116 protein-coding genes, 1 tRNA gene and 1 riboswitch (2 of these 118 only partly in view) are annotated in these 110,894 nt (G+C 59.8%); of the genes, 62 read left to right on the forward strand and 55 right to left on the reverse strand.

Translation table 11 applies throughout. The features are described 5' to 3' along the window. The 5 genes from ACP15L_RS14915 to ACP15L_RS14935 form a co-directional block, all read right to left on the reverse strand. Positions 1–178 carry the 5' portion of a polyprenyl synthetase family protein gene (locus tag ACP15L_RS14915; RefSeq protein WP_425084782.1) on the reverse strand. The gene continues 689 nt to the left of window position 1, outside the view, so 178 of the gene's 867 nt are visible here — the first part of the coding sequence; the start codon lies at positions 176–178; its stop codon lies off the left edge, out of view. Further along, positions 179–421 carry an exodeoxyribonuclease VII small subunit gene (locus tag ACP15L_RS14920; RefSeq protein ID WP_170484940.1) on the reverse strand — a complete coding sequence of 81 codons (243 nt, stop codon included), beginning with the start codon at positions 419–421 and terminating at the stop codon, positions 179–181. Then, entirely contained in the window at positions 418–1,344 is a 927-nt protein-coding gene (locus tag ACP15L_RS14925; protein WP_425084783.1) for a histone deacetylase family protein, read from the reverse strand. Before ACP15L_RS14925 ends, ACP15L_RS14920 begins: the two co-directional genes overlap by 4 nt. Positions 1,345–1,413: 69 nt before the next feature. Then, entirely contained in the window at positions 1,414–2,115 is a 702-nt protein-coding gene (locus tag ACP15L_RS14930; protein WP_425084784.1) for a response regulator, read from the reverse strand. Beyond that, positions 2,112–2,624: a MarR family winged helix-turn-helix transcriptional regulator gene (locus tag ACP15L_RS14935; protein WP_425084785.1), complete on the reverse strand. Its 513-nt coding sequence runs from the start codon at positions 2,622–2,624 to the stop codon at positions 2,112–2,114. The genes ACP15L_RS14930 and ACP15L_RS14935 overlap by 4 nt, the downstream gene beginning before the upstream one ends. A gap of 159 nt (positions 2,625–2,783) precedes the next feature. On the opposite strand from ACP15L_RS14935, the gene ACP15L_RS14940 reads away from it, so the two are divergent. From ACP15L_RS14940 to ACP15L_RS14955, 4 genes are all read left to right on the forward strand, one after another. Beyond that, positions 2,784–3,650 carry a branched-chain amino acid aminotransferase gene (locus ACP15L_RS14940; RefSeq protein WP_425084786.1) on the forward strand — a complete coding sequence of 289 codons (867 nt, stop codon included), beginning with the start codon at positions 2,784–2,786 and terminating at the stop codon, positions 3,648–3,650. A 111-nt stretch (positions 3,651–3,761) separates the two neighbouring features. After that, complete coding sequence (locus ACP15L_RS14945; RefSeq protein WP_425084915.1) at positions 3,762–4,712, forward strand: cupin domain-containing protein; 951 nt, start codon at positions 3,762–3,764, stop codon at positions 4,710–4,712. Between the two features lie 111 nt (positions 4,713–4,823). Continuing rightward, the gene (locus ACP15L_RS14950; RefSeq protein ID WP_170692347.1) at positions 4,824–5,189 is read left to right on the forward strand and encodes an SPW repeat domain-containing protein; all 366 of its coding nucleotides are present in this window, start codon (positions 4,824–4,826) and stop codon (positions 5,187–5,189) included. A 251-nt stretch (positions 5,190–5,440) separates the two neighbouring features. After that, positions 5,441–5,629 (forward strand): hypothetical protein, encoded by a 189-nt coding sequence (locus ACP15L_RS14955; protein ID WP_425084787.1) that lies wholly within the window; start codon positions 5,441–5,443, stop codon positions 5,627–5,629. On the opposite strand, the gene cobO is transcribed toward ACP15L_RS14955, so the two are convergent. The 5 genes from cobO to ACP15L_RS14980 form a co-directional block, all read right to left on the reverse strand. Further along, positions 5,623–6,222 carry a cob(I)yrinic acid a,c-diamide adenosyltransferase gene (gene cobO, locus ACP15L_RS14960; RefSeq protein WP_425084788.1) on the reverse strand — a complete coding sequence of 200 codons (600 nt, stop codon included), beginning with the start codon at positions 6,220–6,222 and terminating at the stop codon, positions 5,623–5,625. The genes ACP15L_RS14955 and cobO overlap by 7 nt on opposite strands. 56 nt (positions 6,223–6,278) lie before the next feature. Next, complete coding sequence (locus tag ACP15L_RS14965; RefSeq protein ID WP_425084789.1) at positions 6,279–7,214, reverse strand: DMT family transporter; 936 nt, start codon at positions 7,212–7,214, stop codon at positions 6,279–6,281. Positions 7,215–7,268: 54 nt separating this feature from the next. Continuing rightward, positions 7,269–7,931 carry an HD domain-containing protein gene (locus tag ACP15L_RS14970; protein WP_425084790.1) on the reverse strand — a complete coding sequence of 221 codons (663 nt, stop codon included), beginning with the start codon at positions 7,929–7,931 and terminating at the stop codon, positions 7,269–7,271. Next, entirely contained in the window at positions 7,915–9,015 is a 1,101-nt protein-coding gene (gene aroC / locus ACP15L_RS14975) for a chorismate synthase (protein ID WP_425084791.1), read from the reverse strand. Before aroC ends, ACP15L_RS14970 begins: the two co-directional genes overlap by 17 nt. A gap of 141 nt (positions 9,016–9,156) precedes the next feature. Beyond that, entirely contained in the window at positions 9,157–9,594 is a 438-nt protein-coding gene (locus tag ACP15L_RS14980) for a 6,7-dimethyl-8-ribityllumazine synthase (protein ID WP_425084792.1), read from the reverse strand. 75 nt (positions 9,595–9,669) lie between these two features. After that, positions 9,670–9,824: riboswitch (FMN riboswitch) on the reverse strand. Positions 9,825–9,878: 54 nt separating this feature from the next. Here ACP15L_RS14980 and ACP15L_RS14985 point away from each other — a divergent pair. Together ACP15L_RS14985 and ACP15L_RS14990 are read left to right on the forward strand one after the other, a co-directional pair. Continuing rightward, positions 9,879–10,508, forward strand: coding sequence for an FMN-binding negative transcriptional regulator (locus ACP15L_RS14985; protein WP_425084793.1), 630 nt, complete (start codon positions 9,879–9,881; stop codon positions 10,506–10,508). Between the two features lie 56 nt (positions 10,509–10,564). Further along, positions 10,565–11,173 carry a glutathione S-transferase gene (locus tag ACP15L_RS14990; protein ID WP_425084794.1) on the forward strand — a complete coding sequence of 203 codons (609 nt, stop codon included), beginning with the start codon at positions 10,565–10,567 and terminating at the stop codon, positions 11,171–11,173. A 3-nt stretch (positions 11,174–11,176) separates the two neighbouring features. Here ACP15L_RS14990 and ACP15L_RS14995 read toward each other — a convergent pair whose 3' ends face one another. Then, positions 11,177–11,620, reverse strand: coding sequence for a c-type cytochrome (locus ACP15L_RS14995; protein WP_425084795.1), 444 nt, complete (start codon positions 11,618–11,620; stop codon positions 11,177–11,179). 461 nt (positions 11,621–12,081) lie between these two features. Here ACP15L_RS14995 and petA point away from each other — a divergent pair, with 461 nt between their 5' ends. Genes petA through ACP15L_RS15010 form a run of 3 tightly spaced genes read left to right on the forward strand, consistent with a single transcriptional unit; the run spans position 12,082 to position 14,818 of the window. Beyond that, positions 12,082–12,666: a ubiquinol-cytochrome c reductase iron-sulfur subunit gene (petA, locus tag ACP15L_RS15000; RefSeq protein ID WP_170379708.1), complete on the forward strand. Its 585-nt coding sequence runs from the start codon at positions 12,082–12,084 to the stop codon at positions 12,664–12,666. 14 nt (positions 12,667–12,680) lie between these two features. Continuing rightward, the gene (gene petB / locus ACP15L_RS15005) at positions 12,681–14,012 is read left to right on the forward strand and encodes a cytochrome b (protein ID WP_170379706.1); all 1,332 of its coding nucleotides are present in this window, start codon (positions 12,681–12,683) and stop codon (positions 14,010–14,012) included. A 17-nt stretch (positions 14,013–14,029) separates the two neighbouring features. Continuing rightward, positions 14,030–14,818, forward strand: coding sequence for a cytochrome c1 (locus tag ACP15L_RS15010; RefSeq protein WP_170640648.1), 789 nt, complete (start codon positions 14,030–14,032; stop codon positions 14,816–14,818). Positions 14,819–15,020: 202 nt separating this feature from the next. Here ACP15L_RS15010 and mtaB read toward each other — a convergent pair whose 3' ends face one another. Together mtaB and dapF are read right to left on the reverse strand one after the other, a co-directional pair. Beyond that, positions 15,021–16,277 (reverse strand): tRNA (N(6)-L-threonylcarbamoyladenosine(37)-C(2))-methylthiotransferase MtaB, encoded by a 1,257-nt coding sequence (gene mtaB / locus ACP15L_RS15015; RefSeq protein ID WP_425084796.1) that lies wholly within the window; start codon positions 16,275–16,277, stop codon positions 15,021–15,023. After that, positions 16,274–17,116, reverse strand: coding sequence for a diaminopimelate epimerase (gene dapF / locus ACP15L_RS15020; protein ID WP_425084797.1), 843 nt, complete (start codon positions 17,114–17,116; stop codon positions 16,274–16,276). The genes mtaB and dapF overlap by 4 nt, the downstream gene beginning before the upstream one ends. A gap of 212 nt (positions 17,117–17,328) precedes the next feature. Between dapF and ACP15L_RS15025 the strand changes: the two genes are divergently transcribed. Next, positions 17,329–17,404 (forward strand) — tRNA-Lys (locus tag ACP15L_RS15025). A gap of 343 nt (positions 17,405–17,747) precedes the next feature. Here ACP15L_RS15025 and ACP15L_RS15030 read toward each other — a convergent pair. From ACP15L_RS15030 to ACP15L_RS15055, 6 genes are read right to left on the reverse strand one after another with little or no spacing between them, the layout of a single operon-like run. After that, a complete protein-coding gene (locus tag ACP15L_RS15030; RefSeq protein ID WP_425084798.1) occupies positions 17,748–17,984 on the reverse strand; it encodes a hypothetical protein in 237 nt (78 codons plus the stop codon). Beyond that, entirely contained in the window at positions 17,981–18,523 is a 543-nt protein-coding gene (locus ACP15L_RS15035) for a DUF3833 domain-containing protein (protein WP_425084799.1), read from the reverse strand. The genes ACP15L_RS15030 and ACP15L_RS15035 overlap by 4 nt, the downstream gene beginning before the upstream one ends. Beyond that, complete coding sequence (locus tag ACP15L_RS15040) at positions 18,520–19,137, reverse strand: DUF3833 domain-containing protein (protein WP_170555287.1); 618 nt, start codon at positions 19,135–19,137, stop codon at positions 18,520–18,522. Before ACP15L_RS15040 ends, ACP15L_RS15035 begins: the two co-directional genes overlap by 4 nt. Then, on the reverse strand, positions 19,134–20,357 hold the full coding sequence (locus ACP15L_RS15045; RefSeq protein ID WP_425084800.1) for an MFS transporter: 1,224 nt from the start codon (positions 20,355–20,357) through the stop codon (positions 19,134–19,136). The genes ACP15L_RS15040 and ACP15L_RS15045 overlap by 4 nt, the downstream gene beginning before the upstream one ends. Continuing rightward, complete coding sequence (locus ACP15L_RS15050; protein WP_425084801.1) at positions 20,357–20,902, reverse strand: hypothetical protein; 546 nt, start codon at positions 20,900–20,902, stop codon at positions 20,357–20,359. Before ACP15L_RS15050 ends, ACP15L_RS15045 begins: the two co-directional genes overlap by 1 nt. Beyond that, entirely contained in the window at positions 20,856–22,187 is a 1,332-nt protein-coding gene (locus tag ACP15L_RS15055) for an NAD(P)/FAD-dependent oxidoreductase (RefSeq protein ID WP_425084802.1), read from the reverse strand. The genes ACP15L_RS15050 and ACP15L_RS15055 overlap by 47 nt, the downstream gene beginning before the upstream one ends. Positions 22,188–22,415: 228 nt before the next feature. Between ACP15L_RS15055 and ACP15L_RS15060 the strand changes: the two genes are divergently transcribed. Next, positions 22,416–23,141, forward strand: coding sequence for an SDR family NAD(P)-dependent oxidoreductase (locus tag ACP15L_RS15060; RefSeq protein ID WP_170692298.1), 726 nt, complete (start codon positions 22,416–22,418; stop codon positions 23,139–23,141). 16 nt (positions 23,142–23,157) lie between these two features. Here ACP15L_RS15060 and ACP15L_RS15065 read toward each other — a convergent pair whose 3' ends face one another. Beyond that, complete coding sequence (locus ACP15L_RS15065) at positions 23,158–24,810, reverse strand: DUF6504 family protein (protein WP_425084803.1); 1,653 nt, start codon at positions 24,808–24,810, stop codon at positions 23,158–23,160. Between the two features lie 61 nt (positions 24,811–24,871). After that, positions 24,872–25,159, reverse strand: coding sequence for an I78 family peptidase inhibitor (locus tag ACP15L_RS15070; protein ID WP_425084804.1), 288 nt, complete (start codon positions 25,157–25,159; stop codon positions 24,872–24,874). Positions 25,160–25,289: 130 nt separating this feature from the next. Between ACP15L_RS15070 and ACP15L_RS15075 the strand changes: the two genes are divergently transcribed. Continuing rightward, positions 25,290–26,402 (forward strand): S-(hydroxymethyl)glutathione dehydrogenase/class III alcohol dehydrogenase, encoded by a 1,113-nt coding sequence (locus ACP15L_RS15075; protein ID WP_425084805.1) that lies wholly within the window; start codon positions 25,290–25,292, stop codon positions 26,400–26,402. A gap of 54 nt (positions 26,403–26,456) precedes the next feature. Here ACP15L_RS15075 and ACP15L_RS15080 read toward each other — a convergent pair whose 3' ends face one another. The 3 genes from ACP15L_RS15080 to ACP15L_RS15090 form a co-directional block, all read right to left on the reverse strand. After that, complete coding sequence (locus ACP15L_RS15080; protein ID WP_170379543.1) at positions 26,457–27,395, reverse strand: DMT family transporter; 939 nt, start codon at positions 27,393–27,395, stop codon at positions 26,457–26,459. Between the two features lie 142 nt (positions 27,396–27,537). Continuing rightward, positions 27,538–27,951, reverse strand: a complete 414-nt coding sequence (locus ACP15L_RS15085; protein ID WP_425084806.1) for a group III truncated hemoglobin — start codon at positions 27,949–27,951, stop codon at positions 27,538–27,540. Positions 27,952–27,999: 48 nt separating this feature from the next. Continuing rightward, positions 28,000–30,918, reverse strand: coding sequence for an error-prone DNA polymerase (locus ACP15L_RS15090; RefSeq protein WP_425084916.1), 2,919 nt, complete (start codon positions 30,916–30,918; stop codon positions 28,000–28,002). A gap of 110 nt (positions 30,919–31,028) precedes the next feature. On the opposite strand from ACP15L_RS15090, the gene ACP15L_RS15095 reads away from it, so the two are divergent. Then, positions 31,029–31,493, forward strand: a complete 465-nt coding sequence (locus ACP15L_RS15095) for a DUF1203 domain-containing protein (RefSeq protein WP_425084807.1) — start codon at positions 31,029–31,031, stop codon at positions 31,491–31,493. On the opposite strand, the gene ACP15L_RS15100 is transcribed toward ACP15L_RS15095, so the two are convergent. Beyond that, the gene (locus tag ACP15L_RS15100; RefSeq protein WP_425084917.1) at positions 31,490–32,482 is read right to left on the reverse strand and encodes an ABC transporter ATP-binding protein; all 993 of its coding nucleotides are present in this window, start codon (positions 32,480–32,482) and stop codon (positions 31,490–31,492) included. The genes ACP15L_RS15095 and ACP15L_RS15100 overlap by 4 nt on opposite strands. A gap of 87 nt (positions 32,483–32,569) precedes the next feature. Here ACP15L_RS15100 and ACP15L_RS15105 point away from each other — a divergent pair, with 87 nt between their 5' ends. The 3 genes from ACP15L_RS15105 to polA all read left to right on the forward strand — a co-directional run bounded on the left by ACP15L_RS15105 (position 32,570) and on the right by polA (position 36,164). Then, on the forward strand, positions 32,570–32,746 hold the full coding sequence (locus ACP15L_RS15105; protein WP_170459503.1) for a zinc-finger domain-containing protein: 177 nt from the start codon (positions 32,570–32,572) through the stop codon (positions 32,744–32,746). 81 nt (positions 32,747–32,827) lie between these two features. After that, entirely contained in the window at positions 32,828–33,298 is a 471-nt protein-coding gene (locus ACP15L_RS15110) for a hypothetical protein (RefSeq protein ID WP_425084808.1), read from the forward strand. Between the two features lie 70 nt (positions 33,299–33,368). Beyond that, a complete protein-coding gene (gene polA / locus ACP15L_RS15115; RefSeq protein ID WP_425084809.1) occupies positions 33,369–36,164 on the forward strand; it encodes a DNA polymerase I in 2,796 nt (931 codons plus the stop codon). A 43-nt stretch (positions 36,165–36,207) separates the two neighbouring features. On the opposite strand, the gene ACP15L_RS15120 is transcribed toward polA, so the two are convergent. Beyond that, complete coding sequence (locus ACP15L_RS15120) at positions 36,208–36,438, reverse strand: DUF2798 domain-containing protein (protein WP_170472889.1); 231 nt, start codon at positions 36,436–36,438, stop codon at positions 36,208–36,210. Between the two features lie 49 nt (positions 36,439–36,487). Further along, a complete protein-coding gene (locus tag ACP15L_RS15125) occupies positions 36,488–37,267 on the reverse strand; it encodes a hydroxypyruvate isomerase family protein (RefSeq protein ID WP_425084810.1) in 780 nt (259 codons plus the stop codon). Between the two features lie 217 nt (positions 37,268–37,484). Between ACP15L_RS15125 and ACP15L_RS15130 the strand changes: the two genes are divergently transcribed. Beyond that, the gene (locus tag ACP15L_RS15130; protein WP_425084811.1) at positions 37,485–38,384 is read left to right on the forward strand and encodes a DMT family transporter; all 900 of its coding nucleotides are present in this window, start codon (positions 37,485–37,487) and stop codon (positions 38,382–38,384) included. Here ACP15L_RS15130 and ACP15L_RS15135 read toward each other — a convergent pair. After that, positions 38,381–38,959, reverse strand: coding sequence for a DUF1285 domain-containing protein (locus ACP15L_RS15135; RefSeq protein WP_425084812.1), 579 nt, complete (start codon positions 38,957–38,959; stop codon positions 38,381–38,383). The genes ACP15L_RS15130 and ACP15L_RS15135 overlap by 4 nt on opposite strands. 64 nt (positions 38,960–39,023) lie before the next feature. Between ACP15L_RS15135 and ACP15L_RS15140 the strand changes: the two genes are divergently transcribed. From ACP15L_RS15140 to ACP15L_RS15155, 4 genes are read left to right on the forward strand one after another with little or no spacing between them, the layout of a single operon-like run. Then, positions 39,024–40,031, forward strand: a complete 1,008-nt coding sequence (locus tag ACP15L_RS15140; protein ID WP_425084813.1) for an AAA family ATPase — start codon at positions 39,024–39,026, stop codon at positions 40,029–40,031. Continuing rightward, positions 40,028–40,903 carry a DUF58 domain-containing protein gene (locus ACP15L_RS15145; protein WP_425084814.1) on the forward strand — a complete coding sequence of 292 codons (876 nt, stop codon included), beginning with the start codon at positions 40,028–40,030 and terminating at the stop codon, positions 40,901–40,903. The genes ACP15L_RS15140 and ACP15L_RS15145 overlap by 4 nt, the downstream gene beginning before the upstream one ends. After that, positions 40,900–43,662, forward strand: coding sequence for a DUF4159 domain-containing protein (locus tag ACP15L_RS15150; RefSeq protein WP_425084815.1), 2,763 nt, complete (start codon positions 40,900–40,902; stop codon positions 43,660–43,662). The genes ACP15L_RS15145 and ACP15L_RS15150 overlap by 4 nt, the downstream gene beginning before the upstream one ends. Beyond that, positions 43,659–45,701, forward strand: a complete 2,043-nt coding sequence (locus ACP15L_RS15155; RefSeq protein WP_425084816.1) for a hypothetical protein — start codon at positions 43,659–43,661, stop codon at positions 45,699–45,701. Before ACP15L_RS15150 ends, ACP15L_RS15155 begins: the two co-directional genes overlap by 4 nt. A gap of 84 nt (positions 45,702–45,785) precedes the next feature. Here ACP15L_RS15155 and pbpC read toward each other — a convergent pair whose 3' ends face one another. Both pbpC and ACP15L_RS15165 read right to left on the reverse strand, forming a co-directional pair. Beyond that, complete coding sequence (pbpC, locus tag ACP15L_RS15160; protein WP_425084817.1) at positions 45,786–47,846, reverse strand: penicillin-binding protein 1C; 2,061 nt, start codon at positions 47,844–47,846, stop codon at positions 45,786–45,788. Next, positions 47,843–53,266, reverse strand: coding sequence for an alpha-2-macroglobulin family protein (locus tag ACP15L_RS15165; protein WP_425084818.1), 5,424 nt, complete (start codon positions 53,264–53,266; stop codon positions 47,843–47,845). Before ACP15L_RS15165 ends, pbpC begins: the two co-directional genes overlap by 4 nt. A gap of 116 nt (positions 53,267–53,382) precedes the next feature. On the opposite strand from ACP15L_RS15165, the gene ACP15L_RS15170 reads away from it, so the two are divergent. Continuing rightward, the gene (locus ACP15L_RS15170; RefSeq protein ID WP_425084819.1) at positions 53,383–55,572 is read left to right on the forward strand and encodes a response regulator; all 2,190 of its coding nucleotides are present in this window, start codon (positions 53,383–53,385) and stop codon (positions 55,570–55,572) included. Positions 55,573–55,664: 92 nt separating this feature from the next. On the opposite strand, the gene yaaA is transcribed toward ACP15L_RS15170, so the two are convergent. From yaaA to ACP15L_RS15185, 3 genes are all read right to left on the reverse strand, one after another. Beyond that, the gene (gene yaaA, locus ACP15L_RS15175; RefSeq protein WP_425084820.1) at positions 55,665–56,435 is read right to left on the reverse strand and encodes a peroxide stress protein YaaA; all 771 of its coding nucleotides are present in this window, start codon (positions 56,433–56,435) and stop codon (positions 55,665–55,667) included. 33 nt (positions 56,436–56,468) lie between these two features. Beyond that, positions 56,469–58,508, reverse strand: coding sequence for a DNA helicase RecQ (recQ, locus tag ACP15L_RS15180; RefSeq protein ID WP_425084821.1), 2,040 nt, complete (start codon positions 58,506–58,508; stop codon positions 56,469–56,471). A gap of 78 nt (positions 58,509–58,586) precedes the next feature. After that, complete coding sequence (locus ACP15L_RS15185; RefSeq protein ID WP_425084822.1) at positions 58,587–58,874, reverse strand: YggT family protein; 288 nt, start codon at positions 58,872–58,874, stop codon at positions 58,587–58,589. Positions 58,875–59,004: 130 nt separating this feature from the next. Between ACP15L_RS15185 and ACP15L_RS15190 the strand changes: the two genes are divergently transcribed. The 10 genes from ACP15L_RS15190 to smpB all read left to right on the forward strand — a co-directional run bounded on the left by ACP15L_RS15190 (position 59,005) and on the right by smpB (position 67,208). Next, positions 59,005–60,372 (forward strand): MFS transporter, encoded by a 1,368-nt coding sequence (locus ACP15L_RS15190; protein WP_425084823.1) that lies wholly within the window; start codon positions 59,005–59,007, stop codon positions 60,370–60,372. Continuing rightward, entirely contained in the window at positions 60,369–61,232 is an 864-nt protein-coding gene (mepA, locus tag ACP15L_RS15195) for a penicillin-insensitive murein endopeptidase (protein WP_170379497.1), read from the forward strand. The genes ACP15L_RS15190 and mepA overlap by 4 nt, the downstream gene beginning before the upstream one ends. Continuing rightward, on the forward strand, positions 61,205–62,089 hold the full coding sequence (locus ACP15L_RS15200) for an esterase-like activity of phytase family protein (RefSeq protein WP_425084824.1): 885 nt from the start codon (positions 61,205–61,207) through the stop codon (positions 62,087–62,089). The genes mepA and ACP15L_RS15200 overlap by 28 nt, the downstream gene beginning before the upstream one ends. 91 nt (positions 62,090–62,180) lie before the next feature. Then, positions 62,181–62,828 carry a queuosine precursor transporter gene (locus ACP15L_RS15205; RefSeq protein WP_425084825.1) on the forward strand — a complete coding sequence of 216 codons (648 nt, stop codon included), beginning with the start codon at positions 62,181–62,183 and terminating at the stop codon, positions 62,826–62,828. A 263-nt stretch (positions 62,829–63,091) separates the two neighbouring features. Then, positions 63,092–63,511: an alternative ribosome rescue aminoacyl-tRNA hydrolase ArfB gene (gene arfB / locus ACP15L_RS15210; protein WP_425084826.1), complete on the forward strand. Its 420-nt coding sequence runs from the start codon at positions 63,092–63,094 to the stop codon at positions 63,509–63,511. A 60-nt stretch (positions 63,512–63,571) separates the two neighbouring features. Further along, positions 63,572–64,318 carry an SDR family oxidoreductase gene (locus ACP15L_RS15215; protein WP_425084827.1) on the forward strand — a complete coding sequence of 249 codons (747 nt, stop codon included), beginning with the start codon at positions 63,572–63,574 and terminating at the stop codon, positions 64,316–64,318. A gap of 81 nt (positions 64,319–64,399) precedes the next feature. After that, a complete protein-coding gene (locus ACP15L_RS15220; RefSeq protein WP_425084828.1) occupies positions 64,400–65,413 on the forward strand; it encodes a P1 family peptidase in 1,014 nt (337 codons plus the stop codon). 109 nt (positions 65,414–65,522) lie between these two features. Continuing rightward, on the forward strand, positions 65,523–65,936 hold the full coding sequence (locus ACP15L_RS15225; RefSeq protein ID WP_425084829.1) for a c-type cytochrome: 414 nt from the start codon (positions 65,523–65,525) through the stop codon (positions 65,934–65,936). A gap of 205 nt (positions 65,937–66,141) precedes the next feature. Further along, entirely contained in the window at positions 66,142–66,684 is a 543-nt protein-coding gene (idi, locus tag ACP15L_RS15230; RefSeq protein ID WP_425084830.1) for an isopentenyl-diphosphate Delta-isomerase, read from the forward strand. A 47-nt stretch (positions 66,685–66,731) separates the two neighbouring features. Beyond that, positions 66,732–67,208: an SsrA-binding protein SmpB gene (smpB, locus tag ACP15L_RS15235; protein ID WP_170379480.1), complete on the forward strand. Its 477-nt coding sequence runs from the start codon at positions 66,732–66,734 to the stop codon at positions 67,206–67,208. Between the two features lie 63 nt (positions 67,209–67,271). Here smpB and glpK read toward each other — a convergent pair whose 3' ends face one another. The 3 genes from glpK to panB form a co-directional block, all read right to left on the reverse strand. Then, positions 67,272–68,750, reverse strand: coding sequence for a glycerol kinase GlpK (gene glpK / locus ACP15L_RS15240; RefSeq protein ID WP_425084831.1), 1,479 nt, complete (start codon positions 68,748–68,750; stop codon positions 67,272–67,274). A 72-nt stretch (positions 68,751–68,822) separates the two neighbouring features. Beyond that, positions 68,823–69,674, reverse strand: coding sequence for a pantoate--beta-alanine ligase (gene panC / locus ACP15L_RS15245; protein ID WP_425084832.1), 852 nt, complete (start codon positions 69,672–69,674; stop codon positions 68,823–68,825). Then, positions 69,671–70,507: a 3-methyl-2-oxobutanoate hydroxymethyltransferase gene (gene panB, locus ACP15L_RS15250; RefSeq protein WP_425084833.1), complete on the reverse strand. Its 837-nt coding sequence runs from the start codon at positions 70,505–70,507 to the stop codon at positions 69,671–69,673. Before panB ends, panC begins: the two co-directional genes overlap by 4 nt. A 170-nt stretch (positions 70,508–70,677) precedes the next feature. Here panB and ACP15L_RS15255 point away from each other — a divergent pair, with 170 nt between their 5' ends. Beyond that, entirely contained in the window at positions 70,678–72,165 is a 1,488-nt protein-coding gene (locus ACP15L_RS15255; protein WP_425084834.1) for an ABC transporter substrate-binding protein, read from the forward strand. Positions 72,166–72,174: 9 nt separating this feature from the next. Here the strand turns inward: ACP15L_RS15255 and ACP15L_RS15260 are convergent, their stop codons facing one another. Next, positions 72,175–72,501 (reverse strand): SH3 domain-containing protein, encoded by a 327-nt coding sequence (locus tag ACP15L_RS15260; RefSeq protein ID WP_170379470.1) that lies wholly within the window; start codon positions 72,499–72,501, stop codon positions 72,175–72,177. Positions 72,502–72,606: 105 nt separating this feature from the next. Between ACP15L_RS15260 and ACP15L_RS15265 the strand changes: the two genes are divergently transcribed. From ACP15L_RS15265 to ACP15L_RS15280, 4 genes are read left to right on the forward strand one after another with little or no spacing between them, the layout of a single operon-like run. Further along, positions 72,607–73,554 (forward strand): ABC transporter permease, encoded by a 948-nt coding sequence (locus tag ACP15L_RS15265; protein WP_425084835.1) that lies wholly within the window; start codon positions 72,607–72,609, stop codon positions 73,552–73,554. Further along, on the forward strand, positions 73,551–74,366 hold the full coding sequence (locus tag ACP15L_RS15270) for an ABC transporter permease (protein WP_425084836.1): 816 nt from the start codon (positions 73,551–73,553) through the stop codon (positions 74,364–74,366). Before ACP15L_RS15265 ends, ACP15L_RS15270 begins: the two co-directional genes overlap by 4 nt. Then, complete coding sequence (locus ACP15L_RS15275; RefSeq protein WP_425084837.1) at positions 74,363–75,961, forward strand: ABC transporter ATP-binding protein; 1,599 nt, start codon at positions 74,363–74,365, stop codon at positions 75,959–75,961. The genes ACP15L_RS15270 and ACP15L_RS15275 overlap by 4 nt, the downstream gene beginning before the upstream one ends. Positions 75,962–75,998: 37 nt before the next feature. Next, on the forward strand, positions 75,999–77,450 hold the full coding sequence (locus ACP15L_RS15280; protein WP_425084838.1) for an aldehyde dehydrogenase family protein: 1,452 nt from the start codon (positions 75,999–76,001) through the stop codon (positions 77,448–77,450). On the opposite strand, the gene pncB is transcribed toward ACP15L_RS15280, so the two are convergent. Then, positions 77,447–78,739, reverse strand: coding sequence for a nicotinate phosphoribosyltransferase (gene pncB / locus ACP15L_RS15285; protein WP_425084839.1), 1,293 nt, complete (start codon positions 78,737–78,739; stop codon positions 77,447–77,449). The two genes, ACP15L_RS15280 and pncB, sit on opposite strands and share 4 nt — an antisense overlap. A gap of 297 nt (positions 78,740–79,036) precedes the next feature. On the opposite strand from pncB, the gene ACP15L_RS15290 reads away from it, so the two are divergent. Beyond that, positions 79,037–79,402 (forward strand): hypothetical protein, encoded by a 366-nt coding sequence (locus ACP15L_RS15290; RefSeq protein WP_425084840.1) that lies wholly within the window; start codon positions 79,037–79,039, stop codon positions 79,400–79,402. Here the strand turns inward: ACP15L_RS15290 and pncA are convergent. Continuing rightward, positions 79,399–79,995 (reverse strand): bifunctional nicotinamidase/pyrazinamidase, encoded by a 597-nt coding sequence (gene pncA / locus ACP15L_RS15295; RefSeq protein ID WP_425084841.1) that lies wholly within the window; start codon positions 79,993–79,995, stop codon positions 79,399–79,401. The two genes, ACP15L_RS15290 and pncA, sit on opposite strands and share 4 nt — an antisense overlap. A gap of 94 nt (positions 79,996–80,089) precedes the next feature. Here pncA and ACP15L_RS15300 point away from each other — a divergent pair, with 94 nt between their 5' ends. Both ACP15L_RS15300 and ACP15L_RS15305 read left to right on the forward strand, forming a co-directional pair. Next, positions 80,090–80,995, forward strand: a complete 906-nt coding sequence (locus ACP15L_RS15300) for a rhodanese-related sulfurtransferase (protein WP_170767898.1) — start codon at positions 80,090–80,092, stop codon at positions 80,993–80,995. A gap of 64 nt (positions 80,996–81,059) precedes the next feature. Then, positions 81,060–81,560: a potassium channel family protein gene (locus ACP15L_RS15305; RefSeq protein WP_170379453.1), complete on the forward strand. Its 501-nt coding sequence runs from the start codon at positions 81,060–81,062 to the stop codon at positions 81,558–81,560. 103 nt (positions 81,561–81,663) lie between these two features. Here the strand turns inward: ACP15L_RS15305 and ACP15L_RS15310 are convergent, their stop codons facing one another. Further along, positions 81,664–81,993, reverse strand: coding sequence for a hypothetical protein (locus tag ACP15L_RS15310; protein WP_170555375.1), 330 nt, complete (start codon positions 81,991–81,993; stop codon positions 81,664–81,666). Positions 81,994–82,157: 164 nt separating this feature from the next. On the opposite strand from ACP15L_RS15310, the gene betB reads away from it, so the two are divergent. Continuing rightward, complete coding sequence (gene betB, locus ACP15L_RS15315; RefSeq protein ID WP_425084842.1) at positions 82,158–83,612, forward strand: betaine-aldehyde dehydrogenase; 1,455 nt, start codon at positions 82,158–82,160, stop codon at positions 83,610–83,612. Between the two features lie 197 nt (positions 83,613–83,809). Here the strand turns inward: betB and ACP15L_RS15320 are convergent, their stop codons facing one another. The 5 genes from ACP15L_RS15320 to ACP15L_RS15340 are packed head-to-tail and all read right to left on the reverse strand — an operon-like array spanning position 83,810 to position 88,463. Beyond that, the gene (locus ACP15L_RS15320; RefSeq protein WP_425084843.1) at positions 83,810–85,960 is read right to left on the reverse strand and encodes a hypothetical protein; all 2,151 of its coding nucleotides are present in this window, start codon (positions 85,958–85,960) and stop codon (positions 83,810–83,812) included. Beyond that, a complete protein-coding gene (gene motA, locus ACP15L_RS15325; RefSeq protein ID WP_170459582.1) occupies positions 85,957–86,826 on the reverse strand; it encodes a flagellar motor stator protein MotA in 870 nt (289 codons plus the stop codon). Before motA ends, ACP15L_RS15320 begins: the two co-directional genes overlap by 4 nt. Before the next feature lie 45 nt (positions 86,827–86,871). After that, positions 86,872–87,456, reverse strand: coding sequence for a MotE family protein (locus ACP15L_RS15330; RefSeq protein WP_425084844.1), 585 nt, complete (start codon positions 87,454–87,456; stop codon positions 86,872–86,874). After that, a complete protein-coding gene (locus tag ACP15L_RS15335) occupies positions 87,453–87,956 on the reverse strand; it encodes a DUF6468 domain-containing protein (RefSeq protein WP_425084845.1) in 504 nt (167 codons plus the stop codon). The genes ACP15L_RS15330 and ACP15L_RS15335 overlap by 4 nt, the downstream gene beginning before the upstream one ends. Before the next feature lie 9 nt (positions 87,957–87,965). Beyond that, positions 87,966–88,463 (reverse strand): flagellar basal body-associated FliL family protein, encoded by a 498-nt coding sequence (locus ACP15L_RS15340; RefSeq protein ID WP_425084846.1) that lies wholly within the window; start codon positions 88,461–88,463, stop codon positions 87,966–87,968. Positions 88,464–88,582: 119 nt separating this feature from the next. Between ACP15L_RS15340 and fliF the strand changes: the two genes are divergently transcribed. From fliF to fliP, 4 genes are read left to right on the forward strand one after another with little or no spacing between them, the layout of a single operon-like run. After that, complete coding sequence (gene fliF / locus ACP15L_RS15345; RefSeq protein ID WP_425084847.1) at positions 88,583–90,175, forward strand: flagellar basal-body MS-ring/collar protein FliF; 1,593 nt, start codon at positions 88,583–88,585, stop codon at positions 90,173–90,175. Then, positions 90,175–90,771, forward strand: coding sequence for an ABC transporter ATP-binding protein (locus ACP15L_RS15350; protein WP_425084848.1), 597 nt, complete (start codon positions 90,175–90,177; stop codon positions 90,769–90,771). Before fliF ends, ACP15L_RS15350 begins: the two co-directional genes overlap by 1 nt. Then, entirely contained in the window at positions 90,764–91,042 is a 279-nt protein-coding gene (locus tag ACP15L_RS15355; protein ID WP_425084849.1) for a FliM/FliN family flagellar motor switch protein, read from the forward strand. The genes ACP15L_RS15350 and ACP15L_RS15355 overlap by 8 nt, the downstream gene beginning before the upstream one ends. Then, positions 91,042–91,773 carry a flagellar type III secretion system pore protein FliP gene (gene fliP / locus ACP15L_RS15360; RefSeq protein ID WP_425084850.1) on the forward strand — a complete coding sequence of 244 codons (732 nt, stop codon included), beginning with the start codon at positions 91,042–91,044 and terminating at the stop codon, positions 91,771–91,773. Before ACP15L_RS15355 ends, fliP begins: the two co-directional genes overlap by 1 nt. Before the next feature lie 183 nt (positions 91,774–91,956). On the opposite strand, the gene ACP15L_RS15365 is transcribed toward fliP, so the two are convergent. Beyond that, the gene (locus ACP15L_RS15365; protein WP_425084851.1) at positions 91,957–92,565 is read right to left on the reverse strand and encodes an ABC transporter substrate-binding protein; all 609 of its coding nucleotides are present in this window, start codon (positions 92,563–92,565) and stop codon (positions 91,957–91,959) included. Next, the gene (locus ACP15L_RS15370; RefSeq protein ID WP_425084918.1) at positions 92,555–93,325 is read right to left on the reverse strand and encodes an MlaA family lipoprotein; all 771 of its coding nucleotides are present in this window, start codon (positions 93,323–93,325) and stop codon (positions 92,555–92,557) included. Before ACP15L_RS15370 ends, ACP15L_RS15365 begins: the two co-directional genes overlap by 11 nt. Before the next feature lie 333 nt (positions 93,326–93,658). On the opposite strand from ACP15L_RS15370, the gene ACP15L_RS15375 reads away from it, so the two are divergent. From ACP15L_RS15375 to ACP15L_RS15390, 4 genes are read left to right on the forward strand one after another with little or no spacing between them, the layout of a single operon-like run. Further along, entirely contained in the window at positions 93,659–94,114 is a 456-nt protein-coding gene (locus tag ACP15L_RS15375) for a RidA family protein (protein WP_170459597.1), read from the forward strand. Further along, positions 94,111–94,878, forward strand: coding sequence for a glycerophosphodiester phosphodiesterase family protein (locus ACP15L_RS15380; RefSeq protein WP_425084852.1), 768 nt, complete (start codon positions 94,111–94,113; stop codon positions 94,876–94,878). Before ACP15L_RS15375 ends, ACP15L_RS15380 begins: the two co-directional genes overlap by 4 nt. A gap of 45 nt (positions 94,879–94,923) precedes the next feature. Further along, positions 94,924–96,111, forward strand: coding sequence for a GNAT family N-acetyltransferase (locus ACP15L_RS15385; RefSeq protein WP_170721973.1), 1,188 nt, complete (start codon positions 94,924–94,926; stop codon positions 96,109–96,111). After that, entirely contained in the window at positions 96,108–96,401 is a 294-nt protein-coding gene (locus ACP15L_RS15390) for a 4a-hydroxytetrahydrobiopterin dehydratase (protein ID WP_170379422.1), read from the forward strand. The genes ACP15L_RS15385 and ACP15L_RS15390 overlap by 4 nt, the downstream gene beginning before the upstream one ends. Here the strand turns inward: ACP15L_RS15390 and ACP15L_RS15395 are convergent. The 4 genes from ACP15L_RS15395 to ACP15L_RS15410 form a co-directional block, all read right to left on the reverse strand. Continuing rightward, positions 96,398–96,640, reverse strand: coding sequence for a hypothetical protein (locus tag ACP15L_RS15395; RefSeq protein ID WP_425084853.1), 243 nt, complete (start codon positions 96,638–96,640; stop codon positions 96,398–96,400). The genes ACP15L_RS15390 and ACP15L_RS15395 overlap by 4 nt on opposite strands. A gap of 83 nt (positions 96,641–96,723) precedes the next feature. Further along, on the reverse strand, positions 96,724–97,068 hold the full coding sequence (locus ACP15L_RS15400) for a hypothetical protein (protein ID WP_425084854.1): 345 nt from the start codon (positions 97,066–97,068) through the stop codon (positions 96,724–96,726). Positions 97,069–97,079: 11 nt separating this feature from the next. Beyond that, entirely contained in the window at positions 97,080–97,325 is a 246-nt protein-coding gene (locus ACP15L_RS15405; RefSeq protein WP_170379414.1) for a hypothetical protein, read from the reverse strand. 103 nt (positions 97,326–97,428) lie between these two features. Beyond that, on the reverse strand, positions 97,429–97,914 hold the full coding sequence (locus tag ACP15L_RS15410) for a peroxiredoxin (RefSeq protein ID WP_425084855.1): 486 nt from the start codon (positions 97,912–97,914) through the stop codon (positions 97,429–97,431). Positions 97,915–98,013: 99 nt separating this feature from the next. On the opposite strand from ACP15L_RS15410, the gene ACP15L_RS15415 reads away from it, so the two are divergent. From ACP15L_RS15415 to ACP15L_RS15430, 4 genes are all read left to right on the forward strand, one after another. Then, entirely contained in the window at positions 98,014–99,225 is a 1,212-nt protein-coding gene (locus tag ACP15L_RS15415) for an NAD(P)/FAD-dependent oxidoreductase (RefSeq protein WP_425084856.1), read from the forward strand. Then, positions 99,222–99,788 (forward strand): 16S rRNA (guanine(966)-N(2))-methyltransferase RsmD, encoded by a 567-nt coding sequence (gene rsmD / locus ACP15L_RS15420; RefSeq protein ID WP_425084857.1) that lies wholly within the window; start codon positions 99,222–99,224, stop codon positions 99,786–99,788. Before ACP15L_RS15415 ends, rsmD begins: the two co-directional genes overlap by 4 nt. A 130-nt stretch (positions 99,789–99,918) precedes the next feature. Then, positions 99,919–100,266, forward strand: coding sequence for a hypothetical protein (locus ACP15L_RS15425; protein WP_425084858.1), 348 nt, complete (start codon positions 99,919–99,921; stop codon positions 100,264–100,266). Positions 100,267–100,308: 42 nt separating this feature from the next. Beyond that, the gene (locus tag ACP15L_RS15430; RefSeq protein ID WP_425084859.1) at positions 100,309–100,488 is read left to right on the forward strand and encodes a hypothetical protein; all 180 of its coding nucleotides are present in this window, start codon (positions 100,309–100,311) and stop codon (positions 100,486–100,488) included. Here ACP15L_RS15430 and map read toward each other — a convergent pair. Further along, positions 100,476–101,288 carry a type I methionyl aminopeptidase gene (map, locus tag ACP15L_RS15435; protein WP_425084860.1) on the reverse strand — a complete coding sequence of 271 codons (813 nt, stop codon included), beginning with the start codon at positions 101,286–101,288 and terminating at the stop codon, positions 100,476–100,478. The two genes, ACP15L_RS15430 and map, sit on opposite strands and share 13 nt — an antisense overlap. A 191-nt stretch (positions 101,289–101,479) precedes the next feature. Between map and ACP15L_RS15440 the strand changes: the two genes are divergently transcribed. From ACP15L_RS15440 to ACP15L_RS15450, 3 genes are all read left to right on the forward strand, one after another. After that, positions 101,480–102,157: a tetratricopeptide repeat protein gene (locus ACP15L_RS15440; protein WP_425084861.1), complete on the forward strand. Its 678-nt coding sequence runs from the start codon at positions 101,480–101,482 to the stop codon at positions 102,155–102,157. A gap of 12 nt (positions 102,158–102,169) precedes the next feature. After that, positions 102,170–103,135 (forward strand): sulfotransferase family protein, encoded by a 966-nt coding sequence (locus ACP15L_RS15445; protein ID WP_425084862.1) that lies wholly within the window; start codon positions 102,170–102,172, stop codon positions 103,133–103,135. A 99-nt stretch (positions 103,136–103,234) separates the two neighbouring features. Beyond that, positions 103,235–103,600, forward strand: a complete 366-nt coding sequence (locus tag ACP15L_RS15450) for a hypothetical protein (RefSeq protein ID WP_170473055.1) — start codon at positions 103,235–103,237, stop codon at positions 103,598–103,600. Here the strand turns inward: ACP15L_RS15450 and sfsA are convergent. Then, positions 103,597–104,304, reverse strand: coding sequence for a DNA/RNA nuclease SfsA (gene sfsA / locus ACP15L_RS15455; RefSeq protein WP_170473058.1), 708 nt, complete (start codon positions 104,302–104,304; stop codon positions 103,597–103,599). The genes ACP15L_RS15450 and sfsA overlap by 4 nt on opposite strands. A 51-nt stretch (positions 104,305–104,355) precedes the next feature. On the opposite strand from sfsA, the gene ACP15L_RS15460 reads away from it, so the two are divergent. The 4 genes from ACP15L_RS15460 to ACP15L_RS15475 are packed head-to-tail and all read left to right on the forward strand — an operon-like array spanning position 104,356 to position 107,273. Then, complete coding sequence (locus ACP15L_RS15460) at positions 104,356–105,078, forward strand: competence/damage-inducible protein A (RefSeq protein ID WP_425084863.1); 723 nt, start codon at positions 104,356–104,358, stop codon at positions 105,076–105,078. Beyond that, positions 105,075–105,785, forward strand: a complete 711-nt coding sequence (locus ACP15L_RS15465; RefSeq protein ID WP_425084864.1) for a GNAT family N-acetyltransferase — start codon at positions 105,075–105,077, stop codon at positions 105,783–105,785. The genes ACP15L_RS15460 and ACP15L_RS15465 overlap by 4 nt, the downstream gene beginning before the upstream one ends. A 16-nt stretch (positions 105,786–105,801) precedes the next feature. Further along, positions 105,802–106,374 carry a peroxidase-related enzyme gene (locus tag ACP15L_RS15470; RefSeq protein ID WP_425084865.1) on the forward strand — a complete coding sequence of 191 codons (573 nt, stop codon included), beginning with the start codon at positions 105,802–105,804 and terminating at the stop codon, positions 106,372–106,374. After that, the gene (locus ACP15L_RS15475) at positions 106,371–107,273 is read left to right on the forward strand and encodes an OmpA family protein (protein ID WP_425084866.1); all 903 of its coding nucleotides are present in this window, start codon (positions 106,371–106,373) and stop codon (positions 107,271–107,273) included. Before ACP15L_RS15470 ends, ACP15L_RS15475 begins: the two co-directional genes overlap by 4 nt. A 63-nt stretch (positions 107,274–107,336) precedes the next feature. Here the strand turns inward: ACP15L_RS15475 and ACP15L_RS15480 are convergent, their stop codons facing one another. After that, positions 107,337–108,242 carry a LysR family transcriptional regulator gene (locus ACP15L_RS15480; protein WP_170379389.1) on the reverse strand — a complete coding sequence of 302 codons (906 nt, stop codon included), beginning with the start codon at positions 108,240–108,242 and terminating at the stop codon, positions 107,337–107,339. A 227-nt stretch (positions 108,243–108,469) separates the two neighbouring features. On the opposite strand from ACP15L_RS15480, the gene ACP15L_RS15485 reads away from it, so the two are divergent. Both ACP15L_RS15485 and ACP15L_RS15490 read left to right on the forward strand, forming a co-directional pair. Beyond that, positions 108,470–108,910 carry a DUF4399 domain-containing protein gene (locus tag ACP15L_RS15485; RefSeq protein WP_170379386.1) on the forward strand — a complete coding sequence of 147 codons (441 nt, stop codon included), beginning with the start codon at positions 108,470–108,472 and terminating at the stop codon, positions 108,908–108,910. A 115-nt stretch (positions 108,911–109,025) separates the two neighbouring features. Continuing rightward, positions 109,026–109,958, forward strand: coding sequence for a glycosyltransferase family 8 protein (locus ACP15L_RS15490; protein WP_425084867.1), 933 nt, complete (start codon positions 109,026–109,028; stop codon positions 109,956–109,958). A 12-nt stretch (positions 109,959–109,970) separates the two neighbouring features. On the opposite strand, the gene ACP15L_RS15495 is transcribed toward ACP15L_RS15490, so the two are convergent. Continuing rightward, positions 109,971–110,894, reverse strand: partial view of an FAD-dependent oxidoreductase gene (locus tag ACP15L_RS15495; RefSeq protein ID WP_425084868.1) — the end only. Its footprint extends 1,104 nt past the window's final position; 924 of the gene's 2,028 nt are visible here — the last part of the coding sequence; its start codon lies off the right edge, out of view; the stop codon is at positions 109,971–109,973.

Below are 110,894 nucleotides of genomic sequence, written 5' to 3' on the forward strand. Positions count from 1 at the left end.
CGGCGTCAATGCCATGCAAACGCGCGCTTTCCAGGACCAGAAACCCCCGCAGACGCTTTCCGCCTTCGGTGGCGTAGGCCATGGCCCGCGTCACATCCAGATCGTCAAGCGCCCCCAGAATCAGGTCAAAATGGCTCTGAACCCGCGCCGCATCCTGCGCCAGCCTGTCGCGAAACACTTACTGACCTTCGACTGGAGTCGTCCCGGTTGGCTGCCCGCTGGCGTCCAGCGTGATGGCGGCGACCTTCTCTTCGGCACGCTTCAACTCATCTTCGCAACGCTTCTTCAAAGCCGCGCCGCGCTCATAGAGCGCAATCGACTGATCCAGCGCCACATCACCGCGTTCCAGCTGGCCCACTACAGCCTCAAGCTCTTTCATCGCCTGTTCAAACGTCATCTGCTCAACGGGGGTATCGGTCATCGTGCTGCCTTCATCAGTTCTTCCACATGGGCGCGTGTCGCCTCGGCCAATGCGTTCAGATCATACCCGCCTTCCAGAGTCGAGACGATACGACCCTCACAAACCTCATCGGCGATCTTGCACAGCTCGGTGGTGATCCAGGCGAAATCGCCCGTGGACCAGTTGAGATTGGCCAGCGGATCGTCCTGATGGGCATCAAACCCGGCCGAGATAATGATCAGTTCGGGCTTAAAGGCTCTCAGGCGCGGGAAGGCTTGCGACTCATAGGCTGCGCGCATCTCAGCCCCACCGCTTGCGGGTGGCAGGGGGATGTTCAGAACCGTGTCATATGCACCGGTTTCATCAGGGCGACCGGACCCGGGCCATAAGGGCATCTGCTGGCTGGTAATCACAAGCGCGCGTTTTTCGTCCCATAACAGGTCCTGCGTGCCATTGCCGTGATGCACATCGAAATCCACCACCGCAACACGGCCCAGCCCGTGATGGTCCAGAGCATGTTTTGCACCCAAAGCGGCATTGCCGAACAGGCAAAACCCCATCGCCTTATCGGTCTCCGCGTGGTGCCCCGGAGGCCGAATGGCGCAAAACGCATTCGGGACCTCGCCAGACAGCACCAGATCTACCGCCCGAACAACGGCCCCAGCGCCCCGATACGCGGCATCGACCGAGCCTGGAGACATAAACGTATCCCCATCAATCTGCGTATACCCTTCTGCAGGCCGCGCGGCCCGTATATCGCGAATGTAGTCCTCAGGATGTACCCGCAGCAAATCGTCATCCGCCACCATCGGAGCGGTCCTGCGGTCCAGGTCCAATGCCTCCAGCGCATGAAGTATATGCTCTAGCCGCGCCACCCGCTCAGGATGGCCATCGGGGGTGACATGGCCCAGACAATCTGCATGGGTCAACAAGGCCGTCTTCATCGGGATCCCCTCTTCATCTGGCTAAAAATATCCTCGCCGAAGGCATAAAATCGCCGCGCAGCGGCCCGGTCAATCCGGTGCCAGCATATACCCTGCTCCGCGAACGGTTTGCAGGTATCGGGGCTGTTTGGGGTCCTGTTCGATCTTGCGGCGCAACCGTGTGATCTGCACGTCAACTGCCCGTTCCTGCGCCTGCCCCTTGTCACGTCCCAGATCCTCGACCAGTTTCGCGCGGCTGATCGGCTCACCCGGTTTGGCCGAGAAGATCTTCATCAACTGGCTTTCGGTTGCGGTCAGACGCACCGGGTCCTCACCCTGCCACATCTCTCCTCGTTCGATATCATAGCGGATCGGGCCAAGGGTCAGGATTTTCGCTGCCGCATCCTGAGCCGGAGCTTCGGGCATCCGCCGTAGAATGGCGTTGATGCGCAGTAACAGCTCTTTCGGCTCAAACGGTTTGGCCAGATAGTCATCCGCCCCGGCCTCAAGACCCGCAATCCGATGCTCGGTCTCTCCACGCGCCGTCAGCAAAAGGATGGGGGTGCTGTGGGTCTCGTGCAGCGCTTTGGTCAGGCTTACGCCATCCTCGCCGGGCATCATCACATCCAGAACGATCATGTCAAAGTCCAGCCCGGACAGCACACGGCGCGCATGCGCCGCGTCGCGCGCGGCGGTCACCAGAAACCCGTTCCGCATCAGGAATTTTTTCAGCAGGTCGCGAATGCGCTCGTCATCATCGACGATCAGCAGGTGGGCATCCATATCGCTCATGAGGTCGTATCCCGCAACTTCTTGTAAGCATGACGCATATCAGCATCCATCATTGCTTCAAGTACTTTGCGGAAACCGGCCACGGCTTCGGGCCCCGCATCCTTATATGCGGCTCGCATGCGCGCGCGTTGGGCGTCTGACAATGTTGACTCAAGTGCGCGGCCTTTTTCCGTCAGAAACAGATGCCGCTCGCGCTTGTCGACGGTCCCAACCCGGCTTTCGACCATGCCGTCTTCGATCAGGGTCCGCAGCACCCGGTTCAGGGATTGTTTGGTCACGCCCAGAATGGCCAGGAGGTTGTTGACCGTCGTGCCGGGGGCGCGGTTGATGAAGTGGATCGCCCGGTGATGCGCCCGCCCGTAAGACATGTCCGAGAGGATACGATCCGGATCCGCCGTAAACCCCCGATAGGCGAAAAACATCGCCTCAATCCCCTGCCGCAACTGCTCATCGGTTAGGAATAACAGGCTTTCACCCCCATATATCGGGGCGGGGCGGATTTCGGACATATCATGCCTCATGGGTTACTCGGTTTACAGTTTAAGTCAGCCTTATTGACATTCCAAGGGCAGACAGGTATCGAATCGCAGTTTTTGCGCAAGATTGTGTCCGCTCCGGTCCTAACTAGCGCAACATTCGCAAATTCAACCCGGTTCAGGAGGTTTCGCATGGCGGGGTATGATGATCGTGATGGCACCATCTGGTTGGATGGCAAGCTGGTCCCATGGCGCGAGGCCAATGTCCACATCCTGACACATGCGATGCACTACGCCTCGTCCGTGTTCGAGGGCGAGCGCGCCTATAACGGCAAGATCTTCAAAAGCCGGGAACATTCCGAACGTCTGATCGCCTCGGCCGAGGCGTTGGATATGCCGATGCCCTACGATGTGGATCAGATCGAGGCCGCCAAGGAAGAGGCCTTGAAAGCCAGCGGCCTGCAGGACGCATACGTCCGCGCGCTGGTCTGGCGTGGGTCGGGCGAGGATATGGGCGTGGCCTCGGCCAAGAACCCCGTGCGGATGGCTGTCGCCGTCTGGCCGTGGGGGGCATATTACGGCGACGCCAAGATGCAGGGTGCCAAGCTGGACATCGCCGATTGGAAACGCCCTAGCCCGGAAACCATCCCCGTGCATGCGAAAGCGGCGGGTCTCTACATGATCTGCACCATCTCCAAGCACAAGGCCGAGGCCAAGGGCTGCTCGGATGCGCTGTTCATGGACTGGCGCGGCTATGTGGCCGAGGCCACCGGTGCAAACGTCTTCTTCGTCAAGGATGGTGAGGTCCACACACCGCTGGCGGATTGCTTCCTGAACGGCATTACACGCCAGACCGTGATCCAGATGCTGAAAGACAAAGGCATCACCGTGCATGAACGCCGTATCAAGCCCGAGGAAATGGCTGATTTCGAACAATGCTGGCTGACCGGAACGGCGGCCGAGGTCACTCCGGTGGGCCAGATCGGTGACTACACCTTTGAAGTGGGCGACCTGACCCGCGAAATCGCAGAAGACTACGAGAAACTCGTCCGCTCCTGATAAGACCTGAAACCCCCGCTTCGGCGGGGGTTTTTGTCGCAGATCGTGCAGAGTGTCTTGCAGATCGTTCAACAGCATGGACCTTGGCGTGCTGCGCTGTATCTTTGTCCTATGTTGGACCTTCTCAGCGATATCCTCACCCGCCTATCCCTGCGCGGTACGTTCTATTTCCGAACCTCCTTCACCCCGCCTTTCGGGGTTCAGGTGCCCGGCTTTGAAAACGTGGCCCGGTTTCATTTCGTCCAACGCGGAGAGCTGAAGGTCAACATCCCGGCAACTGGCGAGACTGTGCGTCTGAAACAGGGCGATCTGATCGTGATCCCGCATGGCGCGCAACATGCGCTGCTGTGCAATGAGGTCAGGCCGTTTGACGCTCTGCCATTGGAACAGGTCCTAGATATCGCGGGCTATACCGGTGAAGGCGTTCTGGTCTATGGCGGCGGGGATGAGGAACGCGACACCCAACTGATCTGTGGGCATTTTTCCTTCACGGGACAGGCTGGCCGGAATGGCACCGGTCATATGCTGATCGACCGGCTGCCGCCCTACATCCTGATCCAGAACTACGGACAAGAAGCGGGATCGTGGATCGAGGCCACCCTGCGCATGATCGGCTCAGAAGTGTCCGGCGCGCGGATTGGCGGTGACCTGATTGCTCTGAAACTGTCCGAAGTGCTGTTTGCTCAGGCGATCCGGGCCTATTTGGAGCATCAAAGCCCTGACGATGACGCCTTGGCCGGGTTTGCCGACCCACGAATCTCGCGCGCTTTGACCGCGTTCCACCAAGCCCCCGCGCAGGAATGGAGCGTGGCCAGCCTTGCCAACGAGGCAGCGATGTCGCGCACGGCCTTCGCTCAGCTCTTTGCCGAGAAGATGGGAACCACCCCGATGCAATATCTGACGGACTGGAGGATGCAGATCGCCTGCCACGGTCTGACCGAGGGGCGTTGGAACGTGGCCGACGCCGCAGCCGAGGCCGGATATGCATCTGAGGCGGCGTTTTCGCGGGTGTTCAAGAAGCAGGTCGGAGTATCCCCGGCCGCTTATCGCGAGATGCACTGATCCACCAATACTTCTGAACGATCTGCAATGTTTTGCAAACGATCTGGGCTGCTGCGGTCCCAATGCAGGTCCTATTCTTGATCTGTCTCTGATTGAGGAAAGGAAACCCAGATGTCCCTCCGTTTTGTCACACGCAATATTCACGCTTATCTCGACTATCCCGTTGCCATTGCGTTGATGGTGCTGCCCTTTGTTCTGGGGTTGGGCCAATCCAACCCGCTGGCGCTTTGGCTGTCCGTTGTCACTGGCGTTGCCGCTTTCGTCCTGACGGTGTTCACCGACCATCACCTGGGGATTTGGCGGGTGTTGCCTTACAAACTGCACCTCGCGGTGGATCTGGCCGTTGGTGTGACCTTCCTATTGGCCCCCAGCCTGCTTGGCTTTTCGGGAATCGACGCGTTGTTCTACTGGCTGAACGGGGCCGCTGTAGTCGCTGTGATCTCGCTCAGCGCGCCTGAACAGACCGCAGCGGCCTGATTCCAGTCTATCCCTCACTGCTCAAAGCCGCGCCATCTTGCGCGGCTTTTCCCTTTTTTAGGATCTGCTTTTCCGGGCAAAGCAGGCTCGCTATCTTGCCCGGTCGTTTCCCTTGCAAAAACCGACAAAAACAGTCAGAAAAAATCAACGCCAGATGAACCGATCAAGCACATGGTTCCGGGGCGGTCTGTGGGCTCAGCAAGTTCAGTCGTGATGGCCCGCCACCGTTCCGGGAACGACCGAGGGCACCGATGCGTACCAGATTTGACGAGCTGCTATCCGACCCGTGTTGCGCGTCCTGCGATTGCGACGCACTAGCCTCGGATGTCGCGGCCTATCTGGATCGCAAGACCTGCGACGCAGAAAAATGCCGAGAGCTGAACCAACAGCCCTCGGACGATGTTCTCAGAGAAACACCCAAAAGGGCGCGCGGTCAGTAGTCCACGCCGCGCTGGGCTTTGATTCCGGCCTTGAAAGGGTGCTTTTCTTCGGTCATCTCGGTAACCAGATCGGCATAGTCCCGCAGTTCTTGCGGGGCATCACGTCCCGTCAGGAATACGCTGGTCTTGTCGGAGCGGCCATTCAACCCCTCGATCACACGCTCAACTGACAGGTATTCGTAGCGCAGCGCGATGTTGATCTCATCCAGTACGACCAGATCGTAGTCTCCGCTGGCCATCAGGTCGCAAGCCTTGTCGAACGCGGCTGTGGCGGCCGCGATGTCGCGCTCGCGATCCTGAGTGTCCCAGGTGAAGCCTTCGCCCATCGTGTGCCACGTCACCAGATCGCGTTCTTCGAAAAAACGCCGCTCGCCGGTTTTCCATTTGCCCTTGATGAACTGAACAACGGCAACCTTTTGGCCCCAACCTAGCGCACGGATCACCACTCCAAAAGCGGCCGAGGATTTGCCCTTACCCTTGCCGGTATTGATCAGCACCAAACCACGGTCAGGGTCGACCGCTTCGGACACTTTCTTGCGGTGCTTGGCCTGCACCTTTTGCATCTTTTCCTTGTGGTTTTGTGCGTCACTCATGCGGAGCCCTCATTAATTGTTGCGCTCAAACTAAGCGAAGTTGGCGAAAGGTAAAGTCACGGTTTGTGGTCGGTTAAAGACCGCGCCTTGCCGCGCTCCAACCCCAGCTGATGTTCGCGCCAGACTACGACCACATTGCCTGCAATCACCAGCGCCGCACCCAGCAAGATCGCCAGCGTTGGCAATTCATCGAACCAGAAATAGCTGATTGCAATGGCGAAAAGCATGGTTGTGTAGTCATAAGGTGCCAGCATCGACGCCTGACCAAACCGATAGGACGAAGTGACAAGGATCTGCGCAACCCCACCGATCAGGCCCACAACGACCAATAGCAGAGCCTGATCCAGTGTCGGCATGGTCCAACCCCAAAACACGGTCAGCGATGAAAGTAGAGTTGCGGTGATTGAGAAATAGAACACGATGGCGGCGGGGTGGTCTACCTTGACCAATTGCCGGATATGGATTTGCACAAAGGCCCGCGCAATGGTTGCAGCCAGAACGCAAAGGGCGCCAATCGTTGCCGCCACCTCCATCTCGGTGCTGCCGAGCCGAGGCCAAAGCATGATCAGAACCCCAACCAGCCCAAGCATCACCGCACCGATGCGGATTATGCGAATGCGCTCACCCAACAGCAGGGCGGCCAGGACGAGGGTGAAAATCGGGGTCGCGTAGCCAATGGCGGTGACCTCGGGCAAAGGCAGTAGGCTGAGGCCGGTAAAGGTCAGGCCCATCGCGCTGGTGCCCAGAACGCCGCGCCAGAAATGACCCATAGGTTTCTTCACGACAAAACCCTGCGACAGCTCCCCGCGCCAGATCAGCCAGGCGATGATGACGGGAATCGCCAAGAGAGACCGGAAAAAGACCAGCTCACCCGGTGGAAAATCTTCGGACAACGCTTTGACCAAGGCCGACATCAAAGTGAACAGCATCAAGGCGGTCAATTTCAGGCCCACAGCAAGAGCGGGGCGGTGCGATGTCAAGGATTGTGCCATTGGCCGGGAACCTGCGCTTTTGGCGCGGAAAGATCAACGACGGGATTGTACCAATCAGGGGGAATTCCAGGCGTCGGGGACAGGGTGGCCGATTTCATCCGCGAAGGCCCTGAGGAATTCAAGCATCTGCGCCTGGCGTTCTTGCGCCAGAGCATGGCCCGCCTCGGTCAACATATCGTCGGGCAGGCTCAGCAGCTTTACTTTCCAGTGGTCGATCGAGAAATTCAGGTCGTCCAGATCGCGCGCCTCGGCAAATGGATCCTCGGGGTCATAGAGATCCCGGCCCAATGCACCAGCCACCGCAAAGGTGCGCGCGATACCGATGGCCCCCAGCGCATCGAGCCGGTCCGCATCTCGCAGGATGCGGGCTTCGGATGTGCGGGGCGGGATGTTGGCTGAGAAGCTGTGCGCCTCAATCGCGTGTTGGGTGGCTTGGATCTGCGCGTCAGAAAAGCCCAATTCCTGCAGAATAGGCTCTGATTCCTGCGCGGATTGGCGTGAGGCCAAGTGGCGGTTCGGGTCGTTCTTTGGCAGGTTGATCAGATCATGTAGATAGCTGGCGGCCAGCAACACAGCCATGTCCGCCTGATCATCCGCAATCGCTTGTGCGTTTCGCCAAACACGGTCCAGATGCGCCAGATCATGGGCTGGATCGGTCTGCATACGCTGAGCGACGATGCCGCGCAGGTGTGTGCGCAGATCAGCCAATTTGTCCACGGTTCTCGCCAATCTGGCCTCTGTGCAGCAGCAGATGGTCAAGGATCACGCAGGCCATCATCGCCTCACCCACCGGCACGGCGCGGATACCGACGCAAGGGTCGTGGCGGCCTTTGGTGATGATCTCAGTTTCCTCACCGGATTTGGTGATCGTCTTGCGCGTGGTCAGAATTGACGAAGTCGGTTTGACGGCAAAGCGCACCACGACATCCTGCCCCGTGGAGATCCCGCCAAGGATGCCACCGGCGTGGTTCGAGCTGTATTGCGGGCCGTTCTGGCCCATGAAAATCTCATCCGCGTTGGCCTCGCCGGTCAGTTCAGCGGCGGCCATGCCTTCGCCGATCTCGACGCCCTTGACTGCGTTGATCGACATCATCGCGGCGGCCAGATCAGTGTCTAACTTGGCGTAAATCGGCGCGCCGAGCCCGGCGGGGACGCCGCGCGCGACGACTTCAATGATCGCGCCGACCGAGTTGCCGGACTTGCGCAGGTCATCCAAATAGGCGGCCCAGTCCTCGGCGGCTTGGGCGTCAGGCGTCCAGAAGGGGTTCAGTTCGATCTGCGACCAGTCGAAATTGGCGCGGTCGATCCTGTGAGGGCCGATCTGGGTCATGTAGCCGGTGATCTGCACATTGGGTGCGAACTGTTTGATCGCCTCGCGCGCCAACCCTCCGGCCGCAACGCGTGAGGCGGTTTCACGGGCCGAGCTGCGCCCTCCACCGCGATAGTCGCGGATGCCGTATTTCTGCCAGTAGGTGATATCGGCATGTCCCGGGCGGAACTTCTCCATGATATCACCGTAGTCTTTCGAGCGCTGGTCGGTGTTCTCGATCATCAGCTGAACGGGCGTACCGGTGGTCTGGCCTTCGAACACGCCAGAGAGGATTTTGACCTGATCAGGTTCGCGCCGCTGCGTGGTGAACTTGTTCTGCCCCGGTTTGCGCTTGTCCAGCCAGTGCTGGATCATCGCCTCGTCGATCTTCACGCCCGGAGGGCAGCCGTCGACCGTCGCGCCCAAAGCGGGCCCGTGGCTTTCGCCCCAGGTGGTGACGCGGAAGAGGTGTCCAAAGCTGTTCATCGACATGGGGCGGGCTCCTTTGCGGGGTTGTGATTAGCGGGGAGAGCCTTTGGCCTCAAGCGAATTTGCATTTGATATAGGGGGAGGGGGCTCTGCCCCCGTCGCGCAAGCGCGCCTCCCCCGAGGTATTTTCAAACAGAACAAGGATCAGGTTGCGTTGATCGCCTGGCGGGTTTTTGTGATGTTGAGGGCGGCGGTGGCGGCCTCGCGCCCTTTTTGTACGAAGTGGTCGCGGTAGATGGCGTTGTGGTGGTCGGTTTCCTGATATTGGTGTGGGGTGAGCGAGACCGATAGCACCGGAACGCCGGTGTCGAGGCTTGCGCGCATCAAGCCGTCAACCACGGCTTGGGCCACGAAATCGTGCCGGTAGATGCCTCCATCAACCACGAAGGCAGCGCAGGCGACGGCGGCATAATGGCCGGTTTGTGCCAGATCACGGGCGATCAGGGGCATTTCAAACGCGCCGGGGACGTCGAACACATCCACCTGATCGGCGGGGATGAGTTCCAGAAACCCTTCAAGCGCGCGGTCAACGATATCGGAATTCCAGTTGGCTTTGATAAAAGCATAGCGGGTGTGTGTCATCATGATCTCCTTAGCAAAACAGACACTTCACCCAAGGCGATCACGAGCGGACACGCCGCATCACCGACGTATCTGGCACGTTCTCTTTCATCCGGACTTTAACCGTCGGCTCTGGCCTCTCACCAGATCTGCTGACACCCCTCCGTAAACACGGCGAGGCCGCTCGCGGGCTTGCGGATCAACGCCCGCATACCGCCGGTGGGGAATTTCACCCCGCCCTGAGAACGAGGCGGACCTTGCATAGATTGGGCCTCCTCTGCAAGAGATTTGGCAGGAGGAATCTCATGCACCCGAATCCCGCATTTCGCGCTGAGGAGATCAGCCGACATATCGCCTTTGCTCGCGAACGCGCCTTTGGCGTTTTGGCTGTGTCGACGGATGCTGCGCCATTGATCAGCCACGTGCCGTTTCTGCTGTCTGAGGATGGCGCGGTGGCTGAGTTGCATCTTGTCCGGTCGAATCCGGTTGTTCGGTTGCTGAAGGCACCGCAGGCAGCCCGGATCGCAGTTTCGGGGCCGGACAGCTATGTGTCGCCCGATTGGTATGAGGTGAGCGATCAGGTGCCGACATGGAACTATGTCGCTGTTCATCTGACCGGCGTTCTGGAATTGCGCCCGGCGGATGAGATGCGAGACCTGCTAGACCGGCAGTCGGCGTTTTTCGAAGACCGACTGCGCCCGAAGCCGCCCTGGCACAGCAGCAAGATGGATGACGACGCGCTTGACCGGATGATGCGGATGATTCTGCCCTGCCGGATGCGGGTTGAGGATGTTCAGGGCACGTGGAAGCTGAACCAGAACAAACCTGATGACGTTCGGATGCGGGCGGCGGAGCAGGTCGGGAGTTTTGGAATCGGCTCGGAGGTGCAGGCCCTACAGGTGTTGATGCGCGCTGTAGAGCCCTCGGGGAAATGACGGCTTTTGTTTTCTGCACCCTGTTGTAAGGTCGGCCCAAGTAAAGGAGCGCGCTCATGAAACTCTATCACAGTCTGACTTCGCCTTATGTCCGTAAGGTAATGGTTTTGTTGCATGAAACAGAACAACTGGGGGATGTTGAGTTGGAGACGGTGGCGGGTACGCCTGTGGCGCCAGCCGCGCCCTTGATTGGCAAGGCACCTTTGACAAAGGTGCCGGCCCTGGAACGCCCCGATGGCCCGACCCTGTTCGACAGTCGCGTGATCTGCGCCTTTCTGGATGACCGCGCCGGGGGGCGGCTCTACCCCGAAGGTGCACGGCGCTGGGATGTTCTGACGCTTGAGGCGCTGGCAGATGGCATTCTGGATGCCGCGCTGCTGATGACATATGAAAGCCGGCTGCGTCCCGAAGACAAGCAATGGGATGAATGGGTCGACTCGCAATGGGTCAAGGTTGAGCGCGCCTGCGCCGTCCTGAACCAGCGCTGGATGGCGCATCTGTCGAGCCCGCTGGACATGGGGCAGGTGGCCGTTGGCTGTGCGCTGGGCTATCTGGACCTGCGCCACGATGCGCGCGGCTGGCGCAAGGGCAATGATGCCCTCGCAACCTGGTTTGCCGAGTTTGACGCGCGTCCGAGCATGGTCGCCACGCGCCCGGTGACGTAAACCTTACTGGCTGAACGTCGCCAGATAGGCGGCGATGTCGTCCGCGCCTTTCTTGAGCTTCACGCTCATATTCGGGCGGGCGGTATCGTCCTGCAGGAACTCTTTGATGAACCCGATCGGGTCCTCGGAGTAGGCGGCGATGTTTTCCTCGGTCCAGACCAGACCTGCGTCACCGGCGCGGATCATGTCGTCGGTGAACATGCCGATGGGCAGGCGTTCGCTGCCATTGCGATAGTCGTTCTCGGATCCGGCGGTGCGGCCCACGACCCCGTATAGGTTGGGGCCTGTGATGCCGCCTTTGACTAGAACCTCGCCATCCTTGATGATCGCGTGGCAGGCCGAGCAGCGGTTGTAGAGCTTTTCGCCTTTGGCGGGGTCTCCGGTCGCGGCGGCTTGGGTCGACACAGAAATCGTTAACAGAACGGCGGCCAAGTGGGTCTTTGACATGGGGGTCTCCTGATCGGCGTTCGCGCGAAACCGGGCATCAGGTAATCGCGCAATAAGTGCAACAGGAAACAGCCTCGTTCGCGGCGCGAAAAATCGTCTATTTCAGGCATATGATTTGTTGCTGAACAAACCCGGTTTCGTATGTCGGATTTTTCAGATTTTCGCACCAATGCGACCCGCTTGTGCTGTCGGCCCGGGTTCGCTGACCCCAGTCAGATCGGGGTCACAGGGCGCGAATCAAGCGGGGCTGATTCGACGCGTCGTCGAAACATGAGGGCGAGAAACATCAAAAAGACTGCCCCGCGCGATGATAAATTACGCAGATGCGGCGTATTGCGCATTCAACACCGCTGGACGAATACTATTCTGCTCGGTAGAGAATTCCGCTAAGACCCGGCATCCGTGCCGGGTTCCAGCTATTGGCCCGTTCGCACGGGCGCTAGACAATCGGAGAAAACCTCGTGTCCCACGTAGAAGACCACGAAGGCACCCGCAGAGATTTCCTGTACTACGTCGCGGGCGGCGCAGGGGTCGTTGCGACCGGTGCTGCGGTATGGCCCATGATCAATCAGATGAACCCGTCGGCGGATGTGCAGGCTCTGTCCTCGATCCGTACGGATGTAAGCGGGGTTGAGCCGGGTACACAGCTGACGGTCAAGTGGCTGGGTAAACCGGTCTTCATCCGTCACCGCACCGGCGCTGAAATCGCCGAAGCGCAGCAGCAGGACGAAGAAGCGGTAGGTAACCTGCCAGACCCGCTGGCCCGGAACTTCAACATCAACGCCGATGCACCCGCGACCGACGCAAACCGCGTCATGCCATCGCCCGAAGGCGAGGCAGAGGGCGCGTGGATCGTTCAGATGGGCGTTTGTACCCACCTGGGTTGTGTGCCTCTGGGTGATGCCGGCGACTTTGGCGGCTGGTTCTGCCCCTGCCACGGCTCGCACTACGATCTGGCAGGCCGGATCCGCAAAGGCCCCGCGCCAGAGAACCTGCCGATCCCACCGGTCGAGTGGGTCGACGCTTCAACCATTAAACTCGGCTAAGGGAGACCCAACTTATGTCCGGCATTCCCCACGATCACTACGAGCCGAAGTCAAACGGCGAAAAGTGGCTGCACAGCCGCCTGCCTATCGTCGGCCTTATGTACGACACCCTGATGATTCCCACACCCAAGAACCTGAACTGGATGTGGATCTGGGGCATCGTTCTGGCCTTCTGCCTGGTGCTGCAAATCGTCACCGGCATCATGCTGGTTATGCACTATACGCCGCATGTCGATCTGGCCTTCGCCAGCGTCGAACACATCATGCGTAACGTGAATGGTGGTTATTTCATCCGCTACCTGCACATGAACGGCGCGTCGCTGTTCTTTGTCGCGGTCTACATTCACATGTTCCGTGGTCTCTACTACGGCTCATACAAGGCCCCGCGTGAGATCACGTGGATCATCGGTATGCTGATCTACCTGATGATGATGGGCACCGCCTTCATGGGCTACGTTCTGCCCTGGGGCCAGATGTCCTTCTGGGGTGCGACCGTGATCACCGGCCTGTTTGGCGCGATCCCGTTTGTGGGTGATGCGTTGCAGACATGGCTGCTGGGTGGACCCGCAGTGGATAACGCCACGCTGAACCGCTTCTTCTCGCTGCACTATCTGCTGCCGTTCATCATTGCGGCGCTGGTTATCGTGCATATCTGGGCCTTCCACACCACCGGCAACAACAACCCTACGGGTGTTGAAGTACGTCGCGGCTCAAAGGCCGAGGCCGAGAAAGACACGCTGCCCTTCTGGCCGTATTTCGTGATCAAGGATCTGTTCGCTCTGGCGGTCATCCTTGTCGTGTTCTGGGCCATCGTGGGCTTCATGCCGAACTATCTGGGCCATCCCGATAACTATATCGAGGCCAACCCGCTTGTGACGCCTGCACATATCGTGCCCGAATGGTATTTCCTGCCGTTCTACGCGATCCTGCGCGCCTTCACCGGCGAGGTCTGGGTTGTTCAGTTCGCCAGCTTCATCACCGGCGGCATCATTGATGCGAAATTCTTCGGTGTTCTGGCGATGTTCGGTGCGATCCTGGCCATGGCCCTGGCGCCCTGGCTGGACACCTCGACTGTACGTTCGGGTCGGTATCGTCCGATGTTCAAATGGTGGTTCTACCTGCTGATCATCGACTTCTTTGCCCTGATGTGGCTGGGTGCGATGCCTGCGGAAGAGCCCTATGCGACCTTCTCGCTGATCGCGTCTGCGTACTGGTTTGCGTATTTCCTCGTAATCCTGCCGCTGCTTGGCGTGATCGAGAAACCTCTGGCTCCGCCTGAGACCATCGAAGAAGACTTCAACGCGCATTATGGCAAGGCTGACGCCGACGCCACGCCGGCCGAGTAAGAAGAGGGACCGGAAACATGTTCAAGAAACTTGCAATCGGTGCTGCGTTTGCCCTGGCCCTTGCCCCTGCCGCTTCCTTTGCGGCAGGTGACTATGACACTCACATCGAGGATTTCGACTTCTCGTTTGAGGGTCCGTTTGGAACCTGGGACCAGAACCAGCTGCAACGCGGTCTTCAGGTCTATACCGAAGTCTGTGCGGCCTGCCACGGCCTGCAATACGTTCCTCTGCGCGATCTGGAAGCGCTGGGTTACAGTGAAGAGCAGGTGATCACTTATGCGGCGGACAATTTCGAGGTTTTCGACCCCGAATTGGACGATTTCCGCCCGGCGATCCCAACTGACCACTTCCCGGCGAACAACGGTGTTGGCGCGCCGGACCTGAGCTTGATGGCCAAAGCGCGCGCGGGCTTCCACGGCCCCTACGGTCTTGGCATCAACCAGCTGGTCAAAGGCATGGGCGGCGCGGAATACATCGCCTCTCTGCTGGACGGCTACACTGGTGAAGAGAAGGAAGAGGCGGGCACGATCCTTTACGAAAACAAGGCCTTCCCCGGAGGCTGGATTTCGATGGGCCCGCCGCTGTCCGAAGATCAGGTTGAATTCGCCGATGGCCACGCGGCCACTGTCGAAGCCATGTCCGAAGACGTTGCAGCCTTCCTGATGTGGGCCGCTGAGCCCAAGCTAACGGATCGTAAGAACGCCGGTTTTGTCGGCGTGATCTTCCTGACCGTCCTGTCGGTGCTGCTGTATCTGGTCAATAAGCGCCTGTGGGCACCGCATAAGGGCAAGCTGCGCGAGCAGTGAAGCTTTTGAGCTTTGGAAATTGAAAACCCCCGCGCCTATCCGGTTGCGGGGGTTTCTCTTTTTGAGGGGGCAGAGGGGCCAGCCCCTCTTGGCCTGCGGCCAATTCCGGGGCTCCGCCCGTTCGCGGCTGAAATCGTCCACTGGACAATTTCTTTTTCGCCACTCACCCCAACGGGGTATTTTTGGCCAGATGAAGAGCGGATCAGGCTTGCAATTGGGTTTCTGTTTGCCCGGTAATCGTCGCCGTGACGATCTGACCTTCGGGATGGGCGGTGTCGAAACTGACCTCAGTGAATTGTTCGGTGCGGCCCATATGTGGGTTCTCCATCAGGATGTGATGGGTTTGACCGATCTGGGCTGATAGATGTTTGGCGACCTGCGCCTCCCCGGCCTTGCGCAGACGGGCGGCGCGGTCCTTGATGATCTTGCCATTGACCTGCTGCGGGATGCGCGCTGCTGGCGTGCCTTCGCGCTTGGAGTAAGGGAAGACGTGCAGCCAGGTCAGGTTGCAGTCTGTAACCAGCTTGAGGGAGTTTGCAAAATGCGCCTCGGTTTCCGTGGGGAAGCCAGCGATTATGTCGGCACCAAAGGTCATGTCGGGGCGCAGGTTGCGCGCCTCTTCGGTGAAACGGATGGCGTCATCGCGCATGTGGCGGCGTTTCATCCGTTTCAGGATCAGGTTGTCGCCATGCTGTAGGGACAGGTGCAGATGCGGCATCAGTCGCGGCTCGGTCGCGATGGCCTGCATCAGGTTTTCGTCTACCTCGATCGAATCGATCGAGCTGATGCGCAGGCGGGGTAGATCGGGCACGAGTTTCAGAATGCGCATGACCAGATCGCCCAGTTTGGGCTGAGCAGGCAGGTCAGCGCCCCATGAGGTCAGATCAACACCGGTCAGGACGACCTCGTTATAGCCTTTGTCGACCAGCCGTTTGATCTGATCCACAACCACTCCAGCCGGCACACTGCGAGAGTTCCCGCGGCCATAGGGGATAATGCAGAAGGTGCAGCGATGGTCGCAGCCATTCTGGACCTGCACATATGCGCGTGAGCGGGTGCCGAACCCGTCAATCAGATGCCCTGCTGTTTCGGTGACCGACATGATGTCATCGACCTGAACGGTTTCGGTCTCGCCGATGAAATCAGCCGCCATGCCTTTCCAGGTGTCAGGCTGCATTTTCTCGGTATTGCCGATCACGGCATCAACCTCGTCCATGGCCGAGAAGGTCTGCGGTTCCGTCTGCGCGGCGCATCCGGTCACGATCAGGCGTGCATTGGGGTTTTCGCGGCGCAGCTTGCGAATCTCTTGCCGGGCCTTGCGAACCGCCTCGGCTGTCACGGCGCAGGTGTTGACGATCACTGCATCTTGCAGACCCGCTTGCTGAGACAGCTCTTTCATCGCCTCAGTCTCATAGGCGTTCAGGCGACAGCCCAGAGTGGTGAATTTGGGGGCGCTCATCCCAGTGACCTCAGGAATTCTGGGGTCAGAGTGCCTGAGAAAACATGGCAGGTCGGCCCGGTCATCCAGACGCCATCATCGCGCCAGTCGATCCAGATTGTGCCGCCGTCCAGCTCGATCTGCACCTTGCGCCCCGTCAGACCGCGCCGGGCCGCAGCAACGGCCGTGGCGCAGGACGAAGACCCTGAAGCCAGCGTGATGCCCACACCCCGCTCCCAGACGCGCATACGGATGTGGTCCGGTCCGATCACCTGAGCCACCTGCACATTGGTGCGTTCGGGGTAAAGGGGGTGGTGTTCGTAACGCGAGCCGAACTCGGCCAGGTGGATCGCTTCGGCGTCGTCCACGAAAAACGTGCAATGGGGGTTGCCCATGCCTGTTGCCGAGGGCGCGCCCTCAATCGGCAGTTCCAGCGTGTCCATCTCTTCGGCAAGCGGAATGTCCTGCCAGTCTAACTGGGGTTGCCCCATATTGACCGAGGTCAGGCCGTTGCCTGCATCCTTCGCGTATAGCGTGCCGCGTTCGGTCGTCAGGGTCAGGTCTGTTTTGCCACTCTCTTCCATCAGGAAACGGGCGATACACCTTGTGGCGTTCCCGCAAGCGGCCGAGGTCGACCCGTCCGCGTTGTAGAACACGAGATGCACGTCGGCCGCTCCGTTTTCGATCACGGCCAACTGATCGAATCCCACGCCAAACTGCCGGTGTCCGATTCCCTTTGCCAATGCAGCGCTGATCGGTGTCGCCTGCGCGCGCGCGTCGACAATGACGAAGTCATTGCCCAGCCCGTGCATCTTCATGAAGGGCAAACCGGTATCGAGTCTCTGTTGCATGGCGGGCATATAACGTTGGTCCTGCGATGAATCCACCCTGTGGTGACGATTCCTGAAAAAAGGGCTTGACCCCCCTGCGCCACCTGCCTAATTAGGCCGCCTATCGTGTCGCCGGAAACACTGATTACGCTGGCGAAACGAGGTGCAAAATAAGGTCTTGAACCCGGTTGGGAAAATGCCTTAAAGAGCGCCACGGATCGTAAAGATCCAGACAATAGAGTGGGCCGTTAGCTCAGTTGGTAGAGCAACTGACTTTTAATCAGTGGGTCGCAGGTTCGAATCCTGCACGGCTCACCACTTTTTTCAGAGAGATCGAAGGAGTGGATGAGAGTGCTTTTCGCCTATAGCGGGAGACTTGTATCCAAGCGAAACATTTGTGTGTCCATGCCGTGTTATCGAGGATCTGCTTTAAATCCACCAAAGCGGGAAGCGGTTGAACTGGCGGTTCCGGTCCGCAGCACCACCTTTGGTTGCTTGCATAAATTACACATATATTTAAACGTGTTAATTGACGACTTTCCAGTGGATTTCCGCCTGCGGAATTCGAAAAAATTGGCAGATTCAGCTAGATTTGCTATCCTTTGGCCAAAGGGCGTCAAAAAACCCGGGGGCAAAAATCGAGCAGAAATCCGGAAAATCCTCACAGGTGGTGTGGGTAAAAATTCCCGAACATCTCAACGGCACGCGACGTGGGTTGTTCTTCTTGTGGGCCGAGGTCGAGCGCGCTCAGGTGAAAGCCAAAGCTGCGCCACCGCCCTCTGAGCCGCGTCAGCCCGAGTCGAACAAGATGTTCGGTTGGGTTGATGAGTTTATCTTCTATGACCGCGACAGGGCTGAGCAGCCGGATCAGCGCGCCGAGGCCCCGTCGGGCCGTCACAGTTTCTCGAAGAACAGGATGACCTCGCCTATACGGACGCCAAAACGCGAAACATAGGCACGGTTCAGCAGGCGGTCATCTTCCAGAAGCCACATCCAGTCGTCAAAGTTCACACGCATGGTGCCCTCTTTGATCGGCAGGTCGATCTTGTATTTCCAGTTGAAGGTATCGCCACGCTCGATCCCTTCCGCCACACCCAACACGCCCGGCGCGGTACCGGTCCAGGTGTCTTCGCCGGTTTTGGTCAGGGTCCAGACGCGCTGTTCGGTTGCGCCATCATCGTAGAGAAAATCTTCGACCAGCGTCAGCGTTTCTCCGTCCCATTTGCCGTCGATCTCAACCGAGAAACGGCGCGGCACATTGCCCAGAACGTCCTGGAACTGACCATAGGCCACGGTTTTGCCTTCGAAGAACTCTTCGAGGTTCAGCTGCCGGTCGGACAGAAAGCTTTTGGGCACCCGCGGCTTGGCAGAGCAGGCCGCGAGCAACGTAAGGCTGGCGATTGCGACCAGAGAGATCAGAAAACGCAACCGGGTCATTGCAGCGGCCTGTTTTCAGCATCCGCATCATACCCGTTTGCTCCGGGTACATGCGCGGTCTGCACCTCAGGCGCTGGGCGCATGGTTGCCACCAGTTCCGCGACCTTAAGGCCGAATTTGCGCATCTCTGAGCGGTTCATGATCGCCCCGTTCTCGGTCAGGTACATCCAGTCGGTCACGTCCAGCGTGTGCCCTCCGGCGTCTTCGGGCAGGATGATCCGATAGGACAGCTTGACGGTCGAGCCCGAGATCACGCCTTTGCCTTCACCGACAATATCGTCTGCCGTGGCTGTGAACGTGTTGCCGGTGCCCAATGTCAGATACCACTTTCGGGTCATCTGTTTGCCGTTGGAATAGGTGAACCACTCGGCCAGAGTGCCTGTGTTCCCATCCCATTCGCCAACCATGCGCGCGACAAAGCTGTTCGACATCTTGCCGTTGGGGCCATAGATCAGCCCCTCGGAAAGGATATCTCCGTTCAGGTGTTTGGTCAGAGAAAACTCTGGTCCCGTTCCCGAATAGTCAGCCGGGGATTGTGAGCGAAAGCTCAAGAACCGTCTTTTGACCGCCACGACAACGAGGATGGCGAGCAAAATCACAACAAGCGTATTCATTTGGCTGGGACCTCCGTAGGCAAGGTCAAGACCATCCCGAATGCGCCCAGCTTCAGGATGCAGGGCAGCAGGGCATAGGCGAATGTGAGCGTGTTTAGAGCCTGTGCCGAGTTGGTTTGACCAGGTGAAAAGCCGCTGCGTTCCAGCAGGGGCAGGGTGAAAAAGGCAGCGAGCGCAAGGCCCAGCTTGCCAGCGAAAGACCAGATGCCAAACGCGGCCGAGGCTTTCAGCCCCGCGCGTGTCAGCACCACGGAAAACATGGCGGGCAGGATCACAATATCCGCCCCTGCGGCTGCGCCCGAGGCCAGGCAGATCAGGGCAAAGGCGGTCAACTCTCCGGCCGAAAGGGTGGCCGCGCCGATGAAGGAAGCGATGCCCAACGGCATGGCGATCATCAGGGTCTGTTTCGGGCCGATCCGATTGCTGAGCCGTGCCCAGAGAGGCACGCTAGCCCCCGCGCTGAGGAAGAACAGGATCAGCAATGGGCCGGCCATACCGGAAAGCTGCAGTTTGTCCTCGACAAAGAACAGAAAAAGCGTGGCTGTCAGGGCGACCGGCAGGCTGTTGATCAGCGCCAGAACTAACAGGCGGAGGGCGCCGGATTGTCCCAGCGCCGTGAATGAAATGCCCTCGCCCGTGATGGGTATGCGTCGCCAAATTGGTATGGTGACGATCAGGGTTAGGAGCGCCAGCGCGCCCAGAAACAGGCCAAAGGCGGGATAGCCTTGTCCCTGCGCGCCGAAGGCAACGAACAGAGCCGGGGCACTGGCGGCCAGCACAACTCCGGTCAATTGCCCGCCTTCGCGGAAGGCGGCGAGGCGCATCAGTTCTTGCGGGTCGGCCTGTTTGGCCAAAGTTGCGCTGCGGCCGTAAAGCAGGATGGTGCCCAGGCTGTAGGCCGAAAACAGCAGGACTAGGATGGCGATCAGCGCGCCGACGCTGGCCCCGTCCGGCAGGCCGAACAGCAAGGGAAACCCAACTGCCAGCCCAAGCGCCGCCAGAGCTGCAAACAGCAGCTGCGCGCCGGGCCAGCGGTCGATGGCCCAGCCGATCAGCGGATCCTGCACCAGATCGACCAGCCGGATCACCAGCAGCACGGTTCCGATCACCCCAAGGCCAATGCCCAAATTCACCGCCGCAAAACGCGGCAGGTGAATATAGAGCGGGATACCCGCCGCAGCGAGCATCAGCGCATACAGGCTGACCCGGGGATACAGCATCACTGCCCCTTCAACTGCCGTGTAAAACTGGCGGACCGAGTATTGTCGCCAAGAAAAATCGACATGAACGATTTCTTGATGCCGGTGTTGGTTAGTGTGCAGGTTTGTGCACCATTGCGCCAAAACCCAACTTTGTTAGGTCCTTCGGATATGGCCAGATAGCTGTCACCTTTGCTGACTGCTTGAAAACAGGTCTCTAGCTGGGCCTTTGTCGGCGCGGGATTGCCTTGCCTCGCCATCTCATCCAGCGTCGACTCTACAAGAGCCTTTTGTGCGAGGTTTTTTCGATAAGTCAGTTGCAACCCGAAATCCTCGGTCCAATTGAAAGCCGCTCCAGCAGGCGTGAATAGCTTGGCGTCATAGACAGGCAGGCCCAAGAACCTAAATGTCGAGCTGCCCAAAAGCTTGGGATCACTCAGTTCGCTGGACAGAGGCGACGCCACTGCCCCACCACTCGACAGTAAGGCGATCGACAGCAGCGCTACGCGCAAAGTGGATTTATTCGGCGGCCACATGGATGGCCGGATCTTTTTCAAGAATGCCATTGTCAGCTCCGGTTATGTGCGGGGCGCCGCGCAAGCGGTCGACGACATGCATCGCGCTGGCGATCCCGTCTTCGTGGAACCCGTGCCGGTTATAAGCTCCGGCGTACCAGGTGTGATTCTGTCCCTGCATGTCGCGAATCTGTCCCTGCGCTTTCAGCGCGGCTTTGTCGAAAACCGGGTGGGCGAACTCGACTTGGTCATAAATCTTGTCCTCGTCAATTTGCGAAGACGCGTTCAACGATACAAAGAGCGGATCGCTGTCCGGGATGTTCTGCAAGCGGTTCATCCAATAGGTCACGCCAACATCCCCGGCTTGTGAACGATAGGTCCAGCTGGACCAGCAGGCGCGCCGCTTTGGCATCTGGCTTTTATCACAATGCAGGATCGCGTGATTGGGCTGATAACGGATCGCGCCAAGGGCCGCGGCCTCATCCGCCGTGGCGTTGTCGCCCAAAATGGCCAGCGATTGGTCCGAGTGGGTCGCAAGGATGATCTCGTCAAACTGATCGGCGTCGCCCTGGCTAGTGACCGTGACGCCGGTCTCATTCCGCTGTACGTGATCTACCGGAGCCGCCAGACGGATGTCGCATCCGCGCGACCGTAGCGCGGCATCTATCCGGCGCACATACTCGATACTGCCGCCTTTGACTGTGTACCACTGATGCTGGTTGGCGCGCCCACTGGCCAGCAGGGCGTGGTTGCGGAAGAACTGCACCAGCGAGCGAGCCGGAAACTGATCCACAAATTCAACCGGCGTGGACCAGATCGCGCCGCACATCGGCATCAGGTAGTTGTGGCGGAACCAATGACCCAGACGCATCTGGTCCACCAGTTCTCCGATGGTTGTGTCATCATCCTTCGCCGCATCCGGGGCCTCTTTACTGAAGCGCAGAATGTCCGAGATCATCTTGTAGTAAGACGGGCGCAGCAGGTTGCGTTTCTGGGCTGTCAGAGTGCGCAGCGTGTTCAACCCGTATTCAATGCGACCATTGTCGATGGTCGCGCCAAAGCTCATCTCGCTTTTCTCGACAGGGACGTTCAGCTCATCAAACAGCTTGGTCAGGTGGGGGTAGGTCGCGTAGTTGAAGACGATAAAGCCGGTATCGACCGGTTGGTCTCCGTTCTTGCCCGCCATCACAGTTCGGGCATGCCCACCAAGGCGCGGTTCGGCCTCGTAAACGGTAATATCGTGCTGTTCTGAAAGGTAGTAAGCTGCGGAAAGTCCTGAAATGCCTGCACCTATGACTGCGATTTTCTTGCGCTCGCCTCGCGTTTCGTCGAACATGTGATCCCCTTAAGTGCGACATTTATCTAGGGATACGTAGCAGGTTCTGACGCGGATCAATCAGGTTCGATTATATTTCCCAACGCACTATATTGTGACTTCGTGGCAAAATTCACTCAGCTGGGGATGATCCGACCTGTTGGCTTGGTCGTAAAATACACATGATAGCTGAAGCAGAACCGAAACCGCGCGCAGGGCGCTGTTTCATGGTTCCACGATAGGGCAGGCATGACCGGTTTCGAAGGAAAGACGTATTGGATTGTAGGCGCGAGCGAAGGGCTCGGGCGCGCTTTGGCGCAAGCGCTCAGCGAGCGTGGTGCGCATCTTGTCCTTTCGGCGCGCAATGCGGATCGGCTGGCCGAGATCTGCGCGACCCTTCCCAATGCGCGTGCGGTGCCTTTTGACGTGACGGATCTTGAGGCCGTGCGCCGTGCCGTGGCTGAAGTCGGAGAGGTCGATGGTCTCGTCTACAACGCCGGAGCCTATGAGCCGATGCGCACCGGTGATTGGGATACCGAGGCGGTCTTGTCGATGACCGACGTGAACTACACCGGTGCCCTTCGGGTGTTGGGTGAAACCGTGCCGGGTTTCGTCAGCGCCGGACGCGGGGATATCACTCTTATCGGCTCATTGTCCGGCTATCGCGGTTTGCCTGCGGCGGTGGGCTATGCAGCCAGCAAGGCGGCGCTGGTCTCGCTGGCCGAGACCATGCGGTTTGATCTGGCGGGTACGGGCGTGACGGTTCGGATCGTCAATCCCGGCTTTATCAAAACCCGCCTGACCGAGAAGAACAACTTCAAGATGCCCATGCTGATGTCGGCCGAGGATGCGGCAGAGCGTGTGATCAAAGCGATGTCGCGCCGCCGGTTCCGCACCGATTTTCCAGCCCCGTTTTCCTGGGTGATCCGTTTGCTGGACTATCTGCCCGATATCCTGATTTATCGCGGAAAATAGACCCTAATTAGGACTTCTAGCCAAATTGCCCCTGGCAGAACCAGCCTGCGGACATGGTGCCGCCGTGGCCATAAAACAGCCAGAGCCTCTCGCCCTGTTCGGTCACCACAACCCAGTAATCGCGCACACCGCTGCGCCAGTTGGGGTCATCCAGCCACCATTCCGGCGCGATCCGTTCCGGGCCGGTGGCTTGTGCCAATTGCCAATCACGCCCGCGCCAGCGAAAGGCGGAGGGCACATCCGGGGTTTCCGGGGCCATTACCGGCTCGGGCTGCCACATCTGCAGGGGGCGCGGGCGTGGCGGCGCAGGCCAGTCTCGCGCCGGTTCGGACCACGCCGCCGCTAGCACCTGCGCGGTTTTCTCGGGGATATGCGATGCCGCAGGGTGACGCCGAGTGATGACCTCTAGCCCCACCCGTGCGCCCAGTTTGGCCATAAGGTCTTCGACGGCGGTGTTGCCCTCAAGCCGGTTGTGGGCCACACGGCGGGCCTCGGCATGACCAGCAATGGTGCGGGCGTGGATGGGTTCCGTCTGCACCGCCTCAAGCCGCAGCATGTCAACGCCATAGCCCGCGTCGATCTTGTCAATTTTCATCTCTAACAAAGGACGAATGCGGTGTTTGTCATGAGTTGGCCGGGCCAGCCCAACCTCGATGACCTCGGCCGCCTGATCTGCGCGATGGGCCTCAAGCCGCAGGGTCCGGACGCCGCGGCCCTTTTCTTCCAGCTTGGCACACAGCGTCGGCAGAATCCGGTCGATGGCGGCCATCACATCCTCGACCAACCCAATCGGATTGGGCAGAGTCATCCGCACCGCGAAGTGATGCGGCGGGCGGGCCGGAGAGACCGGCTCGGGCGCGCTGCCCATCGCCTGATCCAGCCGCAAGACCAGCCCACGTCCGAACCTGCGGGCGAGGGAGGCGCGGGGTTGGCCCAGCAGATCCCCGATCCGCCGCAGGCCCAGACGGTTCAACTGCGCAACCACCTGATCCTCGAGCCGCAGCGCCGCGATGGGCAGCGGGCTGAGCGCGCCATAAGACTGCCCCGGCGCGGCGATCCGCGCCCCGCCGCCCAAGGCCACCACCTGCGGCGCGGCCCCGCCCTTGGTCCAGTGTCGTCGCTTGCTGGCTCGGGCACGGGTGGCGCGGGCCTCTTGACTGATGGCGTCGCCGTTGCGGTCGGAGATGGCCTCTTGCCCAGCATAGCGCGCCAGCGCCCAGGCCGCGCCCAATGTGTCTGCAATGCCCATCTGCACGCTCAGGCCCATATCGGCGCAGTCGACCTCAAGCACGCGTAGCAACGCTTCTTCCCCGCCAAACAGATGCGCGCAGCCCGAGAGGTCAACGATCAGCCCGTCCGGCGATTCCTCGGCCACCCAAGGGCTGAACTTGCCTGCCCAGCGGCGCAGCGCGGTCAGGAACGCGGCCTCGGCCGGGGCATTGCGGTGCCGCGTGATCAGGGACGCACACATGGCATGTGCATCGCGCACCGGCTGGCCCACCTGCAGCCCGGCGGCCTGAGCTTCCGCGTTCAGAGAGGTGATCACCTGCATGTTCGACTGCTCGGCCACTACAGCCAAAGGCCCGACATGCAGCCCCCGCGCGGCGCGGATCAGCCGTTCAGCCCCCAGACGGGGAAACCAGAGTGAAAGTATTCGGCGTTTTGGCATCGGTAGACATCAAAATGTTCCCATTTTGTTCTTATCCGAGAATCAGCGCCGGAGTCCACGCTTACCCGCAGGTCAGGCGCTGAATGATGCCCGCCCCGTTTACGAAGACATTCAGCCGGTCGATGCGGTAGTCTTGTGTCGCAATGTCATTGGGTCCTAACACCCGCGCGCGCTCGGGCAGGTTGGCCTGAATGGTCGAAACCGGCTGGCCGATGGAATCCGCAAACGGATCGCCTTTGCAGAAGGCCAGATCGACAGGCGCAGCCTCGGGCTCAAGGTCTGCTCCTTCCAAGGTCGAGGTTTCGGCGCAGGCGGCCAGAAGGATCAGGATCGGGATAAATCGGTGCATTGGCGTTCCCCAGTATGACAATGTCGTTTCTGCAATATCAAATGTTTAGCCAATCTGCCATGAAAGTGGAGTTGAAAACACCCTGCATTTGACGCAGGGTCGGGTCAAACAAGACTGGGAGACAAGCACCATGCGCACCCGTGCAGCCGTCGCCGTTCAGGCTGGCAAACCTTTGGAAGTGATGGAGGTGAACCTCGAAGGCCCCAAGGCGGGCGAGGTTTTGGTCGAAGTAAAGGCCACCGGCATCTGCCATACCGATGAATTCACCCTGTCCGGCGCGGATCCCGAAGGCCTTTTCCCGGCCATTCTGGGCCATGAAGGCGCAGGCGTCGTGGTCGAGGTCGGCCCGGGCGTCACCAGCCTGAAGCCGGGCGACCACGTGATCCCGCTCTACACACCCGAATGTCGGGAGTGTGAATACTGCCTGCATCCAAAGACCAACCTGTGTCAGGCAATCCGTGAGACTCAAGGCAAGGGCCTGATGCCCGATGGCACCTCGCGCTTCTCGACCTTGGATGGCGACCCGATCCTGCACTACATGGGCTGCTCGACCTTCGCCAACCATACCGTTCTGCCTGAGATTGCACTGGCCAAAGTGCGTGAGGACGCACCCTTCGATAAGATCTGCTACATCGGTTGCGGTGTCACCACCGGCATTGGCGCTGTGATCAACACCGCCAAAGTGGAAATCGGCAGCCGTGCCATCGTGTTCGGTCTGGGTGGTATCGGTCTGAACGTGATCCAGGGCCTGCGCCTTGCCGGAGCCGATCAGATCGTCGGTGTCGACCTGAACCCATCGAAGGTCGAAATGGCCACCAAATTCGGCATGACGGATTTCGTTAACCCGAAAGAGGTCGAAGGTGATCTGGTGCCCTACCTGGTAAACCTGACCAAGGGCGGAGGAGACTATACGTTCGACGCGACCGGCAATGTCGGGGTGATGCGCGATGCACTGGAATCAGCGCATAAGGGTTGGGGTGAGTCGATCATCATCGGCGTTGCACCTGCCGGCGCCGAGATCTCGACCCGTCCGTTCCAGCTGGTCACCGGACGTTCCTGGCGCGGCACCGCCTTTGGCGGCGCGCGGGGCCGGACCGATGTACCCAAGATCGTCGACTGGTACATGGAAGGGAAGATCGAGATCGACCCGATGATCACCCACACCATGGGTCTGGATGACATCAACCACGGTTTCGACCTGATGCATAAAGGCGAGAGCATCCGCTCGGTGGTTGTCTACTAAGGCTCTAAACCCGTTGAATTTGCCTAAGCGGCGCGCTGTCTGGCGCGCCGTTTTTCATTCGCCGGGTCGCGATGCACCCGTATCCGATCGCGGTGACCGCACTCGCAGCACCGGCGTGTTGACCGAGGTGGTGTTCGACCGGCTTTCGCGCCAGACGACGAAGATGCCCGAGGCGATGATGACGCTTGCGCCGACCGCGACCCAGCCGTCCGGGTGTTCGCCAAAGAAGATCATGCCGAACAAGGTGGCCCAGATGATCTGACTGTATTGGCTGGGGGCCACGACGCCCGCTGGCGCGGCACGATAGGCCAGGATGATCAGATGTTGTGCGATCACCGAGAACACGCCGACCAGTGCCATCATCGCCAGATGCAGCAGCGAAGGCGGCTGGTAGACTGCCGGCTGCATCAAGCTCATGACCACGATCGCCAGCAGCATCGGGTAGAGGATCAGCACGGCCGAGCGTTCCTCATTCCCGATCTTGCGCACCAGAACAGAGCCTAACGCGCTGCAAAACGCGGCTGTCAGGGCGGCCATGTGGCCGAGCGTGATATCCGTTGCGCCGGGGCGCAGGACGATCAGAACACCGATCAACCCGACACCAACCGCGGCCCAACGTTGGACACGCACGACCTCTCCTAGAATCGGAATCGATAGCACTGTGACGAACAGGGGGAAGGCAAACAGCAGCGAGTAGACCTCGGCCAGAGGCAGGACCGAAAAGGCATAGAAAGCGCAGACCATGGATGTGACCATCAGCGCCGACCGGAGCAAGACCAGCCATGGGTGGTGTGGCAGGAAATTCCCGGTCGTGCGGTCTGTCAGGATCGTCACTGCCATAGGCACAAAGGAAAACAACGTGGCGAAGAAGATGATCTGCATCACCGAGTAGGTCCCGCCCAGCACTTTGATCAGCGCGTCATGGCTGGCAAAAACCGCGAATCCCAAAAACGCGAAACCAAGTCCCCGGAGGGTGGTGTTTTGAGTGCTCATGATCTGGCCTCAGGTGATGTCGGTGTGGTGGCTTTAAGCCGGCGCAGCCAAATGGGCTGTCTTTTCCCTGAGTAGACGCATTTTCCCGGACCGCATAGCCCCTATTTTACCGCTAACACGGCAAAGCCGCCATGTTGTGAGATCAACGCAGGATCGGCGGCGCGTCCTTGGGCTGTCGGGCGGATTGCACGCCCGCCTTCATCCCCACACCGATCCGTCGGGCCAGCGCAACCCAAGGGGTGGCGATCTCAGCGGGTAGGGTTTGGGTGGCGACCTCTTCGAACAGGTCCAGCCAACGGGCGAACATCTCGGGCTGCACGTCGGGTCTTTCGCTGTGGACGCGCTGCGGATTGCCGTTGTAGCTGCGCTCAAAAAGGATGGCGTTGCGCCAGAAGGCGGCGATCTTGTCCTCATGCGCGGGCCAGTCATGGACGTGCTTGTTGAACACCGGCCCCAGAACGGCATCCTCGCGCACGCGGGCATAGAAAGCGTGGACCTGCGCGTTGATCTGGTCCGGTGTTGCGGGAAAGCGCGGGGGCAAGGTGGGTCTGGTCATAATGGTCTCAGATTTCGACTCTAGACTGGTAGATATCCGGGGCTTAGGTCAGGCAACAGGTGTGGTTTTGTCGCGCGGCTCGGGAGTCAGCAGATGCCGGATCAGGGCCACCGGATGCGCCTTCAGGCTGAGGCGTGTGGCAACGTAATCCTCGACCACCTGTTCGCCCAATGTCATCTGCGGCAGGTAGGCTTCGGGTTCATCCAGCGTCTCGCCTTCCAGATCCTGTGAAAACAGCGGCAGAGGTTTGGCGGTCGCGATCGCCTTGGCCTGCCACAGAGCCTCGCGCCGGGTCAGGTCGCAGGCGGCGAAGGCATCAGCCTCGGCCAGACGTTCGATCACCGACGGCCCCAATCCTGCGCGGCGCCAGACGTCATCCACTTGGGTGTAGCCGTTGCCCCGTGCAGCGGTCAGCCAGCTGGCGTCTTCCTCGCTGAGGCCTTTTATCTGGCGGAACCCCAGCCGTAGGGCCAGCCCGCCATGGCCGTCGGGTTCCATTACATTGTCCCAGAAGCTGGCATTGATGCAGACCGGTCGTACCTGAACCCCGTGTTCGCGGGCATCTCGCACGATCTGGGCCGGAGCATAGAAGCCCATCGGTTGCGAGTTCAGCAGCGCGCAGGCGAAGATGCCTGGATGGTGGCATTTGATCCAGGCCGAGGCATAGACCAGCAGCGCAAAGCTGGCCGCGTGGCTTTCGGGGAAGCCATAAGACCCGAACCCTTCGATCTGTGAAAAACAGCGCTCCGCGAAATCCTGCTCGTACCCGTTGCGCTTCATCCCGCGTAAGAACAGCGCGCGGAACTCGCTGACATTGCCGTGCTTCTTGAAGGTCGCGAGGGAGCGTCGCAGCCTGTCCGCCTGTTCCGGGGTGAAACCCGCGCCGACAATGGCGATCTGCATCGCCTGTTCCTGAAACAGCGGCACACCCAGTGTTTTGCCCAGCACATCACCTAACGCGTCCGAGGGGAAGCTGACCTCCTCCTCTCCGTTCCGGCGGCGGATATAGGGGTGGACCATGTCACCCTGAATCGGGCCGGGGCGGATGATGGCGACCTCGATCACCAGATCGTAGAAATTGCGCGGCCGCATCCGGGGGAGGAAGTTCATCTGCGCCCGGCTTTCCACCTGAAACACCCCAATAGAGTCTGCTTTGCACAGCATATCGTAGACTTCGGGGTCCTCGGGCGGCAGGGTGGCGAGGGTATAGCCGGTCTGATGATGCTGTCCGATCAGGTCGAACGCCTTGCGGATACAGGTGAGCATCCCGAGGCTGAGGACATCGACCTTCAGGATACCCAAGGAGTCGATATCATCCTTGTCCCAGCAGATGACCGTGCGCCCCTCCATCGTGGCGTTCTCGATTGGGACAAGTTCGTCCAGCCGCCCCTCGGTGATGATGAAGCCACCCACGTGTTGTGACAGGTGACGGGGGAAGCCGTCGATCTCATAGACCAACATTAGAGTCTGTTTTAGCCGTCGATCTTCAGGGTCGAGACCGATTTCGCGCATCCGATGCGCCTCAAGCCCTTTGGTCGAGAAAAAGCCCCAGAGCTGTGAGGACAGGGCCGAGATCGTGTCCTCGGTCAGACCCATGGCGCGGCCGACCTCACGAATGGCACGCTTGCCGCGATAGTGAACAACCGTGGCGCAGAGGCCCGCGCGTTCGCGGCCATAGCGGTCATAGATATGCTGGATCACCTCCTCGCGGCGCTCGTGTTCGAAATCGACGTCGATATCGGGCGGCTCGTCGCGGGCCTCGGAGACGAAGCGCTCAAAGACCATCGTGCCCATCTCGGGGCTGACCTCGGTGATGCCGAGGCAGAAGCAGACCACCGAATTGGCCGCTGAGCCGCGCCCCTGACACAGGATATCGCGCGAGCGGGCGAAATGGACGATATCCCGGACGGTCAGGAAATAGGGTTCGTATTTCAGCTTACCGATCAGGGCGAGTTCATGCGCCAGCATCTTTTTCGCCTTCTCGGACGCGCCTGCTGGATAGCGCCATTGCAGTCCTTCATGTGCCAGACGGTGCAGGCGTTCGGTCGGGGTTTCCTGTTCACTACCTTCGCTGGGGTATTCATAGCGCAGTTCATCAAGCGAGAAGGTGAGCTGTTCGCTGAGGTCATGGGCGCGGGTGACCGCCTCCTCGTGAGTTTTGAAGATACGCAGCATTTCCCCCTCGGAGCGCAACCGCTGTTCGCCATTGGCCAGCGCGTCGCGGCCCAGCTCATCGACCTTGCGGCGCAGGCGGATGGCGGTCAGCACATCGGCCAGCTTGCGACGCGCGCCGTGGTGAATCATCGGCGCGGCACTGGCGAGGGTGGGGATATCGAGTTGCTTGGATTCAGTCTCTAACAAAGAGAAATATGTACTATCCGCGCCATCATAGCGAGGGTGCATCAGCAGATGCATCCGCCCACCAAAGCGGCGCGTTAGCTGTTGCGTCTGTGTCCGCCACGCGCTCGCGCCGCCCTTTGACCGGCCCGATTGTGGCCAGAGCAGCAGGTGGAGGCCGTCGGAAAACTCCAGCAGGTCAGACAGGTGCAGGATGCAATCGCCTTTTTCCGCACGCAGGCGGCCTTTGGACAGGATACGGCACAGGTTTCCCCAGCCCTGTCGGTTCAGGGGCAGAGCGGTGACGGCGGGCGCGTCGGTGAAGATCAGCCGCGCTGCCGGGATCAGGCGGGGGACCGCGTGGATCGGATAGGACGGCGGTTTGGGGATGTGATCGGGGCAGGGCGGGCCTAGGCGCGTGTTCTGCGCCTCCCACTCCAGCCGTTCGCGGACCTTGCGGGCGATCTCGCGCCCTCTGGTATGGGCACGGACGATCCCGGCGACCGAGTTGTCATCGGCAATCGCGATGGCGGGCAGGCCCAGGGTCACAGCACGCTCCATATACTCCTCGGGGTGAGAGGCCCCGGTGAGGAAGGTGAAGTTTGACGTGATCGACAGCTCGGCATACATGGCGATTCTCAATTATATTCACGTTTTGTTCTTTTTCGAGTCCTTTGCGCAGGAACCGGGTCGCTTGCGGCTGATCAGGTGGGCATGGTTGGGAAAAAAGGAGACCCAAAATGTTCAAGATCACCGCACTCCCCACTGACGAAGTTCGCGCCCTGCAGTCGGGCGGGCCGGACGCCTACGGTGCCACGCCTGAGCCGGCTGTTTCCTCCGGCGCAGGCAATCCCTGTCGTCATTGCTTACAGAACATCCCCGAGGGGCAGGACATGCTGATTTTGGCGCACAGGCCCTTTTTAGAGCCACATCCTTATGCCGAAACCGGCCCGATCTTCCTGTGCGCCAAACCATGCGAACGGTACGAAGGCGATGAAATGCCGGAGATCCTGACCTCTTCCCCCGACTACCTGATAAAGGGCTATGGTAAGGATGATCGGATCGTCTACGGCACGGGTGCCATCACGCCTACGGACCAGATCGGAGTCAAAATCGCTGATATCTTTGCCAAACCGGACATCGCCTACATCCACGTCCGATCAGCGCGGAACAATTGCTATCAGGCGCGGATCGATCGGGCCTAAAGCTTGACCCGGTGCATGCCGCGGCGCGGCTGATCCTGATCCTCGACCGGCGTGCCATCCGCACGCGATGAGGTAAGCGCAAGGAACACATCCTCGAGGTCTGCTTCTTCGGTCCGGACGTCGCGGATGCGGATATTGGCGGCACGCACCGATTCCAGAACCTGTTCGGCGCTGGTCTGGGCGCTGCGATACTGCAGCACAAGGCTGCCATCGTCGCGCAGGTTGGCCTCGACACCATCCGTCATGGGCAAAGCGGTGACGGGGCTGTCAGGGGCGATCACCATCGTCCGGCTGTCCATGCGGCCTAGCAGGTTGGCCGTGCTGTCCTGGGTGATCTTTTCACCGTGATTGATGATGGCGATCTCGTCGCACATCTCTTGCGCTTCTTCCAGGTAATGCGTGGTCAGGATGATGGTCATGCCTTGCTCGTTCAGCTTGCGCACATTGGCCCAGAGCATCTGGCGAAGCTCGATATCCACACCCGCCGTCGGCTCGTCCAGCACCAGAATCTTGGGGTGATGCACCAGCGCCTTGGCCAGCAACAGTCGACGCCGCATCCCGCCGGACAGTGTGCGGGCATAGGCCTCGGCCTTGTCGCTGAGGCCCACCAGTTCCAGAATCTCATCACTGCGGCGTTCGGCTTTGGGCACGCCATAGAGACCGGCCTGAACCTCCAACGCGCCTCGGGGGGTGAAAAAGGGATCAAGGTTCAGCTCTTGCGGCATGACACCGATGGCGGCGCGGGACGAGCGTGGGTTCTTGTCCTGATCATATCCCCAGATCGAAACATGGCCGGAAGATTTCACCACCAACCCGGCAAGGATGTTGATCAGGGTCGACTTCCCGGCCCCGTTGGGACCAAGCAAGCCAAAGACCGACCCGCGCGGAACGGTCAGGTCAACGCCCTTCAAAGCGTTTTTCTCGGGCTGGCCTTTGCCGCCGCGATAGGTCTTGCGCAGCCCTTCGATCCTGATTGCCGCATCGCTCATGTGGCTCTTGCCCCCGGTTTGCTCATCGCTCATAAACGCACCTAATGCATGCCCGCGAGGCCGACAACCAGTGAAGGATCGCCAGCCGTGACAATCGAAGCGCCGGAAACGAAGATCGTGGAAACTTCTCGTGTTGCCTGTGATGGCGGCGAAGGCGCGTTGGGACACCCGAGGGTGTGGCTGCAGATTCCGGAAGACACCGGATGGGTCGAATGCCCTTATTGCGATTGCAAATATGTCTTGAAGGGCACAGAGCAAAACTGATTGCTCGCCCAAACGGGTGCCGCCCCAATCTCGCCGCGTTTGTCATGGTAACTCTCGCTGAGACCAACGCAGGTGAGTGTGATGACCGACATAACTGCAACTGAGACTGCCAACCCAGTGTTCGGCTGGACCGGGTTTTGTCTTGCAGCGATGGCCTTGTTCGCCGCGCTGTTCGTATTTGGGGCCGGGCCTTTCGCGCCGCAGCAATCCACCGGCGTGTCACTGGGGGAGCTGGCAGCCGAGCTTGGGAAATCCACCCTGCGCGCCGCTGCAGGTCTCGAGCAGCCCGAACCTGTCGCCCAAACCCGCGATCTGGACGATTTCTTACAAATCGGTGTCGCCATGCTGGGCGGTTTGGCCATTGTCGTCTCTGTTATTGGCATTTTGCGCCATGAACGGATGCGGCCTGCCATCGCCGGAGTGAGTATTGGCGTCGGCGCTATCCTGTTTCAGTTCTTCGCGATGGCGTTTTTTGCTTTCCTAGGCGCGCTGGTCATCATGGCGCTGCTTCACAGTTTCTCGGATGTGTTTGGCAGCCTCTTTGGCGGTTAACTGACGTTCCTCACTGGTCAGTCGCGCGGCCCTGTGGCAGAACCGTCCCTGACCGACAGGGAGCACGCGCATGAGCAATTTCGGAAAAGGATGTCACCTGCATCTGATCGACGGATCGGCCTTTATTTTTCGGGCCTATCACGCGCTGCCTCCGCTGACGCGCAAGTCGGATGGTTTACCAATTGGCGCTGTGTCGGGCTTCTGCAACATGCTGCAGAAATATGTCGAAGGAAATGCCGGCCCCGATGCGCCGACCCATGTTGCGGTGATTTTCGACAAGGGCTCGCATACGTTCCGCAACGATCTTTATGACCTCTACAAAGCCAACCGCGAGGCGATGCCCGAGGATTTGCGGCCGCAGATGCCGCTGACCCGTGAGGCGACGAAGGCCTTCAACATCGCCTGCAAAGAGCTTGAGGGCTATGAGGCGGACGATATCATTGCCACGCTGGCCGTGCAGGCGCGCGAGGCTGGTGGGCGCGTGACCATCGTCAGCTCGGACAAGGACCTGATGCAGTTGGTCGGCGGCGGCGTTGAAATGCTGGACGCCATGAAGAACAAACGCATCGATACAGATGGCGTTTTCGAGAAGTTCGGCGTCGGCCCAGATCGCGTAGTCGATGTGCAGGCGCTGGCAGGGGATAGCGTTGACAACGTGCCGGGGGCCCCTGGGATCGGCGTCAAGACGGCGGCCCTTTTGATCAACGAGTATGGTGATCTGGAAACCCTGCTGGACCGCGCGGAAGAGATCAAACAGCCCAAGCGCCGCCAGACCCTGATCGAAAAGCGGGATCAGATCGAGCTGTCAAAGAGGTTGGTGCAGTTAGATGAGAACACGCCGCTGGATTTCACTCTCGACGACCTTGAGGTTCAGGACCCTGACCCCGACACCTTGCTGGGCTTTCTGGCAGAAATGGAGTTCCGCACCCTCACCAAACGGATTGCCGACAAGCTAGGGGCTGAGGCCCCGGTCATCGCCGATGCGCCCGCGCCGGTCGAGGCGGAAGAGGTCGAGGCCCTTCCGTTTGACGCGTCGAAATACGAATGCGTGCGGGACGCGGGCGCTTTGCAGAAGTGGATTGATCAGGTCTATGAACGCGGCTGGGTTGCGGTAGACACCGAGACAACCGGGCTGAACGAAATGATCGCCGATCTGGTCGGTATTTCGCTTTGTATCGAAGCCGGTGAGGCCTGCTATATCCCACTGACCCACCGCGACGGATCGGCGGATGATCTGTTCGGCTCGGATGCGCTGGCCGAGGGGCAGATGCCGCTGGATGAGGCTCTTACACTGCTGAAGCCGCTGTTTGAGGACCCCTCGATCCTCAAGATCGGGCAGAATATGAAATACGATGCCAAGATCTTTGCGCGCTATGGCATCGAGGTGGCTCCGATCGATGACACGATGCTGATGTCCTACGCCCTGCATGGCGGTGAGCATGGGCATGGAATGGATACTCTGTCCGAGCGCTACCTTAGCCACACGCCGATCCCGATCAAACCTCTGCTGGGCTCGGGCAAGTCTGCGATCACGTTCGACAAGGTGCCGATTGATGAGGCCACAGCTTATGCCGCCGAGGATGCGGATATCACGCTGCGCCTGTGGCAGTTGTTCAAGCCGCAGCTGCATCAGGTTCAGGTGACGACGGTTTATGAAACGCTCGAACGCCCGCTGGTGCCGGTTCTCAAAGAAATGGAGATGCACGGCATCAAGGTGGATCGCGATGTCCTCAGCCGGATGTCGAACGCCTTCGCGCAAAAAATGGCCGGGTTAGAGGCTGAAATTCACGAATTGGCCGGTGAGAACTTCAATGTCGGCTCGCCCGCGCAGTTGGGTGAAATTTTGTTCGAAAAGATGGGCCTCGAAGGTGGCAAGAAGGGTAAAACCGGGAAGTACTCGACCGGGGCCGATATTCTTGAGGACCTCGCGACCGAGCATGAATTGCCGCGCCGGGTACTGGACTGGCGGCAGCTGTCGAAGTTGAAGTCGACCTACACGGATGCGCTGCAGACCCATATCAACCCAGACACGGGCCGCGTGCATACGTCTTATTCGATCACCGGCGCGAACACAGGGCGCTTGGCTTCGACCGATCCAAACCTGCAGAACATTCCCGTCCGGACCGAGGAAGGCCGTCGTATTCGCGAAGCGTTCATCGCTGAGCCGGGCAATGTGATGGTCAGTCTCGACTACAGCCAGATCGAGTTGCGGATTCTGGCGCATATCGCTGAGATACCGGCGTTGAAACAGGCTTTTGCCGACGGGTTGGACATCCACGCGATGACCGCGTCGGAGATGTTCGAAGTGCCACTGGATGAGATGACGCCGGATATCCGCCGTCAAGCCAAGGCGATCAACTTTGGTGTGATCTATGGCATCTCGGGCTTTGGTCTGGCGCGAAATCTACGGATTCCGCGGGCCGAGGCACAAGGGTTTATTGACCGCTATTTTGAGCGTTTCCCTGGTATTAGAGCCTATATGGACGACACGGTCGCCTTCGCCAAAGAGAATGGCTATGTGCAGACCTTGTTCGGACGCAAGATCCATACGCCTGAGATCAACGCCAAGGGGCCTCATGCCGGGTTCTCGCGTCGGGCAGCAATCAATGCCCCGATTCAGGGGACGGCGGCAGATGTGATCCGGCGCGCGATGGTGCGGATGCCAGAAGCGATCAATGGGTTGCCGGCCAAAATGCTGCTGCAGGTCCACGACGAATTGCTGTTCGAAGTCGCCGAAGATGCGGTGGATGAGGTGATCGGCGTTGCGCGGGACGTGATGGAGGGTGCCTCAGACCCTGCCGTGAAGCTGGACGTGAAATTGGTTGTGGACGCCGGTCAGGGGGCGAACTGGGCCGAAGCGCATTAAGAGGCGCTGCTCATCAGGCCCGGAGGGCCCTCTTCACAGCGGGTCAGTCCTGCGGCCTGACCATGCGATTGACGAACCGTTGCACACTGGGGCCAAACAACAGGATTACGGTGAAGGCGATGGGCCAGCAAAAGGCCCATGAGGCCATCCAATCGCCAAGGGTAGAGGGGCCAAAGCCGATGGCTTTGACCGTGGCGATCCCGGTGACGATGCAGGACATCAGCCCGGACATGATCAGGCTGAACACGGCGCGGGCATAGCGGGCAGGGATCATAAGGTGTTTCCTTGGTATCTACGGTACGACGGACCGCCCTATCTGCGGGTCAGAGATCTGCATTGGCAAGAACTGCCTTATGCATCCAATCCAGGGATGAGCTCGTCAAAGCTGTTGAGGGAGTATATTCCGCACTGACCCATCCTTCATAGCCAGAGACCTCCATCGCCTTGAACAGGGTCTGAAAATCCAGATCTCCGCTACCCGGTTCGGACCTGCGGGGTGCTGCGCCGATCTGGGCGTGGATGACGAGATTGTGAAAACGGTCCCAAATCTCCAGCGGATCCGAGTGGATCATCTGTGCGTGAAAGCTGTCATATTGCAGGCCCAGGTTGGGGCGATCCACGCGGTCCAAAACCTCCGCGGCCAAATCGTAGTCGTTGAGGAAATAGTCGGGTTGGGACACTTGGTTCAGCGGCTCGATGGTGAAGGTCTGGCCGGGGGCTGTATCGGCGGCCCATTGCAGGTTGCGAACAAAGCAATCCAGCGCCTCAGGCCCCGATGCATAGCCGGACATGATGTGGATCAGGCCGGGTTTGAGCACATCGGCATAGCGCAAGACGCGGCGGATATCGGATTGGAACCGCGCCTCACCGCCGGGAACGGCGGCATAGCCCGGCTCACCCCCGGTGTAGTTTGGCGGAGGCGCGTTGATCAGCACAAGCTCCAGCCCGTTGGCCAGAAGGGCACGGCGGGTCTCTTTCGCGGCCAGCTCATAGGGGAACAGAATTTCAACGGCCTTGAAGCCCGCATCGGCCGCGGCCTGAAACCGCTCCAGATAGGGGAGTTCGGCAAAAAGCAGAGAGATATTGGCAGCGAATTTGGGCATGAGAGGCCTTTGGGTCGGTGATCCGCCCAAGCTTAGTCTCCACCGATTTTCGAGGAAAGGGATTGAAAACGACAGATTGTCGAAAATCGACAAGAAGGCAGGCCCAAACCGGCGGATGTTTGGGCTAACACGGCGAATCATTTTTCTGCGCCGTTCCAACAGAAGGTCCGATCCCATGGCGATGAGCCCTGATCCTGTGCGCGGGAACACTCTTCCTATGTCCATTGGCCGTAGCTCGGCCTTGTCTGGAAACGGTCTGGCTGTGGCCTCCATGCTGACCTGGGCGGCGGGGTTTCCCGCGGCTGAAGTGTTGTTGCAGACCTGGCCTCCGGTCGCGCTGTTCGTGGCGCGCCTGACGCTCGCCGTGGCGGTCATGGTGCCTCTGTGGTTCCTGATCGACGGGCCAAGCCGGGTTTTGCGCGCCCGTTGGGGTCATGCGATGCTTGTTGGCGGGACACTCGGGGCCGGGATGTTCCTGATCATCGTGGCGCAGAAGCTTACAGATCCGGTGACGGTTGCCATAATTGCTTCATGCGCGCCTTTGTTTGCCACTCTGATTGAACTCGCGACCGGGACACGGCGGTTGCGTTGGAATTTTGCGCTGGGCGTTGTGGTGTCCATCATTGGCGGTCTGATCGCGACCAGTGCAGTGGCGCCCGCGCAACTAGGTTTGGGCGCGATCTGCGCCATCGTGTCCACCGGTTTGTTCTGCTGGGCGACCATGGCAACGGCGCGGGATTTTCCCGAACTGAGCCAAACCGGGCGCAGCACTATTACGTTCTTCGGCGGCTTGGTCGTCGCTTTGTTGCTGTTCTTCGGGGCACGCCAAGTGGGTATGGACGTCATGCCAACGGCGCAGATTGATGTTCAACAGATCGGAATGCTTGGAATCTATGCTTTGGTGTCTATGGGCCTCAGCCAGGTTCTGTTTGTCGGATCCGTCGGGAAACTAGGCGTTGCATTGGCCTCATTCCACATCAACATCGCACCGTTCTACGTGATGCTGATCATGCTGGTGCTGGGGGAAGAGTGGAACTGGACCCGCGCTTTGGGCGCAGGGGTCGTTGCGGTGGCCGTCGTGCTGGCGCAGGATCGCAAAGTTGCAAAGCCGGCTTAATCCGGCAGGTCTTCTGATTTGATCAACGGAAAGAAGCGCTGTTCGGACCAAACTCCGAACCAGCCCTCATGGTGGGTTCCCATCTCGACCAATCGGTAAAAGCTCTTGCGGTCAATCCGGGCCTCAAGGCCGTCGCGGATCACAATGTATGGAGAGGGTTCCTGGGTCTGCGGGTCCATGATAACGCGGATCGGATGATCTGGCCCGGCCACCGCGACATCGCCAACCTTGGTGGTGAAAGCCAGAGCCTGCGCCTGCCCCTCGCCCGAGGCATCGACGTCCACCGCGATGAACGGCGCATCCTCGACGGTGATTCCCACCTTCTCGACTGGGGTCACCAGGTAGTATTTCCCGTCCTCCAGCTTAAGAATTGAGGAAAAAAGCTTCACAAGCTCGAAACGGGTGATGGGCGAGCCTAAATAACTCCAAGTGCCATCTTTGGCGATCCGGATGTCCAGATCACCGCAAAAAGGGGGATTCCAGAGGTGAACGGGGGGTAAACCCTTGGTTTTGGTCGCTTTGATTGAAGCCGCAAGACCGTCAGGGGAAGGTTTCACAGGTTTTTGTCCGCTCATTGCTTTTGCCATTTCCTCTCAGCGCGATAGACTTCATCTATAATAGTCCACGGAAGGGAAAGTCATGTCCGAACCTGCCGACCTCGTGTCCGAGATCGAAGCGTTGGAAAACAAGCTGCAAGAGGCGAAATCCTCGATCACCCGCCGCTTCATCGGGCAGGAGAGGGTCGTGGACCTGACCCTGACGGCGCTGCTGTGCGGGGGCCATGCCCTGCTGATCGGCTTGCCAGGTCTGGGCAAAACCCGACTGGTTGAGACGCTGTCCACCGTGATGGGCCTGCATGGCAACCGTATTCAATTCACGCCCGACCTGATGCCGGCCGATATTCTGGGGTCCGAGGTTCTGGATACAGCCGATGATGGCAGCCGTCATTTCCGGTTTATTTCGGGGCCGATCTTCTGCGAGTTGCTGATGGCGGATGAGATCAACCGCGCCAGTCCGCGGACGCAGTCGGCGTTGCTGCAGGCGATGCAGGAGCGCACGGTGACTGTGGCGGGCGAAGACCGGGTGCTGGGCACGCCATTCCACGTGTTGGCAACGCAGAACCCGATTGAGCAGGAGGGCACCTATCCGCTGCCCGAAGCTCAGCTGGACCGTTTCCTTGTGCAGATCGACGTGGAATACCCTGATCGCCAGACCGAGCGGGATATCCTGCTGGCCACCACCGGCGTGGCCGAGGAAGAGGCGCATCAGATATTCAGCAAGGAAGAACTATTGGCCGCTCAGGTCCTGTTGCGCCGGATGCCTGTGGGGGATTCGGTTGTGGAACTGATCCTCGATCTGGTCCGCGCGTTCCGTCCTGACGAAGCGGGCGTCTCGGATCGCGTCGCTGAAACCGTTGCTTGGGGTCCCGGCCCGCGTGCGGCGCAGGCGCTGATGATGACCGTTCGGGCGCGGGCGATGCTGCAGGGGCGTCTGGCCCCGAATGCCGAGGACGTTCTGGATATGGCGCGCCCGGTTCTCAGCCACCGGATGGCTCTGAACTTCGCGGCGCGCGCGCGGGGCGACAGCCTTGCCGATCTGATCGATAGCACAGCGGCTGGCCTGATCCGCACTGAGGCTGCGGCGTGAATGCTGCGCTGACCCTTCGTCAACGATCCGAGGCCGAGGCGTCCCGGCTGCCGCCGCTATTGGCGCGTGCCGAGCATCTGGCCGGCACTGTTCTACTAGGTGACCATGGTCGGCGGCGATCCGGCATGGGGGACGACTTCTGGCAATATCGTCCCGCTCAGATCGGAGACAGCCGCCGGATGATCGACCACCGCCGTTCAGCGCGCGGGGATCAGCAATTCGTGCGCGAACGCGAGTGGCAGATCGCGCAGTCGGTCATGCTGTGGATCGATCAGGGGGCCTCGATGCGCTTTGCTTCGGATAAGGCGCTGCCCTCCAAGGCGGATCGTGCCCGATTGTTGGGTCTGGCGACCGCGATTCTTCTGGTACGCGGGGGCGAGCGTGTTGGCCTGACAGGTACAACCCTGCCGCCCAGACGTGGGAATGCGCAGATCATTCGTCTGGCGCAGGCCTGGTCCGAGGACTCGGAGGTCGACTACGCTCCACCGGAACACCGCGCTATGATCCCTCATGCCCGTGCGGTGTTCATCTCGGATTTTCTTGGCCCGATGGATGAGGTTGAACTGGCCCTGACCAAAGCCGCAGACCGCGGCGTTCGGGGCGTTTTGTTGCAAGTCCTCGATCCGGGGGAGGAGACATTCCCCTTCGCGGGCCGCACCATTTTTGAAAGCGTCGGCGGCACCGTTCGGCATGAAACGCTAAAGGCCGGAGAGCTGCGCGACCGGTATCTGGACCGCCTTGCCGCGCGCAAGGATGCGCTGACGCATCTGTGCCGCGCGACCGGCTGGCAATTGGGTCTGCACCACACCGGAGAAAGCGCGCAATCGGCTCTATTGTGGCTCTATCGTGCGCTGGACGGGGGTGTTCAATGACCGTTTTGGCGGGCATCGGTTTCACCGCGCCATGGGTGTTGTTGGGTCTGCTGACCCTGCCGATCCTGTGGCTGATCCTGCGCGCGGTCCCACCCGCGCCGATCCGTCGGATGTTCCCGGCGGTCACACTTCTACTCGGCCTCAAAGATGATGAGAGCGTATCGGACCGGACACCCTGGTGGTTACTTTTACTGCGGATGCTGGCGGCAGCAGCTATCATCATCGGTTTGGCCGGTCCCGTGTTGAACCCGTCGCGCGATCAGACGGGCACGGGTCCCCTGATGTTGGTGCTGGATGCAAGCTGGGCCGGGGCGACGCGCTGGTCGTCAACGCTAGACCAGATCGACGCGCAATTGACCGAAGCCGGACGCGCGGGCCGCCCCGTCTCGATCCTGCGCCTGACCGAGCCGGAGCCGCCCGTGTTCCAGGCGGCCGAGGCGTGGCGCAACCGTTTGCCGGGCCTTGCTCCGAACCCATGGCAGCCGACCGAGGATCAGGTTGATCAGGTCATCGCCGCGCTGGATAAGGTCGACGGCGGGTTTGATACGCATTGGTTCAGCGACCGCTTGAACTATGAAAATCACCCAGAGTTAGTGTCTGAACTGCAGTCCCGCGGGCAGGTCACTGTCTACCGCTCGAACGCGGCGGCGCTGGCGCTTTTGCCTGCCGTTTATCAGGACGGCGTCATTCAATTGACCGCATTACGGGCCGAACCGGGCCCGGAGGAGAGCGTGACCGTTCTGGCGCAAGGCCGCGACCCTGCGGGCACGGCGCGGGTATTGCAATCGGCCGAAATGACGTTCGCAGCTGGCGAGACCCAGGCCCAAATCGACCTCGCCCTGCCGTCTGAGCTGCGCGCCCGGATCACACGGTTTGAGCTGCAGGGCCAGCGCTCGGCCGGGGCGGTGACGCTGACTGATGACAGTCTGCGGCGCCGCGAAGTCGCGCTGATTGCAGGGACCCTCAACCGCGAAGGGTTGGAGCTGTTGTCGCCGCTGCACTACCTGACGCAAGTTCTGATCCCCACCGCCGATTTTGTTGAGGGCGGCCTGCCCGAGGTTCTACCCGCCAATCCCGATGTGATTGTTCTGTCGGATGTCGCCCAGATCTCGGGCCCGGAAGAGGTTGGTCTGATCGAATGGGTCAAGCAAGGCGGTCTGTTGCTGCGGTTTGCGGGGCCCCGCATGGCGGCCAGCGATCTGGGGCGCGACGAAGAGGATACGCTGCTGCCCGTTCGCCTGCGCAGCGGCGGGCGCACCGTTGGCGGCGCGATGAGCTGGGGGGAATCCAAGACACTGGCACCCTTTCCAGAGGACTCGCCCTTCTACGGGTTGCAGATACCGAATGATGTGACCGTTTCCACTCAGGTCATGGCGCAACCAGACCCTAACTTGGCCGATCGCGTGATTGCGTCGCTGTCGGACGGCACCCCTCTGGTCACCCGCAAGGCGCTAGGTTTGGGGCAGGTTGTCCTGTTCCACGTGACCGCCGATGCGGAATGGTCCAGCTTGCCGCTGTCTGGCCTATTCGTGGAAATGCTGGACCGTCTGGCCGTTGCCTCGGCCGCGAAATCGCGTCAGGTCGCGCAATTGGAGGGCACCACGTGGGAGCCGGTTCAGATCATGGATGGGTTCGGCGCGTTGTCCGATGCCGGTACGCTGGCGGGTGTGGATGGGGTTGAGCTGGTGTCAGGGCAGATCGGGCCCGACCTTCGCCCCGGTCTCTATGAGAGCGGCAAACAAAAGCTGGCGCGGAATGTGCTGTCCGAGGATACAACGCTCAGCCCTGTTGCATGGCCCGCAGATGTGCCGATCCGTGGGCAGGAGGCCTCAACCGAGACGCCCTTGGGAGGAATACTTCTGAGCCTCGCATTGATCCTTTTGACCGTGGACGCAGTCGCGTCTCTGGCCTTGTCGGGCCGTTTGGGTCTGGCCAAGGCGGCAGCGGTTGCTATGGGGGCCGTGTTGCTCGTGCCCGAGGCGCAGGCGCAGTCGCCCGATGAGACCGACTTTGCCCTCGCCGCCACGCACGAACTGGTTTTGGCGCATGTGCTGACTGGCGACAGCCAGGTGGACGACATCGCGCAAGCCGGGTTGCAGGGATTGGCCCAGACGTTGAACTACCGAACCTCGGTCGAACCCGCTGCGCCGATTGGCGTTGATCTGGAACGGGACGAGCTGGCCTTTTTCCCATTGCTCTACTGGCCCATCACGCAGGATCAGCCGCGCCCTTCGGATGAGGCATATGCCAAGCTGAATGCCTATCTGCGCTCGGGCGGTATGATCCTGTTTGATACGCGCGATGCGGATATCGCAGGGTTCGGTGCCTCCAGTCCCAATGGGCGAAAGCTACAGCAACTGGCTGCGCCGCTGAATATCCCCGCGTTAGAGCCGATTCCGAACGATCATGTGCTAACGCGGACCTTCTATCTTCTGCAGGATTTCCCCGGACGCTACGCAGGAACAGATGTCTGGGTTGAGGCCGCTCCGCTGGATGCGGAACAGATCGAAGGGATGCCCTTCCGCAACCTCAACGACAACGTGACGCCCGTGGTGATCGGTGGCAATGACTGGGCCGGGGCCTGGGCGGTTGATCGAAACGGGCAGGCCCTCCTCCCCGTCGGGCGTGGCTATGCGGGGGAGCGTCAGCGCGAGCTGGCCAATCGCTTTGGGGTCAATCTGGTGATGCATGTGCTGACCGGGAACTACAAATCCGATCAGGTCCATGTGCCTGCTCTGCTGGACAGGTTGGGACAATGACCGGAACCGTTATCTTTGATCCGCTGATCCCTTGGCCAATACTACTTGCGGTCGCCTCGATCGCCGTTGCAGGCGTGGTCTTGGCGGTCTGGCGTGGGTTGTCCGGATGGGCGTTGCGCGGCTTGGCCGTTTTGGTGGTGATCGCGGCGCTTGCCGGTCCGGTCTATCAGGTCGAAGACCGCGCGCCGCTGACAGATATCGTTCTGATGATCGAGGATGAAAGCGCCAGCCAGACGCTCTCGGACAGGGCCGACCAAACCGCCCAAGCGGCTGAGGCCTTGGCGGCCGAGATCGAGTCGCGTGACAATACCGAGCTGCGCCGCATCCGCGTGGGCGACGGAGATGGCGACGAAGGCACGCAGGTGATGGCCGCTGTGAATGCGGCCCTGGCCGAGGAGCCGCGCGCGCGGGTGGCCGGTATACTTGTGGTCTCGGACGGGATCGTTCATGACGTTGATCAAGCGCCCGACTTGCCTGCGCCACTGCAACTTTTGCAGACCGGACGTGAGAGCGACTGGGATCGCAGGCTCATCGTCCGCAATGCACCTGCCTTTGCCATCATCGGTGAACCCGTAACCCTGACCCTGCGCGTTGAAGACAGCGGGGCGGCTCCGGGCGGGGCCACCAGCGCGCCGCTTGAAATCTCGGTTGATGGGGGCGAGCCGGAGGAATTCCGTATACCCATTGGCGTGGATGTCGAACTGCCGATTTCTCTGCCGCATGGCGGGCGGAACGTCATCCAGTTCACGGTTCCGGAGGCCGAAGGTGAACTGACCGATCGCAACAATACCGCATTGATCCAGATGAACGGCGTGCGCGACCGGCTGCGCGTTCTTTTGGTGTCGGGCGAGCCGCATCCCGGCGGGCGCACCTGGCGCAACCTGCTGAAATCCGACAGCTCGGTCGATCTGGTGCATTTCACCATTCTGCGCCCGCCCGAGAAACAGGACGGCGTCCCGGTGGATGAATTGTCTCTGATCGCCTTCCCGACACGTGAGTTGTTTCTGGAGAAGATCAATGATTTCGACCTGATCATCTTTGATCGCTACAAACGCCGGGGCATCTTGCCTGCGATCTATCTGGATAACGTGGCCGATTATATCGACAACGGGGGCGCTGTGCTGATCGCCGCAGGCCCTGATTTCGCCACCGCGGACAGCATCTTCCGCTCGCCCCTCGCGGGCAGTCTTCCGGCGCAACCGACGGCACGGGTGATCGAAGAGCGCTATGTTCCCATGGTCAGCGATCTGGGGCATCGGCACCCTGTGACCACCAATCTTGGCGATTCCGAGGATTGGGGCGCGTGGCTGCGCCAGATCGATGTGAATGAGCGCTCGGGCCAGGTGCTTATGACCGGCCTTGAGGACCGGCCGCTGTTGGTATTGGACCGGGTCGGTGAGGGACGGGTGGCCCTGTTGGCGTCAGACCACGCCTGGCTATGGAGCCGGGGTTTTGAAGGCGGCGGGCCTCAGTTGGAACTGCTGCGCCGTCTGGCCCATTGGATGATGAAAGAGCCCGAGCTTGAAGAAGAAGCGCTCTGGGCCGAGGCGAACGGCCAGTCGATGCGCATTATTCGCCAGACTCTCGAGGAAGAGGTCGGTCCGGTCACGATCACTCGGCCCAATGGCGAAACGCTTGAGATCATCCTTGAAGAGGTCTCGCCCGGACGGTTCGAGGCGCAATATTTCGGACCCGAGATTGGCCTCTATCGCCTGCAGGAGGGCGATTTGATGGCCGTGATCGGCCTCGGTCCTGCGGCTCCGAAAGAGTTTGAGCGTACCATCGCAACAGGTGAAGTGCTGGAGCCTGTGATCGCCGCCATGCGCGGTGGTGTGATCCGGCTGGAAGAGGGTTTACCTTCAATCCGCAACGTCCGCGCTGGGCGTCCGGCGGCGGGGCGTGGCTGGATCGGTCTTACCCCGCGCGAGGCCTATGAGACGCGGGACGTTACTCAAGCCGGGTTGCTGCCGCCGTGGCTGGTACTGCTGCTGGCTGGTGGCTTCCTGCTGGGCGGCTGGCTTCGCGAAGGCCGTCGCTAGATCGCCTAGGGTTTGACTTGCGACACAAATACCCTGCCACGCTATCAGCGTTCTCGGACATTCGAGTCACTTGATGGAACCGCTTTAGTCGATCCGAACTGACACCCGATCTGACGCGCCATGGGCGTCTACCACCACCAGTGCGGAATACCCGCGACCCGGGTTCGGGATGTCGAACTCGCGATGTCGTTGCCCAGTCAATACCGGAACGCCATCCGCCAAAAGCGAGAATGGTTCAACGCCGCCGCGCACTTTCACGGTCACCGGGCCTCCATCCGTCTCTAACACAGAGTTATTGGGCGGAAAGATCAGGTCCGGGGCGCTTGGGTCATCGTCGAACGCTGCCCCTCGGGGCCGAAAGCGTTGCAAAGGTTGCGGCAGTTCGGCGGCCCCCACGATCAAAGTCGATGGCGGTGGTGGGCGCAATGGCGTGGCAGTCGGTTTCAGATGACCGAAGGCTTCAAACAACAGGGGGGCCGCCAACTCTCCACCAAAGGCGCCGGGGACCGGAGTTCCATCCGCGCGCCCGAGCCACACACCGATGACATGCTGGCCGTCAAAGCCGATCGCCCAGGCGTCCCGGTGCCCGTAGGACGTGCCGGTCTTATACGCCAAGCCAAATGCAGCGGCCCCTGGTGGAGGGGCAAGACCGACCAGAATATCGCTCACCTGCCATGCCGCGTCATCTGACAGAACCCGAGGCGACTTAGCGCGATCCGCCAAGGCCTCATGGCGCAACCATGGCCCCTGCCCACCTGCGGCCAACGTGGCGTAGAGTTGCACCAGATCGCGCAGGCTCAGCCCGACACCCCCCAGTGAGATGGCAAGGCCTGGGGTGCCTCCTTTCAGTTTCGGGTGGGCTCCGGCCTGCTTAAGGGCGGCCATCACGCGCGCAGGCCCAAGCTCATCCGTCAGGCGTACAACTGGAATATTAAGCGACATTTGCAGCGCGTCCCGAACCCGCACATCGCCGCGAAATATGCCATCGAAGTTGCGTGGCGCGTAGCGACCAAACATCACCGGGCTGTCGCTGATCAGCGTTTCGGGATGGGCAAGCCCCTGATCGAAGGCCAACCCGTAGACCAGAGGTTTCAGCGTCGATCCCGGTGAGCGCAGCGCTTGGGTCATATCCACAAACCCTTGCCGCGCTCCGACGTAGCCCGCAGATCCGACCGAGACCAGAATCTCTCCGCTGCGGTGATCAGCCACGATCAGCGCCCCCGAAATACGCGGCCCCGCTCGCGCCGCTGCCTGCGCCACAAGAGGCTCCAGCCGTTCCTGCAGCCCGGCATCCAGTGTCAGGTCCAAAGCCTCAGCTTCCGGGTTTTCACGCCGCGCTCGGTCTGTCAGGTGAGGGGCCAAACGGGGAAATGGGCGCATCTGATCCGAGATATCTTCGTTCAGCGCACTGTGCGTCTCGGATTCGGTCAGAACCCCATAGGACTGCATCCGCTTCAGAACCCGGTCGCGCGCGTCTCGGGCAGTCAAAGGCGCGCGGTCCGGGCGTCGAACCTCTGGAGACTGGGGAAGGGCAATCAGCAGAGCGGCCTGTGCGGGGGTCAGCCGCGCCGGGTCTTTTTCAAACCACGCACGGCTGCCTGCGCGAAGACCTTCCAGATTGCCACCATAGGGCGCGTGGGTCAGATAGAGGTCTAGGATCTGCTGCTTGCTCAGACGCCGTTCCAGCGCAAACGAGACCCTAACTTGGCGAATTTTGCCACTCCAGCGCCCGGTTGAGCCATCCTCGATCAGCCGCGCGACCTGCATGGTAAGGGTCGATCCACCCGAAACGGTACGTCCGTTCCAAAGGGCTTGCCCGGCAGCGCGAAGAAACGCGAGGGGGTCGACGCCGGAATGCGACCAGAACCGTTTATCCTCATACCGCACCAGCATTTCGATGAACGCCGGGTCCACCGGGCCGGGGCGCATGCGCCAGATGCCATCTTCGATCGGGAAGGCCCGCAAAAGGGCTCCGTCCCGGTCCCTGACTTCGACCGAGGTTTCGGCCAGAACAGGTGGCAGGACGGTCGCGTCTACCCACGCATCCAACTGGTCCCGCGCAAAGGCGGTCAGGTAGAGCGCAGAGGCCAGCGCCAGCAATACCGGGGCGAACCCCTTGCGCCGATATGGAGGGCGAAGGATCACCGCACCTCAACCCGCCCGGTTTCCGTCCGCGCGCGGTTTTGCGGGCGATACATATCCTCGACCGAGGTAGCCGGATGGTGGAACACACCGGGCGTGACGGCGCGGGCTACATAGGCCAGCGTCACCGTCTCGCCTGTAGACAGATCGACCGCCGCCAGGAAGCGGTCCGAGCGGAACTCGGTGTGCGTCGCGTCGGACAAGTCCAGCCAATCCAACGAGCGCACATCGCCTGATCGCAACAGGTTGGGGTTGTCGATCTCGATCCCTGCAGCCAGAGGATCGTCGATCATCAACCGCGCGCCGCCGTTCTCGAACGGTGTGACGGTCAGGACGGTTACAAAGCGGTCGCCGGCGGTGAAGGTGGACCGGTCCAGAGGGTCGCCTTCAAGCGAGTAATAGGCTCTGTTTATGGCGTATCCGGTGCCTCCGGCTTCGGGCGGAGTGGTTGGGATGCCCGTCACTGTCAGCGTGATATCGGTTGGGTTGGCTGCGGTGGCCGAGATGTTCAGGTCATCGGTAAACCCTGCATCACGCACCTGAACGAAGGGACCCGAGACCGGCGTGCCGTTCACCATCAACCCCGAGTCGGATGGGTCTGATACAAGCGCATGCGCGGCCAGCAGGGACCATGAAGCCTCCTGCGTCGACAAATGCGCGCGGCCTGAGGTGACACGCTGGACAAGCGCGTCGCGATCCACTGCCTGACTGCCCGCATCGACCGCAAGGGTCAGAAGACCGGCGGCATCCCGCAGATCTGTGCCGTAGTCGACCCGCCACAGGTAGCGCTCCTGCGCGGGTCGACGCTGCAGCAGCTGGGCCGCACGGGCGAACATGGCGTCGGCACGGGTTTGATCTCCGTAGGACGCCAGCGCCGCCCCAAGTTGCGCGGCGGCCAGAGGGGTGTCGAAAACGTCCCCCTTGGTATCCGCGTAATAGCGCAGATCGCCCATCGAGGCTGCGCCTTCGCGCGCCAGCACCATCAGAGCATAGGCGATATCTTCACCGCCTTCGTCGAAATCCGGGGCATAGTTTACGCGGTTTCGGAGGTTATCCATGGCCTGCGCGAAGGCGCGGTCCGACACCGAGTGGCCTCGCGCTCGGGCGCGTGAGAGGAAGTCGGTGACATAGGCGTCCAACCAGAAATCTCCGCTTTCTGCGCGCCAGAGGCCGAACGCTCCGTTCGGGGCCTGCCGGGTCAGGATACTGCGGATCGAGTCGCTGATGCGTTGATCCACAATTGGCCCGTCACCCAGCCCCGACGCTTGCGCCACGGACGACAGGTACAGCAGCGGCAGAGCCTTGCTGGTGATTTGCTCGGTGCAGCCATATGGGTAGCGATTCAACTGATCCAGCAGGGCGGGCGTGTCGAACTTTGCCAAAGCTCCCGCGGATAAGATCGCCTTTGCGGTGCCGGGCTGGAAGCCATCGAAAACGTCCTGGGTGAACAGGAAATTGTCGCCCGTAGCCAGCGAAAACCGCCGTGTTTGAGCCACAATAGGGTCGTTTGCGCGTATTGGCATCCGGAGGGTTTGCGACAAGTCACGGCCATCCGGCGTCGTGATCGCTACGCTGATTTCCGGGTCTCCGACGGCGAGCGCGCGCAGCGGGATTTCGAACACCGCCTTACCGCCATCCTCCAGAACAAAGCTGGTGGGCGCTGTTCCCAACTCCAACCCGGATGATGCGGTCAGCCCCAGCGCCATCTCGCCTGATGGGCCATCGGTGTGGACGATCTCAAGCAACATCCGGCTTTGGTCGCCGGGGGCCAGAAAACGGGGCAGGCTGGCTGTGACGACCACGGGGTCGCGCACGATCATCTCGGCCTCGGCCTGTCCGACGGCTGCCGCCGACCAGGCGACCGCCATCAGCCGCACGGTTCCGTTGAAGGCGGGCAGAGGGATGTCGACCTCAACCTCGCCGTTTGCATCCACCTGAACCGGGCCGCTGAAAACGGCCATCAGGTCTTGTGTAGGCGGAGGGGATTGCCTCTGCATCCCCGAATTGTCTCCACCGGAGCGGATCGTGCCCATTGCACCGTTCATGCCGTCGATCAGGCGGCCATAGACATCACGCAGGTCCACACCCAGACGGCGCTGGCCGAAATAGTAAACCTGCGGATCGGGGCTTTCGAAACCGGTCAGGTTCAGGATGCCGACATCCACGGCGGCCAGGGTTAGCCAAACAGGCTCACCTTCTGGAGTATTCTCCACCCTAATAAGGGCTTTTTGCGTCGTTCTCGGAGAGGTCACCTGCGGCACAATAATGCTCACATCCAATACGCGCCCAACAGGCTCAACCGTTGCATGGGCCACGCCCATTGCCCGTGCCGGGTTCTGACCGGCTGCGACATCCATGGGACGGATCACGGTGGCGGTGACATAGGCCCCCGCACCCCAATCCTCGGTCACGTCGATCGGGATCACGGTTTCGCCCTCTGGCACGTCGACCATCTGGCGGTGGATCAGACGGTTCGAGAGGACCTCGATCTGCGCCACGCCCGCCATGCGCGGCACGATCCGCAGTTGCGCCGTCTCACCCGGGCGATAGCTGTCGCGGTCCAGCGACATCTCTAGTCGGTCGGGCGAGGTTGAGGCGTCTGCCGCCTGATACCAGCCCGCGCTGAACTCCACGGCGGTTTCCGCGTAGGCGCCGTCGAGGCGTTCGACCACGAGTTCGTACTGCCCCCAGTCAACCGGCTGGGACAGGTTCAGCGGTTCAGTGCCTGTCTCGAGCTCGCCTGTGGCAATACGGGTGCGGCGCGTGGTCGGCTCCCAATTCCAATCGCCATAGAGCTGATACCATTGATAGCGGGTTTCCAGCCTGTTCAACGTCCAGCGCAGGCGCATAGGTTCAGCGGTCAGGTCCGGAGACAGGCCGATGATTTGGAATGCGGCCTCGGCGCCTTCGGGGATCACATCCTCGAACAGGGGCCGAATACCGATCATCGCCTGTGCAGAGCGGACCGGAGCCGTTAGGCGGCGTTCGACAGGGCGGCCCGATCCATCGGTAAGTCGGGCGATAACTTCGGCTTCAAGAGGTTTACCATTTGTCTCTAACACGGGGATTTCGACGGCAATCGAGGCCTGCCCAGAGGCATCCGTCTGCGCATCACCGAAATAGGTGCTTTTGGTTGAGGTCTCGGCATCGTAGCGGCCGAAGCGATAGGTTTCAAAGCCCGGAACGGCGTCGGTTGGGCGGGCGATGACCTGACCGTCAATGCTCAGATCCGACCCCGGCGCGCCGAACAAGTAGCGTGCATCGATCTGCAAGGGCGGCGTATCGCCGGGGCGGAGAGGGGCGTCCGGCAGGCTGAGATCAAAGTCGATGCGCTCGGGCAGGAAATCCTCAACCAACACGGTTTGACGGGCCAGAGCATCGGCATTGGGGTCGGACTTGATCTCGATCTTCCACGTTCCGCGCGGCACATCCGGGGCGACGGGCAGGCTGAAGACATGGCCGCCCGCAACACCGCCATCCGAGACCGCGCGGCGATATTCCACCCCATCAGGGCGATAGAGAACGGCAGTCAGGGGCAGGCCTTCGATGGCCTGAGCCGTGTTGTCGCGCGACAGGGCTGTTGTGTGGATGACCTCTCCGGCGCGATAGGCGCCCCGGTCGGTGGTCAGGAACACATCCACAGGATCCGCAGGCGCGCGCCCTTCGACCCCGCGATCCGACAGGTCAAAAGCAGGGTCGGTCAGAGAGAGGAAGCTGAAATCAGAATCCCCATCCGCCACCGTCACCAAAGCAGGTGCGCTGGCCCCTTTGCCGCGGGTCAGGCCCGCTTCGAAATGCACATAGCCGGTGGCATCTGTCTGCGCCTTTGCAATCACCGCGTTGGCGTTTGAGACCAGCGAGACCTCGATCCCCTCGCGCGCGGTAGCGTCGTGCAGGCCGCGCACGGTGACATGCAGCCCGTCGGTGCCAAGGGCCGTGCTGATCCCCAGATCGGTCAGCACAAACCACTGCGTTGCGCCCGGATCATCATAGGGATCTGCGCCGGGGACGCGCGCAGTCAGGGCGTAGATCCCAGCGGGTTGATCGGCAATTGCCTCCGCCATGGGCAGGCGGGCGGTCATGCTCTGGTTCAGTTCGTTTGCGATTTCGGCTGTTCCGGTCCAGACATCCTCGGCAATCTCGTCCGAGAATTCACGTTCCTGCCATTCGCTGAGGGGGCGGCCAAAGAAATCCTGCTGGACCGCCCGGATCAGGTTGCGGTCGCTGACGCGTCGCAAGGTCAGATCCAGAGAGCCGGTATTGACCGTCTCAACCGGCAAGGCTGCATCCGCCGATTTCGGTAGCACATAGCTGCGACCCGGAAACCGAACCGACGGAGCACGGTCACGGACGTAGTGCGTCAGCTCGACAGTACGGTTCAGGGCCTCACCCGAGGCAGCCGGAAGCCCGTCGCGCAGGGCAAAGCGATAGCGTTGACCATGAGCGACACCATCCAGGCAAAGGCTTTTGCCGTCGACCTGCACCACCAGCCCATCGTCACTGCGTTGTACAAACGGGTCATAGTCGACGCCCGCCTTGACCAAGGGTTCCGAGAACTCAACGCAGATACGCGGCGCGGCGGCGTTGCTTTCAACTGTGCTGTCGATGACCCGGAACCCGTATTTGCCGATGGCATCGTCCAAAGCCGCCAAAACATCCTCACGCGGTTGGACCTGTTCGGCCAGCCGCAGTGCCGACACCATATCTCGCCCGCGTTCGACCGCTTCCAGCGCGTCCGACATCACCATCAACGCCGCAATTTGCTTCCCCGGTGTGTCCGCGCGCAGATATCCGTTGATGGCGGCGTTCAGCGCACGGGTGCGGAAGTCCTGCCGCTCCTGATATCCGTTCGGGTTCAGGCGCAGCAGCAGGCGGGCGTACTCAACCCATAGGTCGGGTGCATCGCTGAGGGTCACGGCCGCCCCGGTCCACAACATCGCAAGCCGGTCCGTATCTGCGTTCAGTGCCGACTCCAGCAAAGTCTGCAGGTCACGCCCTCCGGCAGAGTGGCGAAACCCAAGATCGCGGGCCTGTTGAAACGCTTCGTTCAGGTCTTTCGGGCTAAGGAATGTGAGGGCTTCAGCGCGCGCTTTCCCCAATATTAGGGTCTGTTCTGGCGTGAATACTTTCTGTGCCGACACCGCACCTTGATATGGTTCCTGCCGGTTCACGCCACTTTTGGGAAAACAGGCATCCGACCGAGTGTTGTAAGTGAAAGCCGTGCAGCTTTTATTGGCCGAACACGCGCGAATGCAGGACTTCAGATCCGTATCGAACAGCGCATCCAGATCCGAGCCATAAAAATCTGCATCTCGGGTCGTGATATAGCGGAACTCGGGCACGGCAGTCTGAGCCAGCGCGCCCAGCGTCAGGGCGAAAGTTGAAATGATGTAAGTTATTGAAAAAAATACAAAGCGGTGCATTGTGACCTCCTGTTTGGGGTCAATTTGACACGTGCGGTGCCCCTCAGGCAACGGCTTAAACACTTTTTCACCGATTGCCCGGATACTGACGGCAGAGCAGACCGGAATCACGCATCATGAGCCTTGCACAAAAACTGGCACAGGAACGGCGCGCGCGCCTGGCGGCGGAACGGATGTTGGCGTTGAAACAGGCCGAGCTGTCCTCGGCCAACCGCAAACTGGGCCGCCATGCGATGGCCCTGACCAAACGCATTGGTGAAACCCAGGCCGAGGTTGAAACAGTTCGGGACGAGAATGAAAAGGTCAAATCCGACCTGACCGAGGCCCATGCCAAGGTCGAAGTGGCCGAGCGTCGGCTGTGGCATTCGATCCAGACCATTCAGGACGGGTTTGCCTTTTTCGACGGTGACAGCTGCCTGATCGGGGCCAATACTGCCTATCTGAGCGTGTTCGAAGGTCTGGATGAGGTTGCGCCGGGTATCTCGTACACGCGCATTCTTGAATTGCTGACCAACGAAGGCATCGTCGACACCGGCGCGGAGCAGGCCGGGGACTGGCAGGCCCGCATGCAAAGACGCTGGGCACGGGCCAATCCGCCACCCGAAGTGATCCAACTATGGAATGGTCAATATATCCGCCTGATCGACCAGCGTGGCAGCGGCGGTGATGTGGTCAGTCTTGCCCTGAACATCACCGCATCCGTCCGACATGAGGCCGAATTGCAGGCCGCACGCGACCGCGCCGAGGCTGCGAACCGCGCCAAATCGGCCTTTCTGGCGAATATGAGCCATGAAATCCGCACGCCCATGAACGGCATCGTTGGCATGACCGAGTTACTGTCCGAAACACCGATGGATAAAGAACAGCGCCTCTATGTCAACACGATCCGCAACTCGGGTGAGGCGCTTCTGGTTATCATCAACGATGTGCTGGATTATTCCAAAATCGAAGCGGACAAACTGATCCTGCACCCCGAGCAATTTGATCTCGAACGCTGCATCCTTGAGGTCGCGATGTTGCTGCAGCCCAGCGTGCGGGATAAAGGCCTGACGCTGCTGGTGGATTACGACCTCTTCCTGCCAACGCTGTTTGTGGGGGATCCGGGGCGCGTGCGGCAGGTTCTGACCAACCTAGTGGGCAACGCCGTCAAGTTCACCAGCGAGGGGCATGTGCTGATCCGGGTGACCGGTGTTCCTCACCCGGACCGCCAGGATTGCGACGTTCACATCGCCATCGAAGACACAGGTATTGGGATTGAGGACGACAAGATCAACCATATTTTTGGTGAGTTCAATCAGGTCGAAGATGAGCGCAATCGCCAATTCGAAGGCACAGGGCTGGGCCTCGCGATCACCAAACGCCTGATCACCATGATGGGGGGCAATGTCTGGGTCGAAAGCGAAGTTGGGCAAGGGTCGTGTTTTGGTTTCCGGGTGTCTCTGCCCACCGCCGAGGGGCCACAACCCTCTCCGCCTGACCTGCAAGGGTGCCTGAAACACGTGATGCTGGTCGAGGATATGGCCGCCGACCGGGCCATCCTCGCCAAGCAACTGGGGCGCCTTGGGGCAAAGGTCACACTCTGTGCTTCCGGAGGGGAGGCGCTGTCGAAGCTGGATCCCTCGATTGATCTGTTCCTATGCGATCATGACTTACCCGACATGGACGGGATGGAACTTGCAACCATCCTGCACGATCGCGGCTGGACCAAGTTGCCGGTGGTCATCATGTCCAACAATCCGGGGGTCATTCACGCCAGCCCTGCACGGCATTTGATTGAAGGTGTTCTGCAAAAACCCATCCCCCGGTCCGACCTTTACAGCCGACTGATCGCCTTGGGGGGTGCCGCATCCCAGCCAGATACGTCGCCTCAGCCTAGGCAAGAGGCTCAGCCGAACGGGAACCGCATCATGCGCGTTCTTGCCGCCGAGGATAACCGGACCAACCAGCTTATCCTCAAGAAGATGGTCAAGGATCTGAACATCGACCTGCGTTTCGCAGGCAACGGGCAAGAGGCTGTTGACCTCCATAAAGAATTTTCGCCCGATTTGATTTTCATGGACATTTCGATGCCCCTCATGGATGGCAAACAAGCCACAGCCGAAATCCGCCGCCGCGAGGTTGAAACAAATCGCCACGTTCCAATCGTCGCCCTGACGGCGCACGCCATGGCGGGGGATGATCAAGGTATTCTGGAGGCCGGTCTGGATCACTACCTGACCAAACCGCTGCACAAGAACCTCATCCAGCAAATGATCCTGGACCATTGCCCCGAGGACGCTGAACTTGTCACGTCCAAGCCCGAATAAGCATCGGCAAAGACCCAAAAAAGGGATCCCACCTTCATCTGGCTAAAAGTATCCCGGGGAGCGCGAGGGGTTGGCCCCTCGCTTCCTGCCCTCTAAGCAGTGTAGGGACGCACGAAAACAGGCTTGTCATCCTCCGATAGATCGGGGCGGTATTCATAGCCGCCACTGTCAAAATCCAGCAACCCGGCCGGATCGGTCAGACGATGTTGAATGATGTACCGCGCTATTGCACCCCTCGCTTTCTTGGCGAAAAAGCTGACGATTTTGGGCGTACCGGCTTTATCTTCCATGAAGACCGGAGTGATAACTTTCAGGTTCAGTGCTTTCATGTCGACCGCCCCGAAATACTCCTGACTGGCGCAGTTAACCAGGACCTCGCTGCCAACCTCAGCCCCTTGCGCGTTCAGTGCTTTGCTGAGCTGATCGCGCCAATACTCATACAGGTTCTTGCCGCGCCGGGTTTTCAGCTTGCTGCCCATTTCCAACCGATAGGGCTGAATCGCGTCCAGAGGGCGTAGTACGCCGTAAAGGCCGGACAAGATTCGCAGATGGTCCTGCGCCCATGCCATCTCATCAGCGTCCAGTGAGGCCGCCTCTAGCCCCTGATAGGTGTCACCGGCAAAGGCCAGTGCGGCGGGGCGGGTGGCCTCAAGCTCGGGCGCTTCGGCGAAGGCGCGATAGCGGTCCCGGTTCAGCCGGGCCAGATCATCGCTGAGGTCCATCAGTTTCTTGAGGTCGCCCAGCGTCAGGTTGCGCGCGGTCTTGGACAGACGGATCGCATCGTCCTGAAAGTCGGGCTGCGTGGCCTCAACATCCCGCTCTGCCCAGTCCAGCCGCTTGGCCGGGGAAATCACTACCAGCATATCCGCCCTCGTTTCTTGCCTGATAGGGCGTATTTAGCCCTCTTGCCGCAGCACGTCCAGAAAGGCCGCCCCAAACCTTTCGTGACGACGATCGCCCAACACCTGCTCGACCCCGCGCAGATCATCGGGTCGCATCTGCGCCACCTTCGCCAGTTGCGAGGCCGTGCAGCTCAGCGGCTTGTCGATCCCCTCTGGCCCGCGTGACAATTGTGACTGCACCTCAAGCAGGCGGTCGTAAATCTCGCCCTGCTCGCGCCCGGCCAGCTTGCGGCGGGCGGGGTGGACAGCTTCTACGGCCCCGGCGATGACCTCAAGGAAGGTGTCACCATAGCGTTCAAGCTTCTTGGCACCGACCCCTCCGATGCGGGCCATGTCGTCCAGTGCTTGCGGGCGTTTCTCGGCCATTTCGATCAGGGTGCGGTCGGGGAAGATGACATAGGCAGGTACACGCGCGGCTTCGGCCAAAGCGCGGCGCTTGGCCTTGAGGGCAGAGAGCAGCGGCGCGTCTTCTTCGGCTACCATCGCCTTGACTGCCGGACGACGAGTGGCTTTGCGGATTGTATCCTTGCGCAGGTTGATCTGCGCCTCACCCTTCAGGATCGGTTTGGCGGCCTCGGTCATGCGCAGGGCACCGTGGCGTTCGGGGTCGGGGCGGACCAGATCATGGCCCATCATCTGCCGAAAGATCGCCTGCCATTGCGGGCGCGACCAGTCCTTACCGATACCCCAGGTCGACAGCGTATCATGGCGACGCGCACGGATCTTATCGGTTTCATTGGCGAGCAGGATGTCGATCAGATGGCCACTGCCAAACCATTCTTCAGTCCGCAGGATCGCCGACAGCGCCATACGGACGGGGGTTGTGCCATCAAAAACCTCGGGCGGGGTGTCGCAGAGATCGCATTTCCCACACGGTTCGGCCGTTTCTCCGAAATAGCCCAGAAGAGTCTGACGACGGCACACCAGCGCCTCGGCCAGACCCAGCAGCGCGTTCAAGCGTGCATGATCCGCCATGCGCCGTTCGAGCGGGGCGAGGCCCTCATCCACCTGAGACCGCCGCAAGCGAATGTCGTCGGGGCCGAATAGAGTCAGGGTTTCAGCCGGGCCTCCGTCGCGCCCGGCGCGGCCGATCTCTTGGTAATAGGCCTCGATGGATTTCGGTAGGTCCGCATGGGCAACCCAGCGGATATCGGGTTTGTCGATGCCCATCCCGAAAGCCACGGTGGCGACGACGATCAGCCCGTCCTCACGGGCAAAACGCGTTTCGACGATGCGCCGGTCCTCGGGGTCCATACCGCCGTGATAGTGACAGGTCGAATGTCCTTCGTCGCGCAGAGCCTTGGCCAGCACTTCAGTCTTGTTGCGGGTGCCGCAATAGACGATGCCGGATTGGGTTTTGCGCGCAGCGGCGAAGTCGAGGATTTGTTTGCGCGGACCATCCTTGGCGGCAAAGGCCAGATGGATGTTGGGCCGATCAAAGCCGCGCAGGAATTTGCGCGGGGTGCCGCCGTCGAACAGTTTCTCGACGATCTCATCCTGCGTTGCGGCATCCGCCGTGGCGGTGAACGCGGCCAGAGGTACGTTCAAGGCGCGCCGCAACTCTCCGATCCGCAGGTAGTCGGGGCGGAAATCGTGACCCCATTGGCTGACGCAATGCGCCTCATCGACTGCGATCAGGCTGACATTGATCCGACGTAACATGCCCAGCGCGGACCCGGCCGCCAGACGCTCGGGCGCCATGTAGAGCAGCTTGAGCCGCCCGGCCTCGAGCGCCTCCCGCACAGCATCTGTTTCCTCAGGCGTGTTGCCCGAGGTCAGCGCACCGGCTTCAACCCCGGCCTCTTGCAGGCCTCGGACCTGATCGCGCATCAAGGCGATCAGCGGAGAGATTACCACCGTTACACCGTCGCGCAGCAAAGCAGGTAATTGAAAACACAGGGATTTGCCGCCGCCCGTTGGCATGATGGCCAGCACGTTTTCGCCTGCAGTCACGGCATCGACGATCTCTTCCTGACCGGGGCGGAAGTCGTCGAATCCAAAGACATCTCGCAGCAAGGGTGCGGCGTCGAACATGTGCGGGGTTGCCCTGTTTTATGGTTTATCTGCTCTTAAGACAGGACAATCACATACTAAGATTCGGTGAACAAGAGGTCAGTAGAAATAGGCCATGTTGTTTGTCAGGATGATCTGCAACGCATAGACGCCAATCAACACCACCAAAGGTGTCAGGTCGAGCCCGCCCATATTCGGCAGGATACGGCGGATGGGACCGTAGATCGGTTCGAGAATGCGGTTCAGGCCGTACCAGATTTGCGCGACCAGCTGTTGGTGCAGATTCAGCACCTGGAAATTGATCAGCCAGCTCATGATCACGTGGGCGAGGATGATGAACCAGACAATGTCCAGGATCAGCAGCAGGATTTGGATCAGCGACAGCATGGGTACTCCGTATCTTTGACCGAAAAAGACCTAAGCACACGCGCCGGAAAGAGCAAGGCTGCGCCAACTGAAAGCTTGCGAAATGGGCCAAACACCCGTCTTATTGGACAAAAGAATAACTGGGGCAGTCATGGCAGAGATTTCCAATCGCAAGCGCATCTGGGGCTGGTGGTTTTTTGATTGGGCATCGCAGCCTTATCATACACTGCTGGTCACTTTTGTTTTCGGCCCCTATTTCGCCGGGGTCGCCGCAGGGTATTTCACCGATGCCGGGCTGGACCCGCAAGCCGCCGCTGCACGGGCGCAGACAGTCTGGGCCAATTGCCTGACCATCACCGGGCTGATCATCGCTTTTGGCGCGCCTCTGCTTGGGGCAATGGCAGATGTTTCGGGTCGTCGTATACCGTGGATTTTTGCGTTTTCGGTCATGTATGCGGCGGGGTCCGCTGCGCTTTGGTACACGATGCCCGACGGCTCGAACATGTGGCTGATGCTGTCCGCCTTCGGGCTGGGCTTTGTCGGGGCGGAATATGCGCTGATCTTCATCAACTCGCAGCTGCCTGAACTGGGCGATGATAATCAGGTGGGTGAGATCTCGGGCTCAGGGTTTGCCTTCGGGTATTTTGGCGGGCTGATTTCTCTGGCAATCATGCTGGCGCTGTTTGTCGAACAGCCCAGCGGTAAGACATTGATCGGGATGGAGCCTGCGCTTGGCCTTGATGCCGCCACCAGTCAGGGTACGCGTTTTGTTGGGCCGTTCACAGCCGTCTGGTTTGTTTTGTTCATGGTGCCCTATTTTCTGTGGGTACGTGACGATCCAAAAGCCAAGAAATCCGGCAGTTTCGCCGAGGCGCTACGCCTGTTGGGGCACTCAATCTCGAACCTGAGGCACCGGGTCAGTCTGGCGACTTATCTCGGGTCGTCCATGTTTTACCGCGACGCGTTGAACGGGCTGTACAGCTTTGGCGGGGTCTACGCGCGGCTGGTTCTTGAGTGGGACCTGATAAAGATCGGTGTCTTCGGGATTGTCAGCGTGCTGGCCTCGGCCATTTTTGCGTGGATCGGGGGTAAGTTGGATCGGAAATACGGCCCTAAACCGGTCATTTTGGTCGCAATCTGGGTTTTGATCTTTGTCTGTATCACCGTCGTGTCGATGGACCGGACGCAGATTTACGGCATAGCGCTGCCCGAAGGGTCCGGACTGCCCGATATGGTGTTTTTCGGCTGTGGAATCCTCATCGGCGGGATGGGAGGGGTTCTGCAATCCGCCAGCCGCTCGATGATGGTGCGCCATACCGATCCCGAAGCTCCGGTCGAGAGCTTCGGCCTTTATGGGTTGTCCGGCCGTGCGACTGCCTTTGCCGCGCCGCTCTTGATCGGGGTAGCAACAACTGTGACTGGTAGTGCAAGACTAGGGGTGTCACCGATCATTCTGTTGTTTATTCTGGGGCTATTCCTGATGCGCTGGGTAAAGCCGGAAGGGGATCAGAGCAGATGATTTTACTACGTTTTTTGGCACTATTAGCCACGATCACATGGGCAGGCACGGCGGGGGCGCAGCCTCTGGCCAAGCAGTTGTTCGGGGCGCAAAAGCAAAGCTCACAACAAAAACCTGCCGCCTTCGGCAGTTATTCGCGCGGATGCGCCGCCGGATCGGTGCAGCTGCCTGAAACCGGGCCCACATGGCAGGCCATGCGCCTGTCGCGCAATCGCAACTGGGGCCACCCCGAGGCGATAGATTACGTGCAGGACCTCAGCCGGTTTGCGGCCAAGCAGCCGGGCTGGAATGGTCTCTATGTCGGGGATATCAGCCAGCCGCGGGGCGGGCCGATGACCTCGGGCCATCGCTCGCACCAATTGGGGCTGGATATCGATATCTGGATGCTGCCCGGAGACAACATGCGGCTGTCGCGTAACGCGCGTGAGAATATCTCGTCCATTTCCCTGCGTCGCGCGAACGGAGCCTTCGTCAACGGAAACTGGACCAAACAGCACCACGCCGTTCTGCGAGCAGCCGCAAAGGACAAGCGCGTCGCGCGGATTTTTGTGTTCCCCGGTGCCAAGGTTCAGATGTGCAAGGAAGAAAAGGGCAACCGGGCTTATCTGCGCAAGATCCGGCCTTGGTGGGGTCATCACTACCACTTCCATGTGCGCCTGAAATGTCCGCGTGGGTCGAAAGGCTGTGTCAATCAGGACCCGCCACCAAAGGGTGATGGCTGTGCGCAAGCACAGGAGTGGGTCAACAATATCCTCAACCCTCCGCCACCCGATCCGAACGCGCCTGCGCCAAAGAAACGTCGCGAATATGTTTTGGCCGATCTGCCCCAGCAATGTGCTGCCGTTTTGTCGTCCAACTGATAGCCGCCGTTTTATGGGCCGGTCAGGTCGCAGCGGTTGAGGTCAAAAGCGCCACATTTCTGGGCAGCTACACGTGGGTCGAGGCCACCGATTGGTTCGGTGGCTTCTCGGCCATACACCTGAGCGACGACGGATCCTACGTCACCCTCCTGAGTGACCGAGCTACCCTGGTCACGGCACGGATCACGCGCGATGGAGATGCGATATCGGGTGTCGAAGTGCAAAACCGCGGGCCGCTTCTGTCCAGTATGGGGCGTAAGCTGAGCGGCCGGGCGGGGGACTCTGAAGGAATCGCCCTTGCGCCAGGTGGCGGCTTATTCGTGTCCTTCGAAGGTGTTCATCGTGTGGCCTATTATAGCTCTCCGGCAGCCAACGCGTTGGTTCTGCCGCGCCCTCACGCCTTCAGCGAGCTGAATCGCAACGGCTCGTTCGAAGGGCTGGCGATTGACGGGCAAGGGCGCCTGTATACCCTGCCGGAGAAAACCCGCACGGCTAGCGGCGATATTCCGGTTTTTCGCTGGGACGGGACCACCTGGTCGACCCCTTTTACCCTTCCACCGCGGGATCGCTTCCTGCCCGTTGCGGCTGATTTCGGCCCAGACGGGCGCTTCTATGTGCTTGAGCGTTCGGTCGCATTCATCGGATTTCGGACCCGCCTGCGTCGATGGGACGTCTCAAACGACACGCCACGCGCCGAGGAGGTTCTGCTGGAAACCGACACCGGGACGCATGACAACCTCGAAGGTCTGTCGGTGTGGCGCGACGATCAGAACCGCCTGCGCGCAACGATGGTCTCGGACGATAACTTTCTGGCGCTGCAGCGGACTGAACTTGTGGAATACCTCCTGCCCGATTGACAGGACCCGACCAAGGGTCTAAACGCACGGCTTGCCTTGGGATGAGCCCTTGGCCAAGTCGCCGCTACCTTGTCAAAACGGGCATCTGAAAATGCAACGCTCTTATATTCCCGGCATCCTTGCCATGGCCGCCATTGTTGTGGCCTCGAACATTCTGGTTCAGTTCCTGATCCTTGACGGATTGCTGACCTGGGGTGCTTTCACCTATCCGCTGGCCTTTCTGGTCACTGACATCATGAACCGCGTCTATGGCGTGGGTCCGGCCCGCAAGGTCGTGTTCGCCGGGTTTGTCACCGGTATCATCTGCTCGCTGATCGGTAGCCAGATCATGCTGCAGGGCGATGGTTTCGAATATGCCGCTGTACCGCTGCGGATCGCTGTTGCCTCGGGCACCGCCTTCCTGATCGCACAGTTGACCGATGTCACCGTGTTCAACGCAATGCGCGGTGGCCGTTGGTGGCGCGCGCCGCTGGTTTCGACTCTGGTCGGATCGGCGCTGGACACTGCGATCTTCTTTACACTGGCCTTCTCGGCCTCGGTCACCTTCTTCGGTGCCAACGCCGACGCCGCGATCAACTGGGCGTGGGAGCCTGTGCCGTTCATGCTGTCCGGCCCGATGGCGCCGCTGTGGGTTACGCTGGCCATTGCGGACTGGTTGGCAAAGCTGTCACTGGCTTTGATCGCCCTGATCCCGTTCAAGGTGATCGTTGCCCGTCTGACCGTCGCACAGCCTGCGTAAAAAAGTGCTTTGAGAATGGCGCATCTTGTGTCAGGCTCAAAACTAACCGCAACAGATAGAAAAGGAGGTGATCCAGTGTCAAGAAAGAGATTGGAGAGAGGTGTCGGAACAACCGGGGGGAAAGCCTGCTAGGGCAGCCCTTGGCGGAGCGCTCGCTCCGGCTGGTCGATTGATCTAACCGACCCGACCTCCTGAACTTTCGAAGGGCCGTCCCACCGGGGCGGCCCTTTCTGTTTCCACCCGCGCCTTGTAAGGTCTGACCCATGTTGCGCATCACTGACGATATCATCCTGCAGGATTGGGAAATGACCGAGAGCTTTGTACGCTCCTCTGGTCCCGGTGGGCAGAACGTCAACAAGGTTTCGACCGCTGTCGAGCTTCGGTTTGAGGCCGCGCGCTCGCCATCCCTGCCGGATCCGGTGAAGAACCGCTTGAAACGTCTGGCCGGGCGGCGCTGGACCAAGGATGGTGCGATCATCATTCAATGCGAAGAAACCCGTTCTCAGGTCCGCAACCGCGAGATTGCGCGTACCCGATTGGCAGAACTGATTGCTCGGGCGCTGGTCAAACCCAAGCGGCGGATTGCCACCAAGCCCACCTACGGCTCGGTCAAACGCCGTCTCGCCGCGAAAAAGGCCCGTGGCGACGTCAAGGCGCTGCGCGGCAAAGTATCTGAAGATTGATCTGGTATCTTGCCGACCCGTTGATACTCTGACCCGCAAAAGCGGCAGGAGGGTAACGCCATGAGGCTAGGGGGGAAAACGGCAATTGTAACCGGCGGCGCATCTGGATTCGGGGCCGGGATCGTACACACGTTTCTGGCCGAAGGCGCGCGCGTGATGATCGCTGACATCAACGGCGACGCGGCGCAGGACTTGGCGGTCCAACTGGGTTCCGCCGCCATGGCGCAGCAGGTGGATGTCAGTGATGGCGTGTCGGTTCAGGCGATGGCTGATGTGGCTCAGGCTGCCTTTGGACATCTCGACATTCTGGTCAACAACGCGGGCGTCACCCATTTGCCCACCCCGCTGGAAGACGTGAGCGAAGAGGATTTTGACCGCGTCTTCAACGTGAACATGAAGTCCGTCTACCTAACCGCCCGCGCCTTTGTCCCGGCGATGAAAGCGCGCGGCGCCGGGGCGATCCTCAACGTCGCCTCAACCGCCGGGCTGTCGCCGCGCCCCAATCTGAACTGGTACAACGCCTCCAAGGGCTGGATGATCACAGCAACAAAAACCATGGCGGTCGAACTGGCCTCCTCCGGCGTGCGGGTCAACGCCATCTGCCCGGTTGCGGGGGAAACGCCGCTGCTGAAATCCTTCATGGGAGAAGACACGCCCGAGATTCGCGCCAAGTTCCTCTCGACCATCCCGCTCGGTCGTTTCTCAACCCCTCAGGACATGGCCAACGCGGCCCTGTTCCTCTGCTCGGACGAGGCCAGCATGATCACCGGCACAGCGCTTGAGGTCGACGGTGGCCGCTGCATCTGATCCGCTCTTCATCTGGCCAAAAATATCCCCGCCGAAGGCAGCGCGCGCCCGCGCGCTTTCGGCCCAACAAAAAAGGCGAAAATGACCCCCGGACCCCGAAACCTGATCACCGATGTCCCCGGCCTGAAGGTCGGCAATGCGCAGGACACTGCGCTGAAGTCTGGCACAACAGTCCTGACCGCCGACACGCCATTCACCGCCTCGGTCCACGTGATGGGAGGGGCCCCCGGCACGCGCGAAACCGACCTGCTGGCCCCCGACAAATCCGTCACCCATGTCGACGCCATCACTTTGTCCGGTGGATCGGCCCTTGGTCTGGATGCCTGCTCGGGCGTCTCGGACGCGCTACGGGCACAAGACCGGGGATTTCCTGTCGGCGATATCAAGGTCCCAATCGTTCCCGGCGCAATCCTGTTCGATCTGTTGAACGGCGGTGACAAGTCGTGGGACGAAAACCCTTACCGCGTTTTGGGACGCAAGGCTTTCGAAACCGCCAGCAAGGATTTCACCCTAGGCACAACTGGGGCCGGGACCGGGGCCTTGGCGGCGATGCACAAGGGCGGGCTGGGTTCGGCCTCATTTGTTTTGGACAGCGGTGTGATCGTTGGCGCTTTGGTGGCGGCGAACCCGCTGGGAAGTGTGACAACGCCGGGTGATCGCCATTTCTGGGCCGCGCCGTTCGAGATTGGCGATGAATTCGGCGGTTTAGGGCCTGATTCACGCGGCGGACTGGGCCAGCCGCAAGTCAGCCGCAAGTCGCAGGCCATGCGTGCCGATCCGCAAAAAGCCAACACGACGATTGCCATCGTTGCCACCGACGCGGCCTTGTCTAAACCTCAATGTCAGAGACTTGCGGTCGCCGCCCATGATGGGATCGCGCGAGCAATCGTTCCTGCGCATACGCCGGGCGATGGGGATTTGGTGTTTGGTGTCAGCACAGGGGCAAAGCCCATGACCTCAGAGATCGAGCTTGGGCAGATCGGCCATGCGACCTCTCTCTGTCTGGCGCGGGCGATCGCGCGAGCAATTTATCTAGCGACACCCGTCTACGACGATTTGCTACCTTGCTGGTCAACGCTGAACGCAACAGATTAGAAATGCTCGTAAATGCGCCTATAAGCGCGTATGCGCGGCAATCTGCGCGTTGACTCTGGGCCACTCAAAAGCACCATCTGCGCAAGCCACCAAGTATCGGAGCCAAAAAATGAATCGCATCCTAGCTACAGCAATGATCGGCCTTCTGGCCCTGCCAGCCTATGCAGAAGGCGACGCCGAAGCTGGCAAGAAAGCCTTCAACAAGTGCAAATCCTGCCACATGATCGCGGATCCCGAGGGTGAAGTGATCGTCAAGGGCGGCAAGACCGGGCCGAACCTCTATGGCATCGCAGGTCGGACTGCAGGCACCTATGAAGGGTTCAAATACGGCGACAGCATCGTTGCTGCCGGTGAAAACGGGCTGGTCTGGGACGAAGAGACCTTCGTCGCCTATTCGCAGGACCCCAAAGCGTTCCTGAAGGATTACCTTGGCGAAACCTCGGCCAAATCCAAGATGTCTTTCCGTCTGAAAAACGGCGGCGAGGATGTCTATGCCTACATCGTGAGCGTCTCCGGCGAGTAAAATCGGCCGAAAATCCCTTTGGACATGACGAAAGGCCGCACACCTGCGGCCTTTCGTGCGATTGATTACCTGACTTATCATTGCCACCTTCGTTCCATGCGGTAGCCCGTGCTCAGCCCTATAACACCGAACCGCCACGCCGATCTGGCCATTGCATAACCCCAAATTCCCGCCGTTCCGGCGGATCGGCATCAGGAGATGACAGATGGGATTGATGATTCCGGCCTGGGTTGATGGCCAATTGACCCCCGTCGACAAGCTGGAGGCGCATGAAAAGGGCCTCAAGCACAAGGCCGTGTCCGTCTTTGTCGTGCGGGGCACCGAGATTCTGCTGCAGCGCCGCGCCATGGGCAAATATCACACGCCGGGTCTCTGGGCGAATACCTGTTGCACGCATCCTGACTGGAACGAAAGCGCCTCGGCCTGTGCCGTGCGCCGCCTGCGTGAGGAATTGGGGATCACTGGCCTCTACCCGGAATACAGGCACCGGCTGGAGTATCACGCTGATGTCGGCAACAGCATGGTGGAACATGAGGTCGTTGACGTGTTCCTCGCCCATGTCCGCGGACATTTGAAAATCGAGCCTAACCCGGACGAAGTGATGGATATCCGTTGGATCGACTATCACGATCTGCTGGCCGAAGTGCGCCGCCATCCCACCCGTTTCACACCGTGGCTCAAAATCTATCTCGCCAACCATGCCGACACGATTTTTGGCCCAGATCTAATCATCTCGGCCAAGAGGTAGGCGCTGCGCCTTGCAAGGACCGCCCAAGCCGCCTACATCATCGCGTCATGGCCAAGCAGAAGACAGACCCGAATTACAAAGTCATCGCCGAGAACCGGCGCGCCCGCTTCGATTACGCAATCGAAGAGGATATCGAGTGCGGAATCATGCTGGAGGGCTCTGAGGTCAAATCCCTGCGGGCGGGCGGGTCGAACATCGCCGAAAGCTATGCCTCGGTCGATGACGGTGAGCTATGGCTGATCAACAGCTACATTGCCCCCTATGAGCAAGCCAAGGTTTTCAAGCATGAAGAGCGCCGCCGCCGCAAGCTGCTGGTGTCGCGCAAAGAGCTGTCGAACCTTTGGAATGCAACCCAGCGCAAGGGCATGACGCTGGTGCCGCTGGTGCTGTATTTCAACCACAAGGGCCGGGCGAAGCTGAAGATCGGGATCGCCAAGGGTAAAAAGCTGCATGACAAGCGCGAAACCCAGGCCAAGCGGGATTGGTCGCGGCAGAAGCAGCGTCTGATGAAAGATCACAGTTAGCGCGAAACGTTGTTGAGGGCGATGCCGGGCTGAAGCCCGGCCTACTTGGTGTTCGAAGACCGATTAGAACGCCATGGCCGCCTGAACGGCGCGTTGCCAACGGGCATAGGCCGCGTCGCGGTCCTTTTGCGGCATGTCAGGCTCGAAGCGCTGATCCAATTGCCATGTTTCGGCGAAACCGTCCTGATCGGGATAGATCCCGGCCTTCATGCCCGCCAACCAGGCCGCCCCCAAGGCGGTTGTTTCCTGCATCACGGGCCGATCCACCGGTGCGCCCAGAATGTTGGAAAGGCCCTGCATGGCCCAGTCAGAGGCGCTCATCCCGCCGTCGACGCGCAGGATCACCTCTGCCTCGGCGCCCCAGTCACCTTGCATGGCGTGCCACAGGTCTCGAGTCTGGAAGGCGATGCTTTCCAGTGTGGCGCGGGTAATTTCGGCCCGGCCCGAGTTGCGGGTCAGTCCGAACATTGCGCCACGGCAATCCGGTTTCCAATAGGGCGCACCCAGGCCGGTGAAAGCGGGCACCAGCACCACATGCTGGTTTGGATCGGCCTGCTTGGCCAGATCGCCGCTCTGTGGGGCCGAGTCGATGATCTGGAGCGCGTCGCGCAACCACTGCACGGCGGCCCCGGCGATAAAGATCGAGCCTTCCAACGCATAAGTCCGCTGCCCATCCAACTGATACCCGATCGTGGTGAGTAGACGGTTCTTCGAGGCAACCGGCTGCGTGCCGGTGTTCAACAAAGCGAAACAGCCAGTGCCATAGGTCGATTTCATCATGCCGGGTTGGAAACAAGCCTGTCCGATAGTGGCGGCCTGCTGGTCCCCGGCCACGCCCAGAATAGGGATATTGCCGCCAAGCAGCGTTGTCGCACCGAAATCAGCAGCGCAATCCAGCACCTCTGGCAGCATCGCCATCGGGACGTCCAGCAGATCGCAGATCTCAGCGCTCCATGCGCCTTTGTGGATGTCGAACAACAGGGTCCGGGCGGCGTTGGTGGCATCGGTAACGTGGTTGCGCCCTTCGGTCAACCGCCAGATCAGGAAACTGTCGATGGTGCCGAATAGCAGCTCTCCGGCTTCGGCCCTTTCGCGGGCGCCGGGAACGGTATCCAACAGCCATTTCACCTTGGTACCCGAGAAATAGGGGTCCAAAAGCAGCCCGGTTTGCAGGGTCACGTCATCCTCGCATCCGGCCTGTTTGTAGCGGGCGCAGATATCGGCGGTGCGGCGGTCCTGCCAGACAATGGCATTGTAGATCGCTTTGCCGGTGGTCTTGTCCCAGACCACGGTGGTTTCACGCTGGTTGGTGATGCCAATCCCGGCGATCTGTGCAGGCATTGTGCCCGTGGTTTCCATCACCTCCTGACAAACGCTCAGAACGCTGTTCCAGATATCCTCGACATCATGTTCAACCCAGCCTTCCTGTGGGAAATGCTGGGGAAATTCCTGCTGGGCCGTGCCCACGCGCTGCATCTGTGCGTCAAACAAAATGGCGCGCGATGATGTCGTTCCCTGATCAATAGCCAGAATATATGTCATGCCCGCGTTCCTCCCCGGGTGGTGTTTTGCGGGACTTTAGCGCAAACACTCGCGCAGGGGCCAGAGCAGAAATCAGGCTGCAGCGACCGGGATATTGTCTATCAGCCGAACGCCATCCGCCCAGGCGGTGACGAACAGGCGGGCTGGGCGGTCGACGCGGGGAAGGGCCTGCAGCGTTTCGGCACAACGCAGGTCGATATATTCGACCTCGGTGAAGCCCGCCTCAATCAGGGTGTCGCGCGCAGCTTGCGCAATCGGCGCGAAATCCGCGCCCTGTGACAGCTTTTCCGCCATCCCGCGCATGATCTGGTTCTTCTGCGCCGCGATCTGCAGCCCTTCGGCTGAGAGGCGCAGATTGCGCGAGGACATCGCCAAGCCCGACGGCTCACGCACGGTGGGGCAGCCGACGACCTCAATCGGGATATCCAAATCGCGGGCCATGCGCCGCACGACCAACAGCTGTTGATAGTCTTTTTCCCCGAAATAGGCTCGATCCGCCTGCGTTTGCAGGAACAGTTTGGCGACCACCGTGGCGACGCCTTCGAAGTGACCGGGGCGGAAGGGCCCCTCCATCACATCGGTCAGGCCCGCGACCGTTACAGTTGTCGAGAACCCCTCGGGGTAGATCTGATCCGGGTCCGGCACGTAGATCGCGTCAACGCCATAGGGGGCGAGCTTTTCGGCATCCTCATGCTCGGTGCGCGGGTAGTTGGCCAGGTCCTCGGGGTTGTTGAACTGTTTGGGGTTCACAAAGATCGTGACAATCACGCGGTCGCATCCGGCTTTGGCCGCCTCGACCAGTGACAAATGGCCCTGATGCAGCGCGCCCATTGTGGGGACGACGCCGACTATCTCTCCGTCACGGTGCCATTGCTGGGTCAATACACGCAGGTCCGCCAATCGGCGCAGAATTGGCGCGGTCATTTGCGGGTGCCCTTGGGGGCCTGGTCAGCAAACACATGCTCATCTGCGGGGAAGGTGCGGGCGCGTACTTCGGCGGAGTATTCGGCAATGGCGGCTTCGGCCAATGGGCCAAGTTCGGCGTAGCGTTTGACGAATTTCGGTTTGAACGCTGTGAAAAAGCCAACCATGTCGTCTACCACAAGAATCTGCCCATCACAGCCCGCAGAGGCTCCGATGCCGATGGTCGGGATTTCCACCTCAGCCGTGATCCGATCGGCCAGACCTTGCGGAACCTTCTCTAACACAACCGAAAACGCACCTGCCTGTGCCACGGCGGAGGCATCAGCCAGCACCGCCTCGGCCTGTTCGTCACGGCCTTGCACCTTGTAGCCGCCCAGCGTGTTGATGGATTGCGGCGTCAGGCCGATATGGGCCATGACCGGGATGCCGCGCTTGACCAGAAAGCGGATGGTCTCGGCCATCTCGACCCCACCTTCCAATTTAACCGCGCCAGCCCCGGTTTCCGCCATCAGGCGGGCCGCGTTGCGGAAGGCTTGCGCGGGGCTTTCCTCGTAGCTGCCGAAGGGCATGTCGATCACCATCATCGCGCCTTCCAGCCCGCGCGCGACGGCCTGACCGTGCAGGATCATCATCTCCATCGTCACGCCAAGGGTCGATTCCAATCCGTGCAGCACCATTCCGACGCTGTCGCCAACAAGGACAAAGTCGCAATGGGCGTCCATCAGTCGGGCCATCGGTGTGGTGTAGGCCGTCAGACTGACCAAAGGATCGCCGCCTTTGCGCGCGCGGATATCCTCGGCGTTCGGGGCTTTTTTGCGGGCTGTGGCGCTCATGCTCGGCTCCGGCACGGTTCATGTTGCAGCGCGGCATAACAGATCGGACCGGGCCCGCGAAACCCCGGTTGCGCGAACATTTCCTTGAATGACCCTAGGTTTAAGGGAACACTGGCCTCCGATAGGCCCGAAATACGCGGCTACGTTGACATCAACGGGGAGAGATTTTCATGACAAAGCAGATGTTTCGAACCTTCGGTTCCATATTGGCGCTAAGCGCCAGTGTGCTGGCGACGCAGGCGTTGGCGAAATCCGACATCACCATCGCCATGCAGCTGGAGCCACCGCATCTGGACCCGACCAGCGCCGCCGCGCAGGCCATTGATTCGGTTGTTTACACCAATATTTTCGAAGGTCTGACCCGTTTCATGGGCGACGGCTCGGTCGTGCCGGGTCTGGCGGAAAGCTGGGAAATCTCAGACGACGGCACCGTCTATACCTTCAAGCTGCGCGATGGAGTGACCTTCCACGATGGCACTACGATGGATGCCGAGGACGTCAAGTTCAGCCTGGATCGCGCCATGGCCGAGGACAGTGCGAATGCGCAGAAGGCGCTGTTCGCCGGCATCGAAAGTGTTGAAGCGGTGGACCCGACGACCGTCAAGGTGACCCTGTCCGAGCCAAACGGGAACTTCCTGTTCAACTTGGCCTGGGGCGACGCCGTGATCGTGGCATCAGACAGTATCGACGACATCAAGACCAACCCGGTCGGAACCGGGGCGTTCACCTTTGGCGAATGGGTGCAGGGCGACAGCATTACGCTGAACCGCAATCCCGATTATTGGGGCGATCAGCCAGCGTTAGAGACGGCTACGTTCAAGTTCATCTCGGATCCGACCGCCGCTTTTGCTGCCATGATGGCCGAGGATGTGGATGTGTTCGACAACTTCCCCGCGCCCGAGAACCTGCCTCAGTTCGAGGCCGATCCACGCTTTCAGGTGCTTGTCGGCTCGACCGAGGGGGAGACGATCCTGTCCACGAACAACAAGCAGGAGCCCTTTGACGATATCCTCGTTCGGCAGGCGCTGGCCCACGCGATCGACCGTCAGGCGATCATTGATGGAGCCATGTTCGGCTATGGCACCCCCATCGGCACCCATTTCGCGCCGCATCACCCGGCCTATGTCGATCTGACTGGGCAATCCGCCTATGATCCGGAAAAAGCCAAATCCCTGCTGGCCGAAGCCGGATTGGCAGACGGGTTCGAAACCACGCTGCATCTGCCGCCCCCGTCCTATGCGCGCAGGGGTGGCGAGATCATCGCCGCCCAGTTGGCCGAGGTCGGGATCACGGCCGAGATCATCAATGTCGAATGGGCGCAGTGGTTGGAGTCGGTCTTCAAGGGCAAGGATTTCGGCCTGACCATCGTCAGCCACACCGAGCCGATGGATATCGGCATCTACGCCCGGCCCGATTACTATTTCCAGTATGAAAGCACAGATTTTCAGGCGCTGATGGAGCTGCTGAACACTACAACCGACCCGGATGAGCGTACCCGCCTGATGGGTGAGGCACAGCGGCTAATCTCCAGCGACTACGTCAACGGCTACCTGTTCCAACTGGCCAAGCTCGGCGTGGCGAAAGCAGGCGTTCAGGGGCTGTGGCAGAATGCGCCAACAGCCGCCATTGATCTGACCGCGATCAGCTGGGCTGAGTAACTGTCGGGGCTAACCCGCCCCGTCAATCAGCCAATTGCTATGAACCCAGCCCTTGCGACGGGGCTGGCCATAGTAAACACCGATCCACTCCCCCTGCTGCGCGCAGGTGCGGACTGTGTCGCCGTTCCGCAGTTGGTCGACCTGGAAATAGTTCGAACCGGGCCCGGTGCGCACAGCCAGAAAACCATCACCGTTCGGATCCAGACCCGAGACGATACTCGCCGCGCATCCCGCGGCTTGCCCGTCTTCGGTGATCACGAAATCCACATCTAGTTGCTGAGCGGGCGCCGCGCCCGCTGCGGCTAAAAACAAAGCCGCAAGTACAGGTATTCTCATCATCAATTTCCTTTCAAACAATGGTCTCAGGATAAGGCTCACGCTGATTCTCGACAATGGAACTGGTGCTGGACCCAAAGCGCGGCCCGGCCTAACGTGGCGCTGATGCTTCGCTATGCCCTCAAACGTCTGATTTCGCTGGTGATCAGCCTGGCGGTTGCCTCGGTGGTGATCTTCGCTGTGATCGAGATCGCGCCAGGCGATCCGGCCTCATTCATGCTGGGCGTCAATGCGCAGCCCGATACGCTGGCCGCGCTGCGGGCCGAGTTGGGGTTGGATATGTCCAAACTCGATCGGTACTTCAATTGGGTCGGAGGGATGCTGACCGGCGATTTTGGCACCTCTTACACCTATCGCACGCCGGTTTCGCAGATGATCGCGGATCGGCTGTGGGTGTCCTTACCGCTGGCGCTCTATGCGCTGACCCTGTCCACCCTGATTGCCTTTCCAGCGGGCATCTACGCTGCCGCCCGTCGTGGCAAGCCGGGGGATTTGACGGTCATGGGGGCCACGCAATTGGGCATTGCCGTGCCGAACTTCTGGTTCGCGATGATGCTGGTGCTGATATTCGCCATCAATCTGCGCTGGTTCAACGCAGGCGGGTTCGCCGGTTGGGACAAAGGGTTCTGGACCGGGCTGCATTCGCTGACCCTGCCCGCCATCGCCTTGGCCCTGCCGCAAGCGGCCATTCTGGCGCGGGTGATGCGGTCGTCGCTGTTGGATATTCTTGGCGAGGATTTCATGCGCACCGCCCGTGCCAAAGGTCTGAGCCGCCGACAGGCGCTCTGGAGGCACGGAGTACGCAACGCGCTGATCCCGGTGCTGACGATCATCGGGCTGCAGTTTTCCTTCCTGCTGGCCGGGTCGATCATCATCGAGCAGGTTTTCTACCTGCCCGGTCTTGGACGACTGGTGTTCCAGGCAATCTCGGCCCGCGATCTGATCGTGGTGGAATCCGTGGTGATGTTGCTGGTTTTTGCCGTCATCACCGTGAACTTTCTGGTCGATCTGGCCTATGCCGCCGTGGACCCACGGCTGAGGAGCCGGACATGAGCCGAAACCTGATCCTTGGCGCGGTGCTGTCGTCTCTGGTTCTGCTGGCGGCGCTGCTCTCGTTTGTCTGGACGCCCTATGACCACGCCGCGCTGGACATTCCCGCGAAACTGCAGCCACCCAACGCGCAGCATTGGTTCGGCACCGATCACTTCGGGCGTGATATGTTCTCGATGATCATGGTCGGCGCGCGGACGTCCATTGCAGTGGCGCTGGTGGCGGTGGGGATCGGGATGGCTTTGGGCGTGCCCTTGGGCCTGACGGCAGCAGCGCGAAAGGGATCTTGGCTAGACGAAGTCATCATGCGCGGCAATGATCTGGTCTTTGCCTTCCCCTCTCTGGTCATCGCCATCCTGATCACTGCCGTTTTTGGTGCTGGAGCGATCAATGCGATTATCGCCATTGGTATCTTCAACATCCCCGTCTTCGCCCGTATCACCCGCGGCGCGGCCCTGTCCCTGTGGGAGCGGGAGTTCATCTTAGCTGCCCGCGTGTCGGGCAAAGGTGCCGCGCGGATTTCTGTAGAACATATCCTGCCCAATGTCGCCAATCTGCTAATCGTTCAAGGGACCATCCAATTCAGCCTTGGAATCCTGGCCGAAGCGGGGCTGAGTTACGTCGGTCTCGGCGCGCAACCACCCACGCCAAGCTGGGGCCGGATGCTGGCCGATGCGCAGACGATGGTCAGTTTTGCCCCGCATTTGGCTCTAATTCCGGGTCTGGCAATCATTGTGACGGTGTTGGGTCTGAACTTGCTGGGTGACGGTCTGCGCGACTGGCTGGACCCCCGCATTCGGGTGGCGCGGGCATGAGTTTGTTGAGGATCGAAAACCTGTCTCTGGCCATTCATGAAGCTGAGATTCTGAAGCAAGTCAGTCTGTCAATTGCGCCCGGTCAGATCGTGGCGGTCACGGGAGAGAGCGGCTCGGGCAAGTCCATGACTGCGCTGGCCATCATGCAACTGATGCCAGACGGCGCGAGCACCGACGGGTCGATACATCTGGACGGGCAAGAGATTCTAAACCTGCCTGAGACTGAAATGTGCGCCCTTCGCGGCGCGTCGATCGGAATGGTGTTTCAGGAACCGATGACCGCTCTGAACCCGGTCAAAACCATCGGTGATCAGGTTATGGAGACCATCCTGATCCACAAAGCAATGCCCCGCGCGCAAGCTGAGGCCCGAGCGCAAGAGGTTCTCAGCCGTGTTGGCCTGCCTCCTAACCGTTTCCCTCTGTCCCGCTACCCGCATGAGCTGTCGGGCGGTCAGCGTCAGCGCGTGGTCATAGCGATGGCGATCGCACTCAGGCCCAAACTGCTGATTGCGGATGAGCCCACGACAGCCCTGGACGTGACCACTCAGGCCCAGATTCTGGACCTGCTGAAAGGGCTGGTGCGCGAATACGACATGGGGCTTCTGATGATCACCCATGATCTGGCCGTGGTGGCCGATATGGCGGATCAGATCGTGGTCATGCGTCGGGGCGAAGTGGTCGAGAGCGGCGCAACCGATCATCTGCTTAAAAACATGCAGCACCCCTATACACGGATGCTGTTTGACGCCTCGAACCATCAAGTTGCTCTGCCTGAGACGCAGGAGCAAAAGTCCTTGCTTGAGGTCACCGACGTGGTTCGTGACTACCGTCTGCCACGCACGGGACTGTTCACGAAGCCCGCCTATATGCGAGCGGTGGACACGGTCAGCTTCACCCTCAACCGCGGAGAGCGTCTGGGTCTTGTCGGAGAGTCAGGGTGTGGTAAATCGACCCTAACACGGGCTATTTTGGGGCTGGAGGAGGTCCAATCCGGCGATATCCGGCTGGACGGCGCGCCCGTTTTCTCGGGCCATAAGTCAAATCTCGACGTGCGCCGCAAGATGCAGGTCGTGTTTCAGGACCCTTATGGTAGCTTCAACCCGCGCCACCGCGTCGCGCGGTTGATCACAGAGCCGTTTCACCTGCTGGAAGCCCCTCCGACCGGGTCCGAGCGTCAGGACAGGATCGCCGAAATGCTGCGCGCTGTCGGCCTCAGCCCGGATGATGCCGGGAAATACATCCACGAATTCTCGGGAGGTCAGCGGCAACGTATCGCTATCGCCCGCGCGTTGATAATTCGCCCAGAACTGATCCTGTTTGATGAGGCGGTCTCGGCCCTCGACGTGTCGGTCCGGGCGCAGATCCTTGATCTTTTGGCAGAACTGTGCGCGGCCTACGATCTGACCTACCTGTTCATCAGCCACGATCTGAGCGTTGTGCGCACGATCACGGATCGGGTGATGGTGATGCAGGCCGGGAAAATCGTCGAACAGGGCGAGACCGAAGATGTCTTTGCCAACCCCCGCCATCCCTATACCCGCAAGCTGATCTCGGCAGCGCCGCAATTGCCCGAGATCGGGCGGAAAATCGCGTGATATTTGCTTTATTAGAGTCTGAAGTTAGGAGTTCCCGATGACCAAACCGATTTGGTTCGACCCCAGCCAATGCCTGATCGGCGGGGAATGGAAAACGCCGGAAGCGGGGGAATACTTGCCACTTGTGAATCCTTCGGACGGCTCGGAACTCTGCCAGATTGCACGTGGACAGCAGGCAGATATTGATACGGCTGTTGTTGCGGCGCGATCCGCGTTGGACGGGGGCTGGGGCCTGATGCCCGCGTTTGAGAGGGGGCGCATCCTGAGCAGACTGGGGCAATTGGTTCTGGACCGGGTGGACGACCTCGCCCGGCTTGAGGCAATGGATGTGGGCAAACCGCTGACCCAGGCCCGCGCGGATGCCATCGCTTTGGCGCGGTATTGCGAATTCTACGGCGGTGCGGCGGATAAGGTGATGGGTGAGACTATCCCCTATCTTGACGGATACACCGTCTACACCCTGCGCGAGCCGCATGGCGTCACGGGGCATATCGTGCCTTGGAATTACCCGATGCAGATCATTGGACGCTCGGTCGGGGCGGCGCTGGCCATGGGCAATGCATGCGTTTTGAAGCCCGCAGAAGAGGCCTGCTTGACCGCCCTCGCTTTTGCTCATCTGGCGGTTGAGGCCGGTTTGCCCGCCGGGGCGCTGAATGTCGTTCCCGGTCTGGGGGCTGAGGCTGGCGCGGCGCTGTCCGGGCATACGGGTGTCGACCATATCTCGTTCACCGGGTCGGTTGCGACGGGGGCTTTGGTGCAGCAAGCGGCCGGGAAAAATGTGGTTCCGGTGACGCTGGAACTGGGCGGGAAGTCCCCGCAATTGGTGTTCGAAGACGCCGATCTGGAGGCGGCCCTGCCGTTTCTGGTCAATGCGGGCATTCAGAACGCGGGGCAAACCTGTTCGGCATCGTCGCGCATTCTGGTGCAGCGCGGTTTGTATGAGCGGGTCAAGGAGCAGATGGCCGAGGCCTACGCGCAACTGACCGTCGGGCCTGCGTTAGACGACCTGCGCGTAGGGCCGCTGATCTCGGATCGGCAGAAGGCAATTGTTTCCGTGTTCTTGTCCAAAGGCGCGGATTTGGCGATTGCAGGGCAGGGGCAGATCGTTCCGGAGGCACCAGAAGCGGGGGCCTATGTGCTCCCGACCCTCTTCGCCGATGTGCCAGCAGATCACGCTCTGGCCCGGGAAGAGATCTTTGGCCCAGTGCAGGTCTTGATCCCGTTTGAGACCGAAGAACAGGCTCTAACCATAGCCAATAGCACCGACTATGGATTGGTCGCCAGCATCTGGACACGCGACGGGGCGCGGCAGATGCGATTGGCCAAGCGCCTGCGTTCGGGGCAGGTGTTCATCAACAACTACGGCGCAGGCGGAGGCGTAGAGCTACCATTCGGAGGGGTCGGTAAATCCGGCCACGGCCGCGAAAAAGGGTTCGAGGCGCTCTATGGTTTTTCACAACTCAAGACGGTGGCCGCCCTACATGGTTAAACGATCACCTCGATCGGTTTCTGCGCGCCAACGCCGAACACCCGCTTGTAGCGCTCAATTTCCTCGGCGGGTCCCATGGCCTTTTCCGGGTTGTCCGACAGTTTGACCGTCGGACGCCCATTCGCCGAAACCGCCTTGCACACGAGCGAGAACGGCGCCAGCGCGTCATCTGGAACAAGGCCGCGGAAGTCGTTGGTCAGCAGAGTGCCCCAGCCAAAGGAGATATTGGTGCGCCCTGCGAATTGACTGTGCAGCTCTTTGATCTTTTCGACGTCCAAACCGTCCGAGAAGATGATCCGCTTCTGCTTAGGGTCCTCGCCTCGCGACGTCCACCAGTCGATCGCAATCTCGGCACCGGCGGCGGGATCGCCGCTGTCGATGCGGATGCCCGTCCATCCGGCCAGCCAGTCCGGGGCGTGATCCAGAAACCCTTTGGTGCCATAGGTGTCGGGCAGGATGATGCGCAGATTTCCCTCATGTTCGTCATGCCAGTCGCTGAGAACATCATAGGGGGCCTGCGCTAGCGCCTCATCTGAGTCTGCAAGGGCAGAATAGACCATGGGCAGTTCATGCGCATTGGTGCCGATGGCCTCAACCTCGCGCCGCATGGCGATCAGGCAGTTCGAGGTGCCGGTGAACGACTTGCCCAGCCCCTCGATCATGGCCTGAACGCACCAATCCTGCCACAGGAAGGAATGCCGCCTCCGGGTGCCAAAATCTGCAATCCCAAGCCCGTCGATAGAACCCAGCTGTTCGATCTTTTCCCACACACGCGTCATCGCACGGGCATAGAGCACCTGAAGTTCGAACCGGCGCATGTGGTTCAACACCGCGCGCGAGCGTAGCTCCATCAACACCGCCAAAGCCGGGATTTCCCACAGCATGACCTCATGCCATTTGCCCTCGAAGGTCAGTTCGTATTGGTCGCCTTTACGTTCCAGATGGTAGGGTGGCAGGCGCATATTCTCGAACCATTCCATGAAATCCGAGCGGAACATCTGCCTTTTGCCATAGAACATATTGCCCCGCAGCCACGTGCTTTCCCCCCGGCTGAGGCTGAGCGAACGGATGTGATCCAGCTGTTCCCGCAGCTCTCCTTCGTCGATCAGACGGGCCAGCGGCACATGATTCGAGCGGTTGATCAGGGAAAACGCGACATCTGTTTGGGGCTTGTTACGAAACACTGACTGGCACATCAGCAGTTTGTAGAAATCCGTGTCGATCAAAGACCGCACAATCGGGTCGATCTTCCATTTGTGATTGTAGACACGGGTCGCGATGTCGACCATGGGGAACTCCTGCAATTTCCGTTGTTAGATCAATCAGCACGGCGAATGGCAAGAGTCGCTGATTCGGTGACAATGCCCGTTTGACGTCACAATGCGGGCTTAATGTCCGGTGTTTTCACCAATTAGTGATGGGGTGGGATGGAAAGACAAAACTGATGGTTGTTAATGAGTTTGTTGTACGATTTTGATATGGTTGTAAGACCGGCGGAAGGGGATGTTCCGGCTCAGGTCTGTGCGCGGTTCAGAGATGTGAAGACCTCTGACGCGTTGCGAGGGGCTTCCCCTGGGATTCGTATGATGTTCCAAGACGCGGGGTTCGATCTCGACTCCCATGTCAGTGGCATCGTGCCGGACAAGTTTCCAACCGAAGACCTGCCCGACCGAACCCGGATACTGCGCACCCTGTTCGACAACATCAAAACCCGCGGTGTGCGGGGCGAATATTGTGGTGAGTTCGATCTGCGGCAATTCCTCGGCCACATTCGCCGCGCCGAGGCAGTTGATGGGCTTGTCCGGGTTGTTCCTGTTCAGCGCCCTCCGGTGCCACAGCCTGACATGCCCAAACGCAGGACGGCAAAGGGGCGGATTGGTGTTGGTCTTGGAGTAGCGGTGATTCTGTTCGCGGTGTTTAAGTATCTCGCAGAAACGGGTGCAGCGCCTTAGTCGGCCAGAGTAACCCCGGCGGCCTGCATAGCCTGTTGCGCCGCAGCCAGTGAACCATCCATGTCAATCGCACGGCAGGCGCTTTGCACGACCGTGACGTCAAAGCCCAGCTTCGCGGCATCAACGGCCGAATAGTGAACACAGAAATCGGTCGCGAGCCCCACGAGGGTCAGTTTGGAAATGCCGCGCGTGTCCAGATACCCTTTCAACCCCGTCGGCGTCGCCTGATCATTCTCGAAAAACGCCGAATAGCTGTCTATGGCGCTGCGGAACCCTTTGCGGATGATCAGATCGCCATCCGTGCGCAAATCCGGGTGAAAACCCGCGCCATCGGTGCCTTGCACGCAATGGTCGGGCCACAGAACCTGCGGGCCATAGGGCATCTCGGTCATCTCGAACGGCGCTTTGCCCGGATGCGAACTGGCGAAGGAGGAATGCCCCGCCGGATGCCAGTCCTGCGTCAGGATGACGGCATCAAACCTGTCCATCATGGCGTTGATCGGGGCAACGATCTCGTCCCCTCCGGCCACGGCCAGCGCGCCGCCGGGGCAGAAATCGTTCTGGACGTCGATGACAAGCAGGGCATTGGTCACGGCAATCTCTCCTTTGGTCTATCGGTACGGCGCAACACAGGAAGCGTCAATCCGATCCCTTGCGACTCTGCGCTGTCAGGTTTAGACCGCGCGCATGTATACGATCGCTGCCCTCTACCACTTCACCCGTTTCGCTGATCACGCCGCCCTGCGCGCGCCGCTGCTGGACCTGTGCCGCGCGCATTCGGTCAAAGGGACCCTGTTGCTGGCGCAAGAGGGGATCAACGGCACAATTGCTGGCCCGCGCTCCGGGATCGACGCCGTTCTGGCGCATATCAAGACCCTGCAGGGCTGTTCCGATCTGGAGTGGAAAGAGGCTACCGCCGACCATCCGCCTTTTGGCAAGATGAAGGTGCGTCTGAAGAAAGAGATCGTGACCATGGGTCAGCCGGATGTCGATCCGCGCGCCCGCGTCGGCAATTATGTCGAGCCCGAGGAATGGAATGATCTGATCCGCTCGGACGATGTGGTCGTGATCGACACACGCAATGACTATGAGGTGGCGATTGGCACGTTTGAGGGCGCAATAGACCCTGAAACCGCGAGCTTCCGCGAATTTCCCGACTGGTGGGAACAGAACAAGGACCGGTTCCACAATAAGCGCGTCGCGATGTTCTGCACCGGTGGGATCCGCTGCGAGAAATCCACCAATTTTCTGCTGGGGCAGGGGGTCGAGGATGTCTATCACCTCAAAGGTGGCATCCTGCGCTATCTCGAAGAAATGCCCGCCGAGGACAGCACCTGGCAGGGCGAGTGTTTCGTCTTCGACAATCGTGTGTCGGTTGGCCACGGTCTGGTCGAGGGGCCACATAACCTGTGCCACGGATGTCGCCGCCCGATCCTGCCTGAAGATGTGAAGCGCCCGGAATATGAACATGGCGTGTCCTGCCATCTCTGTGTGGATGAGACCTCGGAGGCCGACAAGATGCGCTTCCGCGAGCGGCAGAAACAGATCCTTCTGGCCCGCGCGCGCGGCGATGAGCATCTGGGCAGCGTCTGAATTCCGCTTGCAGGTCGGTGGGGAATCCCGATGATTATCGCTGGATTGCTGTGATGGAGCTTCAATGACCCGCAAACCGACAACTCTGGCGGAATGGAAATCGACCTTTCTGGCCGCTGCTGGGTTGGTGCTGGCCAGTTTTCTGGCATGGTTCGGCCTGTCGCGGTTGAGTGAGACCACCGCTGGGGACACGATCGGCACCATTGCCTCGGTCGCGTTGCTGATCTGGCTGGTGTCGCAGTCGTGGTACTACATGACCCAAGTGAAGTCGCCGCGCAGGTTGTTGTTCCTGATGGGCGTTTCTTTCATTCAGGTCGTGCCGTTCCTGTTTGCGGCCGTCTATGGGGCCTTTGGTTACAACGACAATTGCGTTCTCGGGGCGGAAGGCCCTGCCGATATTCTGTATTTCTCATATGTCACCTTCACCACCGTTGGGTATGGCGACATGAGCCCAACAGGTCTGTGCCGCGGCTTGGCCGTGTCCGAGGCCGTCACCGGCTATATCCTTTTGGGCATGTTCGTTGCGGCTGCTGTCTCGCTTTATTCGCGAAACCACGCGCATTAAATCGTTTTGCGTTTTACCTAAGGCAAAGCCATCGAAATGCGCGTTCGACCGCAGGGAGAGGCAGCGCATTGCGGTTCAAATCAAACGCAAAACGATCTTGGCTCTATTTATTCTGGTCGATCCAACGCGACATCAACTGTTTGTCGCGAAAGCACTCGGACGGGATCGGGCGACGTTTGCTGCGCGATATCCGTTCAGCAAAGGCGACCTGCTTGCCGGTCGGGTAGTTGGCAAAGGGCGATGGATCCTCGGGCTTGTGAGCCGAGATCCAAGCAGACATGGACTTGCGGTCACGCTGCGCCTCAACCGGGATTTCCAGTGCGGTCTGCTCGGCAATGGCGCGGGCATAGCGCATCTGCCGATCTGTGACCGGCAGCAGGTGGTAGTCGTTCGAAGGGCCGTTTAGGGCCTGATTTCGTGCGTGGTAAGACATCGGAATGTTCCTCTGACTATGTGGAACATAAATAGAACATTAACTCTTTTTTTCAAGGGCACGGCGATTCACATCAGCGGGAGTTTGCCGTGATTCAGTTTTATTGACTGACCAATCAACAAAAGATACACGCTTGGGAAATTGCTTCGGAAAAGGAACCCGGCATGAAATTTCAGCCCAAGGCGAGCCATTTCATCAATGGCGCATATGTCGAAGACACCAACGGCGCGCCGATTGATGTGATCTACCCTGCAACCGGTGAGGTCATTGCCCGGCTGCATTCAGCCACGCCCGAAATCGTTGATCAGGCTTTGAACAGTGCAAAAGCGGCGCAAGCGGAATGGGCAGCCATGTCCGGGACCGAGCGTGGCCGCGTTCTGCGCCGCGCCGCAGACATCATGCGAGACCGCAATCACGACCTGTCGGTTCTGGAAACCCATGACACCGGCAAACCCCTGCAAGAGACGCTGGTGGCCGACGCGACCTCGGGCGCGGACGCGCTGGAGTATTTCGGAGGTCTGGCCGCGTCCCTGACCGGTGAACACATCCCTCTGGGCGGTGGCGACTTCGTCTATACCATCCGCGAGGCGCTGGGCGTTTGCGTCGGGATCGGCGCATGGAATTACCCCACCCAGATCGCCTGCTGGAAGGGCGCGCCAGCGTTGGCCTGCGGTAATACGATGGTTTTCAAGCCGTCCGAGACGACCCCGCTCTCCGCACTGAAGGTGGCTGAGATCCTGATCGAGGCAGGTGCACCCAAGGGCACTTACAACGTGATTCAGGGCTATGGCGATGTAGGTGCATCGCTGGTGACCGATGCGCGCGTTGCCAAAGTGTCTTTGACCGGCTCGGTGCCGACGGGCCGCAAGGTCTATGCCGCGGCCGCCGATGGCATGAAGCACGTGACTATGGAGCTGGGCGGCAAATCTCCCATGATCGTGTTTGATGACGCCGATATCGAGAACGCGGTCTCGGGCGCAATTCTGGGCAATTTCTATTCCTCAGGTCAGGTCTGTTCGAACGGAACCCGTGTGTTCGTCCAAAAAGGTATCAAAGAGGCCTTTCTAACCCGCTTGGCCGAACGTCTGGCGACCGCCAAGATTGGCGATCCGCTGGATGAAGAGGTCAATTTTGGCCCCATGGTCAGCGAAAATCAGATGAACATCGCGCTGGGCTACGTGGAAAAGGGCACGGCCGAAGGCGCGCGGCTGGTTTATGGCGGCGCGCGCATCGAGGGTGAAGGGTTCTACATGCAACCCACCGTATTCGCGGACGTGACCGACGACATGACCATCGCCCGCGAAGAGATCTTTGGCCCGGTCATGTCCGTTCTGGATTTCGACACCGAAGAAGAGGTTCTGTCCCGCGCCAATGACACCGAATTCGGCCTCGCGGCTGGGGTCTTCACCAACGACCTGAGCCGTGCCCATCGCATCGTCGCAGGGTTCGAGGCCGGGACTTGCTATATCAACACCTACAACCTCGCCCCGGTTGAGGCGCCGTTCGGCGGGTCCAAGATGTCGGGTGTCGGTCGCGAGAACTCGAAGCTCGCCATCAATCATTTCAGCGAGATGAAAACCGTTTACGTCTCGATGAACGACGTCGAGGCACCTTACTGATCAACCGCCTTGTTGGCGCTCTGTCCTTCGCAATACTTGAGGGGCAGAGCGCTTTTCTATTGTGACCGTTACAAGATCAAAAGAACACACGAAGCCCCGTCAGAGATTTGATCGAGCTATTGTTTTTCCACGGCACGAAGGGAAACTACGCTAGTAGCATGGATAGAGTTTTTGGACGAGGCCCGAGACGGTTGAGGTCATTGGTTGGGATCGGTTCTCTCATCGAAGGCGACCTCTGGATCGGGGATTAGAGCGAACAGGTCGGCAATACGCGCTCGGGTCTCCTCGCTATCGGTCAGTAGGCTATTGGCATCGGCTAATGGCGTCTTAAGAAGGCGACGAGGCAGTAAGGCAAGCTTGTCCGAAATCTCGGACAGGTTCGCAAACCGCCCTTCAAGTTCAATTTTTTCGGACAATCCAGCCAACCAGAAATACCGGTTCGCAACTTCGGTTTCGCCGAGTTCTCGGTACAGCTCTGCCGTCGCAGCCTGATCGCCGATCGCCGCCAATGCCTGAGCGCGCAGGGTATCGGCAGCCGTTGATGCATCATCGGACAGTTCCAGCATCGCTTTGTGCGGTTTTTCGTCCAACAGTGCCGCGCGCGCGCGCAATCGTGCACGTTGGGATCGGTCTGTCGTGTCATACGTGCGATTGGCAAAGGCAGAACTTTGAGCCGCAAATCCTAAAGCGCCTAACCGATCTGACACTGCAATAGCGGCTTGCGTGGTCAAAGCCATCGAGTCGCTATCAGACATGGACAGCACCTGTTTCAGAAAGGTTACATCGTTTGACCTTTCTTCCAGCAGATGTGTGTGGCGGTTTAGAACATCCGTGCGATCATCACCCTCGGGCAGAGCTTGGATCAGGTCGTAGGACGTATCGAACTCATTGTTCAAACTCAGCGCAACGATATGTGCGTGCTGCATCATTGGTCCGGTTTCAGACCCACGAAACTCCAACGCGTAGGCTGCAGCAAGGGCAACGTTCTGCGGTGATACGGCGCCCCGCTCTGCCCAGCGTTTCTCGATCAAGCGCGCCAAGGCCAGAGGGGCATCTGTGGAGGTTTCCGGCGTAGAAATCACCTCTTCCAAGATGGTATCGGCCACCTCAGAGTCGCCTTCGGCCTGAGCGATCTGAGCCTTGGCAACGCTGGGTTGTTCCTCAGTTTCAACGCGGTCAACGGAACGCATCACCCGCCGCGCCGCCTCCAACTTATCTGCTTCGACCAGAATCGATGACAGTCTTGGGCCTAAACTGCGACGCAAGTGTTGGGGGAGGCTATAGAAAGACTGCTCAATTGCGTTCAGATCGGCATCCGGGCTCAGCGTTTGCTCGCTGAGTACTGACCAGAAAGCCGCATCGCTACTGCAGCGCTGAAGACCCCGAAACGGACTATCTTCTGCGGGCTCACGGTAATCCACAAGCCCCGCTATGGCATGCACCCAGTTTTTCTCTTCGGAATGGTCTTCAACCAGTTCAAGCGTGGAGACAGCTTCCGCTCCGAACCCGAAATATGCGTAGAGTTTGGCCAGCTTGAACGCTAGATCGGTGTCCACGCGGTCAAACTCCTGATACAAGCCAGAGCGCAGATCGGCGATCTGTTTGTCAAATGGGCGCGCGTCGGACCATGTGTCGAACCCCAGCCGAGCGCTGCTGATACAGGCTGGTCGTTTCTCTATTTGGGGGATATCGGGGCCAAGAAGACCTTCCAACTCGTCCACAATCGTCGAGACATTCATATTCGCTGCAAAACTCGGCAGCATGTCCGCGTCGCTGGGCAGAGTTGACGCGCGAGGGCCAATGGCGGCCAGGTCCAGGTCCAGGACCTCTCGGTCTGCGCCTTGCAGTAACCTGGCCGAGAGTTGATCTTTGAAGCCCTGTTGGTTCAGCGTCAAAAGCGGCAACGCCAAGGGTTCAAGTGGGTCTTCTACCTCCAACGGCGGCAGGGACGGTGGCAGAGGGATGTTGGCCGTCAAAGGCGGAGGCAAAGTGCCCTGCGAAATGTCCACGACGATCATTGATTGTTGATACAGAAAGGCCGTCGCCACGCAGTCGCAGCCAAATTCCAAATCAAGCGCCGAACCCGGTTTCGATTGGGACAGGGCAGAGAGGCGATTTGATGTTAGCCGCCCGAACACGCCTTCTGTCTGAAACAGGACGTCGTCGATTGAAACGGTCAGCCGCGCCCCGTTCTTACGGCGCGCAAGAACCCATTCGGTGCCCGGCGGAACCTTTACGACGAGGCGGGTGTGGCTGTCATGTTCTCCGGACCGGACAACCAGCGTTTCAGCGGTCGCCGAGGTTGCCATTGCGATCAGGATCGACGTGAAGAGAGCTACACGTTTCATGCCGCCGCCTGTTTGAGTTCTTTGAGAGCGTCCTCAAGTTCCGAGAAACCGGGCCGGTTGTGGGTTGGTGTGTTCTGGCGACCGACCTCGATACACATGGCGGCATTGTGGTTGTGCAGGTTGGCGACCAAAACCTCTTTGATCAGTTGGTAGAAGTGATTGTCTTCTTCCACGACGGTTTTCAGCTTGCCCGCAAAAGGCCCCACCAGACCATAGGCCAGAAACACCCCTAGAAATGTCCCGACCAGAGCGCCCCCGATCAGCTTGCCCAGAACCTCGGGCGGCTGGTCGATTGACCCCATCGTTTTGATCACGCCCAGAACGGCGGCAACGATCCCGAGGGCGGGCAAGCCATCCGCGACGGTTTGCAGCGCGTGGCTGGAATGCATGGCGTGGTGAAAATTGGCCTCCATCCGCTTTTCCAGGACTTCTTCGACCTGATGGGGGTCATCATAGTTCAGCGCGGCCGAGCGCATCGTGTCACAGATCAGGTCCACAGCTTCCTTGTCGGACTGGATTTTCGGGTAGGCGGAAAACAGGCTCGAGTTTTCGGGGTCTTCAATGTGCTGTTCAACCTCGACCGGGTTCGCGCGTGCGATCCGGATCAAAGAGAATAGAAGGCATAGAAGGTCCCGGTAGTCTTCCGGTTTCCACTTTGCCCCCTTGAAGACCTTGCCCATATCTTTGATCGTATGTTTGATCCCACCCATATCGTTGCTGATCAGAAAGGCGCCAACAGCGGCGCCGCCGATCATCATCATCTCAAACGGTAGGGATTTCATGATAATCGTCATCTTGCCGCCCGCAGCCAGATAGCCGCCGAACACCATCACAAAGATGACAACAATTCCAACAATTCCAATCATTTGCGATCTCCGACAAGTATCCAGATAGCTTTGACAAGCACGTAATTATTCCTGTGGGGCATTGGCATTTCGACCTGCCATGACCACGCTGATCGTATAGGCGGCCTCGGGGCTGAGGCCGGCCAGCACGCCCGCTGCTGCATCGGCGGGCATGCGCGACAGGAAACCGGCGGCAAAGCTGGGGTCCATTGTCTCGAATAAGGCGGCGGCATCTTTGGGTTTCATGTTTTGGTAGACATCCGTCAACCGGGTCAGGTCGGTTTCGGCGGCCTTGTTCGCCAGTGCCAGCGTGTCCCGCAGGTCTTCTTCGGCTTGCTGTAGTGCGGCCAGGCGCGTTTCGATGGCCCCATGGGCAATCTCAAGCGCCTTTTCCTTCTCTTCCAAGGCTTCTTCCCGCTGCTTCAGGCGTTTTTCGCGGCGCAAAAGCTCGGTCAAGAGCACCTGCAGATCCGGAGAAGGTTTTGACATCGGCGGCTCTTCGGCCTTTGTCGGCTCGACGGTTTTGGCCAATGCCGGCCCGGCTTCCAGTCCAAGGCGAATCGCGGCGGACCCGATCATCAACAGCGCAATCACCGCCAACACGCCGCCGCGGGGTCGCGCCCTGCCTTTCTGCGTGCCAGGGCGTTTCACTCCGCAGCCTCCGCACCCTGCCGTTTGTGCCGGAAAAACATCAAACCTTCTGGGGCTTTGGCTGGTTGCTCGGGCTTGTTGTCCTCAGCAGGGGTGTCGTCTGCATCCGATTCCTGAGTGTCAGAGACCTCTTCCGTCTCTGCCCCTTCCTCAGCTTCTTCATCTGGATCTGACGATACGTCCGGCGCAGGCGGTTCCGGCAACGCCTTCCCCTCGGGAATGACATCATGCATCGAGGCCATCATCAGTTCGAGCCGCTGCGCAACCGATTGCGCGCGCTCTGTCAGCTCTTTCAGCTCATCCCCGGACTGGTCCGAGGCAGCCCGCGCGCTGTCCAGCGACTTTTTCAACTCTTCCGCCTGGGTGGACAGCACCGCAACGGCCCCACCCACGCCTTGTTCCAGATTCGTGAACCGTTTCAGGCGGCGTGACAGAACAAAGCAATATAGACCAGCGCCCAGCGCGCCCGCGACCAGCAAAATATCTGCAATAAGCTCCAATTTCGCCTCCTAATTCAGAACAAATTCCATTACCAGAACGTCGCGCACACGACCCTCTCCGACGACGATTTCAATGCGCCGCAGCAGATGCCCCCGGATACGTACCAGCGCTAAGGAGTCCTCGAGATCCGCAACCTCAAGCGCGCGCAGATATCCGTTCAGCACATCCATGATCCGCGGCTGCATTTTTTCCACATCACTGATGTAGGCCGAGTTAACTTCGAGCTGCGCGTGGAATTTCAGATGCCGTGACTCACCCGCATTCACCGACAGAATCACAGGCGGAAGATCGACGAATCCCACATCCGGCAGGGCTTTGGCCGGTTTGTTTTTAACTGCGTCCATCGATTCCGCCTTTTCGGGTTTTGCCCCAAAGGGCAACAGCCCGGACGTGGTCGCGTAATAGCCGCCGCCCGCCCCGACGAGCGCCAGAATCACCCCGATGATCAGACCCATTTTCCCTGATTTCTTAGGGGTTTCTGCCTCTTCTGCTGTAGCGTCAGTCATGACGTCCTCATTCATTCGATCTGAAGCTGTCATAACCCGGCAGGGACTAACCGATTGTTAAGGGCAATCGTTCAAACAAGGGATGCGCCGGGCAGAATGTCGGCGAGTCGGAGGTGAGCGTGCAGCAGATCGGAACTGTTTGGGCAAGTTTGGACAGGCGAAAGCAAATCATAGTCGTCGGTGCGGTTGCGCTGGTGTTTCTGGGGGTTCTCGGGATGTCCCGTCTTGTGACGGCACCCTCTATGACCCTTCTCTATGCAGGGCTGGAAAGCGGGGCCGCAGGCGATATCGTGCGTGCGCTCGATCAGCGCGGCGTCACATATGAGATCAGGGGCGGCTCAATCTACGTGCCCGGCTCGCAGCGGGATGAGCTGCGCATGACCCTGGCCAGCGAAGGCCTGCCAGCAAATGGCAATCGTGGCTATGAGCTGCTCGATTCGCTGAGCGGGTTTGGCACCACCTCGCAGATGTTCGATGCCGCCTATTGGCGCGCAAAAGAAGGTGAGCTGGCGCGCACCATCGTCGGTGGTCCTCATGTCAGTCAGGCGCGGGTGCATATCGCAAATGGCTCGGCCAACCCGTTTCAGCGTAGCGTTGCGCCCACGGCCTCGGTGTATCTGGTTCCATCGGGCGCGCAGATAACGGGCGACCAGGCCAAGGCGATTCGCTTTCTGGTCGCCTCGGCGGTCAGCGGGCTTGCGCCGGAAAACGTGACGGTTGTGGATTCAAGCGGCGCCGTGATTGGCGGACAGGACACGGCGGTTGCAGCTGACAAGGCGGATGACAAATCCCGTCAGTTGCGTGAACGCGTGCTGCGCCTTGTCGAGGCGCGCGTGGGCACCGGAAACGCTGTGGTTGAGGTCAGTGTCGACACGGTAACCAAGACCGAATCCATCCGCGAACGCCGCTTTGACCCCAAAGGGCGGGTTGCGATCAGCACGGATGTCGAGGAACGCTCGGACAGTGCGCGCAATCAGTCCGGCGATGTGACGGTCGCCTCCAACCTGCCGGATGGGGACGGAGCGGGCGGGGACGAATCGAACTCGAACGCGACGCAGACCCGCGAGCGCGTGAACTATGAGGTCTCAGAAACGGAGCTTGAGGTTCACAACGCACCCGGAGCCATCAAGCGCCTGACAGTCGCGGTGTTGGTCAATGGCCTCCGGTCGGTAGATGAAAACGGGGCGGAAAGCTTTGATCCCTTGCCTCAGACCGAGCTTGATGCGCTTGAGGAGCTGGTGGCCTCAGCCGTAGGCTTCGATGCAGCTCGGGGCGATGTGATCACGTTGAAATCGCTTGATCTGCCGGTGGTAGAGCCGCAGGGAACGCTGGTTTCGTCCTCCATGTGGCAGAATATCCATCTGGACGCGATGTCTCTGATCCAGATGGCTGTGCTTGCACTGGTTTCGCTGGTTCTGGCCTTGTTCGTTATTCGCCCCATCCTGATGAAACCGGCGGCAGCCCCCGCATTGTTGCCTGCAGGCGGTGGTGACGCACAGGATGCTAAGGTTCTGGTTGGTGAGATCGCGCCAGATGAGACGGCTGAGTTCACGGCTTTGCCGGGACAGGCGCAGTCGGTCGGCGTGCCGGCGCTTGGGTCAGACAGCAATGCAGACCCTGTGGACCGGTTGCGGGCGATGATCGGTGACAAGCAGGAAGAAACGGTCGAAATTCTGCGCAGTTGGCTTGAAGAAGGCGAGGAGCGGGTCTGATGTCGATTGCTCACCTTCTTGAGGATTTCACCGCGCAGGTCCAAGGCTGCAAGCTGCATCTTTTGGATGAAGACGCGCTGGAGGAACAGCGCCTGGCTGCCTTCGAACAAGGCTATGGCGCGGGATGGGAAGACGCCGTTCAAGCGCAGGAGCAGAACCGGGGCCATGTCTCGGCAGAGCTGGCCAAGGCGTTGGAAGACATGTCCTTTACCTATCACGAAGCGCTGACACGTATGACACTTTCGCTGGAGCCGATGTTCCAGAGCCTGGTGCAACTGGTGCTGCCGGATTGTATCGATCGCAGCTTTACTCACCGCCTGTCGGAACAGCTGCAAGACATGGCACGAACCCAAATCGACCAACTCATCCAAATACTTGTGCCGGAAGGCCGCGCAGCCGAGGTCGAATACTTGCTGTCATCAGACATGTCTCAACCTCCGCGGGTGATCGAAGATTCCTCGCTGCAACCAGGACAAGCAAGGCTGCAGGTCGGTATCTCGCGGCGCGAGGTGGATTGCGTGGATCTGCTGTCTTCGGTGCAGCAAGCATTTGACTCCTACCTGTTTGAGGCGAAAGAGGCTTTGACCCATGACTGATACCCAATCCCAAAAAACCAACCCTTTTGATGCTGTCCCGATAGAAGTCACAGTTTCCGTTGGCCGCGCCCGCCCGTTGATCCGGGACCTGCTGAATATGGGTGAAAACGCAGTGCTGACGCTGGACAAACGGATCGAAGACCCCGTGGACCTCTATGTATGCGACCAACTGGTTGCCCGTGGTCTTCTGGAAGAGATGGAGGGCGATCAGGCCGGTCAACTGGCTGTGCGTCTAACCGAAATCGCGGATCTGCAGAACGGGATCGGCTGATGCGCTTGTGGCTCTGGTTGACTGTCGCGGTTGTGGCAATGCTGCCCTCCCTGGCTGCGGCCCAAAACGTGACCCTGTCGCTTGGGGAGGGCGGGTCCATCTCGGCCCGGACGATCCAGTTGATCTTGCTGATCACCGTTCTCAGCCTTGCACCCGGGTTGGCGATCATGATCACCTGTTTTCCCTTCCTGATCACGGTTCTCGCGATCCTGCGGCAGGGTATTGGGTTGCAGCAATCTCCGCCGAATATGCTGATCGTTAGCCTTGCGCTGTTCTTGACCTATTTCATAATGGAGCCGGTTTTTACCGAAGCCTGGACTATTGGTATTGAGCCTTTGATCAATGAAACGCTTGAGGTTGAAACGGCTCTGGAACGCGCCCTGAACCCGTTCCGAGAGTTCATGGCAGCGCGACTGGATGTTGAGACGTTTCAATCCATGGCCGCTCTGCGTCCTGGAGGCGAGGGGATGGTCCTGTCTCCGGATGCTTCACTTTCAGTTCTGATGCCATCCTTCATGTTGTCTGAAATCGCTCGGGCGTTTCAGATCGGGTTCCTGATTTTCCTGCCTTTTCTGATCATTGACCTAGTTGTGGCCGCCGTCTTGATGTCGATGGGCATGATGATGGTGCCGCCTGCAATCGTCTCGCTGCCGTTCAAGCTGGCGTTTTTCGTGATCGCAGATGGATGGGCTTTGATCGCCAGCGCTTTGGTCCGAAGTTACATGCCCTAGAGGGTCCGCGGGCTGGGCGTGGAGCGGGGTACAAGCTTAGTTTTAGTGAGAGCTTTGGAAAGCGGCGCATCAACTTCGGCGCGTGTTAGGTCACAAGGTAAAATGACTTTCTTTTGGGTATAGAAACGAAGACGCCTCCGACGCACAGAGCGCGGAGGCGTTTGAGCACACAAAAAGGCGTTGCTACCCGGTTCTGTTGAGGTCTTTGATCAGCTGGTTCAGGTTTCCTTGACGTGCATCCAGCATCGCCCCGATTTCGGTGCGTTCGGTTAGCAGCAAGTTCACTCCCTCAATGAACATGTTGTAGAACTTATCGCGACCGGATTTGTCAGAAACCAGGAAGGTCACGTCAAAGGGCGACGATCCCCGCAGTTTGACCGAGGTGCGCACTTCATAGCCAGCTTTGATTCGGCGCGCGTTTCGTACATCCACCTGGCCGCCAATGAATTCGCGGAACCGGCGTCCGTATTTGCGCGAGATATAGCCTTGGAACGCTTTGGTGAATTGTCTCAACTGCGCCGGAGAGGCAGAACGGGCGTCCGCCCCAAGCGCATAGCGCGCCATGATCGGAACATCAGCGTATTGCACAAAAATCTTCTCGAAATCACGCAGCATGGCTTTTTCGGATTTGCCCGAGGCGATCACGCGGTTGATATCCGCGACAACACTGTTGACCAGTTGTTTGGCACCCGCCTCGGTCAGGGCCAGAGCGGGCAAAGGCAGGGCAACAATAGCTGCTCCGGCCACAGAGGTTTTTAGGAAATGTCTTCGGTTTAAAGCGTTACTCAGCATAAGGGTCCTCGTAGGGGTCGAGAAGGGGATCACTAACAGGGTCGGTTCCGGCGTCGGCATATGGATCGTTGTAGAGATCCAGGAAGGCGTCCTCGTCGTCGCGTGCCAATTCGAAGCGGCGGTTTTGCAGGTAGATCAGTCGGGCCTGCGCATAGCTATCGGCACTTTCGTAGAGAATCGAGTCCACTGTATCAGAAAATCGTCCCCGATCCCCCATCCGACGTACGACCTCGGCATAGACGCCTATGTTTTCCGCAGGCCGCACCGGTGTGAAGTTGATCGGGTTGGAGAAAAGATTGAATACAACACCCACAGCGTCTCGGGTGGTTGACGGGCCGTAGAAAGGCAACTCAACATATGCCCCTTCTCCAAAACCCCACACATGCAGAGTTTCGCCGAAATCAGTGTCGACGGGGGGCATGTTCAGTTCAGCCGCAGGGTCAAACAAGCCAAAAGCGCCCGCAGTCATGTTGATCACGAACCGCAGCAGCGCGTTGCCCGTTTGTTTGGGGTTACCTTGCAGCAGGTAATCCACCGCCTGCCCAGGCAGCGTGATGTTTTCAGCAAAGGTACTGAAGCTTGTCACGACCGGATCTGGTACGATCCTCACATAGCTTTTCGAGGCGGGACGAAACAAAAAGCGGTCGACGCCAAGGTTGAACTTGTGAATGCCCCTGTTAGCGTTTTCGAAAGGGTCGAAAACCTCACCCCGGGCAGCCTGTTCCGGGGGTTGTGACGCGCAGGCCGACAAGAGGACCATAAGTGACAGAACAACAAGATGTTTGAAGCCAAATTTGCTCAACACGGTCTTAGCTACTCCAATACGGCCCGGCTCGACGCTTGGGCGATCAATCAATACCTGCGTGTCCGACAGACACAAGTTGTTGTCACATAGAGGTTTCAGCGCTTGAATGAAACACATAGCGTTAAACCCGGTAAATCAAACAAGGTAAAGTGACACGACTTCAACAGTTCGAAATAGGACAGGATACGCCCACTGAGCGCAACAATCAGAAAATTCGGTTTCCGGCTTTCCCAGCGGCATCATCCCGGTTAGCGTCCGCCCGAGTCGATTTTGGGTGAGGACAATCACATGAGCATCTCGGAAAAACTGCAAAGCCTGGGCGTATCGCTGCCAGACGCACCGGCCCCGGCCGCAAACTATGTGCCCTTCGTGCGCGTGGGCAATATTGTCTATGTCTCGGGTCAGATTTCCAAAGCGGACGACCTGATCACCGGCAAACTGGGCGATGACATGGATGTCGACGCGGGTGCAGCGGCGGCAAAGGTCTGTGCGATAAACCTGCTGGCTCAGGTCAAAGCGGCCTGCGATGGGGATATCGAGAAGCTGGTGCGGGTGATCAAGCTGACCGGTTTTGTGAACTCGACTGCTGATTTCACGGCGCAGCCGCAGGTGATCAACGGTGCGTCCGATTTTCTGGTTGAAGCGCTGGGCGAGGCGGGTCGTCATTCCCGCTCGGCGGTTAGCGCTGCATCATTGCCGCTGGGTGTTGCTGTCGAAATCGAAGGTATTTTCGAAGTCCAATGACACCTGCTCTGCCGCCCGCGTTTCTAGAGGCCCCGATTGCCCACCGGGCGCTGCATGACAAAACAGATAACCGCCCGGAAAACAGCCGGGCGGCCATTCGCGCCGCGATCGAGGCCGGCTACGGGATCGAGATCGACCTGCAGCGGACCTCGGACAACCGTGCGATGGTGTTTCATGACTACGACATGGCGCGTCTGACCGGGCAATCCGGCCCGATCCAGCAGGTCTCTGCCGCGCAGGCGCAGGCCACGCAGCTGTTGCATGCCGAGGATGGTATTCCCACCCTCGACGAGGTGCTTGAGATGGTCGCGGGCAAAGTCCCACTGCTGATCGAGTTCAAGGATCAGGATGGCGCCATGGGCACCAATGTCGGCCCGCTCGAGGCGGATGCCGTGCGGGCGCTAGAGGGTTATGACGGACCGGTGGCGCTGATGTCGTTCAACCCCAACAGCGTGGCCGAGCTGGCCCGCCTGGCCCCGCATTTGCCGCGCGGGATTGTGACCTGTTCCTACAAGCCCAAGGTCGAACTGTTGCCGCAATCGGTGTGTGATCACCTGCGCGACATTCCCGATTTTGACCGGGTTGGGGCCAGTTTCATCAGCCATGAGGTTCATGATCTGGACCGTCCGCGCGTGGCCGAGCTGAAAGCGCGCGGTGTGCCGATCCTGTGCTGGACGGTAAAGTCGCCTGAACAAGAGGCAGAGGCCCGCGCCGTTGCCGACAATGTGACCTTTGAGGGGTATCTGGCCAAGCACCCGGGTTGAACCTGTCGCACCTCGTCACAGATAAAGACCAGACGCGGAGGGCACATGGATCAGGCGCAGATCGAAATTCAGGTACTTGGATCACTCTCGCAAATCTCTGCGGCAGAGTGGGATGCCTGCGCCTGCCCCGAAACAGCGGATGGCGGGCGTCCACTGGATCCATTCACCACGCATCGGTTTTTGCTGGCCCTGGAAAACAGCGGCTCGGTTGGGCGGGGCACCGGGTGGCAGCCTCAATACCTGACGGCCTATCTGGATGGGATGCTGATCGCGGCAGCGCCGATGTATGCCAAATCGCACAGTCAGGGAGAGTATATCTTCGACCACAGCTGGGCCCATGCGTACGAAAGCGCGGGCGGGCGGTACTATCCCAAACTGCAGATCGCGGCCCCTTTCACGCCCGCCACCGGGCGGCGCTTTCTGGTGCGTCCGGGATATGAAGGGATTGGGATGTCCGCGCTGGTGCAGGGCGCCGTTCAACTGGCGGCAGACAATCAGGTCTCGTCACTTCACGCGACCTTCTGCACCGAGGACGAGGCGTTGGCGGGTGAGCAGATGGGCCTGATGCTGCGCAGCTCACAGCAGTTTCATTGGTTGAATGACGACTACGCGGATTTCGACGGCTTTCTGGCGGCGCTGTCCTCGCGCAAGCGCAAGAACATCCGCAAGGAGCGTGCTCAGGCCAACGCATTCGGTGGTGAGATCCGCACCCTGACCGGCGATGACCTCCGGCCCGAGCATTGGGATGCCTTCTGGCGTTTCTATCAGGACACCGGCGCGCGCAAATGGGGCTCACCTTACCTGACGCGCCAGTTCTTTGATATCGCGCAGGAGACGATGGCCGGTGATATGGCTTTGGTGCTGGCAGAACGCGATGGGTATCCCATTGCGGGGGCGCTGAATTTCATCGGGCGTGAGACGCTCTATGGTCGCTATTGGGGCTGTGTGGAACATCATGCCTGCCTGCATTTCGAGCTGTGCTATTATAGGGCCATCGACTTTGCCATCGCGCATGGCATGCAAAGGGTCGAAGCCGGAGCGCAAGGCGAACACAAACTTGCACGTGGCTACCTGCCAACACGCACGCACAGCCTTCATTGGATTACCGATCCCGGATTCGCCGATGCCGTCAAAAAATATCTGGACGCTGAAGGCCGCGCGGTGGGAGAAGAGATTGAGATTCTGACGGATTACGGTCCGTTCAGAAAATCGAACCCGGAGGAACAGCAATGACCGAGCTTTTGTCGACCGAGACCCGTGGCCCCCTTCTTGATCCGCTGTTCAACAATGGCTGGACGATGGTTGAAGGCCGGGATGCGATCACCAAGACTTTCATCTTTGACAATTTCGTCGCGGCTTTTGGATGGATGACTCAAGTGGCGATCTGGGCCGAGAAGTGGAACCACCACCCCGAATGGTCCAACGTCTACCGCACGGTTGAGGTTGTGCTGTCCACCCATGACGTCGGCGGGTTGTCTTCGCTGGATGCAAAACTGGCGCGCAAGATGGATGGACTGGTCTAGTCGCGATCCTGTCCGGACCCGATGCCGCCAGCCAAGGATGCCGTGATCGCCATCTGGCGGAATTCATCCGGCGTGACCGTGCCACTACTGACGTCGATATTGCCAGGAATGCGGGTCGTTTTGTTGCCGATAGACCGAACACTGCGTGCCGCTGGGTTGATGTCCAGACACCGCCTCTCATAGCAGGTCAGCCCGCTGGTGTTGATCTGGATCCGGATCTGCCCGTTCGGGCCTGTCACAATCGGGGCCCGCGGTACATCACAAGCCGCCGATACCGCCAGCGCACCGATTCACATTCATCAGTTCCTCTCACCCTCCGGGTTTAGTCCAACCGGCCGTTTCCATCCTTGTCCGCAGAGTCGAAATCGTTGCTCATCTGCGCATCGTATTCCGCCCTTGAGATAAGGCTGTCGCCGTTCCGGTCAACGTCCTGAAATTGCTTTATGTCCAGGAAGGGTTTGGCCTCGGACAGGCCGAGCGCGCCGTTCTTGTCTTCGTCCATCGCCTGAAAGGCGTAGTCTGAAAAGGCATTGAACTCGTCCTTGGACAGGAAGCCATCATTGTTCGAGTCGATGGCTGTCAGCTCTTTTTCATTCAACTCTGCCACGTCGTCCGCAGCTGCGGCACTGGCCATCACAAGCGCGGCGATACAGATTATTCGTTTCATCACTGTCCCCCTCAACATGCGAATCTTGCGCCACTGATGCTGCCGGTAGCGGCACCTGCGCCCGTCAGAATGGACTTGCCTGAACCGCCTCCGAACTGATTGCCGATTGCGCCTCCGATCAGCGCGCCACCCAAGGTGCCGCTCAGGCAGGCGATTTCATGTTGCCGTGCCGCTTGTTGCTGTGGTGTTGGGGCCGGGCCGCAAGCTGCAAGAAGGCCTGCGCCGCCCAGAATGAGTGAAATGGCTTTGAGATACATAAACATACTCCCCAGCTATGTGCCTTTGATAATCGCACACTGGGGCGTTGTATCAAGTTAAATAGGGTTAGGACGGCCCCGGTTTAGCCGGGGCCGAACAGCGTCAGATTACTTCGAGCAAGCCTTCACCGGCTGAAATCTCGCAAGCGCCGGGGCTTTCTTCCAGGTTCAGCGCAGTGACCTTGCCGTCTTCGACCAGCATCGCATAGCGCTGCGAACGCGCCAGCAGCCCGGCTGGTGGGGCGTCGAAATCCATGCCGATCGCCTTTGTGAACTCGGACGCGGCATCGCCCAGCAGGGTCAGGCCGGCCTCGGTCGCGCCGGTCGCTTCGCCCCAGGCATTCATCACGAACGGGTCGTTGACGGAGATGCAGATGATCTCATCCACGCCCTTGGCTTCGAACTGATCCTTGGTGCGCATGAAGCTGGGCACATGTGCCGAATGACAGGTCGGTGTAAACGCGCCGGGCACTGCAAAGATCACCACTTTGCGGCCCGCGGTTTTGTCGGAAATCCGAACCTCTTCGGGGCCTTCCGCACCCATTTGGGTCAGCGTGGCGTCGGGCAGCATCTCACCTGTTGTAATCATTTATCAGCTCCTGTCGTTTGGATTTGCAGAGTCGGGCTATGCCGCAATATAGGTGGTCGGACAAAAGTAACCATGAGAATTCGACAGGGTGTAACGAACATGAGCCATATTGTCGTGATCGGCGCCGGGCAGGCCGGATCGTCGCTTGTTGCGAAGCTGCGCAAGGATGGGTTTGAAGGGGATATCACCCTGATCGGGGCCGAGCCGCATCTGCCCTATCAGCGCCCGCCTTTGTCCAAGGCCTATCTGCTGGGCGAGATGGAGCTGGAGCGTCTGTTCCTGCGCCCCGAAAGCTTCTACGCTGACAACAACATCATCCTGCGTTTGGGGCAGCGTGTTACTGCGATTGACCCCAAGGCCAAGACCGTGACCGTTGGGGATGAGGTCATCTCCTATGACGAACTGGCGCTAACCACCGGGTCGGATCCGCGCTACCTACCTGCCTCTATCGGCGGCGATCTTCAGGGCGTTCATGTGGTGCGTGATCTGGCTCATATCGACGAGATGGAGCCTCGGGTCACCGAAGGCGCGCGGGCGCTGATCGTCGGCGGCGGCTATATCGGGCTTGAGGCCGCAGCCGTCTGCGCCAAGCGCGGGGTCAAGGTGACGTTGGTAGAAATGGCCGAGCGTATCCTGCAACGCGTCGCCGCCAAGGAAACCAGCGACTATTTCCGCGCGCTGCATACGGGTCATGGCGCGAACATCCGCGAGGGCGTGGGCCTTGATCGTCTGATCGGTGAAAACGGCAAGGTGGTCGGCGCGGTTCTGACAGATGGAACCGAAATCGAGGTTGATTTTGTGGTCGTCGGCGTGGGCATCGCGCCGTCCACCCAACTGGCCGAGTTGGCTGGGCTTGAACTGGACAACGGCATCAAAACCGACGCGCATGGCCGCACATCTGATCCGTCGATCTGGGCGGCAGGGGATTGCGCCTCCTTCCCGCATGGCGCGGGGCGTATTCGTTTGGAAAGCGTGCCCAACGCCATTGATCAGGGCGAGATCGTCGCTCAGAACATGCTGGGGGCCGCCAAGGACTACACTGCGACGCCATGGTTCTGGTCGGATCAGTATGACGTCAAACTGCAGATCGCAGGCCTGAACACGGGCTATGATCAGGTTGTCACCCGTCAGGGCGAAGGTCAGACCGTGTCGTTCTGGTACTACAAGGGTGACCAGCTGATTGCAGTCGACGCGATGAACGACCCGCGCGCCTATATGGTCGGCAAGCGCCTCATCGACTCGGGCAAAACCGCGGATCCTGCCGTGGTGGCCGATCCGGCTGCGGATCTGAAACCGCTGCTCAAAGCGTGAGGATCATCGCCGGACAGTTCCGGGGTCGTGCCTTGGCCTCGGTCGGCAAAGGGGATGTGGGTGCCCATCTTCGTCCCACCACCGACCGAGTACGTGAAAGTCTGTTCAACGTTTTAAGCCATCTGATCGACTTTGAAGGCCTGCGTGTATTGGACCTGTTCGCAGGCACCGGTGCGCTGGGGCTTGAGGCGCTGTCGCGCGGGGCTGACCACATCACCTTTGTGGATGACGGGCGTGTGGCGCAGGGCCTGATCCGCAAGAATATCGACCTGACCCGCAGCGCTGACCGGACCGATCTGATCCGCCGGGATGCGACGCGCTTAGGTGAAAACCCGAACGCGCCCTTCGACCTGATCTTTCTGGACCCGCCTTACGGCAAGTCTCTGGGCCAAAAGGCGCTGGCCAAGGCGTCCGATGCAGGATGGATCGCTGCGGGGGCGTTTATCGTGTGGGAAGAAAACGCTCCGATGCAAGCGCCGGATGGATTCCAGTTGTTGGACAGTCGAAAATACGGCGACACGCATATCTCTTTGATGCTTCAATCACTTGATCATTTGGGTTGATCCTGACTGCCCCAATTCGTTTTAAAATTGAATTTGGGCGGCCAGCAATTTGACGTATCTCCGCCAAAATTGCGGCCAATTTCGCCTCTACGCGCCGTAGAAACGCGGAACAACCCTCAAAGGAAACTCTATGCTTCTCAGAGCTGCCCTGACCTCGGCCTTCGTGCTGAGCTCCTCCCCTGTTGTTGCAGGGCAAACAAAACTCGATGCGAATGAATTTATGGTCAATTGCACCTCCTCTGTGGATCAATCAAGCGTGACGCTGGCGCGTTCGGGCGGATCCAACAAAGGGCATATCACTGTCGGAGAGCTGAAGGGCGAGGCGGACATTCTGCCGGGTTTGGACAACCTGACGTTTTTGCTGATTCAGGATGGTCAGGTCGTCAACTTTGCCGTTGATCTTGCAAGTCTCGAATATGACATGATGATCAAGGGCACTTCGCAGCGTTTTGACAGGGGCAGCTGTACGCCTTCGTGATCCGGTTTTGAGGTGCGGACCGGTTTGTGTTAGGCTTCTGGCATGGACCGCGCCCTACCGCCCTTGTTCTGGGGTTTGGCTCAGGAGACTGACACAGAAACCGGCCCGCCACGCAAACCTGCACGCGCGCCGGTGTTCATCCACGACGCGATCACGCCGTGGGGGGCTGAGACGATGCTGCTGAAAGTGCTACGGGATCAGGCCACCGATCAAGACGAATAGGTCGGATGGAAGGTGTCGCCGGGTGACAGGGTAAAGATCTCGACCCCATTTGCGGTTACACCGACCGAATGTTCGAACTGCGCCGAGAGCGACTTGTCGCGGGTCACAGCTGTCCAATCGTCGGCCAGAGTCTTGGTTTCAGGACGCCCCAAATTGACCATCGGTTCGATGGTAAAGAACATCCCCTCTTCCAGAACAGAACCGGTGCCAGGGCGGCCATAGTGAAGCACGTTTGGCGGTGCGTGGAACACCCGGCCCAGCCCGTGGCCACAGAAATCGCGGACAACGCTCATACGGTACGCTTCGACATAGGACTGAATCGCGTGGCCGATATCGCCGAACGTGTTGCCCGGCTTGACCATCTCGATGCCCTTGAAAAGCGCGTCATGGGTGACCTGAATCAGACGCTCCGCCTTACGCGGCAGTTTGCCTGCGACATACATCCGCGAGGTGTCGCCGAACCAGCCGTCCACGATGACGGTGACGTCGATGTTCAGGATATCCCCGTCCTTTAGCTTTTTCTCACCGGGAATGCCGTGGCAAACCACGTGGTTCACGCTGATACAGCTGGCGTGCTGGTAGCCTTTGTAGCCAATCGTGGCTGAGGTCGCGCCCGCGTCCTCGACCATCTGGGTGATGATCCCGTCGATCGCACCGGTGGTTTGGCCGGGGAAGACATGTTGCGCAATGTCATCCAGTATCCGCGCGGCCAAAGCCCCTGCCGCATGCATGCCGGCAAAGTCACCTTGTTCGTAAATGCGGATACCGTCCTTGGTCAGGCGGCCACGATGATCTTTCATGGATGCGAGGCTCCAATTGTTTCGCGCAATGCTCTATCTACGCTGCTTGTGCAGAAAGTTCCAGAGGGTGCAGCGTCGCAGGCCTGTATCTCGGATGGATGATGATCCGATCACAGGTGGACGCGTACAGCGATATAAACTAGCACGTATAAGATAGTTCTCGGGCGTTAAATTAGAAGAAGGGCAGTCAGATGCAGAAAGCCGACCAGCTGAGGACCGAGATTGCCACCATCAGTGAAATGCTCAAGACCGGGCGCGCGGACAGGGCGCTGAAGCGTGCAGTCAAGGCCGGGAAGAAATGGCCCAAAATGCCCGCGTTTCCGCAGATGGCTGGTCTTGCATGCATTCACCAGGGGGAATTCAAACAGGCACAGACCCATCTGGAGCGCGCTTGGAAGATGGAGCCGGAGAACCCCGACCTGATCCAGAATTTCGGGCTGAGCCTTGTTCAGGGCGGCGATGCCGGCAAGGCGCTAACCCTGATGAATAAAGTTGGGGCCAAGGCCCCTCTGACCCCGCCGCAACGCTATGTGCGCGCCATGGCCCTGTTGCAGGAGCGTCAACTGAGCGAGGCGTTGGTAGATGTTGATGAGGTTCTGCGCCATCAAAACGGCAATCTACAGGCCCATTGCCTGAAGGCCGATATTCTGGATGAGATGCACCAGTGGAACCAGGCCATCGACGTCCTGTTGGCCGTGGCCGAGAAGCAGCCGAAATTCCACTACGGTCAGCTGCGACTGGCCAAGGGTCTGGTCGGTTTGGGGCGTATGTCTGAGGCACTGACCCATGGCCGCGCCGCCTTTGCGCTGGCGCCCGAGGCTCCCGAAACGCTGGAGTTCGCTGCAACTCTGCAGAACTTGTCGGCTTAGGATCGAGCGGATTTGCAGGCTCGAACCTCTAAGCTGCTTGAGGCGGGCAATGCCAACCGCGGGGCCGCAGCCACGGTGCTTTTCGCCGCCGCGAGCCTTGCGAAACATGATGGCGATACCGCGACCGAGATGCTTCAGCTGCGCAAGGCGCATGATCAGTTGCAGCATGGGTTTAAAAGCTGGGAAACCCGGGCCGAGAAAGCCTGCCGCCAGCGTCTGAGCACGCCTCTGCCCGCCCCCGCCTCAGCGCCGCGCACCGATATACCGCGCCCGGTGTTCGTGGTCGGATTGCCACGCTCCGGCACCACTTTGATCGAGCGGATTCTGGCCTCACACTCCACCGTTCAGGGGCTGGGAGAGTTGGCGGGCGTGCATCACTGGGCCCGCAGGGTCGAAAGCCAATCGAGCGCTGGAAGTGACGCACAGGAGCTGGCCGATTACTACGCGGATAATTTGCCCCAGACGGCGGAAGGAACGCGCGCCTTTGTCGACAAGGCTCCGGGGAACTATGCTTTTCTGGGGCCGATCGCGCAGGCCTTCCCGAACGCCGTGATTCTGAATGTCATGCGCGATCCGCGCGATGTGGCGCTTTCGATGTGGCGGACGCATTTCGGAGCGGGTGGCCTGTATTACACGCATGATCTGAGCTGGATGGCAGCCGAAGCCAACCGCTATCGTCGCTATATGCAGCACTGGCATGCGGTGCTTCCGGGGCGGGTCCATGAAATAAGCTATGAGCATCTGGTGAATAATCTGGAGGACGGCGCCAAAGAGCTGGCCCAGCTCTGCGACCTGCCTTTTGAACAGGCGATGCTGTCGCCCGACAAATCTTCGGATGCGATCAGAACGGCCAGCAACCTACAGGCTCGCAAACCCGTCAACACCGCCTCGGTCGGGGGGTGGCAGGCTGTGGCCGATCACTTCGCACCGTTTGTGAAGGGGTTGGACGCCGATCTTTGGCCTGAAATTCACAGGTAGAGGTTCAAGTTTCGTTGATCATCCCGTCTGCGCGTGGTCATCCGCGCCGCTTTGCGCCACGGTGCCACGGAGAATGCATCAGCGGGAACAGGGGCTGAGATGGTCAGAGCGATTGCTGCTCTTCTGGTCGTTCTGACCAGCGGCTGCCGCGAAGAGGTGACGATGCTGACGCAGGATCAGCTTGCGGCGCTTTTGGTACAGGATCGCAAGATTGCCCTGAACCGCGCGGGCGTCACTGGCGCCGCAAGCGTGAACGCCGACCAAAGCTTTGACGTTGAGATTCCTCGCCTGGGCCGCGACACCGGTGTTTGGTGGTTGGAAAGTGACAGGATCTGTAGCCGCTGGGAGACGTTCCGCAAAGATCAAGACCTCTGCGCTGTGGTGGGGCAGGTTGAGGATGGCACCTACCGCGGTTACACACCGGGGCGAGGCTCTTATCTAGGAAAGTTTACGATCCTGCCTTAACCGGTAGACCACACCTTTGTCGCATCAACTTCGATCCCCTGTGGCGAGATGGTGGTGCCGACCACCAACCGCTCAACCCCCTGCGCTTGCGTTGCCTCAAAGGCCGCTGCATAGGCCGGGTCGATATCGGCGGCCAGCGCGAAGCGGTCGCAATCGGTGCGCTGCACCAGATACAGCATGATCGCGCGGTGGCCCTGTTCGGCCATGGAGGCCAGTTCATGCAGATGTTTGGTGCCGCGGGTGGTGACGCTGTCGGGGAATTCGGCCAGATCGGGCTGGCGGGAAAGCGTGACGCTTTTGACCTCGACATAGGCATCCGGCAGACCGGGTTGGGTCAGCAGGAAATCAATGCGGCTGTTCTGGCCGTATTTGACCTCGGCCCGGACTGTTTGATAGGCGGCCAGTTCGAGGATCTCGCCACGCTCCAATGCCGCGCGCAGTGCCCGGTTCGGCACCGAAGTATCGACGCCGGTGAAATGGCCATTCTCGTGATCAACTAGCCGCCACCCAAATTTCAGCTTTTTCTTCGGATCGTCATTGGGTTCCAGCCAGACTTTCTCACCCGGTTCAGCCAGTCCCATCATACTGCCCGGATTGGCGCAATGGGCTGTCACCTCGCGGCCATCCTCTAGCGTGCAATCGGCCAGAAAGCGTTTGTAGCGGCGGATCAGGCGGGCGGGGACAAGGGGGGTTTCAAATCTCATGCCCCACGGCCTATACCTGCCCTAACAGCCGATCAAGAGGGGGCGCGCGCCATGGCCAATCCAACCGCTGCAATGCTTGTCATCGGGGATGAGATCCTCTCGGGCCGGACGCGAGATGCGAACATGCACTATCTTGCTGGTGAACTGACCAAGCATGGCATCGACCTGAAAGAAGTGCGTATTGTCGGCGATGACGCCCCGGCGATCGAGGCGGCGGTCAAGGCTCTGTCGGGGTCCTACGACAATGTCTTCACCAGCGGGGGCATCGGGCCTACGCATGACGATATCACCGCCGATTGCATCGCCCGCGCTTTTGACACCCCAATTGACGTGCGCGACGACGCGCGGGCGCTGTTGCAGGCGCACTACGACAAGTCAGGGCTGGAGTTGAATGAGGCCCGCCTGCGTATGGCCCGCATTCCTGACGGCGCTTCATTGATCGACAATCCAGTCTCAACCGCGCCCGGATTCACCATCGAAAATGTGCATGTGATGGCCGGGGTGCCCTCAGTATTCCAAGCCATGGTAGCCAGTGTCTTGCCGGGTCTGACGGGCGGCAACCCGCTGTTGTCTCAGACATTGCGGGTGGATCGGGGCGAAGGCGACATTGCTGCCACGTTGTCTGCACTGGCTGAGGCGTTCTCGGACCTGTCCATCGGCTGCTATCCGTTTCAGATCAACGGGGTCTTCGGAGCCAACGTGGTGGTCCGAGGGACAGAGGGTGCGCGCATCGACGCGGCCATGACCCAATTGGCAAAAGAGCTCGAGTTGTGAACATCTACTGGCCCGACATCGTTGACGGAACATGGCCCGCTGCGCGCTATGAGACCCTTGGCTCCTTCCGCCTGCGAGAAGGGCAGGGGGGTGGTTCGCGCGTGTCTGCCGCCAATGCGGTGGGTGACGCGACCGAGGCCGACATCATCGCGGCTGAGTGTGCCATGCAGGCCATGGGCCAGAAACGCATCTTTTGTCTGTGGCCCGATGACCACAAGCTTGACGCCCAACTGGAAGCGCGCGGCTATGAGGTTCTGGACCCGGTCAACATCTACGCGTGTCCGCCGGAGCAACTGACCGATCAGCCTCTGCCCCGCGTGACCGCGTTCGGCATCTGGCCCCCGCTTGCCGTCATGGAGGAGATCTGGGCCAAGGGCGGTATTGGCCCTGAACGTCTGGCCGTGATGGAGCGTACCGCGGGTCCCAAGACCGCGTTCCTGTTGCGGCATTCAGACCGCCCGGCGGGAACTGTGTTCGTAGCCATGAAAGGCGATATGGCCATGGTACATGCGCTTGAGATCCTGCAAGATCACCGCCGTCAGGGTCTGGGCCAATGGGCCATGCGGGCCGCAGCCTTTTGGGCGCGGGACAATGGGGCGAAAACGCTCAGCGTGATCTGCACAAAGGCCAATGACGGGGCGAATGGCCTCTACCGAGCGCTCGGGATGGAGATTGTCGGGGAATACCATTATCGTCAACGTGTCTAAGGAGTTAAGAAAGCCCGTGACCCAGACCGATCTACCCACCGCGCTGAACCTGCCCATGGCTGACCCTTTGCCGCCCGAGACGCAGAAATACTTTGATGTCTGCCTCGAAAAGCTGGGCATGGTGCCGAATGTGCTGAAGGCCTACGCGTTCGATACCGACAAGCTGAACGCCTTCACGGCTATGTATAACGACCTGATGCTGGCAGATAGCGGACTGTCCAAGCTCGAACGTGAGATGATCGCGGTGGTCGTGTCCTCGATCAACAAGTGCTTCTACTGCCTTGTTGCTCATGGTGCAGCAGTGCGGCAGATGTCCGGTGATCCGCAACTGGGCGAGATGCTGGTGATGAACTACCGCACCGCCCCTTTGGATGCGCGCCAGCGTGCGATGCTGGATTTTGCTGCCAAGATGACCACCGCAAGCGCCGAGATTGAAGAGGCTGATCGCCAGCACCTGCGCGATCAGGGTTTCAGTGACCGGGGTATCTGGGACATCGCCAACGTCACCGGATTCTTCAACATGTCCAACCGGGTGGCCAGTGCCACCGCAATGGTGCCCAACCCCGAATATCACGCCCAAGCCCGATGATCCGACGCCTCGCCCTTGCCTTTTGTCTGATGGCCGGACCCGTTCTGGCGCAAGATCTGACCCTGCCCGCCAGCGCGCGTCGGATCAGCGAGAGGACCTCGCCGCTGGACAGCTATGAGTTGCCCACAGGGCCCGTTGCAGATGGCATAGTCCCCTCTCGAACGGTCGAGGGGCGGGTCGAGCGGCTGACATGGCGCTTGCAGGCGGGCTCTAGCACGACGCTGCAATTGCTGGCTCCGCTGCGGGATCAGCTCGTGGCGCAGGGCTTTGATATCCTGTTTGAATGTGAGGCTCGGACCTGCGGCGGGTTCGATTTCCGCTTCGGAACCGAAGTGGTTCCAACACCGGATATGTATGTCGCCATTCGCGACTATCGTTTTCTGTCTGCCACCAAGGGCGACGAGGCGCTCAGCCTGCTGGTCAGCCGTAACCCGCCGGATGGCTATGTGCAACTGATCCGCGTTGCACCCGTTGATGCTCCGGCTCCAACGCCTGTGGTCGTTGAGCAATCCGCCAGCGGAACGGAGGGCCTTTTGGACGCGTTGCAGCAGTCGGGCCATGTGATTCTGGACGATTTGCATTTCCGCACCGGTGAGGTGGCACTGGGCGACGGCCCGTTCGCCTCATTGTCGTTGCTGGCGCAGTTCTTGGCAGACAACCCGTCGACCCGATTGGCGTTGGTCGGTCATACCGACGATACGGGCGCGCTGCAGGCCAATATCAAGGTTAGCACCGAACGGGCGCAGGCCGTGCGCGCCCGCCTGATTGACACGCATGGCGTCGTGGCGGATCGGATCGAGGCACAGGGCGTGGGATATCTTGCGCCGCTGACCTCGAACGCGACGCCGGAAGGGCGCGATCTGAACCGTAGGGTCGAGGCTGTCTTGCTGGTCAACTGACGCGTCTTCAAAAAAAAAGACCCGCACGCAGAACGAACGGGCCGATCCAGTTCACCGGGAGAATTACCAGTCCATCGCGCCTTTTTCGGAATAAGCGTCAACGAGGAAGTCTATGAAGGCCCGTACTTTGGGCTGAGTGAAGCGGCCTGGAGGATAGACCGCGTAGATGCCTTGCACCTCATCCGGCAGGGATGGCATTGCATCTACAACCTCACCGGTCTTCAACGCATCGGCGTAAAGATAGCTGGGCAGATAGGCGATCCCGAGGCCCGAGACCGCCGCGTTTAACAGCGATTGGCCATCATTCACGCTGAGCCAACCGGCCGTGCGCACCTGACGTTTCTCGCCCGACGGGGCGGTTAAGCGCCAGACATTGCCCGAGGATTGGCTGGAATAGTGCAGCAGCTTGTGTTCATTTAGATCGTCGATCTTCTGCGGCCGTCCGTATTTCTCGATATAGCTGGGGGCCGCGACCATGCGTTTGACGGTTTCGGTCAGTTTGCGGGCGCGCAGAGTGCTGTCTTCCAGTTCTCCGATGCGAACGGCGACGTCAAAGCCCTCGGAAATCAGTTCCACGTAGCGGTTGTTCAGCACCATGTTCACGGTGATATCGGGATAGGTGGCCAGAAAATCCGACAGGACAGGCGACAGGTGATTGACGCCGAAATCCGTCGCTACGCTGATCCGCAGCAGGCCAGAAGGGGCCGATTGCATCGCGGTGACCAGCGAATCCGCCTCACCCGCGTCGTTCAGCACCCGGCGGGCGCGGTCATAATAGGCCAGTCCAATCTCGGTCGGAGAAACGCGGCGCGTGGTCCTGTTGAGCAGTCGTGCCCCCAGCCTCGACTCGAGGCTGGACACGTGCTTGGAAACGGCTGATTTGGAGATACCCATCTTCTTGGCCGCATCGGTGAAGCCACCTTGGTCCACCACGTTGGCAAAGGCTTCCATTTCCGTCAGTCGATCCATTCTCGTTCCCCAGGTCTTGCTACTTGCAACGACTTTGCCCCTCAATCTGGGCGGAATCGGGGCGGACATGGGATAATATCAGGGTTTTGAATCGGATCGTTTGCGTATCAGAAACGCGGAAACAGTTGTTTCCCGCGATGGTGATCGCCCTGCAAACGGGCGTTTTCTGGAAAATATTCAAGATGTGCTAGGTTTAGAATGGCATTTTTGTGACGAGGGAGGAGATCATGAAAGCCATTTTTACAGCCATTTCAGTTGTTCTGTTTGCCACAGCCGCCGGAGCGCAGGAACAAACGCCATCCGCGCCGGGTGCGCAGGTCTATTTCGCGAACCTTGCGGATGGTGACACAGTGCAATCACCGGTCACGGTGGTCTTTGGCCTCAGCGGCATGGGCGTTGCGCCTGCAGGGACCGAAGCGGACAATACCGGCCACCACCACCTGCTGATCAATCGCCTACCACTTGGTCAGGGCGAAGACGGCGCGGATGAGCTGCTGTATGGGCTGCCATCAGACGAAAACCACATGCATTTCGGCGGTGGCCAGACCGAGGTCACTCTGGATCTGCCCGCTGGTCAGCACACGCTACAACTGGTTCTGGGCGATGCTGGACACGTGCCGCACAACCCGCCCATTGTATCCGAAGTGATTACGATTTTGGTCGAATAAGGGGGCGCCGGGTAACGCCGCAAACCAAGAGTTTTGAGGGCCGCTAAGGGTTTGAAGTGCCTGCTCTTCGCTGCTATTCCTTCTCATCACATTGACGTGATCGAGGGGGAGCGCGATGCAGGTGGTCTATGGCGTGAACAGGTCTTTTCTGTTCCCGGCTCTGCTTTCCGCATATTCCGCTGTCAAAAACGCCAGCAAACCTTTGGATGTGACAATCTTTGGGCAGGATTTCACAGACGAAGACATCGCGATTGTTGAGCAGGTCAATCAATCCCTCACGGGAGGGACGATTTCTTACCAGAAATTCGATCTGGAAAATCTGCCAGGCTTTTCCGAGTATAAGTCGAAGTTCCCTGCGATCACGATGCTGCCATTGTTTCTGCCCCAGCTTTGCGAAAAGCGCTGCGTTTTTGTGGATGCGGACACTCTGGTTGTTTCGGATGTTTGGGAATTGCTGGACATGGACCTTGAAGGCCAACCCTTTGCCGCCTGCGTGGATATGGGTCTGGTGACGCTTGGCGGAGGGGACTTCCTGCGCCCTTCCCTGCAGCAGATTTTCAGACCGGGGCGCGAGCATAAAAAGTCGCTCAGTCGTGTGAGCAAGAGCATTAGGTTGGGGTTCATACCCGGCGAAGGGTATTTCAATGCCGGCATCATGGTCATGGACTGTTCAGCCATTCACGGCGATCGCGAATTGCGCGAGATCAGCGATTTCGAGAAGCTGGTTCCGCACATTCCTTACTTGCCTGAACAGGACAGAATGAATCAACTGTTTCACGGGCGCTGGTTTCGGTTGCCTATTCAGTGGAACACGCGGCCTCAGATCTGGTTTGACGCGCACAGTCCGAAATACCGCAAAATGTCCAAGGCGTTCCGCCAGCATCTGAGTGATGCAAGTAGAACTCCGAAAATCTGGCACTATGTCGGTGGCAAAAAACCGTGGCGGGCGACGCGAATGGCGCGACTGCTGTTCCATCGCGCCTACGGCGACTACGAAACCTATATGGCCCGGTTCGAGAAAGAGACCGGTCTGACTTATACCATGTAGACCTCAGCGCCCCTACATCTCGGCGGCTAGGCGGGTGCCCTGATTGATGGCCCGTTTCGCATCCAACTCAGCAGCGACGTCCGCACCACCGATCACATGCGGCGTGATCCCGCGTTCGATCAGGGCGTCTGCAAGGCTACGCTCGGACAGTTGACCGGAACACAGAACGATGGTGTCCGCAGCAATCACCGTCGGGTCGGCGCGCTCTTCGCCAAAGCTGATATGCAGGCCGTCATCGTCGATATGCTCATAGTTCACGCCGCCCACGAAGTTGACGTTTTTCATCTTGAGTGTCGCGCGGTGAATCCAGCCGGTGGTCTTGCCCAAGCCTTTGCCATGCGCCTGTTTCTTGCGTTGCAACAGAGTCACCTGACGCGCCGGGGCTGCAGGCTGAGGGCCTTCTGGTGCCAGACCCGAGCGGTGCTGCTCCGGATCGGTCACGCCCCATTCCTTCATCCAGGCGGGCAGGTCGTTGGTGATGCTGTGGCCGTCCTCCAGCAGGAACTCGGACACGTCAAAGCCGATACCACCAGCGCCGATCACGGCGACGGATTTGCCGACTTCTGCTTTCTCGCGTAGCACGTCGATATAGCTGATGACGTTGTCACGGTCCTGACCGGGGATTTCCGGATCACGCGGGATGACGCCGGTGGCGATGACGACCTCGTCAAAGCCAGTCAGGTCGTCGGCGCTGACTTCGCGGTTCAGTGCCACCTTCACGCCCAGATCATCCATCATGGTGCGGTACCAATCGACCAGCCCCCAGAATTCCTCTTTCCCCGGCACCTGTTTCGCCATGTTCAACTGCCCACCGATTTCTGAGGCACGGTCGAACAGCGTGACGTCATGGCCGCGCTGGGCGGCGGTCATAGCGGTAGACAGGCCGGCCGGGCCAGCGCCCACAATGGCAACGGTCTTACGCGTCTCGGCCTTGCC

The organism is Ruegeria profundi, from assembly GCF_049800715.1.
Taxonomy (GTDB): Bacteria; Pseudomonadota; Alphaproteobacteria; order Rhodobacterales; family Rhodobacteraceae; genus Ruegeria; species Ruegeria profundi_A.

Bases quoted from the DNA above. Each gene is read 5' to 3' on its own strand.
- ACP15L_RS14920 (WP_170484940.1), bottom strand. From the start codon at position 421: ATGACCGATACCCCCGTTGAGCAGATGACGTTTGAACAGGCGATGAAA.
- ACP15L_RS14925 (WP_425084783.1), bottom strand. From the start codon at position 1,344: ATGAAGACGGCCTTGTTGACCCATGCAGATTGTCTGGGCCATGTCACC.
- ACP15L_RS14930 (WP_425084784.1), bottom strand. From the start codon at position 2,115: ATGAGCGATATGGATGCCCACCTGCTGATCGTCGATGATGACGAGCGC.
- ACP15L_RS14935 (WP_425084785.1), bottom strand. From the start codon at position 2,624: ATGTCCGAAATCCGCCCCGCCCCGATATATGGGGGTGAAAGCCTGTTA.
- ACP15L_RS14940 (WP_425084786.1), top strand. From the start codon at position 2,784: ATGGCGGGGTATGATGATCGTGATGGCACCATCTGGTTGGATGGCAAG.
- ACP15L_RS14945 (WP_425084915.1), top strand. From the start codon at position 3,762: ATGTTGGACCTTCTCAGCGATATCCTCACCCGCCTATCCCTGCGCGGT.
- ACP15L_RS14950 (WP_170692347.1), top strand. From the start codon at position 4,824: ATGTCCCTCCGTTTTGTCACACGCAATATTCACGCTTATCTCGACTAT.
- ACP15L_RS14955 (WP_425084787.1), top strand. From the start codon at position 5,441: ATGCGTACCAGATTTGACGAGCTGCTATCCGACCCGTGTTGCGCGTCC.
- cobO (WP_425084788.1), bottom strand. From the start codon at position 6,222: ATGAGTGACGCACAAAACCACAAGGAAAAGATGCAAAAGGTGCAGGCC.
- ACP15L_RS14965 (WP_425084789.1), bottom strand. From the start codon at position 7,214: ATGGCACAATCCTTGACATCGCACCGCCCCGCTCTTGCTGTGGGCCTG.
- aroC (WP_425084791.1), bottom strand. From the start codon at position 9,015: ATGTCGATGAACAGCTTTGGACACCTCTTCCGCGTCACCACCTGGGGC.
- ACP15L_RS14980 (WP_425084792.1), bottom strand. From the start codon at position 9,594: ATGACACACACCCGCTATGCTTTTATCAAAGCCAACTGGAATTCCGAT.
- ACP15L_RS14985 (WP_425084793.1), top strand. From the start codon at position 9,879: ATGCACCCGAATCCCGCATTTCGCGCTGAGGAGATCAGCCGACATATC.
- ACP15L_RS14990 (WP_425084794.1), top strand. From the start codon at position 10,565: ATGAAACTCTATCACAGTCTGACTTCGCCTTATGTCCGTAAGGTAATG.
- ACP15L_RS14995 (WP_425084795.1), bottom strand. From the start codon at position 11,620: ATGTCAAAGACCCACTTGGCCGCCGTTCTGTTAACGATTTCTGTGTCG.
- petB (WP_170379706.1), top strand. From the start codon at position 12,681: ATGTCCGGCATTCCCCACGATCACTACGAGCCGAAGTCAAACGGCGAA.
- ACP15L_RS15010 (WP_170640648.1), top strand. From the start codon at position 14,030: ATGTTCAAGAAACTTGCAATCGGTGCTGCGTTTGCCCTGGCCCTTGCC.
- mtaB (WP_425084796.1), bottom strand. From the start codon at position 16,277: ATGAGCGCCCCCAAATTCACCACTCTGGGCTGTCGCCTGAACGCCTAT.
- dapF (WP_425084797.1), bottom strand. From the start codon at position 17,116: ATGCCCGCCATGCAACAGAGACTCGATACCGGTTTGCCCTTCATGAAG.
- ACP15L_RS15035 (WP_425084799.1), bottom strand. From the start codon at position 18,523: ATGACCCGGTTGCGTTTTCTGATCTCTCTGGTCGCAATCGCCAGCCTT.
- ACP15L_RS15040 (WP_170555287.1), bottom strand. From the start codon at position 19,137: ATGAATACGCTTGTTGTGATTTTGCTCGCCATCCTCGTTGTCGTGGCG.
- ACP15L_RS15045 (WP_425084800.1), bottom strand. From the start codon at position 20,357: ATGCTGTATCCCCGGGTCAGCCTGTATGCGCTGATGCTCGCTGCGGCG.
- ACP15L_RS15050 (WP_425084801.1), bottom strand. From the start codon at position 20,902: ATGGCATTCTTGAAAAAGATCCGGCCATCCATGTGGCCGCCGAATAAA.
- ACP15L_RS15055 (WP_425084802.1), bottom strand. From the start codon at position 22,187: ATGTTCGACGAAACGCGAGGCGAGCGCAAGAAAATCGCAGTCATAGGT.
- ACP15L_RS15060 (WP_170692298.1), top strand. From the start codon at position 22,416: ATGACCGGTTTCGAAGGAAAGACGTATTGGATTGTAGGCGCGAGCGAA.
- ACP15L_RS15065 (WP_425084803.1), bottom strand. From the start codon at position 24,810: ATGCCAAAACGCCGAATACTTTCACTCTGGTTTCCCCGTCTGGGGGCT.
- ACP15L_RS15070 (WP_425084804.1), bottom strand. From the start codon at position 25,159: ATGCACCGATTTATCCCGATCCTGATCCTTCTGGCCGCCTGCGCCGAA.
- ACP15L_RS15075 (WP_425084805.1), top strand. From the start codon at position 25,290: ATGCGCACCCGTGCAGCCGTCGCCGTTCAGGCTGGCAAACCTTTGGAA.
- ACP15L_RS15080 (WP_170379543.1), bottom strand. From the start codon at position 27,395: ATGAGCACTCAAAACACCACCCTCCGGGGACTTGGTTTCGCGTTTTTG.
- ACP15L_RS15085 (WP_425084806.1), bottom strand. From the start codon at position 27,951: ATGACCAGACCCACCTTGCCCCCGCGCTTTCCCGCAACACCGGACCAG.
- ACP15L_RS15090 (WP_425084916.1), bottom strand. From the start codon at position 30,918: ATGTATGCCGAGCTGTCGATCACGTCAAACTTCACCTTCCTCACCGGG.
- ACP15L_RS15095 (WP_425084807.1), top strand. From the start codon at position 31,029: ATGTTCAAGATCACCGCACTCCCCACTGACGAAGTTCGCGCCCTGCAG.
- ACP15L_RS15100 (WP_425084917.1), bottom strand. From the start codon at position 32,482: ATGAGCGATGCGGCAATCAGGATCGAAGGGCTGCGCAAGACCTATCGC.
- ACP15L_RS15110 (WP_425084808.1), top strand. From the start codon at position 32,828: ATGACCGACATAACTGCAACTGAGACTGCCAACCCAGTGTTCGGCTGG.
- polA (WP_425084809.1), top strand. From the start codon at position 33,369: ATGAGCAATTTCGGAAAAGGATGTCACCTGCATCTGATCGACGGATCG.
- ACP15L_RS15120 (WP_170472889.1), bottom strand. From the start codon at position 36,438: ATGATCCCTGCCCGCTATGCCCGCGCCGTGTTCAGCCTGATCATGTCC.
- ACP15L_RS15125 (WP_425084810.1), bottom strand. From the start codon at position 37,267: ATGCCCAAATTCGCTGCCAATATCTCTCTGCTTTTTGCCGAACTCCCC.
- ACP15L_RS15130 (WP_425084811.1), top strand. From the start codon at position 37,485: ATGTCCATTGGCCGTAGCTCGGCCTTGTCTGGAAACGGTCTGGCTGTG.
- ACP15L_RS15135 (WP_425084812.1), bottom strand. From the start codon at position 38,959: ATGAGCGGACAAAAACCTGTGAAACCTTCCCCTGACGGTCTTGCGGCT.
- ACP15L_RS15140 (WP_425084813.1), top strand. From the start codon at position 39,024: ATGTCCGAACCTGCCGACCTCGTGTCCGAGATCGAAGCGTTGGAAAAC.
- ACP15L_RS15150 (WP_425084815.1), top strand. From the start codon at position 40,900: ATGACCGTTTTGGCGGGCATCGGTTTCACCGCGCCATGGGTGTTGTTG.
- ACP15L_RS15155 (WP_425084816.1), top strand. From the start codon at position 43,659: ATGACCGGAACCGTTATCTTTGATCCGCTGATCCCTTGGCCAATACTA.
- ACP15L_RS15165 (WP_425084818.1), bottom strand. From the start codon at position 53,266: ATGCACCGCTTTGTATTTTTTTCAATAACTTACATCATTTCAACTTTC.
- ACP15L_RS15170 (WP_425084819.1), top strand. From the start codon at position 53,383: ATGAGCCTTGCACAAAAACTGGCACAGGAACGGCGCGCGCGCCTGGCG.
- yaaA (WP_425084820.1), bottom strand. From the start codon at position 56,435: ATGCTGGTAGTGATTTCCCCGGCCAAGCGGCTGGACTGGGCAGAGCGG.
- recQ (WP_425084821.1), bottom strand. From the start codon at position 58,508: ATGTTCGACGCCGCACCCTTGCTGCGAGATGTCTTTGGATTCGACGAC.
- ACP15L_RS15185 (WP_425084822.1), bottom strand. From the start codon at position 58,874: ATGCTGTCGCTGATCCAAATCCTGCTGCTGATCCTGGACATTGTCTGG.
- ACP15L_RS15190 (WP_425084823.1), top strand. From the start codon at position 59,005: ATGGCAGAGATTTCCAATCGCAAGCGCATCTGGGGCTGGTGGTTTTTT.
- mepA (WP_170379497.1), top strand. From the start codon at position 60,369: ATGATTTTACTACGTTTTTTGGCACTATTAGCCACGATCACATGGGCA.
- ACP15L_RS15200 (WP_425084824.1), top strand. From the start codon at position 61,205: ATGTGCTGCCGTTTTGTCGTCCAACTGATAGCCGCCGTTTTATGGGCC.
- ACP15L_RS15205 (WP_425084825.1), top strand. From the start codon at position 62,181: ATGCAACGCTCTTATATTCCCGGCATCCTTGCCATGGCCGCCATTGTT.
- arfB (WP_425084826.1), top strand. From the start codon at position 63,092: ATGTTGCGCATCACTGACGATATCATCCTGCAGGATTGGGAAATGACC.
- ACP15L_RS15215 (WP_425084827.1), top strand. From the start codon at position 63,572: ATGAGGCTAGGGGGGAAAACGGCAATTGTAACCGGCGGCGCATCTGGA.
- ACP15L_RS15220 (WP_425084828.1), top strand. From the start codon at position 64,400: ATGACCCCCGGACCCCGAAACCTGATCACCGATGTCCCCGGCCTGAAG.
- ACP15L_RS15225 (WP_425084829.1), top strand. From the start codon at position 65,523: ATGAATCGCATCCTAGCTACAGCAATGATCGGCCTTCTGGCCCTGCCA.
- idi (WP_425084830.1), top strand. From the start codon at position 66,142: ATGGGATTGATGATTCCGGCCTGGGTTGATGGCCAATTGACCCCCGTC.
- smpB (WP_170379480.1), top strand. From the start codon at position 66,732: ATGGCCAAGCAGAAGACAGACCCGAATTACAAAGTCATCGCCGAGAAC.
- glpK (WP_425084831.1), bottom strand. From the start codon at position 68,750: ATGACATATATTCTGGCTATTGATCAGGGAACGACATCATCGCGCGCC.
- panC (WP_425084832.1), bottom strand. From the start codon at position 69,674: ATGACCGCGCCAATTCTGCGCCGATTGGCGGACCTGCGTGTATTGACC.
- panB (WP_425084833.1), bottom strand. From the start codon at position 70,507: ATGAGCGCCACAGCCCGCAAAAAAGCCCCGAACGCCGAGGATATCCGC.
- ACP15L_RS15255 (WP_425084834.1), top strand. From the start codon at position 70,678: ATGACAAAGCAGATGTTTCGAACCTTCGGTTCCATATTGGCGCTAAGC.
- ACP15L_RS15260 (WP_170379470.1), bottom strand. From the start codon at position 72,501: ATGAGAATACCTGTACTTGCGGCTTTGTTTTTAGCCGCAGCGGGCGCG.
- ACP15L_RS15265 (WP_425084835.1), top strand. From the start codon at position 72,607: ATGCTTCGCTATGCCCTCAAACGTCTGATTTCGCTGGTGATCAGCCTG.
- ACP15L_RS15270 (WP_425084836.1), top strand. From the start codon at position 73,551: ATGAGCCGAAACCTGATCCTTGGCGCGGTGCTGTCGTCTCTGGTTCTG.
- ACP15L_RS15275 (WP_425084837.1), top strand. From the start codon at position 74,363: ATGAGTTTGTTGAGGATCGAAAACCTGTCTCTGGCCATTCATGAAGCT.
- ACP15L_RS15280 (WP_425084838.1), top strand. From the start codon at position 75,999: ATGACCAAACCGATTTGGTTCGACCCCAGCCAATGCCTGATCGGCGGG.
- pncB (WP_425084839.1), bottom strand. From the start codon at position 78,739: ATGGTCGACATCGCGACCCGTGTCTACAATCACAAATGGAAGATCGAC.
- ACP15L_RS15290 (WP_425084840.1), top strand. From the start codon at position 79,037: ATGTTCCAAGACGCGGGGTTCGATCTCGACTCCCATGTCAGTGGCATC.
- ACP15L_RS15300 (WP_170767898.1), top strand. From the start codon at position 80,090: ATGTATACGATCGCTGCCCTCTACCACTTCACCCGTTTCGCTGATCAC.
- ACP15L_RS15305 (WP_170379453.1), top strand. From the start codon at position 81,060: ATGACCCGCAAACCGACAACTCTGGCGGAATGGAAATCGACCTTTCTG.
- ACP15L_RS15310 (WP_170555375.1), bottom strand. From the start codon at position 81,993: ATGTCTTACCACGCACGAAATCAGGCCCTAAACGGCCCTTCGAACGAC.
- betB (WP_425084842.1), top strand. From the start codon at position 82,158: ATGAAATTTCAGCCCAAGGCGAGCCATTTCATCAATGGCGCATATGTC.
- ACP15L_RS15320 (WP_425084843.1), bottom strand. From the start codon at position 85,960: ATGAAACGTGTAGCTCTCTTCACGTCGATCCTGATCGCAATGGCAACC.
- motA (WP_170459582.1), bottom strand. From the start codon at position 86,826: ATGATTGGAATTGTTGGAATTGTTGTCATCTTTGTGATGGTGTTCGGC.
- ACP15L_RS15340 (WP_425084846.1), bottom strand. From the start codon at position 88,463: ATGACTGACGCTACAGCAGAAGAGGCAGAAACCCCTAAGAAATCAGGG.
- ACP15L_RS15350 (WP_425084848.1), top strand. From the start codon at position 90,175: ATGTCGATTGCTCACCTTCTTGAGGATTTCACCGCGCAGGTCCAAGGC.
- ACP15L_RS15355 (WP_425084849.1), top strand. From the start codon at position 90,764: ATGACTGATACCCAATCCCAAAAAACCAACCCTTTTGATGCTGTCCCG.
- fliP (WP_425084850.1), top strand. From the start codon at position 91,042: ATGCGCTTGTGGCTCTGGTTGACTGTCGCGGTTGTGGCAATGCTGCCC.
- ACP15L_RS15365 (WP_425084851.1), bottom strand. From the start codon at position 92,565: ATGCTGAGTAACGCTTTAAACCGAAGACATTTCCTAAAAACCTCTGTG.
- ACP15L_RS15370 (WP_425084918.1), bottom strand. From the start codon at position 93,325: ATGGTCCTCTTGTCGGCCTGCGCGTCACAACCCCCGGAACAGGCTGCC.
- ACP15L_RS15375 (WP_170459597.1), top strand. From the start codon at position 93,659: ATGAGCATCTCGGAAAAACTGCAAAGCCTGGGCGTATCGCTGCCAGAC.
- ACP15L_RS15380 (WP_425084852.1), top strand. From the start codon at position 94,111: ATGACACCTGCTCTGCCGCCCGCGTTTCTAGAGGCCCCGATTGCCCAC.
- ACP15L_RS15385 (WP_170721973.1), top strand. From the start codon at position 94,924: ATGGATCAGGCGCAGATCGAAATTCAGGTACTTGGATCACTCTCGCAA.
- ACP15L_RS15390 (WP_170379422.1), top strand. From the start codon at position 96,108: ATGACCGAGCTTTTGTCGACCGAGACCCGTGGCCCCCTTCTTGATCCG.
- ACP15L_RS15400 (WP_425084854.1), bottom strand. From the start codon at position 97,068: ATGAAACGAATAATCTGTATCGCCGCGCTTGTGATGGCCAGTGCCGCA.
- ACP15L_RS15405 (WP_170379414.1), bottom strand. From the start codon at position 97,325: ATGTATCTCAAAGCCATTTCACTCATTCTGGGCGGCGCAGGCCTTCTT.
- ACP15L_RS15410 (WP_425084855.1), bottom strand. From the start codon at position 97,914: ATGATTACAACAGGTGAGATGCTGCCCGACGCCACGCTGACCCAAATG.
- ACP15L_RS15415 (WP_425084856.1), top strand. From the start codon at position 98,014: ATGAGCCATATTGTCGTGATCGGCGCCGGGCAGGCCGGATCGTCGCTT.
- ACP15L_RS15425 (WP_425084858.1), top strand. From the start codon at position 99,919: ATGCTTCTCAGAGCTGCCCTGACCTCGGCCTTCGTGCTGAGCTCCTCC.
- ACP15L_RS15430 (WP_425084859.1), top strand. From the start codon at position 100,309: ATGGACCGCGCCCTACCGCCCTTGTTCTGGGGTTTGGCTCAGGAGACT.
- map (WP_425084860.1), bottom strand. From the start codon at position 101,288: ATGAAAGATCATCGTGGCCGCCTGACCAAGGACGGTATCCGCATTTAC.
- ACP15L_RS15440 (WP_425084861.1), top strand. From the start codon at position 101,480: ATGCAGAAAGCCGACCAGCTGAGGACCGAGATTGCCACCATCAGTGAA.
- ACP15L_RS15450 (WP_170473055.1), top strand. From the start codon at position 103,235: ATGGTCAGAGCGATTGCTGCTCTTCTGGTCGTTCTGACCAGCGGCTGC.
- sfsA (WP_170473058.1), bottom strand. From the start codon at position 104,304: ATGAGATTTGAAACCCCCCTTGTCCCCGCCCGCCTGATCCGCCGCTAC.
- ACP15L_RS15460 (WP_425084863.1), top strand. From the start codon at position 104,356: ATGGCCAATCCAACCGCTGCAATGCTTGTCATCGGGGATGAGATCCTC.
- ACP15L_RS15475 (WP_425084866.1), top strand. From the start codon at position 106,371: ATGATCCGACGCCTCGCCCTTGCCTTTTGTCTGATGGCCGGACCCGTT.
- ACP15L_RS15480 (WP_170379389.1), bottom strand. From the start codon at position 108,242: ATGGATCGACTGACGGAAATGGAAGCCTTTGCCAACGTGGTGGACCAA.
- ACP15L_RS15485 (WP_170379386.1), top strand. From the start codon at position 108,470: ATGAAAGCCATTTTTACAGCCATTTCAGTTGTTCTGTTTGCCACAGCC.
- ACP15L_RS15490 (WP_425084867.1), top strand. From the start codon at position 109,026: ATGCAGGTGGTCTATGGCGTGAACAGGTCTTTTCTGTTCCCGGCTCTG.